The following is a 113,455-nucleotide window of genomic DNA, read 5'->3' as shown; positions in this document are numbered from 1 at the left end:
TTCACCGCGAACAGCACGGCCAGGGCGGCGGGGCCGATCCCGAGCCCCGAGGTGAGCCGGGCCGGGAGCCCGGACTCCAGCTGCGCGTAGCTGACGCAGAACAGCAGGCCGCCCAGCACCAGCAGCAGCAGGAACCTCGGTTGGCGCAGGACCACCGCGTAGGAGGTCCCGTCGGCCCCGGGCCCGGCCGTGGGGCGCCCGCCGGCCGGACCGGCCGCGCGCAGCAGGGCCGGGCGGAGGAAGGCCGCCCCCACGAGCAGACAGCTGAGCGCGTCCGCCAGGTAGAGCCCCCGGAAGGCGAGGTGGCTCGAACCGGCCGCCACGGCGGCGCCCAGCAGACCGCCGACACCGAGGGAGACGTTGGCGCCGGTGAAGCTCAGGCTGAAGATCGCGGGGTGCTGCGCGCTGGGCGCCGACCCGGCGAGCATGGTGTTCCAGGCGGCCGAGCCCCCGAGGCCCAGGCCGACCACCGCCGCGGCGGTGATGAAGTGCCAGCCCTGGCCGGCGGCCGCGTACCCGGCCAGGCCGAGCGCCTGGACCACCATGTACAGCGTGACGACGAACTCGGCGCCGTGGCGGTCGGTCAGCCGCCCGGCCAGCAGGCTGCCGAGCATGACGCCCACCGAGACGGTGGCCATCGCGGCGGTCGCCACGGTGAGCGGCAGCCCGTTCACCTGGTGCACGTAGACCACCAGGAACGGTGTGACGAGGCCGGCGCCGAGGTTGTTGACCATGGTGAGCAGCAGCAGCCGTCTGCTGCGCGCGGGCAGGGCCTGGATGTCCTTGATCAGCAGCATGCGGGCCGCTCTCTCCTGTCGTGGGGCGTCGCTCGGGGGTTGGTCCGGGGCCTGGGGCCCGGACCTTCGGGGGCCGGGCAGCGCGGGCTCAGACCCGCAGCCACACGTTCCGGGTGAGGCAGCGCACCGCGCCGTCGGCGGCGACCAGGATCTTCACCGGCTGCAGGTCGGTCTTGGCCCGCGCACCGTCGCTGCTCCCGGCGAACTCGACCGTCCGGGACTCGCCCGGGGCGAGCTCGACGGCGGTGGTCCGGGCGAGCGTGCAGTGCAGGAGCTGTTCGTTGACGACGGCCGCGCCGAGCGCCACCGCGACCGGGCGGTCCGCCGGGGCGGTGACGGTGACCCGGACGGTGAACGGCTCGCCCCGGCGGACCTCCGGCGGGCTCTGCACCGCCACCTGCGCCGCGAACTCCGCCGCTCCGGCCTCGACCTCGCCGCAGCGCACGCACACCAGGCTGTGCAGCGGCAGACCGACGCCCGCCCCGGTCCTGATGTCGTGCCGGACGAGGGCCTCGGCACCGCACTGCGGGCAGTCGCCGAGACCGGGCCCGGTCCGGGCCCGCCACGGCCTGGGCCAGCCGTCGGTGGCGGAGTAGAAGGAGGTGCTGACCCACCGGGTCTCGTCCGCCAGCAGCCGCTCCTGGAGCCGGGAGAGCCCGTCCAGGGCCTCGGCGAACGCGTCGACCGCCTCCTGGGCGGCCCGCAGCCCGGTCGCCTCGGCGCGGTCGCGCACGGCGGTGACGGCCTGGTGCCGGAGGTTGTCGAGCTGCGCGCGGTTGGGCTTGAGGCCCATGCCGTCCAGGGCGCGGAGCCGGTCCAGCCAGGGCAGGGCGCGCTGCGTCCAGGCGGTGTCGAGCTGGGGCGGGGCGGGGTGCAGGCGGCCGGCGCCGCGCCCGGCCGCCGAGGTGAGCACCCAGCTGGAGGCGCCGTCGGCGCGGGTCACCGCGAGCGGGCCGTCCTCGTCGTCCGCGAGGAGGTCCGGTGCGGCGACCAGCAGGGCGCCCGGGCCCTCGGCGACGTCGACTGCGCCGTCCACCAGGGGGAGCGGCTGCCCGGTGTCCCCGGTGCCCACGGTGTCCCAGGTGTCCCAGGTGTCGCTGGTGTCGCCGGGGGCCCCGGCGGGCCGGCCCGGCGACACCGGGGCGGGGACCAGTCCGGCGTCGCCGAACAGGACGAGCTTGCCGACCCCTTCACGGTCCGCGTCGATCGCGCTGTTGGTCTCGCGCAGCGCCGCACCGAGCGTCAGCCCGCTGCGGACCAGGGCCTGGAAGAGCGGCGCGGCGTACTCGGCCCCGCCACGGGTGCCGGCGGCGACCGCCACCGCGAGGGCGGATCCCTCCAGCATGTTCAGCGGCACCGACACGTCGGTGCGCACCGACCCCCGGCCCGCGACGGCCGTCCGGCAGCTGTCCAGCACCACGAAGGCGGCCCGGACCTGGGACGCCCGCAGGTGCTTCTCCATCGGGACGTCCGCGCGCCAGCAGCCCTCGCCCTGCTGGCAGGCCGTCAGGTGCTCCGACCACTCGGTACCGATCCCCGGGAGGACGGCGAGCAGCGGCTGCTCCTCGGAACGGCCGCAGATGCCACCGCCGTTGAGGTGCATCACGCAGTCGCGGGCGTGCCCCCGGCCGGCCAGCACGGCGACCCCCTCGCCGATGACGCTGCGCAGCCGGCGCGGCGAGGCGTCCGGGCCGAAGAGCCGGCCGGGCGCGGACTCCTCCGGGGAGAGCGCGTCGACGAACACGTCGCCCAGCGCGGCGGCCGCCGGGCCGTTGAGCAGGGTGCGGACGGCGAGGGCGCTCGCGGCGCCCGCGCTGCGGGCCGTGAAGAAGCCGAGCTGCGCGTCGACCGGGACGGCCGCGAGCTCCTCCGGCCCGATGACGGACGGCCCCGCGACGACGGTGACCGGTGTGCTGCGGGCGAGCTCCACCGCCTCGGCGAAGGAGCCGTCGAGCAGCGGCCGGCCGGTGGCGCCGGCGAGCACCCGCCCGACCGCCGCGTACTGCGGGTCGCAGACGAACACCGTGCCCTGCCAGGACGGCCCGGCCGGGCCGGGGGCGTCCTCGCCCGCGGTGGGGAGCGACCCGCACGAGGCGGTGAAGCGCTCCCAGGCGTCGGCGAGGACGGGAAGCGGCGAGGCCGCCCCCTCGACTCCCGAGGCGTACTCGGCGTACTGGGCGGCGTCCGCCACCGCTACGACGGTGCGGCCCGCGAGGGAGAGCCGGCCCGGGGTACTGAGTGCCATGATCGCTTTCTCTTCTGCCGTGAGGTCCCGCGCTGTCCGCGGTCGGGAGGGTGGTGCCGCCCGTGCGGGCGGTCGCAGCGGCCGCTACGGGGCGGTGGCGACGCCGTTCAGCCGGGGGGCGAGCTGCAGGTCGCGGATGTCCTTGTGGCCGAGCACCCACATCAGCCAGCGCTCGACACCGAGGCCGAAACCGGTGGTGTGCATCGGCCGCTCCTGCTTCATCCGCACGTACCACTCGTAGTCGGCCTCCGCGACCTCGTGGTGCGCCAGCGCGGCCCGGGTCTCGTGGCCGTCCAGGTGGCGCTCGCCGCAGCCGACGATCTCGCCGAGCCCGAAGAGCAGGTCCGCGTTGCGGGCGGTGCGCCGGTCCTCGTCGCCGTACGCCTGGTAGAAGGGCACCGACAGGTGGTCGTAGTGCGTGACCCAGAGGACCGGGCTGACCTCTTCGAGCAGCCGCTGCTCGCCGCGCCGGGTGAGCGTGCGCCAGTCGCCGTGGTCGGTGACCGCGTACGGGTCGTCGCCCAGGTGGGCCACCGCCTCGTCGAAGGTCATCCGGGGGAAGGCGTCCAGGGCGAGCATCTGCTCGATGTGCGCGACGCTGCCGGCCACCGCGAGGACCGAGTCGCGGTGCTTGTCGAGGACGCCGGCGGCCAGGTGGCGCATGTAGGCCTCGACGACCTCCATGCACGCGTCGAGGTCTCCCGGGAGCTCCGCCTCGCTGTGGAAGAACTGGTTGAGGTGCGTCTCGTCGCAGTCCTCGCCGCGGAAGCTGGGCATCAGGTACCAGGCGCCCGAGGGGCTGAGCCGGCAGCCGTACTCCAGCATGAACTGCATCGAGTCGGCGAGGTAGGTGGGCTGGCCGAACAGGTCGATCTGCACCGGCAGCGAGTCGCTGCCGCGGCCCATCGGGCTGGAGATGGTGCCGGTGGTGATCGGCAGGTGGAGCGACTTGACGCCGCGTTCGGCCCAGAAGCCGCTGGTGGCCGTCGTGACCAGGTCCTGGAGGTCCACCAGCGTCCGGTACATCGGGTCGTCGAGGATGTCGAGGAACCGGTCCGGGGAGGGGCGCCAGCCGCCGTGCGAGAAATCGGTCTTCATGGTCTTGGTGACTTTCTGGTCGTCCGAGGTCGTCCGAGGATTCGGTAGCTCTGTGCATGGCCCGTGGTCGCGGTCGACGCGAACGGGGGCAACCGCCGGCGCGGTCGAGAGACTTCCGGAAAGGGGGTCGGAGGGGAATTCCGGGCTGCGACGCCCTTTCGTTCGGCGGTCCGACTGCCTGGACAGATATTTGCATGCGACCGGTGGCGTGTCACCGGGTTCCGCTGGCATCAAGTTGCATGGGCAGCTTCACGCCCGGGGGTCGCCGGAAGTGGTCCGGGCTGCCGGTCGGGCTGCTCTGAGCTGGGTGTTTGCACCATCCGGCCCGCTCCGGCCAGGCTCCGCGGCGCCCGGCCCGCCGCGGCCGCGGGAGCGGTGCGCTTTTCCGGCGGTAGGGTCTTGCCTCATCGGGATACCGGCGGGGTAGGCTGCCGACCCGGGCATTCCAAGCCCCGTCCGGGCGCTCATTCAGGCGCCCGTCCCGTACCTTTTCCGGTGCCCTGTGGGGATTCCCGGAAATCGGCCCCGGATGATTCCGGCCGGGTGGTCCCCATTCCTTCTGGCGGATTCCCCGGTATTCCCGCCGATCACCGTTCGGCGCACACCCGGGGGAAGTCCCGGCGTTGCCACCCCCCTTCGACTTCACCGGAAGGAGGCTGCCGCCTTGCTGGCGTCGGCACCCGTACCCCCGCTCGGAGCCTCGGAGCTGCTGGTCCTCCTGCTGCGCGGAGCACCTGGCCGACGCCCGGCGGGTGGAGAGCGGCCCCTACGGGGAGATCCGGGTCCGCAAGGACTACTCGCCGGACGGCCTGGGCCGGGCCCACCCGGTCGGCTGAGGAGGTGCCGTGCACCCGCGGGCGGCGGGGCGGGCCGTCGTCACAGCCAGCCCTTCTCCGCCGCGCGCAGTCCGGCCTCGAAGCGGCTGCTCGCACCGAGCCGGCTCATCAGGTCGGACATCAGGCGGCGGACGCTGCGCAGCGAGAGTCCGAGCCGCTTGCTCGCGGCCTCGTCGGTGATGCCGGTGGCGAGCAGGTTGAGCAGGGCCTGCTCCTGCGGGGTGAGGCTGCGGTCGTCGCGCTCCTCGGGCACCCCGAAGGGGGTCGCCGCCTCCCAGAGGCTCTCGAAGAGGCCGGTCAGACCGGTGAGGATGCTCTTCTCCTGGACCACCAGGGCGCCCGCGGCACTGTTCTCCGGGTCGATCGGGAGGACGCCGAAGGCCTTGTCGATGACGATCATGTGCAGCGGCAGGGTCGGCGCGGTGCGGACCGCGCCGCCGATGCTGGTGAGCCAGGCCGCGTACCGGCGGGTCGTCGGGTCGTTGCGGATGCTGTCCAGGTAGACGGTCTGCATCTTGATGCCGCGTTCCAGCAGGTCGCGGTCCAGGTCGCGGCTGGCCTCCAGGCCGGCCGGGTCGAGCGGCGTGAACGGGATGATGCTGAGCACCTCGCGCTGGATGTTGTGCGACAGCTCCTCGATCCGCTCCCGCACCTCCACCAGGTCGGTGAGGCGTTCGATGCTCACCGAGTTCATCGCGCTGCGGTGCTCGGAGAACTCGTCGATCAGCCGGGCCGCCGCCGAACGACCCTGGGTGACGGCCCGCTGCTGTTCGAGCAGTTGCGACTCCCGCTCGGAGAGCAGGGCCGACAGCCCGACCCGGGGGCTGACCGCGAACACCGATTCGGAGTTCATCCGGGACGGGCGGACCAGGGCCAGGTCGGCCAGCTCGTCCAGGCTCCTGCGCACCCGCTGCTCGTCGTGTTCGAGATGGACGGCCAGCTCCTGGACCCCCCAGCGGGGGTGCAGCAGCATCGTGCGGTAGACCGATTCGGCGTGGGAGCTCAGGCCAAGACATTCCAGCATGATTACTCAGGCATTCCAGGAAATGGCGCGGATAACGGCGAAATGCATTCCGCGGCACGGTTCGACGGGTGAATCATGGTGAGCCGATCATCGGGCGGGTGGGTCCATCGAAAGGGCGCTCAGTCGCATTCGGTCGACGACCTCGCGGCGATTGGGACACCACTCGTCCGACGACCTGCCGAGCCATGCTACCCGAACTGAGTTCACCCCCCCTTATCGTCACGCGCAGTGACATCCAGCCGAGGAAGGTTTCCTTTGTGTACGTGATCATTGTGGGGATCGGTTCTTCCGTCGCCGAGCCGGCGGCGCTGAACGCGGACTCGATCGCAGCCGTACTGATGGCGGGCCGGACCGCGGCGGATCCGCTCCAGCACGTCCGGGCCCGAGCCGCCCCCGCCGGCGTCGACCTCGCCCTGTTCGTCCGGGCCGACTCCCGGGCGCAGGCCGAGTTCCATGCGCTGAGTGAGGTGCGCAGGCTTGCCGCCGCCATCCCGGGCGCCACCGTCCGGCTCCCGTCCGGAGCGTCCGCCGCGCCCGCCTGACCCCCGTCATCCGGCCGGTCGGGCACCAAGGTGCCAGTGCTGCAAACTGCCAGGTCGGACGGCTGACAGAAACTCCGACAGCCTGCATGATTTCTCCAGACGCCCGGCGGATTCAAGCCCGGAGCGCATCACCGAGTGAAATCCGACGCCTCTTCGGCGCGCATATCGCGAACCCTTCCGGACCGTTCCGGAGAATCTTCAGGAGTACTTCCATGTCCAAGCTCGCCCGTATTGTCGCGCTCGCCGTCGCCGCCCTTTCGCTGGCCGGTACGGCCGCCACCGCGAACGCCGCCCCGGCCGAGACCGCGGCGACCGGCACCGCCACCACCGTCGTCCTGGACAGCCTCTACTGGGGCTGAAAACCCGGGCGGCAGTACTCGGATACCCGTTTCCTGAGTGGAGATTAAATTGGCCACGAGGTCAGACTCGAAGCGGGCTGCGGCCACGCTGGTCCAGCTCTTCGAGCGCAGCGCCGAGCAGTTCGCCGACCGCCCCGCGGTCAGCGACGACACCGCGTCGCTCACCTACGCCGGGCTCGCCGGGCGGTCGGACGCGATCGCGGCCGTGCTGCGCGAGCGCGGGGTGGGCACCGACGACCGCGTCGGCCTCCACCTCGCCCGCGGGGTGGACGTCGTCGCCGCGATCCTCGGCATCCTCAAGGCCGGCGCGGCCTACGTCGCCGTCGACACCCGCTACCCGGACGCCCGGCGCGACCTGATGCTCACCGCGTCCGGCGCCAAGGTGGTCCTCAGCCACGGCGAGCTGGCACAGCGGCTCGCGCACCTCGGCGTGGACGTACTCGACGTGGACGTACTCGGCGTGGACGTACCGGGCGCGGACGTACCGGGCGGGAGCGTCCGGCCGGCGGCGGTCGGGGCCTCGGACGCCGCGAGCGTGCTCTTCACCTCCGGGTCGTCCGGCACGCCGAAGGCGATCGTCCTGGAGCACCGCAACATCGTGTCCTTCGCCTGCAACCCGAGCCTGCCCGCGCTGGTGCCCGAGGACCGGGTCGGCCAGATCTCCAGCCTCTCCTTCGACGCCTTCCACTTCGAGATGTGGAGCACGCTCGCGTCCGGTGCCGAGATCGTGGTGCTGCCGCCCGTCCCGGACCTGCTCGCGGCCGACTTCCAGCGGGAGATGAAGCGGCGCCGGATCTCCGCGATGCTGGTGCCGACGATGGTCGTCAACCACGTGGTGCGCGAGGACCGGGACGCGTTCGCCTCGCTGCGCATCCTCCAGGCCGGCGGCGACGTCCTGCTGCCCTCCGCCTGCCGCGACCTGCTCGCCGGGCGGTTCCGGGGCGAGCTCCACAACCTCTACGGGCCGGCCGAGATCACCACCGCGTGCACCGCGCACCGGGTCACCGCGGCGGACGCCGAGGCGGACTCCGTCCCCATCGGCCGCCCGCTCGCCGGGGTCACCGTGCTGGTGCTCGGCGCCGACGGCACACCGGTCGCGGCGGGGGAGACCGGCGAGATGTACGTCGGCGGCCCGGGCCTCGCCCGCGGCTACCTGGAGCGCCCCGACCTCACCGCCGAGCGCTTCGTCACCAACCCCACCCCGGAGGGGCCGGACCGGCTCTACCGCACCGGCGACCTCGCCCGGTCGCGGGCGGACGGCGTGCTGGAGTTCGTGGGCCGCGCCGACAACCAGGTCAAGATCCGCGGCTACCGGGTCGAGCCCGGCGAGGTGGAGCGCGGCCTGCGGCGGCACGCGGCCGTGCACGAGGTCGTGGTGCTGCCCGCCGGGCAGGGCGACGACCGCCGGCTGGTGGCCTTCGTCGTCCTCGACGACCCCCGTGCGCTCAGGTCGCTGCGCGGCTTCGCCGAGGCCGAGCTGCCGGACTTCATGGTCCCCAGCGGCTTCGTCGCGCTGCCCGAGATCCCGGCGAACGAGCACGGCAAGCGGGATCTGGAGGCGCTGCACGAGCTGCTCGACCGGCACCACCGGCGCCAGGAGTCCTACCGGGCGCCCGGCTCCGGGACCGAGCGCTACCTGGCCGAGCTGTGGGGCGAGCTGCTCGCGGTGGAGGACATCGGCCTCGCCGACGACTTCTTCGCGCTGGGCGGCCACTCGATCCTCGCGTTCCGCATGCAGACCCGGATCCGCCGGGACCGCGGCGTCCGGCTGGACTTCTCCACGATCATGCGGAGCCCGGTCCTCGGGGACCTCGCCGCCGCGATCGACTCCGCGATCGACTCCGTGACCGACTCCGCGACCCAGGACGGCGACCAGTGACCGGGACGACGAGCACCGCCGGGCCGACGAGCACCGCCGGGACGACGGACACCGCCGGGACGACCGCCGCCGAGCTGGCGGGCGTCGACCTGACCGACGTCGACCTCTTCCTGCGCGGCGAGCACCACGACGTGTTCGCCCGGCTGCGCCGGGACCGGCCGATCCACTGGAACGAGGGCGCCGACGGCAACCGCTTCTGGGCCCTCACCAGCTATGACGACGTGCTCTGGGCCTACAGCAACCACGCCGTCTTCGGCTCCGCGCGCGGCGCCGTGCTCGGCGGGTCGTTCCGCAGCGAGGAGGACTCGGCCGGCGGCCGGATGCTGGTCGCCGCCGACCTGCCCCGTCACCGGATGCTGAAGCAGCGGATCCACCCGGCGATGTCCAGCGCGGTCGTCGACCGGGTCGCCGCCCAGGTCCGGCTGCTGGTCGACCGGGCGCTGGAGCGCGCCCGCAGCGCCGGCGGCTGCGACTTCGCGGGCGAGGTGGCGACCGAACTGCCCGCCGGCGCGCTCATGGTGGTGATGGGCATCGGCTACCAGGAGGCGCACGACCTGATCGGCCTCACCCGCCGGATGATCGGCTTCCGCGACGAGGTGTTCGTCGACACCGGGGGTGACGAGCGGCTGCGGCTGGCCTGGGTCCAGGCGGAGATCTTCGAGTTCTTCGCGGACCTGGTCGCGCGGCGGCGCCGGTCGCCCGGCGACGACCTGGTCAGCCTGCTGCTGCGGGCCGAGATCAACGGGCGCCCGTTCACGGAGGAGGAGATCTTCTACAACTGCATGAACGTGGCGGTCGGCGGCAACGAGACCTCCTCGTACACCGCCTGCACCGGCCTGATGGCCTTGATGGACCACCCCGAGCAGTACCGGCGGCTGGTCGAGCGACCCGGACTGCTCGGCGGCGCGGTGGAGGAGATCCTGCGCTGGAGCTCGACCAACGCCTACGTCCAGCGGGTCGCCAAGCGCGACGTCGACCGCGGTGGTGTGGAGATCAGGGAGGGCGACTCCGTCACCCTCTGGAACGTCTCGGCCAACCGCGACGAGGCGCAGTTCGAGAACGCCGGGCAGTTCGACATCGAGCGCCGGCCCAACCGGCACCTGACCTACGGCGCGGGCATCCACCGCTGCATCGGCGCGCCGATCGCCCAGTCCGAGCTGTCGCTGCTCTTCGAGCGGATCACCTCCTCCGGGCTGCGGTTCAAGGCCGCCGGCGAGCCCCGGCGGCTGCGGTCCAACTTCATCCTCGGCATCACCCGCCTCCCGCTCGACATCGCCTAGAGCCGGCCCAGCCCGGCACCGCACGGCCCAGCCCGGCACCGCACGGCCCAGCCCGGCACCGCACGGCCCAGCCCGGCACCGCACGGCCTCCCCGGACCGGGAGCAGCACAAGGAGCAACCACCGATGAACCCGACACCTTCCGCGGCCGCCGCCACGCACCGCGAGCCGGACCGGCACGGCGGCCTGATCCACACGCTCTTCACCCGGCGCGCGGAGGAGGCCCCGGACGCCCGCGCCCTGGTCCAGGGCGACACGGTGCTGACCTACGGTCAGCTGGCCGAGGCCTCCGACGCGTTCGCCGCCGACCTGGCCGCGGCCGGCGTCGCCCCGGGCGACCTCGTCCCGGTGCTGATGCCCCGGTCGATCCGGCTGGTGGTGGCCTTCCTCGGGATCCTCAAGTGCGGGGCCGCGTACGCCGCGCTCGACCCCCGCTGGCCGCAGGAGCGGCTGGACCGGCTGGTCCGGCTGATGGGCGCGGGTCTGACGGTCACCGACGGCCCGCCGCCCGCCGGCACCCGGGCCGTCGCACCGGGCCGCCCCATCCCCGGCCGCCCGGTGCCGGTGGTGGAGATCGGCCCGGACAGCCCGGCCGCGGTCTTCTTCACCTCGGGCAGCACCGGCGAGCCCAAGGGGGCGCTCTCCCCGCACGCCGGGACGGTCCGGCTGTTCGACGGCTGCCCCTTCGCGGAGCTGGGCCCGCGGACCGTCATGCCGCTCACCTCGGCCGTCCCCTGGGACGCCCTGACGCTCGAACTCTGGAGCGTGCTGCTGAACGGCGGCTGCTCCGTGGTGGTGGACGAGCCCTACCTGCTCCCGGCCGCGCTGCGGGAGCTGGTCGCCGAGCACGGGGTCAACTGCCTCTCGCTCACCTCGACGCTGTTCAACGTCTTCGTGGACGAGGACCCGGAGGCGTTCGCCGGTGTCGACCAGGTCTTCGTGGGCGGGGAGAAGGTCTCCCCGCGCCATCTGGCGGCCCTGCTGGAGCGCTTCCCCCGGCTGCGCCTGCTGCACTGCTACGGACCGGTGGAGACCACCCTGTTCGCCACCGTGCACCCGGTCCGCCCCGGGGACTGCGCGCTGCCCGAGGGCGTCCCGCTCGGCACGGCGGTGCCGCGGACCGGCCTGTACGTCCACGACGGCGAACGGCTCTGCGGCCCCGGCGAGACCGGCGAGCTGCTGATCTCCGGAGACGGCCTCGCGACCGGCTACCTGGGCGCCCCGGAGCGGACCGCGCAGGCCTTCCCCACGGTGGAGATCGACGGGGTCGCCACCCGGGTCTACCGCACCGGCGACCTGGTGCACCGGACGGCGGACGGCCGGCTGCACTTCGACGGCCGGGCCGACCGGCAGGTCAAGATCCGCGGGCACCGGGTCGAACCGGACGAGGTCGAGCGGGCCGCCGGCGCGCTCGACGGCGTCCACCAGTGCGCGGCCGTACCGCTGCCCGACGGCGCCGGGGGCTGCCGCGGCCTCGCGCTGGCGTTCACCACCGGCCGGCGGCAGCGGCCGACCGGGGACGAACTGACGGCCCACCTGGCCGCCCGGCTGCCCGCCTACCTGGTGCCGCACACGGTGCTCCGGCTGGACGCCCTGCCGCTCAACCCGAACGGGAAGGCCGACGCGGCCGCGCTGCTGCGCCTGGTCGAGGAGCAGCGGACGACCGGCCTCCCCGGAGCCGAGTCGGCCGACGGACCGGCCGACGGAGCGGTCGACGGGCCGGTCGACGGGCCGGCCGGCGAGCTGGAGCGCACGGTGGCGGCGGTCTTCGCCTCGGTGCTGGGCGTCGACCCGGTGCCCGTCGACGCGGGCTTCTTCGACCTCGGCGGTACCTCCCTGGGGTTGGGCGTCGTCTGCACCAGGCTCACCGCCGCGCTCGGCCTCCCGCTGCCGGTCTCGGAGGTGATCAGGCGGCCGAACGTGCGGGAGCTCGCCGCCTGGATCGGCCTGCGCGCCGCCGAGCCCGGCCCGTCCACTGAGCCGTGCGAGCCCACCGGGTCCGCCGAGCCGGGCCCGGCCGTGCCGCTGCGCGACGCCCAGAGCGTCTTCTGGGCCCGCCAGGCGGCCGATCCCGAGGACCTCTCCGGCCTCTGCCCGCTGCTCTGGCACCTCCGGGGCCCGGTGGACGCCGACGCGCTGGAGGCGGCGCTGGGCGATCTGGCCGACCGCCACGAGGCGCTCCGCTCCGTCTACACGCTGGACGAGGACGCCTACGACCCCGTCCCCGTGGCCGTCCCGCGCCCGGCTCCCGCCGGAGCCGGCCCCCTGCTGCGAAGGCTGCCGCCCGCGGACGGCCTGCCGACCGCCGTCGAGGCCGCGCGGCGCGCGCTGGCCCGCCCGCTGGACCCGGAGGCCGGCCGGGTCTGGCGGTCCGTCCTCGTCCCGCTGGAGGGCGGCGCGGACACCCTGTTCGGCCTGGCGTTCCACCACATCGCCTTCGACGGGCACTCCGAGCCGGTGTTCACCTCCGAGCTGTCCCTCGCCTACGCCGCGCGGGCCCGCGGCGAGCGCCCGGTCTTCGCCGGGCCGGCCCCGGGCCTGCGCCAGGTCGAGCGGGAGACGGCCGCGCTCGCCGGGCTGGTCGACCTCAAGGCCCAGCGGTCGTTCTGGCGCGGCGCGCTGCGGGACACCCCGGAGCTGCGCCTGCCGCTGCCCGGGGAAGGCGGCCCGGCGGACCGGTCCGCCGGAGTGCTGGGCTTCGTGCTGGAGGGCCCGGAGGCGGCGACCGTCGAGCGGCTCGCCGCCGAGCACGGGACGACCGCGTTCACGGTGTTGCTCGCCACCGCCTCGGCCGTCCTGGCGGCCGTCACCGGGCAGCGCGACCTCGCGATCGGGGTGCCGGTGTCGCGCCGGGCCTCCCCGCTGCTCGCCGCCGCCGTCGGCTGCCTGGTGGACACCGTCTGCGTCCGGCTGGACGGCGGCCGGGAGGGCTGGGCGGAGCTGGTCGACGGCACCCGGCGGGCGGTGACGGCGGCCCTGTCGAACCAGGACGTGTCCTTCGCCGAGGTGGTCCGCCTGGTGCGGCCGGCCCGGACCGACCGGGACCCGCTCTACCAGTTCCTCTTCGTCTACCAGGACGCCCCGCCCACGCCGCTCGACCTCGGCCCGGCCGTGGCCGTCCCGGTGCGGCTGCCCGCGGCGCAGAGCGTCTGCGAGGTGGTGACGGAGGTCTGGCCGCGCGCCGACGGCACGCTGCTGGTCGACATCACCTACCGGACCGACCGGGTCTCGCCCGGGTTCGCACCGCTGTTCCGCGACCTGATGCTGACGGCCCTGCGCGACGGCCCGCCCGTCCGGCGGCGGTAACCCGGCCGACGCCCCCACCCCTCCGACGAGCAAGTGAGTCCCCCGTGCTGACAACCCCCTCGCCCGACCCGTCCACCGAGCTGTCCACCGACCCGGACCGGTCCCCGATCGCCGACGCGGTGATCGACCACGTCGAGCTCCAGGTGGCCGACCTGGCCGCCACGGTGGCCCGGCTGACCTCCTCCTACGGATTCGAGCCGCTCGCCCCGGTGGCCCGCGACGGCCGGGGCGGCGAGCACCTCTCCGTGCTGCTGGGCCAGGGCCGGATCCGGCTGCTCGTGGTCCAGGCCCTCGACGCGGACCACCCGGCCCGGGCGTTCGTCGAGCGGCACGGGGACGGCGTCGCCGGGATCGCCCTCGGGGTGGCCGACCCGGTCGCGGTGCACGCCCGGCTGGTGGCCCGCGGCGCGGTCACGGTGGAGCCGCCGACGGTGCGGGACGGCCGCCCCCGGGCCACCGTGGCCGCCTTCGGCGACGTCGTCCACCACCTCGTCCAGCGCGGTGCGGACGCGCCCGACGGCGGGCCGGCCGGCTCCGGTGCGGTCGGCTCCGGTGCGGTCGGGACGGGTGCGGTCGGCCTGCGCGCGGTGGACCACTTCGCGGTCTGCCTGCCGACCGGCGGGCTGGAGCCCGCCGTGCGCTTCTACGCCGAGGTGTTCGGGATGCGGGTGATCTTCGAGGAGAACATCGCGGTCGGCCCGCTGGGCATGAACTCCACCGTGGTCCAGAACGACGCGGGCGAGGTCACCCTGACGCTGATCGAGCCGGCCTCCCGGGCCGAGGCGGGCCAGATCGAGTCGTTTCTCGCCGACCACGGCGGGGCCGGGGTCCAGCACGTCGCCTTCTCCTCCGAGGACATCGTCGCCACCGTCGCGACGATGCGCCGGCTCGGCACCCCGTTCCTGCGGGCGCCGTCGGCCTATTACGACCTGCTGGGCGAGCGGCTGACGCCCCGCCGGCACGGCGCGGACCGGCTCCGGGACGGCGACATCCTGGTGGACGAGGACCACCACGGCCAGCTCTTCCAGATCTTCACCCGCTCCGAGCACCCCCGGCGGACGCTGTTCTTCGAGGTGATCGAGCGCATCCGGGCACGCGGCTTCGGCAGCAACAACATCCGGGCGCTGTACGAGGCCGTCGAGCTGCAGCGGTCCGCCACGGGGGTCGGACGGTGAGCGCGCAGCCCGCCGCGCAGCCCGCCGCGCAGGCCACGGAGCCGCCCGCCGTGCACCCCGTCGCGCTGTCCGTCACCGACTACGCGGACCGCGCCCGCTCGGTGCTCGGGGCGCCCGCGTGGGACTGGCTGGAGGGCGGCGCCGGGCAGGAGCGCACGCTGGCGGCCAACCGCGCCGCCCTGGACCGGATCTCGGTGGTGCCCCGGGTGCTGGCCGACGTGGCGTCCTGCGACAGCGGCGCGGTGCTGCTCGGCCGCCCGGCCCGGCTGCCCGTGGCGGTGGCCCCGGTCGCCTACCAGCGGCTCTTCCACCCCGACGGGGAGGCGGCCGCGGCCCGGGCGGCGGCGGCAGCGGGCATCCCGTTCGTCGTCAGCACGCTGACCAGCACGCCGCTGGCGGAGCTCGCGGCGACGGGGGCCGAGCTCTGGTTCCAGCTCTACTGGCCGAAGGACGACGCCCTGCTGCTGCGACTGGTCCGGGGGGCCGAGGAGGCCGGCTGCCGGGCCCTCGTCGTCACCGTCGACGTGCCGTTCATGGGCCGCCGGCTGCGCGACGCGCGGCACGGCTTCGCCCTTCCGCAGGACGTGCGGGCCGTGCTGCTCGACACCCCCGGCGCGAGTGCGGCGCACCGCCGGACGGCGCACGCCTCGGCGGTGGCCGCGCACACGGCCGAGGTGTTCTCCGCCTCGGTCGGCTGGCGGGACCTGGCCCGGCTGCGGCGGGTCACCGACCTGCCCCTGGTGGTCAAGGGGGTGCTGGACCCGGGCGACGCCGTCCGGGCCGCCGAGACGGGGGCGGCCGCGGTCGTGGTCTCCAACCACGGCGGCCGCCAGCTGGACGGGGCCGTGCCGAGCGCCGTCGCGCTCCCCGCGGTGGTGCGCCGGCTGCGCGCGGCGGGGGCGGAGCACTGCCTGGTGCTCTCCGACAGCGGGGTCCGCAGCGGGTCGGACGTCCTGGCCATGCTCGCCCTGGGCGCCTCCGGGGTGCTCCTCGGCCGGCCCCTGGTCTGGGGACTGGCCGCAGGCGGGGAGCACGGCTGCGCCGACGTCCTGCGGCTGCTCGGGGAGGAGTTCCGGCAGGCGATGGCCCTCGCGGGCTGCCCCGACCTGGCGGCCGTCGCCGGACTGCGGACCTCCGCCGACGCCTGCTCCTGCGGGAGCCGGCCGTGGTGAGCGCCCCGCACTCCGGCGGGCCGCACTCCGACGCCCCGCACTCCGACGCCCCGCACGTCGCCGTCCTGCCCCCGGCGGACCTGCAACTGGGGGAGCTGCACGGCTCGCTGGCGGATCCGGCGATGAACGCGATGAACTTCCTGAACGAGATCTCGGCCCGGTACCCGCGGGCGGTCTCGTTCGCGGCCGGCCGCCCGACCGAGGACTTCTTCGACCTGGAGGACGTCCACCGCCACCTGCGCCGGTTCACCGGGTACCTGCGCACCGAGCGCGGGCTGTCCGAGCAGGAGGTCCGGCGGACGCTGATGCAGTACGGCCGGACCAAGGGGATCATCCACGAGCTGATCGCCGCCCACCTCGCCGTGGACGAGGGGATCACGGCGGACCCGGACTCCGTGGCGGTGACCAACGGCTGCCAGGAGGCGATGTACCTGGTCCTGCGCGCGCTCGGGCGGGGCCCGCGGGACGTCGTGCTGGCCGTCTCGCCCACCTACGTGGGGTTCGCCGGCGCCGCCCGGCTCTGCGACCTGCCCGTCCGGCCGGTGCACGGCGGACCGAGGGGCGTGGACCTCGACGACCTGGCCCGGCGGCTGGCCGAGGCGCGGGCCGAGGGCCTGCGCCCGCGGGCGCTGTACGTCATCCCGGACGTGGCGAACCCGACCGGCGTGAGCATGGACCTGGAGACCAGGCGGGCCCTGCTCGCGGTGGCCGCCGAGGAGGACCTGCTGCTGCTGGAGGACAACCCGTACGGGGTGTTCGCGGGGGCCGGGCGGATCCCGTCGCTCAAGGCCCTCGACACCGACCGCAGGGTCGTCTACCTGGGGTCCTTCGCGAAGACGTCCGTCCCCGGCGCCCGGGTCGGGTACCTGGTGGCGGACCAGACGGTGGCCGGGGCCGACGGCGTGGCCGGTCTGCTGGCCGACCGGCTCTCCGTGCTGAAGAGCATGCTCAGCGTGAACACCTCGCCGCTGGCCCAGGCCGTCGTGGGCGGTTGCCTGCTCGCCCACGGGCTGAGCCTGCGGGCGGGCAACCACCGCGAGACCGCGCTGTACGACCGGAACCGGCGGCTGATGCTGCAGGGGCTGTCGGACCGCTTCGCCGACCGGTCCGACGTTTCCTGGAACAGCCCGGCCGGCGGCTTCTTCCTGGCCCTCACGGTGCCGTTCGACGTGGACGACGCCCTGCTGGAGCACTCGGCCCGCGCACACGGACTGCTCTGGACCCCGATGTCCTACTTCTACGGCGGCGCCGGAGGCCGCCACCAGATCAGGCTCTCGTTCAGCGGTCTCCGACCGGAGGAGATCGGCACCGGGCTGGACCGGTTGGCGGCGCTGGTCCGGGAGCGCGGACGACGAGCCGCCGACCGCTGAGCCGCCGACCGCCGCGGCGCGGTGGCGCAGTGCGGTGGCGCGGCGCGGTGACGTGGGGCGATGACGTGAGGCGGGTCACCGCCGGATGTCGCCGCCCACCGGGGCCACCTGATGGGGCCCCAGGAAAAATATGACCGGCTTGTATGCTCCGAGAGGGCCTGCTGCCACCGCAGCGGTCCTGCAGGGGGGCTTGGGAAGGCCGTGGGGGTGTGCTCGTCGGGCATTACGACGTTCGCACGTGCAACCCGGGGGCGGTCCCACCCGTCTCTCTGTGTGCAGTGCGCCCGCTCCTGAGGGCGCCGCGTCAGCCGGTGAAAGGTACACGGATGTCAGGTCAGTGGGGCGAGGGCCCGGGTCGTGGCGAGGACGTGCCCAGTGCGCTCACGACCGAGGGCACCGGCGGAGCCGGCGTGCCGCAGCCACGGGCCGGCGGCCGGGCCGAGGCGCGGCGGGCGGCACAGGGCAGGGGCGGACCGGACAAGGGCGGACCCGGCAACGGGGGACCGGCCGCGGGCACCACGGGCACCGCAGGCCCGGCCGGCGGCCGGGCGGCGGCGCGCAACAGCCGCAAGCCCAAGAAGAACGTGAAGAAGATCGTCGCCTGGTCCGCGGCCGGCGTCCTGGTCCTGATAGCCGGCGCCGGCGGCGCGATCTACCTGAAGCTCAACGGCAACATCAAGTCCTTCGACGCGGACGCGATAGCCGCCGACCGCCCGCCGGAGGCGCAGGCCGACGCGGACGGCAACAAGCCGGTCAACGTGCTGCTGATCGGCTCGGACAGCCGCGGCAAGAACAACTCCGACCTCGGCGGCGGCGAGGACGGCGGCGCCCGCTCGGACACCACGATCCTGCTGCACGTCTACGCCGACCACAAGCACGCCGTCGGCATCTCCATCCCGCGCAACGCCATGGTGGCGATCCCGTCCTGCAAGCTGCCGAACGGCAAGTGGTCCAAGGCGGTCACCAGCGATCTGTTCAACGCGGCGTTCTCGAAGGGCGAGACGGACGACGGCAACCCGGCCTGCACCCAGAATACGGTCGAGAAGCTCACCGGCATCCGGGTCGACCACACCATCGTGGTCGACTTCCAGGGCTTCTCCGCGATGACCAAGGCCGTCAACGGGGTGGACGTCTGCCTGCCGAAGCCGATCTACGAGGGGGACATCAACCCCAACCTGCCCAAGAAGGGCAACGTCGTCCTGCCGCAGGGCAAGCAGAAGGTCGAGGGGCAGCAGGCACTCGACTTCGTCCGCCTGCGCCACGGAATCGGCGACGGCTCCGACATCGGCCGGATGAAGCGCCAGCAGGCGTTCCTCGGCTCGCTCGCGGCGAAGATCAAGAACCAGGGCCTGAACCCGACCACCCTGCTGCCGCTCGCCGACGCCGCCACCAAGTCGATGACCGTCGATCCCGGACTCGGCTCCGTGGAGAAGCTGATGTCGTTCGCGCTGTCGCTGAAGAGCATCGACATGCACGACCTCAAGTTCGTCACCCTGCCCTGGCGCTTCCGCACCCAGGACAAGAACATCGACATCATCCAGCCGGACGCCAACAAGCTCTGGGACACCATCAAGGCCGACCGGACCATCGACGGCCAGAACGCCACCGGTGAGCAGCCGGCCGCGCCCGCCTCGCCGGAGGCCCCGGCCCCCGCCGCGCCCACCACCACCGCTCCGGCCTCCGACGCGGGCAACGCGGCCATCAAGGTCGGCGTCTACAACGGCACCACCAGCGCGGCGATGGACGGCAAGGCGGCGGAGGCCCTGAAGGCGGCGAAGTTCAACGCCACCAAGATGGGCCTCGCGGCCAGCACCAAGTACGCCACCACGATGATCGAGTACGGCTCCGGCCAGAAGGCCAACGCGGAGAAGGTCGCCGCGCTGTTCCCGGGGGCGAGCGTCAAGTCCGGCTCCTCGGCCGGCATCACCGTCATCGTGGGCAAGGACTTCGCGGCCGCCAACGGCGGCGCGGCCGCACCCGCACCCGCGGCCGCCGGAGCCACCCCGGGCGGCGCCGCCGCCGCGCCGACCGAGCCCGCCCCGCTGCCGACCAGCGTCACCGGCGCGACCCGCTCCGCGGACGAGGACGTCTGCGAGGACGTTTCGTAGCGCTGAGGCGCAGGCCGGGGCAGGCCGGAGCGGGTCCGGGAGCGTCGCGCACCGGGCCCGCTGCCACCGCCGCCGCCGGGGCCGGGTTCCCCCTCCGGGGCGCCGTCCGGTGGCGGGATCGCGGCGGCACGGCGATCGTGGGCGGTGTACCCGCCATCCGGCCGTGCGACCGCCACGGCCCGGGCGACCGATCCCGGCGCCCCGACCACCCAGCGCCCGCCGTCCGCGGCGGAGGACCACCGCTTGGAGGCACCGCAATGCCCGTAGTCACCGCCCCGTACAAGCCCGGCACCCCGTGCTGGGTCGACCTGATGGCGAGCGACCAGCAGGCCGCGCTCGACTTCTACCGCGACCTGTTCGGCTGGCAGGGCGAGGTCGGCCCGGCCGAGTTCGGCGGCTACGCCATGTGCTCGCTGAACGGCAAGCCGGTCGCCGGGATCATGGCCCAGATGGCCCCCGAGGGCCAGCCCGTCCCGCCCGTCTCCTGGACCACCTACCTGGCGGCCGACGACGCCGACGCCGCCGCCCGGGCCATCGCCGACAGCGGCGGCACGATCCTCTACCCGGTGATGGACGTCGGGACCGTCGGCCGGATGCTGGTCGCCGCCGACCCGACCGGCGCGGTGTTCGGCGTCTGGCAGAAGGTCGACTTCATCGGCGCGGGCATCGTCAACGAGCCCGGCGCGCTGGTCTGGAACGAACTCAACACCACCGACACCGACGCGGCCGGCCGCTTCTACCACCAGGCCGTGGGCCTGCGCCCGGCCACCATCCAGGGCATGGAGGGCTACTACTCCCTCAACGTCGGCGACCGCACGGTGGGCGGCATGCAGAAGACCGCCGAGTACCTGGCGCCCGGCACGCCCCCGCACTGGATGACGTACTTCTCGGTGGACGACACCGACTCCACGGTGGACGCCCTGGTGCGGGCGGGCGGCTCGGTGATCCAGCCGCCGTTCGACATGCAGTCCGGCCGGATGGCGGTCGTCCAGGACCCGCAGGGCGCCGTCTTCGCGCTGATCGCCTCGCCCGACTCGCCGTAGCCGCCGAGCCCCCGTGCCGCCGAAGGCGAGACCGCCGGATGCCGCCCGTTCCCGCGACGCGCCGCCGGGAATGGGCGGCATCCGGCGCGAGGGCGCGTAAGACTGCACCCATGCTGGGGCTTCCGGACGACATCCGCGCTTTCCTCTTCGACCTCGACGGGGTGCTCACCCAGACCGCCAAGGTGCACGCCGCGGCCTGGAAACGCACCTTCGACGACTTCCTGCGGTCCGAATCCGACCGCACCGGAGGGCAGTTCGTGCCCTTCGACGCCGTCGTCGACTACGACACCCACGTCGACGGCCGCCCGCGCCTGGACGGCACCCGCGCGTTCCTGCGCAGCAGGGGCTTCGACCTGCCCGAGGGCACCGACGCCGACCCGCCGGGCGCCCGCACGGTGCACGGCATCAGCAGCGCCAAGAACGACACGGTGCTGGCCATGATCCGCGAGCAGGGCGTCCTGCCGTACGACGGCTCGGTCGCCTACGTGCGGCGACTGCGCGCGCTGGGGCTGCCCGCCGCGGTGGTCTCCTCCAGCGCCAACTGCCGCGACGTGCTGCGCGCCGCCGGGATCGAGGAGCTGTTCGACGTGGTCGTCGACGGCATCGTGGCCCGGCGCGAGGGCCTGCCGGGCAAGCCGGCCCCCGACACCTACCTGGCCGCCGCCCGGGCGCTGGGCGTGGAGCCCGCGCACGCCGCCGTCTTCGAGGACGCCCTCGCCGGGGTCGCCTCCGGCCGGGCCGGCGGCTTCGGCGCCGTGGTCGGGGTGGACCGCACCGGCCAGGCCGCCGAACTGCGCCGCGACGGCGCCACCGTGGTCGTCACGGACCTGGCCGAGCTGATCCCCGAGGAGGGCGCATGAGCGCCGAGCAGCCCTTCGTCGTCGACCCCTGGCAGATCATCGAACCCGGCCTGGACCTGGCCTCGATGGCCCGCGCCGAGTCGGTCTTCGCGCTCTCCAACGGCCATATCGGCCTGCGCGCCAACCTGGACGAGGGCGAGCCGCACGGCCTGCCCGGCACCTATCTGAACGGCGTCTTCGAGCTGCGGCCGCTGCCGTACGGCGAGGGCGGCTACGGCTACCCGGAGTCCAGCCAGAGCGTCATCAACGTGACCAACGGCAAGATCATCCGGCTGCTGGTGGACGACGAGCCCTTCGATCTCCGCTACGGCGAACTGCGCAGCCACCGACGCTGGTTGGACTTCCGAGAGGGGCTGCTGCACCGCGAGGCGGAGTGGACCTCCCCGGCCGGGCGGACCATCCGGGTCGACTCCACCCGGCTGGTCTCGCTCACCCAGCGGGCGGTCGCCGCCGTGGAGTACACGGTGGAGGCGGTGGACGGGCCGGTGCGGATCGTCCTGCAGTCCGAGCTGGTGGCCAACGAGCAGCTGCCGGGCGGCGCCGAGGGCGACCCGCGCGCGGCCGCCGTGCTGGAGGCGCCGCTGCTCTCCGAGGTGCACCACGCGAGCGCCACCAAGGCCGTCCTGGTGCACCGGACCCGCTACAGCGGGATCCGGGTCGCGGCCGGGATGGACCACGTGATCGAGGGCCCGGAGCGGCTGGACACCGTCGCCGAGAGCGAGGCGGACCACGGCCGGATCAGCGTCACCACCGTGCTGGAGCCCGGACAGCGGCTGCGGCTGGTCAAGTTCATGGCCTACGGCTGGTCCGCGACCCGTTCGCTGCCGGCCGTCCGGGACCAGGTGGAGGCGGCGCTGACCGCCGCCCGGTACACCGGCTGGGCCGGCCTGGTGGCCGAGCAGAAGCAGTACCTCAAGGAGTTCTGGGAGACCAGCGACGTCGAGATCGAGGGCGACGTCGAGCTCCAGCAGGCCGTCCGGTTCGCGGTGTTCCACGTGCTGCAGGCGGGTGCGCGCAGCGAGGAGCGGGCCATCCCCGCCAAGGGCCTGACCGGCCCGGGCTACGACGGGCACAGCTTCTGGGACACCGAGACCTTCGTCCTGCCGGTGCTCACCTACTGCCTGCCGAGCGCCGTCAACCAGGCCCTGCGCTGGCGGCACACCACGCTGCCGCTGGCCCGCGAGCGGGCGGCCCAACTGGGCCTGTCCGGTGCGGTGTTCCCCTGGCGCACGATCCGCGGCGAGGAGTGCTCGGGCTACTGGCCGGCCGGCACGGCGGCGTTCCACATCGGCGCGGACATCGCGGCCGCCGTCGCCCGGTACGTCCGCGCCACCGCGGACACCGCCTTCGAGCGCGAGTACGGGCTCGAACTGCTGGTGGAGACGGCCCGGATGTGGCGCTCGCTCGGCCACCACGACGCCGCCGGCCGGTTCCGGATCGAGGGCGTCACCGGCCCGGACGAGTACAGCGCCGTCGCCGACAACAACGTCTTCACCAACCTGATGGCGCAGAGCAACCTGCGCGCCGCCGCCGAGGCCGCCGGGCGCCACGCCCGGGAGGCCGCCGCGCTGGGCGTCGACACCGAGGAGACCGCCGCCTGGCGGGACGCCGCCGCCGCGATGTTCATCCCGTACGACGAGAACCTCGGCGTGCACCCGCAGGCCGACGGGTTCACCGACCACCAGGTCTGGGACTTCGAGCGCACCCCGCCGGAGAACTACCCGCTGCTGCTGCACTACCCGTACTTCGACCTGTACCGCAAGCAGGTGGTCAAGCAGGCCGACCTGGTGCTCGCCATGCAGGTCCGCGGGGACGCCTTCACCGAGGAGCAGAAGGCCCGCAACTTCGCGTACTACGAGCGGCTGACCGTGCGGGACTCCTCGCTCTCCGCCTGCACCCAGGCGGTGATCGCCGCCGAGGTGGGCCAGCTGGACCTCGCGTACGACTACACCGCCGAGGCCGCCCTGATGGACCTGCACGACCTCGGCGGCAACACCCGGGACGGCCTGCACATGGCCTCGCTGGCCGGGGCCTGCATCGCCCTGGTGGCGGGCTTCGGCGGGCTGCGGGACCACGGCGAGTCGCTCTCCTTCCGGCCCCGGCTGCCGGCCGGGCTGATGCGGCTGAGCTTCTCGCTGGTGGTGCGCGGCCGGCTGCTCGGGGTGCGGATCACCCACGAGGGGACGACGTACACGCTGCGGCGCGGCGAGGTGATCCACCTGCGGCACGACGGCGAGCCGGTGCAGGTGAAGGCCGGCTCCCCGGTCACCCGGCCGACCGTCGTCCCGCCCGCCCAGGAGCGCTGCACCCAGCCGCCCGGCCGGGAGCCGGCCCGCCGCCAGCCGCAGGCCGGCGTGGTCACCGGCATGGTCGGTCCGGGGCCGGACCACCTGGCGGCCGAGTAGCCGCTCGCGCGGGCCGGGCCCGCTCACCCGTTCGGCGCCTCCCCGGCTGCGCGGGGGCGCCGGACGCCGGAGGGTGCTGGTGACCTGTGGCAACCGGCGGCCGGTGAAGGAGAGCCCCCGTGGTGAGTGTGGCCGAGCAGATGGTGGAGGTGCTCCGGCAGGCCGGGGTCGAGCGGGTGTACGGCGTCGTCGGTGACAGCCTCAACCCCGTGGTGGACGCCATCCGCCGCGCCGAGGGCATCCGCTGGGTGCACGTGCGCAACGAGGAGGCCGGGGCCTTCGCGGCCGCCGCCGAGGCCGAGCTGAGTGGCCGGCTCGCGGTCTGCGCCGGCTCCTGCGGGCCCGGCAACACCCACCTGATCCAGGGCCTCTACGACGCCCAGCGCAGCGGCCTGCCGGTGCTGGCGCTCGCCTCGCACATCCCGTCCGGCCAGATCGGTACCGGCTTCTTCCAGGAGACCCACCCCGACCGGGTGTTCACCGACTGCAGCAGCTGGTGCGAGCTGGTCTCGACCCCCGCCCAGCTGCCCCGGCTGCTGCGGATCGCCGTGCAGCACGCGCTCGGCTCCCCCGGCGTCTCGGTGTTGTCCTTCCCCGGCGACGTCGCCGCCGAGCCGGCCGCCGGGCCGACCGGGACGAGCCACTTCCTGACCGAGCAGGCGGTGGCCGCCCCGCCCTGGTCCCAGGTGCAGGCGCTCGCCCGGGCGCTCAACTCCGCCGGCACGGTGGCCCTGTTCTGCGGCGCGGGGGTGCGCGGGGCGCACGCCGAGGTGATGGCGGTCGCGCAGGCCCTGAACGCGCCGGTCGGGCACTCCCTGCGCGGCAAGGAGTGGATCCAGTACGACAATCCGTACGACGTCGGGATGAGCGGTCTGCTCGGCTACGGCGCCTGCCACGAGGCGCTGCACTCCGCCGACCTGGTACTGCTGCTCGGCACCGACTTCCCGTACGACTCCTTCCTCCCGCAGGCCCGTACCGTCCAGGTGGACCACGACGCCACCCGGCTCGGCCGCCGCACGCCGCTGGAACTCGCCGTCCACGGCGATGTCTCGGCCACCCTGCGGGCCGTGCTGCCGCTGCTGGAGGCCAGGGACGACCGCCGCTTCCTCGACGGGCTGCTGGACCGGCACGTGCGCGCGCTGGAGGACGTGGTCGGCGCGTACACCCGGGACATCGAGCGGCACCTGCCGATCCACCCCGAGTACGTGGCGTCGGTGCTGGACGAGGTCGCGGCCGACGACGCGGTGTTCACCGTGGACACCGGGATGAACAACGTCTGGGCCGCCCGCTACCTCCAGCCGAACGGCCGCCGCAGGGTGATCGGCTCCTTCCTGCACGGCTCGATGGCGAACGCCCTGCCGCACGCCATCGGCGCCCAACTGGCCTGCCCCGGGCGGCAGGTGATCTCGATGTCGGGGGACGGCGGCCTCTCCATGCTGCTCGGCGAGCTGCTGACGGTGGCCAGGCACCGGCTGCCGGTGAAGACGGTGGTGTTCAACAACGGCGCGCTCGGCATGATCAAGCTGGAGATGCTGGTCTCCGGCTACCCCGAGTCGGACATCGACAACGGCGACGTGGACTACGCCGGGATCGCCCGGGCGGCGGGCATCCCCGCGAAGCGGGTCACCGACCCGGCGCGGGTGCGGGAGGTACTGGTGGAGGCGTTGGAGCGGCCCGGTCCGGCCCTGGTGGACGTGGTCACCGACCCGAACGCGCTCTCCATCCCGCCGCACATCACCGCCGCCCAGCTGAAGGGCTTCGCACTGGCGGCCGGTCGGACGGTGCTCTCGGGCGGGGTCGGGCGCATGATCGACCTGGCCCGCAGCAATCTGCGGAACATCCCCCGGCCGTGATGCCGCCCCCGGCCGTGACGCGGCGGGGCCGCGGGAGGGCGTTGCGGGGCGGGGCCGGGGGCAGGACAGGAAACGGGACCGCGGCGCTTTTGCCTCTGAGGCAAATTTCTTGCCCGGGCGGCACGTGGGGTGTCCACTGGTCACATGACCAGCAGCCCACCCGGCCCGCCCGCCGGGGACCAGCCCGGTGACCAGCCGGAGGGCCGGCCCGCCGAGGGCCGGCTCGACGACCAGGAAGTGGCCGGCCTCGCCGCCAGACTGCGCGAGCACCGACTCGGCAGCCGCCTCACCCTGGAGGTGGCCGCAGCCCGGGTCGGACTCTCCCCAGCCTATCTCTCCCGGCTGGAGACCGGTCGCCGGCAGCCCTCGCTGCCCGTCCTGCTCGGCCTCGCCCGCGCCTACGGCACGTCGGTCTCCGGCCTCCTCGGCGAGGCCATGGTCGAGCCGGACCCGGTGGTGCGCGGCGGCGTGATCGAGCCGGGCCGGGCCGGCGGCTGGGGCTACCGCCGGGCCGGCGCCCCCGGCCGGGCCATGCAGGCGCTGCGCGTGCACGTCCCCCCGGGCGTGCAGGACACCGTCGTCCGGGTGCATCCCGGCGAGGAGTGGCTCTACGTCCTCCAGGGGCAGCTGCGGCTCACCCTCGGCGACCGTGTCCACCTGCTCGCGGAGGGCGACTCCGCACACTTCGACTCGCTCACCCCGCACTGCATCGCCGCCGAGTCGGCGCACGGGGTGGAGCTGCTCTTCGTCCACACCCTGCTGCAGAGCCCCGGCGGCGAACTCTGCCTCGGCGGCGGCCCTGCCGCGCCCCACTGACCCGTCGTCAGAACTCCCGGAGGAGATCTCCCATGGCTGATCCCACCACCGTTCCCGCCCCCGCCGCCGTCGTCGTCGCGGCCCCCGCCGACGCCCCGAAGACCGTCGACGCCGGCAAGTGGGCCAACCGCCGCGTCGGCATCCGGGTGCTGATCTACATGGTCGCCACCCACGGCTTCGCGGGCTTCCTGATGCTGCTCTTCGAGCTGGGCAACCGGAACAAGTGACCGACCCGCCCGAACCCGCCCGACCCGGCCGACCCGCCCGGGTTCGGCCGGGTCGGGCGCCCGGTCGTGCGCTGTTCCTCAGCAGTCGCGCAGCAGTTCGCAGAGCGCGTCGAGCGCCCCGGGGAAGGCGTGGTCGGTCGGGGTGGCGTAGCCGATCACCAGTCCGGGCGGGGCGACGGGGTCGAGTGCGGCGTCGGAGCGGTTCCAGCCCAGGCTGCTGACGGCCAGGCCGGCGGCTGCGGCGCGCTGCACCAGTTCGGCCTCCGGCGGCGCGGTCGGCGGCAGCCGCAGGACGGCGTGCAGCCCGGCGGCGATGCCCGTCACCCGGACCCGCGGGGCACGCTCGGCGAGCGCCGCGACCAGCGCGTCCCGGCGGCGGCGGTAGTGCAGGCGGCATCGGCGGACGTGGCGGTCGTAGGTGCCCGAGGTGATCAGTTCGGCGAGGGTGAGCTGGTCCAGCACCGGGGACATGGTGTCCGCCACCTGCTTGAGCCGGGCGACCGGTTCGACCAGCGCGTCCGGCAGTGCCAGCCAGGCCAGCCGCAGACCGGGGGCGAGGCTCTTGGCGGCCGTGCCCGCGTACACCACCCGCTCGGGGTCGAGCGCCTGCATGGCGCCGAGCGGCTGCCGGTCGTAGCGGAACTCGCCGTCGTAGTCGTCCTCGATCACGTACCCGTCGTGCTGCCGGGCCCAGCCGACGGCCGCCGCCCGGCGCTCGGCGGTCAGCGGCACCCCGGTCGGGTACTGGTGGGCGGGGGTGAGCAGGACGGCGCCTGGCCGCCCGTCCAGCAGGTCCGTCCGGGCCCCCGAGCCGTCCAGCGGCAGCGGCAGGGTGGTGAGCCCCGCCGCCCGGGCGCCGGCGTGCAGCGGCGGCAGCCCGTACGCCTCGACGGCCAGGGACCGGGCGCCGCGCTCGCGCAGGGCGCCGCAGAGCAGGCCCAGGCCCTGGGTGAAGCCGGCGCAGATCACCAGGTGCTCGGGGTCGGTGCGGACCCCGCGCACCCGGGCGAGGTAGTCGGTGAGCGCCTGCCGCAGCTCGATCCGCCCCCGCGGGCTGCCGTAGCCGAAGGCCTCGTGCGGTGCGACGGCCAGCGCCCGGCGGGCGGCGGCCAGCCAGGGGCCGCGCGGGAACAGCGAGACGTCCGGGCGGCCGGGCATCAGGTCGTACCGGGCGGCCGGGTGCCCGGTCGGCCCGCTCGGGGCGGCCGCGGTGCGGCGCGGCGCCGCCCGCTCGGCGACCGTCGTCCCGGACCCCTGACGGGAGGTGAGCCAGCCCTCGGCGGTGAGCTGGCCGTACGCCTCGACCACGGTGTTCCGGGCGATCCCGAGGTCCTCCCCGAGCGCCCGGGAGGACGGCAGCCGGGTGCCGGGGGCCAGTCGGCCGTCCTGCACGGCCTCGCGCAGCGCGTCCTCCAGCGCCGCCCGCAGGCCGCTCCCGGCCGCCCGCCGGCCGGTGAGGTCGAGGTGCAGATCGCCGCCGAAGGCGGTCCAGGAAGTCGTCATGAGGGCCTTTGCGCTGTGCCGCCGGTCCGGCGATCCGGCTGTGGTCGCACCGGGATTCTCGCACCGGGGCCGTCGCCCGCCGCCCTGCCCGGGCGCTGCGGGAGTCCGGTCCGGGCAGGGCCCGGCGAAGGCCGCCGGGCGGGCGATGCGAATCGGCGGAGCCACGGCCCCGGTCGGAGCGCGAGGCGCCGGGCGCGGGCGCGTCCCGGCGCCCGCGCAACCCCCGCCTCCCCTACGAGAAGCCGCCCGGCCCTGCATCCCCGGCCCGCGCCGGAGGGCACGCGGTTACGCTGATCCGGGGGAAGAGGGGGCGGGTGCGTGGCGCTGCGGGAGACCGATCCGCGGGTGATCGGCGGGTACCGGCTGGAGGACCGGCTCGGCACCGGCGGGATGGGCGTGGTCTACCGCGCCCGGTCGGCGTCCGGGCGGCAGGTCGCCGTGAAGGTCATCCGTCCCGAGCTGGCCGAGCACGCCGCCTTCCGGGCCCGGTTCCGGCTGGAGGTCGAGGCCGCCCGCCGGGTCAGCGGGGCCTTCACCGCCTCCGTGGTCGACGCGGACGCCGACGCCGAGGCGCCCTGGCTGGCGACGGTCTTCATCGCCGCCCCCACCCTCTCCGACCGGGTCGAGGAGCAGGGGCCGCTGTCCGTGGCGCAGCTGCGCTGGCTGGCGGCGGGGCTGGCGGAGGCGCTGCGGGACATCCACCGGGCCGGGCTGGTGCACCGCGACCTCAAGCCGGGCAACGTGCTGCTCGCGGACGACGGCCCGCGCGTCATCGACTTCGGCATCGCCCGCGCGCTGGACGCGGCTCCGCTCACCACCACCGGCGCGATCGTCGGCACGCCGCCGTTCATGGCCCCCGAGCAGTTCCGGCGCGGCGCCGTCGGCCCGGCGACGGACGTCTTCGCCCTGGGGTCGGTGCTGGTGTACGCGGCCACCGGGCGGGGGCCCTTCGACGGGGACGGCGTGCACGCGATGGGCTTCCGGGTGGTCTTCGAGGAGCCCGACCTGGTCGGACTGCCGGTGGAGCTGCGGCCGCTGGTCACCGCCTGCCTCGCCAAGGACGCCGCTCAACGGCCCACGGTGGAGCGGCTGCTGGCCTGGGCGACGGACGGGGTGGAGCCGGTGGTGGAGGTGCCCGCCGCCCCGGATCCGCCGGCTGTCCTGCCGCCGGTCGCGCCTCCGTCGGTCACCCCTTCGTCGGCGGCCCCTCCGCTGGTGCCGCTGCCCTCTTCCTCGCCGCCCTCTTCCTCGCCGCCTTCGCCCGTGCCGCCTTCGCCGTCTTCCCCCGCGCCGCCCGGGCGGCCCGGGCGGCCCGCCCGGCGCCGGGCGGGCCTCGCCCTCGCCCTCGGTGCGTCGGTGATCGCCGTGGTGGCGGTGGCGCTCACCGTGGTACTCAACGGGCCCGAGCGGCCGGGCGGGGGCGCGGGTGCGGCGACCGGTGGCACGGGATCGGCGGGTTCACCCGTCGCATCGGGCCCGGCGGCGCCCTGCGGTCCGGTCGGCCGGGTCCAGATCGGCGGCGACGGCCTCCAGGAGGAGGTCATGGACCGTTGGATCGTCGACTACATGCGGATCTGCCCGGGTGCGGAGCTCGCCCACGACAGCCTCTCCGCGGGCACCGGCTTCCAGCAGTTCCTGTCCGGCTGGCCCGATCTCGCCTTCACCGAGGCCTCGCTGACGTCACGTCAGATCATCGACTCGGGGCGCCGCTGCGTCGGCGGCCGGGCCGTCCAGCTGCCGCTGAGCGTGCTGCCGATCGCCGTCGCGTACCGGGTGGAGGGCGTGGACGCCCTGGTGCTGGACGCGGCCACCATCGCGCAGATCTTCGACGGCCGGATCACCGTCTGGAACGACGCGAAGATCGCCAGGCTCAATCCGCAGGCGGTGCTGCCGGCCGCCCGCATCACCGTGTTCCGCCCCTCCGACGACTCGTCGACCACGCTCACCTTCACCCGGTACCTGGCCACGGCCGCGCCCGCCGACTGGGCGCACCTGCCGGCCAGGTCGTGGCCGATCCGGGGCGGGCAGCCGGCCTCGGCCGGTGACCTCGCCCGCGAGGTGACCGGGACGAACGGCGCGATCTCCTTCGTCCCGGCGGGGGCCGCACGGCAGTTGAGGACGGTCCGGCTGGCCACGGGCGCTCCCGCGCCGGTGGCGGTGGACACCGAGTCGGCGGGCCGGGCGGCGGGGGTGGCCCGGATCGTGGGCAGCGGCGCCGATCTGGCGCTGGACGTGGACTTCACGACGAGCACCGAGGGCGCCTACCCGATCATCCAGATCGGCTACGCGCTGGTGTGCGACCGGGGGAACGTGGCGTCCGCGCTGGGCGCGCTCCGCCCGTTCGTGGTGTACGCGGTGGGCGCGGACGCCCAGCGGTCGGCGGCCGGGCTCGGGTACGGCACCCTGCCGCCCGCCCTGGCCCAGAAGGTCCGGGCGGCCGTCCAGACCCTGGCCTGACGGCCGGCCTACGGCTGAACGACCAGGAGGTGCGGGTGGTGGCGCACCATCGCCGCCAGCACGTCCTCCAGGCCGACCGGCAGGGTGTTCGCGGAGATGTTGGCCGGGCCGTACCCGAGGCCCCGGTTGGCCGAGGCGGTCGCGCGGACCAGCCGGGGCGCCCGGGCCACGTACCCGGCGGGGTCGTGCAGCAGCAGTTCGATCATGCGCTGGTGGGTGTTCCTGACCCGGATCTCGCGGATCCGCACGGCGCCGATCTCGGCCCAGCCGATCCGGCCGAGCTGCACGTGCTCCAGCCCCGCAGAGTCCAGCACCAGCTCCGGTCGGCCCTGCACCAGCCGGGCCAGCAGCAGCACGGCGCAGAGGCCGAAGAACAGCACCGCGGCCGCCCCGACGACCACGTTCTTCACGCCGTCCTGCTGCAGCAGCAGGACCGCTCCGACCGCCACGAAGGCGATCGCGCCGAGCAGCATCAGCAGTGTCCGGCCCTTGGCGGACGGGTACACGGTCGGCGGGAGCGCCGCAGTCTCGTCGTTCACGCGGCACAAGCTATGCCCCGTCCGACAGCAGGTGTGCGCCGGGGGTGCGGATGGCCAGGAGCCGGGTGAACTCGGCCTGGTCGTCCGGTGATCCGGGGGATTCGGGGGATTCGGGCCAGGGCGCCAGCGCCCGCAGGGCGGCGGCCAGACCGGCGGCGAGCCGGTCCTCGGGGGAGTCACCGGGGGAGTCGCCGGAGGAGTCGCCGGAGGAGTCCGCGGGGCCGCCGGGCGGCCGCCGGGAGGCCAGGCGGGCGGCGAGCCACCCGGGGCTCGCCCAGCCGTCCCGGAGGGCCCTGGCGGCCGTCCGGCGCAGCAGGTTGCCCTCGGGTACGGCGCGGGCGGCCTCCTGGAGGCCGGGCGGCAGGTGGTCGGCCATCCGGTCCCACCCGGAGCGGTCGGGCAGCAGCGGTGGAGGCGGGGGCGGGGGCGGAGGCGGCGGTGGGGGCGGTGGTGGGGGCGGTGGCGGTGGTTCGTCGCTCGCGCGCGGAGGGGTCACTGTCACTACAACAGCAACCATCTCCTGTTCCTGGTAAGAGACTTCCTGGTTGTGTCCGCACGTGCGGATCAGTGAGCCTGCACGTGCGGACCTGCCCGACTCCGCACGTGCGGACTCGCTCTCGCCGCGGCGCTGCCTGGGCAGCACCGCACGTGCGGACTTACCGGCGGCGCAGCGGAGTTGCTCCTGTTTGGTCCGCCGGGTGTCGGAGCGCAGCACGGCGAGGGCGGCGTCCCAGTCGGGTTCACCGCCGAGCGGCAGGGTGACGGCGTAGCCGCGCACGCGGGCGCCGGAGGGGCCGAAGAGCAGGGCCATCAACCCGGCGGCCTCGGCGGCCCGGTAGAAGCCGGGGACGGAGTCCTTGGAGACGCGGCAGGCCCGCGCGAACCAGAGGTTCGAGGGCGGGCAGTGCAGGTTGGTGCCGTCGGCGTCGGCCTTCTGCGCGGCGTGCATGAGGAAGAGGACGAAGGACGGCCCGAGCGACCGCCAGGCCCCGCCGGTGGGGAGGGACTGCATCCACTGCCCGAGCCGGAGCCGGAACTCGTTCGCCGGCGGCATCCCGGTCGGCCGGGCGAGGGCGATCATGTCGGCGGTGAGGGGAGCGACGTGCACGTTCAGCCTTTCGGGGCCGATGCACGGGCAATGTGGGCGAAGGCGTCCGCCTGAACCGCCACGCTGCTGGCATACTGGCCCAGTTGTTTGGAACAACGTGCGCGACATCAACCGCCAAGAAGAGGCGTGCGCGTTGAACCGTGATGGCCGCCACCCGAGTTCGGGTGGCGGCCAAAATCTTACGCCAGAAGAGCAGCGGATTTGACGGACAGTCATGAATCCGTCACGGGCGGTGGGGATGATTCGATCAGGGTCCGAACGGCTGCCGCGAGGGCGGATTCCGCGGGCTGATCACCACCCGGCACGTCCGCGCCCCGGGGCGGCGCGGCCCTAGAAGGGCCAGACCGGGCACCACGGCGGGATGTACTGGCCGGGGTAGGGCGGGCCCCACGGCGGGCACTGGTAGGGGTTGGTGGCGGGCGGCGCGGAGGTCCAGAGGATCTTGCCGTTCTGCTCGACCGCGATGGCGCCCTCGTTGTAGATGGTCAGCTCGGCGCCGGGGTGGTTGTCGGTCCCGCTCGACCACAGCGGGGTGTTGTTGGCGGCGTAGACGACGAGGTTGCCGTCGCCCTGCATGACCAGGACGTTGCCGTTGGGCATGGCGCCGCGGGCGACCCAGATCGGGGTGGTGTCGCGGTACAGGACGACGTTGCCGTCGCCCTGCATGGCCAGCATGATGTGGCCGTTGGGCGAGTACCAGCCCTGGTTCTTGGAGAGCACGCTGTTCATCGGGATGCGGGTGGGCGCCGACAGTGCGGCGGTCGCGGCGGCCGGCGCGGCGGCGGGTGCGGGTGCGGCATGGGCGATGCCCGCGCTGAGGGTGCCGAACCCGATCGCGACGACGGCCGCCAGGGCGGCGGCTCGTGTACGGATACTGGTCATGGGTGGACTTCAGATCCTTCCGGACGTAGCAGGCGTACGGGACTGCGTATCTGATGACGCGTCAGCCTGTGCTTGAGCGCCGGACGTCAGGCTAGGACAGCTGAAGTGGAGGTCAGGGGCAGATTCACCGGCAGATTGATCTCGCCCGATGGCGCCGAGAGGGGGCGGGGAGTGGCGGGGAGTGGAAAGTCGGCGGGATCGACTTCCCCCTCCGGGCGCCCGCCGAGAAGTCGCCTCCGGGGTCGGGGCGGTCGGCTCAGATGTCGCCGACCTAGCCGAGATGCGGGCTTGTCCGGCGCTCCAGGAAGTGTTCGAGCCGGAGTCGCTGGGTGTGGTGCATCGGAAGTCGTGCGATGTCGTCCGGGGCCACGAACCGGAGGTCGGTGGACTCGTCGGAGATGCGGAGCTCTCCACCCGTGATGCGCGCGGTGAAGCAGACGTTGAACTGTTGGCGGACCTCGCCGTCTGCGTAGGCGATGACATGCCGGGGGTCGGTGTACGTGCCGACCAGCCCGGTGATCTCGACGTCGAGGCCGGTCTCTTCCCGGACTTCCCGGACGGCTGTCCCGGGGAGCGACTCGCCGAGATCCATCGTCCCGCCGGGCATGGCGTACAGCCCGCTGTCAGTACGCCGTTGGAGCAGGATGTGTCCTGCGTCGTCCGTCACCACGGCCGAGGCCGCCACGACGAGTCGATTCGGCTTGGGAGCCTCGGGATCGTCGTAGTACTCGGTTCGTCCCATGCGATCAGATCTCCTCAACTGACAGGGCGCCGTCCCACACTGCATCAAAGCTCGCGGCATAGGTGTCGAACAGCGTCCCTGCCCCGGTCCGGCGCAGGTGCCAGACCGGGGCTTTGAAGGCGTTGACGCCCCAGACGTGTGCATTTACCAGTACCTGATCATCCGCTCGGTACAGGCTGTTGTAGAGGGTGGTCCCATGCGTACGGATCTCGATTCCCGGGGTGCCGACGAGCGGGCGATAGTGCATGTGGGCGAGCCTGCACCGGGACTCGATGCCGTGACCAAACCTCTCTTCCTCCCCGCGGAGCCTGACGTTCTCGCTGCGAGGGTCGCCGAGGGCGACCCGGACCGTGCAGCCCTCAGCGGCGCGCTCGCGAAGAAGATCGTTGAGCCGTGGGTACGCCTCATGGAGGAAAACAGCGGCATAGACCAGCACGTCAATGCGCTTGGCGGCGTTTCCGAGCAGCTTCACGATGGTGGATACCGGGAGGTCGGCCCGCTGTTCGTAGAGGGCCACCAGTTCGGGGCTTACCGCCCGTGCGGCGCGTGGCTGTCGCAGGCTCGGCCACAGGGCGAACATGTCCTCTCCAAGGACCTCGGCGGCCGCGCGGGCTGTCCTCAGCCGGGGCGTTCGGTTCTGGTTGGCCCACCGCTCAACTGACTTGGTGTCCACTCCGGTCATCTCCGCCAGGGCGGCGCACGTCCAACCGCCGGACGCCATAACGGCCTTCAGTCCTTCGTTCGGCATCCGGCTTGTCTCCCCACAGGCGGCTGGTCCGTTGCTAGGGACGTTCTATCGCGCTAGGGGCGTTCTGAAGTGTCCTTCGGGTGAGGTTTCACCGTCCCGGGCGCCTGCCGGATCTTGGTGATATCTCGGTGGAAGGGACGGCAGTGCCGAGCGCTGCCGCCGGCCCGGGTCCGCGAGGCCAACCACCCGAGGTGCTGAAGCGCCCCAAGACCCCCGCAGCCGGCTGATTGGGAATTCGGCTGGACGCGGGTGCACCACCCGTGCGGGGAGGGCATCCCCGCAGCGCCGAACAGAAAGGCACCGCAGTGAGCGACCTGTATGCGATCGAGATCCCGGAGGGGCTGACGGCCCTCAAGGCGTGCGGCGGGAACCAGCAGTCGGAGCACGAGACCTGCGCCACCCTGCGGGAGGTGCCCGGGGTGGCCGGTGGCCTGTGGGTCATGGGCGACACCAAGCGGCCCGGCGCGGAGTTGAGGTTCACCACGGCCGAACTGGCGGCGGCGGGCATCGACCCGGCCCGATTCGACATGGCGGTCTGACGTACACAGCAGACAGGCGGGCCCTCGCTCTCATCGCAGCTGAGAGCGAGGGCCCGCCCCTGATCAGGGTAGGCGTACATGGATCACTGGGTAAGGCCCGGACTGCACTGGCACAGCTACTCGTGGGTGGGCAGCAAACGCCCCGACGATGCCGAGCGGCGGCCCCCCGAGGTGCAGAACGGCGTACGGCCGGTGTGGTCCAGCCCTGTGCCACCGTTGGAGGTGATGCACTGGCTGGCCAAGTCGGCGACCCTGATCAGGCTCACGACGAACGATCCGGCCGAAGCGATGGAGTGGCTGGGCAAACAGCTCGCCGACTCCCCCGCGCCGGAGACGGACCTCGACCCGGTTGTCCGCCTGGACCATGCCCGGGAGTTCCTGGGCACCTTCCCCCATGACGTGGTCTGGACGTACTGGACGCCCGGCCAGCAGCTCCGATCGGTGGCCACCATCTCCTGCCCCCGGACCTTCAGCGCCACCGGTGAGACGCCCCCGCCCTGCCCCTTGCGGCGGGGCTGACTCTCTGGAAGTCCCATGAAGATCTTGTTGAGGGGGGTCGGCCGGGGTGGTGGCAGATCGGGGTGAATCCTTTCGTGGTGTCCGTGTCTCTTATGCATGTGCCGGTGAACGCCGGGACGGGACTCTGGAGGTTGCCATGATCGTCGGAATCGCTGTGGCCGTTGGTGTTGTGGTGCTGTGCTCGTGCAGTTTCGTCGTGCTGCGCAAGCGAGGCCGGGGCCGTGGCTGACCGGGCTTGGCCGGGTGAGCAGTTGATCATTGCGGCGCAGCGTGGTGACGTCGATTCGATCGCCGCGTTGGTGTCGGGGGCGCATCCGCACGTGCAACGGTTCGCCCGCTCGTTGTGTGCGACGCCCGAGGACGCGGAGGACGCGGCGCAGGAGGCGCTGATCATCCTGTACCGCAAGATCGGGATGTTGCGGGCTTCCAGTGCCTTGGCGTCGTGGATGTTCCGCATCGTGCGCAACGAGTGCCTGCGGCGGGCGCGCACGATGCTGCGCGACCACACGCCCTGGCAGGACAGTTCGATGCTGTCGGCCGAGGACGAGGTGCTGCAGCGTCTGGAGGCCGGCCGGGTGGCGGCGGCGATCGCCGTTCTGCCGGCCGACCAGCGTCACGTGTTGATCATGCGTGACGTGCAGGGCCTCAGCGGGCGGATGGTCGCCGATGCGCTGGGCCTCAGTACTGCCGCGATGAAGTCGCGGCTGCACCGTGCCCGCGCGTCGGTCCAGCAGGCGCTGCGGTCCACGGCCGACTCAGCCTTTGGAGGCGACGATGACCGGACGGATGACTGAGGGAACCGATTTCGCGAGCGCGTCCCTGCCTCGGCACCTGGTGCGTGGCGTGGTGGGGTTCGGTTCGCTGGTCGCCTCGTTCGCGCTCATACCGGTGTTCGGACCGCTCACCCTGCTGCTCCTGCCGGTGGGTGTGCTGGCGCTGCGCGGGTGTCCGATGTGCTGGACGATCGGGCTGGTGCAGACGGTCTCGCGGGGCCGTCTGCAGCGTTCCTGCGTGGACGGCCAGTGCAGGCTGACCGTCGCCGGCCACGACGGGGCGCACAGGGTCAAGGCCGGTCCGTCCTAGCCCCGGGGGTACCACGGGGTGACGAAGCCCTTGTGGGTGCGGTCGCGGGACCACGTCGTCTTGCCGTCGGAGCCCAGGGCGTTGATGGTGAAGTTGAGGTCGTTGAGCTTCTTGCTGAACGTCACCTTGCCGGTGAAGTACCCGCCCAGCGAGATCCACTCGCTGTGGTTGGTGGTGCGGAACCAGACGGCGTGGTCGAGGCCGATCACGAAGTCCACCCAGTCGCCGCTCTGCAGCGGCCAGGGGCTCTCGCCGTCGCCGTAGGCCCCGCCGCAGTAGAAGCTGCCGCCGGTGAAGCCGAGCTTGCTGGTGCAGATCTGGGCGTCCTCGGACTTGCCCGCGGCCTGGGCGGGCGTGGCGGTCAGTCCGGCGGTGGCGAGCAGGGCGAGGGTGGCGACCGCAGTCTTGATCTTGTTCATGAGTACCTCTGGCGGAGCGGGGGCGGGCGGGGGCGGCCGAGCCGTGGCGGAAGGCCGGCAGTTGTCGGTGCCGGACTTCCCCCTCATCCTCCGCAGGTGCTGACGGGTGATCAACAATCCGCCTCGCCAGAGGTTCGAATGCGGATCAACCATGCCCCAAGGGGCACTTCTCCCACGCGGCCGTCGGCCTCAGCCGTCGAGGTCGTCGAGGTCGTCGAGGTTGCTGGGGCTGCCGGGCTCGCCGGGGTTGCTGAGGTCGCCGGGCTCGCCGAGGGCGCTGAGGTCGAGCCGGGCGAGGCGCTCGGGGTCGGTGAGGAAGTCGAGGCCGGTGATCCGGTCGCCCTGGATGGTGAACGACATCACCGAGATCGGGCGGCCCTCCGCCATCGCCACCACGCCCGGCGTGCCGTTGACCAGCACCCGGTAGCCGGACTGGGCGAACCGCGCGAAGGTGATCGCCTGGGAGGCGACCTCGGCCGCGCCGCGGCGGACCAGGCTGGGCAGCAGGGCGCCGCCGTCGGAGCGGGCCACGATGTCGGGGTCGAGCAGGGCGACGAGGGCCTCGAAGTCCCCGCCGCGGGCGGCGGAGAGGAAGGCGTCGACGACGGTGCGCCGACGCGCCGGGCTGGTGTCCGACGCGGGGGCGGCGCCCTGGACGCGGCGGCGGGCGCGGCTGGCGAGCTGCCGGGTGCCGGCCGGCGTGCGGTCGAGGATGGTGGCGATCTCGTCGAAGGGCACGGCGAACATGTCGTGCAGGACGAAGGCGAGCCGTTCGGCCGGGGCGAGCGTGTCCAGGACGACCAGCAGGGCGATGCCGACCGAGTCGGCCAGGAGTATCTCCTGCTCGGGGTCGAGGCCGTCCGGGCCGCTGATGACCGGATCGGGGAGTCGGACCTGGCCGTCCTGGTCGTGCAGCGGGTCCTCGCGGCGCGAGGTGCGCGAGCGCAGCATGTCCAGGCAGACCCGGCCGACCACGGTGGTCAGCCAGCCGCCCAGGTTCCCGATGTCGCCGCTGTCGGCGCGGTTCAGCTTGAACCAGGCCTCCTGCACGGCGTCCTCCGCCTCGGCGAGCGAGCCGAGCATCCGGTAGGCCACCGCCCGCAGGTGGGGCCGGTGTTCCTCGAAGCGCCGTGCCAGGACATCCTGCTCGCTCATCCGCCCCATCCTCGTCTTTCGGCTCGTCAGTTCCCTTTCGGACGATAGCCGCAGGGTTCGCGGCCGTGCCACACTCGGGCAGGTCGGCCCGCGCGGCGCCGGCGCCGCGAAGTGGCGCAAGAAACTGTGGCCCGAATGCACCAGGGAGACGGTCCACTCCGCCCCTAGGCTGGCCTGCATGACGACGAACGAGCATGCGAACGGCCATGTCCCCGCCCCCGCGCAGCGGATCTCCCTCCCGGACCTCGCCCCCGACTTCTACAAGGCCATGATCGCCCTGGACCGCGCCGCCCGGAAGGGCGTGGACCCGGTGCTGGCGGAGCTGGTCAAGGTCCACGCCTCGATGATCAACGGCTGTGCGTTCTGCATCGACATGCACTCCACCGACGCCGTGAAGGAGGGCGAGCAGGAGCACCGGCTGCTCAGCCTCCCGGCCTGGCGGGAGACGCCGTGGTTCACGGCCAAGGAGCGGGCCGCCCTCGCACTGACCGAGTCGGTCACGCTGCTGACCCAGGGCCACGTGCCGGACGCCGTCTACGACCAGGCCGCCGAGCAGTTCGAGCCGGAGGAGCTGGCCCAGCTGATCGCGCTGATCATCGCCATCAACTCCTGGAACCGGATCGGCGTCACCTCCCGGCTCAGCCCGGCCGCGAAGTAGGGGAACGGCGATGACGCTCACCCAGCAGGAGAAGGCCGGGCACCTGCGGTCCCTGCACCGCCCGGGCGAGCCGCTGGTGCTCGCCAACGTCTGGGACGCGGCCGGGGCCCGCCTGGTCGCCGCCGCCGGGGCCACGGCCATCGCGACCGCGAGTGCCAGCATCTCCTGGTCGCTCGGCAGCGCCGACGGGGACGCCGCGGACCGCGAGGAGGTGCTCGCCCGCACGGCGCTGATCGTGCGCTCGGTCGGGCTGCCGGTCACCGCGGACCTGGAGAGCGGGTTCGGCGCGAGCGCCGCCGAGGTCGGCGAGACGATCACGGCGCTGCTCGCCACCGGCGCCGTCGGCGTCAACCTGGAGGACGGCGACCGGCCCGCCGCCGAGGCGGCCGAGCGGATCGCGGCGGCGCGCGCGGCGGCGGACAAGGCCGGCATCGACCTCTTCGTCAACGGCCGGACGGACGTCTTCCTCCGGGGGATCGGCGCCCCCGAGAGCCGCTTCGACGAGGCCGTCAGCCGACTGCGCCGCTACGTCGCGGCGGGTGCGGACGGCGTGTTCGTCCCCGGTGTCGGCGACCCGGAGACGATCGCCGCCCTGGTCGCGGCCGTCCCGGCGCCGCTGAACGTGCTGGCCGGTCCCGGCTCGCCGACCGTCCCGGAGCTGGCCGGGCTCGGCGTGGCCCGGGTCAGCCTGGGCCCGGGCCTGGCCAAGGCGGCGTACGCGGCCGTGCGCCGCGCCGCCGAGGAGGTCTACGGCACCGGCACGTACACCGCGCTGGACGGCGGGCTCACCTACCAGGAGTTGAACGCCCTCGCCGAGGGGTGAGCCGGGAGGTGGCGGGCCGGGTGGTCCGGGTGCCCGGGGGGCGCACCCGGACCGGCCCGCCGCCGGGCCCGCACCCGGGCCCGCGGGCGCTAGCCGATCTGCCCGCTGAGCCCCGGGTGGGTCATCTGGTTGGTGCCGATCGCCTCCACCTCCTGCGCCAGGTGGCCGGTCACCGGGAGCTTGCCCGCCTCGTGGATCACGAGGTCGGCGGGGGAGAGGGTGAGCCCGCTGGAGAGGCCGTCGAGGGCGTCCGGCGAGGTCGCGGTGGAGGAGGCGGCGGAGGCCGCCGGGGTGGCCAGGGCGAGGCCCGCCATGGTGAGGGCGGCCAGGGTCGCGAGTTTCTTCATGAAACGCCAAACGACCCGGCCGCCCTGAGGTCACCTCACCGGGCGCGGCGAGTGTGCCCCGCCGGTCGTCCGGAGCTCAGCGGGTGACCCGCAGCGTCTGCACGCTGTTGCTGATGAACGACCCGATCGGCTCGCTCGCCGCCCCCTCGGCCAGGGCCAGCCCGGGGAAGCGCTCGAACAGGAACCGCAGCGCCGTCTCCGCCTCCAGCCGGGCCAGGCCCGAGCCGAGGCAGAAGTGCGGTCCGTGGCCGAGCGAGAGGTGCCGGTTCGGCCGGCGGGTGATGTCGAAGCGGTCGGCGTCCGGGTGGTGCCCGGAGTCCCGCCCGGCGGCCGCGTAGGAGGCGATCAGCGCCTCGCCGCGCGGGATGACGACGTCCCCGACCGGGATGTCCTCGATCGCGTAGCGCAGCGGGAACTGGCCGACCGGCGAGTCGTACCGCAGCGTCTCCTCGACCACCGCGGACCACGGCTGCCCGCCGTCCAGCACCAGCCGCAGCTGCTCGGGGTGGGCGAGCAGGGCGCGGACGGCGTTGGTGATCAGGTTCAGCGTGGTCTCGTGCCCGGCGACCAGCATCAGCAGCAGCGTGCCGACCAGCTCCTGCTCGCTGAGCCGGTCCTCCGACTCCCGGGCGGCGATCAGGTCGGTGGTGAGGTCGTCACCCGGCTCGGCGCGCTTGCCGGCCACGACCGAGGCGAGCAGCGCGTGCAGGCCCTGCTGGGCGGCGACGGCGGCCTCGGGGGTGGCGGAGCTGGAGACCAGGGTGTTCGACAGCTCGTGCAGCTCGTCCTGCTGCTTCTCCGGCAGGCCGAGCAGCTCGCCGATGACCTGCATCGGCAGCGGGTAGGCGAAGTGCTCGCGCAGGTCGAACTCGCCCTCCAGCTCGGCGACCCGGTCGAGCAGGGCCACCGTCCGGGCCTCGACGGCCGGCTGCAGCTCGGCGATCCGGCGCGGGGTGAACGCCTGGGTGACCAGCCCGCGCAGCCGCCGGTGGTGGTCGCCGTCGGCCGTCACCATGCCCGGCACGGTGACGAAGTTCAGCAGCGGCCAGCCCTGGGGCAGCCGGCCCTCGGTGAAGGTGCTCCACAGCTGCGGGTTCTTGCCGACGCGCGGGTCGGCGAGCAGCTCCTGGAGGGTGTCGTGGTGGGTTATCGCCCAGACCACCACCCCGCCAGGGAGTTCCACCAGGACCGCCGGCCCGGCCGCTCGGAGTCGGGCGTTCTCTCCGTGCTGGTCGCGCCCGAAGGGGTCGAGTCGGATGGGCTGGAGGCCGGACCGGTCGAGGTCGGCTGCGGAGATGTCCATGAAGGCCTCTCGGTGGCGGGCGGGCGGGGCGGGGTGAAGGCGCTGTAGAGCACCGGCAGGCTGACCAGGGCCCGCGACCAGGGCGACGGCCGCCAGGCCAGTTCGCCCGGCGGGACGGCGAGTTGGAGGTCCGGCAGGCGGTGCAGCAGGGTCTCGACGGCGGTCTCGACGATGATCCGGGCCGGGTGCTGGGCCGGGCAGACGTGCCGGCCCGCGCCCCAGGCCAGGTGGGCCCGGTTGCCGCCGAGGGTCCCGTGGCCGGGGAGGGTGCCGTGGCCCGGCAGGGCGCTGCCCTGGGCGGCCGGGTCGGCGTTGGCCGCGGCCAGGCCGAGCACCAGCATGTCGCCCTCGCTGATGTACTGGCCGCCGAGGACGGTGTCGCCGGTGGCCCACCGGCCGGGGAAGTTCTGCGTCGGCGGGTCGCGCCAGAGCACCTCCTCCAGCGCGTCGGCGACGGTGAGCCGGCCGCCGGTGAGGGTGGCCCGGAAGCGGCGGTCGGTGAGCAGCAGCCGCAGGGTGTTCCCGGTCCAGTTGATGGTGGTCTCGTTGCCCGCGACCATCATCACCACCAGGTGGTGCACGGCCTCCTCGTCGGTCAGCGCGGCCGGGTGGGCGAGCAGCCAGGAGGTGAGGTCGGCGCTCGGGGCGCCGCGGCGGCGCCGGACGAGGTCGACCAGGATGGCCTGGAACTCCGCGTTGGCCCGGACCGACTTCTCGCTGCTGTCCACGAAGTGGCTGATCAGCTCGATCAGCCGGGGGCCGGCCTCGGCGGGCAGGCCGAGCAGCTGGGTGAAGACCAGCAGCGGCAGCCGGCGGGCGTACTGGGCGATCAGGTCGGCGGTGCCGTCCGGGCCCCAGCTGTCGATCAGGGCGTCGGCGGCGGCCTCGGTGGTCTCGCGCAGCTGGCGGTGGTCGATCTGGGCGAGGGTGTCGGCGACGGCGGCGCGCAGCCGCTGGTGCTCGGCGCCGTCCAGGTTGAGCAGGGTGGGCCGCCAGGAGGTCATCGGCAGCAGCCGGGAGTCGGCGGCCAGCCGGCCCTCCTTGGGCACCTTCCAGCGCCGCGAGTCCTTGGAGAACAGCGCCTCGTTGCGGGTGAGTTCGAGCAGTTCGGGGTAGCCGACCACCAGCCAGGCCTCGACCCCGGGCTCCAGCTCGATCGGGGCGACGGAGCCGTACTGGGCGCGCAGCCGGGCGTACAGGCCGTGCGGGTCCTCGGCGACGGCCGCGCCGTACAGCGGCGTGTACGGGCCGGGGCCGGGCGGTGCGACGTGCGCCGGGCAGCCCGGCGGCGGCCCGGCGTGGTGGGGGGCCCCGCCGGGCTGGGCGGCGCCGTACGGAAGGGCGGTACCGGGCTCGGGAGTGGTCATCGCTGGAGCTCCAGTACGGCGGTCGAGTGCAGGTGGCCGACGAAGTCGATCAGCAGGTCGTACGCGGCCCGGCGGTCCCGGGCGTCGCAGAACAGGATCGGCACCTCGGGCAGCAGGTCGAGGGCGGAGCGCAGCTCCTCCTCGGGGTAACTCGGCGTGTCCGGGAAGGTGTTGACGGCCACCGCGAAGGGGATCCGCTGCTCCTCCAGCCGGCCGAGCACGTCGAAGCTCTCGTCCGGGCGGCGCAGGTCAACCATGGCGATGGCGCCGAGCGCCCCCTGCGACAGGTCGTCCCAGAGCGGTCGGAACCGCTGCTGGCCGGGGGTGCCGAACAGGTACAGGGCGAGCCGCGGGTTGAGCGTGATCCGGCCGAAGTCCAGGGCGACCGTGGTGGTGGTCTTGGCGCTGCGCCCGGTGAGGTCGTCGACGCCGCTGCTGGCGGCGGTCATGGTCTCCTCGGTGCGCAGCGGGGTGATCTCGCTGAGCGACCCGACCAGGGTGGTCTTGCCGACCCCGAACGGCCCGGTGACCAGGATCTTCACCGCGCCCTGGACGGACGGGGGAAGGTACTGCGGCTCGGCGGGTCGGCCCTCGGCGGGCCGGCCGGCGGACTGCGCTTCGGCGGACTGCGCTTCAGCGGAGTTGGCGGAGGCCAACGAGCACCTCTTCCAGGAGGGTTGCGGGCAGGCGTTCGGCCTGCGGTACGGGCGGGAGCACCTGGACGGCGCCGAGGTCCCAGAGGTCGCCGACCAGCACCTTGACGACGCCGAGCGGCAGTCCGAGGTGGGCGGCGACCTCCGCGATCGACAGCAGGCTGCGGCAGAGGTCGAGGATGCGCTGGTGCTCGCGGTTGAGCAGGGCGTCCTCGGGCAGTTCGGGCCGGTCGGGTAACGCGCTGACGAGGCTCTCGACGGCGAGCGCGGCCCGGGTGGGGCGGCTGCGGCCGCCGGTGATCACATAGGGCCGGACCGGCCCGCTCACCGCTGGCCCCCCGCCGCGTGATCGACCCGCGGCGGGCTGGTGAGGTGGGCGCCGATCCGCTCGACCAGGACCTGCATCTGGTAGGCGACCAGGCCGGCGTCGACGGCCTCGCCGGTCACCACGGCCAGGTGCGCGCCGGCCCCGGCGGCGACGATGAAGAGGTAGCCGCCGCCGTACTCGATGATGATCTGGCGGGTGGCGCTGCTGCGGCCGCCGAAGCCCTGGGCGACGCCGCGGGCCAGCGACTGCAGGCCGGAGCAGGCGGCGGCGAGCCGCTCGGCGTCCTCGCGCGCGATGACCGGGGTGCGGCCGATCTCCAGGCCGTCGTTGGACACCACGACGGCGTGCTGGACCTCGGGGACGGAGACGATGTCGGCGAGCAGCCAGCCGAGGTCAGGGGTGGTGGTCATGGAACTCTCCGGAGCGCTGGGGAAGCTGGGGGGAAGCGGGGAAGGACGGGTCGGCGTGGGCCTGGGCCCGGGCGGCCGATCGGCCGCTGGCGGTGCCGGCCTGGAACATCGCCATGAACGCCTGCGCCTGCGGGGCCGATCGGTACGGCGGGGCGGGCGGGGGCGTGGCGGCGGTTCCCCGGGCGGGGCGGGCGGCGCGGTCGCGCCGATGGCTCCGACGGGGCAGCGGCGGCGGTGCGGTGGGGTCGGCCGCGGGGGAGCCGCCGGTCGGCGGGACCTCCAGGAGCGGGTGCCCGGCGGCCGGGGGGTACTCGGCCTCCGGCGGGTACCCGGTCGCGGGGGCGGCCGGGAACTGCGGCGGTGCGGTCCGGCGGGGGCCGGCCGTGAACGCCCGGTCGTCGTGGCCCAGGCCGAGGCCCGGGACGGTCGGCGGGAGCGGCTCGGTGAGCAGCGCGTTCGGCAGCAGCACCACGACCCGGACCCCGCCGTACGGGGAGGGCGCGGAGCTGAGGGTGACCCGGAACCCGTACTGCTCGGCGAGCCGGCCGACCGCCGCGAGGCCCAACTGCGGTACCTCGCCGAGGCGGGAGACCTCCAGCGCGGTGCCGCCCGCCAGCGCGGAGGCCGCCTTGGCGACGGCCTGCTCGGGCATGCCGACCCCGCCGTCGTCGATCTCGACGACGACGCCGTTGTGGACGGGCATCAGGGTGACGAACACCTGGGTGCTGGGCGGGGAGTAGCGGGTGGCGTTGTCCAGCAGTTCGGCCACGGCGTGGATCAGCGCCTCGGCCGCGGCGCCGACCACGGCGGTCTCGATCCGGCTGCGGACCACCACCCGCTGGAAGGGCAGGATGCGGGACTGGGCACCGCGCACCACGTCCTCCAGCGGGACGGGCTCGGGCCAGTGCCGGCCGGCCCGGGCGCCGCAGAGCACGGCCAGGGTCTGGGCGAGACGGGCCTGTTGCGCGGCGGCGTGGTCGGCCTTGAGTAGGCCCTCCAGCAGCGCCGGGTCGTCGTGGGTGCGCTCCATCTCGTCCAGCAGGGCCTGCTGGTCGTGTGCCATGACGAGGATCCGGCGGGCCACGCTGAGGAAGGCCCGCTGGGTGGAGGCGTTGAGCTCCTGCTCCTGCTGGACGGCGGCCATCTCGGTGCCGCGCCGGTTCACCTCGGTGCTGAGCTGCTCCTGCAGGCGGGCGAGCTCGCGCTGCTGCCGGTCGACCCGGTGGCGCTGGGTGGCGGCGACCGCGCGGTAGCGGGCGGCGGCCACCAGGGCGAGGGCGGCGAGTACGCCGGTTGCCGTTGCGCACCACTGAGTCATCGTCACGCCGCGAATTCTAGGGTGATGATCCTACGAAGGTGTGAACGGATCCCGCCAAGTGACCGGATCTCGTCAATATCCCGTCAATACGGCGTCAACCAGACGTCCTTCAGGTCGATCGGCCCAGGCCGAAAGGCCGGTGCCGGTGGGCCGAATGACCCAAGGGAGTCCTAGTGTTGCTCTGCTGACATCCGGTGCAGCAACAGCAGTGCGACATCGTCCGGGCGCGAGCGGCGCTCGGTCACGTTGAGGGTGAGCAGGTCGGCGAGCCGCTCCAGCGCCGACACCGCGCCGACCCGGACCGGACCGGTCTGGCGGGCCCACAGCTCCAGGCCGCCGAGCATCCGCTGCACCGACTCGTCGTAGTCCTCCTCGCGGTCCTCGACCAGCCCGTCGGTGTAGACGAGCAGCGTCTCGCCCGGCGCCAGGTGCCCGACCGCCAGCTGGTACGGCACCCCCGGGTCCACCCCGAGCGGCGGACCGCCCGGCAGCTCCAGCTCGACCGCCTTGGCGTCGGCGATCCGCACCGGCGCCGGGTGCCCGGCACGGGCGGCCCGCAGGGTCCCGTCGGCGGGGTCGAGGGTCAGGTACAGGCAGGTCGCGAAGAGCTCGGTGTCCAGCTCGGAGAGCAGCCGGCTGGTCCGGGCCAGGGTGGCGGCCGGGTCGTGGCCGTCCGTGGCGTAGGCCCGCAGACCGCTGCGCAGCTGGCCCATCACCGCGGTGGCCTCGGCGTTGTGCCCCTGGACGTCGCCGATCACCAGGCCGACCCGGCCGTCCGGCAGCCGCAGCAGGTCGTACCAGTCGCCGCCGATCTGCATGCCCTCGGTGCTGGGCAGGTAGCGGGCGGCGCTGGCGATCCCGGGCAGCCGGGGCAGGGTGCGCGGCAGCATCGCGCGCTGCAGCTCGGTGGCCCGGTGGTGGTGCGTGTCGTAGAGCCGGGCGCGCTCCAGCGACTGCGCGAGGATGCCGGCGAAGGCCGAGTACAGGGTGCGGTCCTCGCGGCTGAAGGCCCGCTCGGTGGCGAAGGTGATCAGGCAGGACCCGACCTGCCGGCCGGAGGCGACCAGCGGCAGGACGGCCCAGGCGGCCGGGGTGAGCGGCCCGGTCCCGCCGCCGTACCCGGTCCCGCCGTGCCCGGTCCCGCCGCCGCGCCCGGAGCCCGGCCGGGGCTCGCTGAACAGCGGGGTCGAGCGGGTCAGCGCGTGCTGCATGACCCCCTCGGAGAGGTCGGCCAGCCTGGTCAGCTCGGTGCGGCGCGGGCCGCCGTAGACGGTGTGCGAGACGGGCAGCAGCCGGCCCTCGTCCACCAGGTCGAGCACGATGCTGGCGGCGCCGAGCGCGGGCCGGGCGACGTCGGTGACGGCCGTGGTGACGTCCCGGACGGTGACCGCCCGGGACAGCGAGCGGGTCAGGGCCAGCAGCAGCGCCGAGCGGGCCCCGGCGGCGCCGGCGCCGCCCGGTTCGGCGGCGGGCTGGTGCTCCTCGGGGGCGGGGACCCGGTCCAGGTCGGCGAGCAGCCCGGCGATCCGGACCGGCCGGCCGTGCACGTCGAGCATCACCTCGCCGGTCTCCTCGATCCGGATCACCCCACCGCCCCGGCGCGGCACCCGGTAGAGCAGCCGGTAGGGGCCGCCGGTGGCGAGCGCCTCGGCCAGGGCGGCCTGGACGTCGGGCAGGTCCTCGGGGTGGACGAGCCGGTCCAGCTCGGGCGCGGCGCCGGGCCCGCCCTCCGGTGCCGGCCGGCCGACCACCCGGTAGGCCTGGGCGTCCCAGTAGGTCTCGCCGGTGACGAGGTCCCGCTCGAAGGCGCCGTGCCCGGCGGAGCGGACGGCGAGCGAGAGCATCGGGTGGGCGAGCCCGGCGGCCCGGTCGGCGTCCGGCTCGCCGACCCGGACCCCGCGGTTCGTGCCCGGCTCCGCGCCGGCGTGGTCGAGCAGGTGGGCGAGCCGGTGCGCGCAGGCGTCGCCGAGGGTCTCCAGGACGTCCAGGTCGCGGCGCGGCACGGTGCCCCGGTGGGCCAGGGCGAGGGCGAGCACGCCGAGCGGCTGCTCGTCGACGATCATCGGCAGGGTGATGATGGCGACCATGCCGGTGCCCATCCCGGTGTTGCGGTTGGGGTAGTCGACGCTGGTGCGCTCGGGGCTGAGCAGGTAGGGGCGGCGCAGTCGCAGCGCCATCGCGGCGGGGAGGTCGCTCGCCGGGTCGACGACGCCGTAGCGCTCATGGGCCCAGTCGGGCAGGCCGTGGGAGGCGGCGAGCCGGAGCATTCCGGCGGAGTCCAGCAGGTAGAACGCGGAGCCCTCGCCGGTGATCCAGCCCGGACCCTCGGCGAGGACGGTGCCGAGGAGTTCGGCGGCGGTGGTGCACCCGAGCAATAAGCGCACGCAGCGCATCGCCGTGCGCGCGGTGGGGCTGCTCCGCGGGGTCCGGCTCTCGTCCTCGGAGGGGGGGAGCCACGGCGAGGTCAGGTCCATCGGGATACCCGGCCTTTCCGCTCCGAGGGGGTGGGTGTCCTAGCGGGTCCTTAATTCTTAATACCTTATTTCTTATGTCGGTGAATGGTGACTCCGCTCCGGCGCCCGGGGGCCCCGCCGGGCAGAGCCCGGCGCGGTCGGCGCGGCCCCGGGCTCGGTTCGGGCACGTCGACCTCCACCTCGGGCCGGCGGGCCGTCGCGGGTCGTGACCACCTGTCAGCCGGGCCAATCTAACCCGCCCCGCCCGATTGGTACCGATTTCCAGTTCGAAACACACCACAGGTTCCGTCGGAGGCCGGGCGGGTCGGGGCCGGGGCCGGCTGCGGAGGCCGGGCGGGTCAGGGCCGGGGCCAGTTGCGGAGGCCGCTGGTGAGGACGGTGATCAGCCGGTCCTGGGTCGTGGACAGGTCCTCGGAGAGCTGGAAGGCGCCGCCGATGGACAGCGAGGCGAAGCCGTGCGCGAGCGAGCGGACGGTGCGCGCGGCGTGGATCGCCTCGGAGCCGCCCAGGCCGTACTCGCGCAGCACCGCCACGATCACCCCGACCAGCCGCGCGGCCGCCCGGGTCAGCTCGTCGTCCGGCTGCGGGGCCTGCGGCAGCGCGGAGTAGCGGTGCGGATGCTCGGTGGCGTACCCGTGGTAGGCGCGCAGGACGGCGGCGACGGCGTCGTCCCCGCCCCGGCCGAGGGCGGCCTCGGCGAGGCGGTCGGCCAGCTCCTGGGTGACCCGGACGGCGATCAGCCGGCGCAGCTCGGCGAGGCCGCCGCTGACGTGCTTGTACAGCGAGGGGGTGGCCACGCCGGCCCGGCCGGCCACGGCGGCCAGGGTGAGGGCCTCGGGGCCCAGCTCGTCGATCAGGGCGAGGGCGTGGTCGACGACCTGCTCGGGGGTCAGTCCGACTCGGGGCATGCGCGGTCTCCGTACGGGGGGAAGTGGGCTCGGCGGGGGCGTGCGCGGCAGGTGCGCGGGCGCGGGCGGGGGCTGCTCAGACCAGTTCGGCGAGGAAGGGCAGCAGCGCGTCGGCGGTGGCCTGCGGCTGGTCGGCCATCGGGTAGTGCCCGGCACCCTCGATCATCACCTTGCGGGCGTGCAGCGCCGCGGCCTGCCGGTTGGCGACCAGCTCCGGCTTGGGGAAGTCGGGGTCCTTGCTGCCCATCACGACCAGTGCCGGGCAGTGCACGGCCGCGCTCCAGCCGGTCGGCGCGGAGTCCCCGTGCACGTAGCCGCGGGTGGCGGCCTTGCGGCCCGGGGTGCGCAGTGCGGAGACCAGCCCGTCGACGTAGGCGTCGAAGTCGGCCGGCTTGGCGCCCGGGTACGCCATCCTGCGCTGGTAGAGCCCCCAGAAGGCGGGCGAGTGCACCAGCAGTGCGCCCATCACGCCGAAGGCGGCACGCTGCAGGGCGTTCGGCGGCAGGTTCTCGACGAAGGCGTCCAGCAGGACGATCCCGGCGACCCGCCCGGGGGCGTCCCCGGCGACCTTGACCACGGTGGCGCCGGTGTACGAGTTGCCGGCCAGGACGGCGCGCTCGATGCCCAGGTGGTCGAGCAGGGCGAGGACGTCGGTGGCGATCGCGGCGGGCGAGTAGTCGTCCCAGGCGATCGAGGACTCGCCGAAGCCGCGCAGGTCCATGGTGATCACCCGGCGGCCGGCGGCGGCCAGCAGCGGGCGCAGGTGCCGGTACGCGGCCCGGCTGTCGAGCATCCCGGGCAGCAGGACGACGGGGGCGCCGTCGCCCTGCACGGTGTCGTCGTAGGCCAGCCGGCCGCCGGGAACGTCGAGGAACTGCGTGGTGGGGGTGGTGGAGCCGGTCATCGTGGGCCTCCTCGGTCCGCCGTGCGCGTCATCGGCGGGTTCTGCCGATAGCCATAAAGCTAAGGCTAATAGCCTTAGCCGTCAAGCTGTCGACCCGAAGTCCTCTCGGACGTGCCGGACGCCGCGGCGGCTCAGACCCCCTCCACCTTGAACGGGTCGTGCTCGCTGAGCAGCTTCTCCAGCCGGGCCTGGTCCACCCGGGTGACGATCTCGTTGGTCTCCTGCCGGTCCCGGATCACCTTGGCCAGGGTGAACGAGGACGTGACGGTGTAGAGCAGCCCCAGTCCGAGGAAGGCCCGCGTCCAGGCGTCGACCGGGAGGTAGGCGATCCCGATCGCGAGGGCGACGCCGGACAGGGCGAAGGACAGGACGGCCTGGATGTAGTACGCGGACGTGGTGCGCGACTGCACGGGTGCGTTCATGGCGCCAGGATGGCGGCGCCCGGGGCGGCCGCACATGAGTAGAAGTACTCAACCGGGGGTCCGTTCGTTGACGCCCCATCACGTTCGGTAGTGTCAGTTGCGCTCAAGCCTCACAAATCGCCCATCAGGTCACGTACTGCCCGGGCGGTCTCGATTCGTGCCATCCGGATGGCTTGGAATCAGAGGCTCCTAGGATTAACGTTTGATAACGCAGCGCGGTCGGCAACGCCGTACCCAGACGGCACCGTGCGCCGTCGCCTAATCCCGACGACCCGCCTCCGGGCAGGTCAGGGAGCCGGGGAACCATGTTCCTTGGGGTGAATCGGCCAGGCCCAGGCCCGGCCGTAGGAGACCTTCCTGCTCCGAACCCGTCAGCTAACCCGGTAGGCGCGAAGGAAGGAAAGGAGCGCGCCTCCGTGGCGTCGACGCACTCTCCGGCACACCTGCCCGGCTCCGGCTCGGGCACCCAACTGCTCGACCACCCCTGGCCGCCCGCCCACGGCGGCGGCTACGGCGGCCCGGCCGACGAGCATGCCCCGCAGCCCGTCGAGACCAACCGGCACCGGATGCCGCGCCAGACCCGCGGGACCGCGCCGCTGCTCGGCGTCACCGCCGTCGCCGCCACCCTCGGGGCCACCGGCTTCGCCTCCGCCACCCCGGCCGCAGCGCCCGCCATCGAGACCCCGGACGAGGCCCCGGTCGCCCTCTCCGCGGACCCCGGCCTCGCGCTCGCCGCCCGCATCCAGCAGCAGGCCGACAGCCAGCGCACCGCCGCCGACGAGACCGCCCGCCTGCAGGCCGCCAAGGAGGCGGAGGCCAAGCGCGCCGCCCAGCAGGTGGAGGCCAAGCGGGCCGCCGAGGCCGCCGAGAAGGCCAAGCTCGCCGCCATCAACCTGCCGGTGCGCGACTACAACCTCTCCGCCCACTACGGCCAGAGCGCCTCCTACTGGGCCCACCTGCACACCGGCCTGGACTTCGCCGCCGACACCGGCACCCCGGTGTACGCGGTCGGCCAGGGCACCATCACCTCGGCCGGCTGGTCCGGCTCGTACGGCTACCGGATCGTCGAGACGCTGCCCGACGGCACCGAGATCTGGTACTGCCACCTCTCCTCGATCATCAAGGGCTCCGGCAAGGTCGTCCCCAACCAGCAGATCGGCAAGGTCGGCGCCACCGGCAACGTGACCGGTCCGCACCTGCACCTGGAGGTCCGCCCCGGTGGCGGCGCCCCGGTCGACCCGGAGACCTGGTTCGAGCAGCGCGGCATCACTCCCTGACCGCACGCCCCGATGTCAGGCCCTGACAGCAGGCCCTGACACCGGGGCCGACAGCCCGTCGGGTCGAGGCGCCCCGGTCCACCGCGGACCGGGGCGCCTCGCGCTACTCCTGGGGCAGCCGCGCCAGATAGGCGTCGATCTCCTCCTGCCCCGGCTCCGGCGCCAGCTCCGGGAAGTCCGCCACCAGCAGCCGGGCCAGCCCCGGCACCGTCCACTCGCCCAGCAGGTCCAGCGCCACCTCGACCGCGGCCTCCTCGAACGCGCCGAAGTCCCCGGCGAGCTCGTCCGGCATCGGGCGGCCCAGCGCGTTCAGCGCCGCCAGGTTGCGGTAGCTGCGCCGCATCAGGCCCTGCTCCAGCAGCCGCCGGGCGCCGTCGGTGGCCATCCCGACCGTCAGCACCCGGGCCTCGCCCCAGCCCTCGTCGTCCAGCTCGTCCAGCCACCCGGCCTCGGCCAGCGCGGCGTACGCGGCCGACCGCTCCTGCGGCGCCAGCTCCCGGAACGCCTCCAGCCAGGCCCGCACCGCCGCCTCGTCCGCCACGTCCACCCCGGCGGCGTGCAGCAGCAGCGCGTACAGCCGCGGCCAGGTCACCAGGTCGGCCCGGCGCAGCAGACCGGTCGCCACCTCGCCCTGCCACTCGGCCTCGGCGTGCAGCCGCTCCTGCCGCTTGGCGTTCAGCCGCTTCGCCGCCCGCTGGTGGTCGACCAGCAGCCGGACCGCCTGGCCGTACGCCAACGGGTCCTGCTCCGGCTCGGGCTGGACGTACAGGTACAGCCGCTCGACCAGCAGTTGTTCCACCGCGTCCGAGGTCAGCTCCGGCCAGCCGTCGCGCATCCTGCCCTCGCCCAGCTCCAGCAACGCCAGCACCGTCCGCAGCGGCGCCCCGCCCACCGGGTCGCGGCCTTCCGCCCCCGCCCAGGCGAGCAGCTCGGCGGCCTTGGTGCGCGGGGCGAGCCGCAGGTCTTCTTCTTCCATGTCACGTACGGTAACCGGTAAGCGCGGGTAGGGTCGGCAGACATGGTCCCCGTACGACTCACCGGCCCCCGGCTGGCCATCCGCGAGTTCCACCACACCCCGGGCGACACCGACGCCCTGCACGCGGTCTTCGGCGACCCGGAGACCACCCGCTACCTCCCCTTCGAACCCCGGGACCGGGAGAGCTGCGCCGACCAGATCGCGCAGTACCTGGAGGAGGCGCTCAAGGACGAGCGGACGGTCTACCGCCTCGCCGTCACCCCGGCCGCGGCCGAGGGCGGGGACGGCGACGACGAGGCCCTCCCGATCGGCATGGCCGCCCTCACCCTCGGCGACCACCGCTCCGCCTTCCTGGGCTACGCGCTGCGCCGGGACGCCTGGGGCAACGGCTACGCGGGCGAGATCACCGGGCTGCTCTGCGGCTTCGCCTTCGACGCCCTGGCCCTGCACCGGCTGGCCGCCCGGGTCGACGTGGACAACGCCCCCTCCATCCGGGTGCTCAGCCGGGCCGGCTTCCAGCTGGAGGGCCGGATCCGGCACGACCTGTACCTGCGCGGCACCTGGTACGACTCCTTCCAGTACTCCCTGCTGTCCGAGGAGTGGGCCGGGGCGGGGGGTTAACCCCACCCACGGTTCGGCGGGGAGCCGGATGTCCGGCGGGAGCGGCTTTTGACAGGCTTCAGGGGTCAGCAGGAAAGCCGTCACGACAGACCCGAGGACCGAGGCCGGCCATGAGCAGCCACAGCACGCAGCGCAGCGGGTTCGACCGCCACGACACCGACGCCTCCCACGCCGACCCGTACGGCGCGGACCCGTACACCTCTGAGCCGTACGCCGCCGACCCGTACGCCGCCGACCCGTACGCCACGGACCGGGAGCAGGGCCCCGCCCGGGTCCGCCGCACCGAGGAGCCGCCGTACTTCTGGAGGGCCCCGTTCTCCTCCTACACCTACCGGGAGATCGGCTACGCGCTCACCGGGCTGCCGGTCGCGGTCGCCGGCTTCTCCCTCGGCATCACGCTGTTCGCCCTCGGTCTCGGCACCTTCGTCACCGTCCTCGGCCTGCCGGTGCTGGCGGGCCTGACGGCGTCCGCCCGCGGCTTCGGCCGGCTGGAGCGGTCGCGGGCGCGCGGCATGCTGGCCCTGGACGTGCCCGGCCCGCGGCCCGTCCGGGTCGTCCGGCCCGGTGCCTGGGGCGCCGTCACCGCGCGCATCGGGGACGCCGCCGGGTGGAAGGCGGCGCTGTACCAGCTGGTGATGTTCCCCTGGGCGGTCTTCAGCTTCGTGGTGTCCCTGGTGTTCCTGCTGGTCGGCTGGGTGCTGACGCTCTACCCGCTCTACCACTGGGTGTACCCGACCTTCACCGAGTGGCCCGGCCTCCAGCTGTTCGACTTCTACGACAGCGAGGGCGTGCAGCACAGGTACTTCATCGAGTCGCCCGCGCAGATCGCCGGGGTCTCGCTGCTCGGCCTGCTGTTCGTCTTCCTCACCCCCGCCCTGGTGCGCGGTCTGACCAACGTCAACCGCCTCGCCGTCCAGGGCCTGCTCGGCCGCTGAGGTCCACCCGGCCCCGGCCCCGCCCGCTGCGGATGCGGGCGGGGCCGGGGCGTGTTCGGATGACGCAATGGCCGACATCACCGCTCGGGTGCTGGTCACCTCCCGACCGCTGGACGAGTACTGCGGGCTCTTCGGACTCACCCGCGCCCGGCTGGCCGCCCTGCCAGGCCCCCTGCTCGACTGCCCCGGCGGCGCCGCCGGACTCGCCGCCGAGGCACGCGAACTGGGCTGCCGCGTCATCGCCACCGACCCGGCGTACGCCTGGCCCGCCCCTGAGCTCGCCGCCCGCGCGCTGGCCGCCCGGGCCGCGATGGCCGCCGCGATGGACACCCGCCCCGAGCTTTACCCGGCGCCGCGCCACCGCCCGTACGAGCGCTACCTGCGCAGCTGGGACCGGGCCCGCCGGCTGTTCACCGCCGACTGCGCCGCCCACCCCCAGCAGTACGTGGCCGGCGCCCTGCCGCGGCTGCCGTTCGCCGACGGCACCTTCGCGCTCACCCTCAGCGGGTACCTGGTCTTCGCCTACCCCGAACTGTTCGGGCCCGCCCAGCAGGTGGCCGCGCTGGCCGAACTCGTCCGGGTCACCGCCGCGGACGGCGAGGTGCGCGTCCACCCCCTGCACGACGGCGCCAGCCGCCGCTGCCCGCACCTGGACGCCGTCCGCCACGCCCTCGGCGAGCGCCGGATCGCCAGCGAGATCCACACCTTCCCGCGCCCGGAGGACGGCGGGACCCGCCGGGTCCTCGTCCTGCGGACGGCCGACCACCGCCGCCGGGCCGCACTGCGCGGCGGGCCCGGTTTCTAGGAACGCTCCGGCGCCTGCTGCGGCTCCGCCGGGGCGGCGGCCGGGCCGGGCTGCTGCGGGAGGAAGACGGTGGCCTCCAGCCGGGACAGTATCTTCTCCGCCAGCCAGCTGCGGTCCGAGCCGTACGGGATGCCGTCCGGCGCCACCAGCCGGGCGGCCACCGCGTCCCGCAGCCGCTGGGCCTCGGCGGCCGGCAGCCGGGACAGCAGGCCGCGGGCCGCCAGCAGCGCGTGGTACTGCTCGAACCCGGAGCGCGGGTGCTCGATCGCGTCCAGCACGCTCGACAGGTCGGCCAGCGCCGGATCGCCCTGCATCAGGGCCAGCGCCTGGATCCGCCGCCCCTGGGAGCCGTCCTCGAACAGCTCCCGCACCTGGTCCGCCGTCAGCGCCGAGCGCCGGGCCGTCGACCGGACCTCGGCCACCACGCTCGCCGGCCCGGTGGCCGCACTCGGCGGCAGCTGCCGGTCCAGGTCGTCGGCGCGGTCCGCGCTGCCGCCCAGCAGGCCCAGGTGCTGCATCGCCCGCACCCGCAGGTCGTCGGCGCCCACCTTGTCGCCCCGGCGGTCGCGGTCCTGCCCGGCGAGGAAGAGGTCCAGGGCCTGATCGGCGTCCGAGAGCACCCGCGGCAGCGCCAGCCGGGTCACCAGCCAGCCGGCCAGGAAGCCGAGCACCAGGAAGTACAGGACCAGCGCCGCCGCGAACGGCACCGCCCCCTCCCCGCCGCCCAGCGCCGGGGCCAGCGCGGAGCCGAGCTGGTGCAGCCGCTCGCCGAGCGAGCCGAGCTGGGTCAGCCCGACGCCCAGCAGCACCTTGGTCAGCCAGTCCGAGACCTGCTCCAGATTGGTGTTCGGCACGTACGAGCCCTGCGGCGGCTCGCCGCCGGCCGTACCGCGCACCCGCGGTACCCCGAAGAGGAAGCCCAGCGCGCCGCCCAGCACCGCCGAGGCCCCGGCCACCACCAGGCCGCCGCCGAGCGCCTGCCAGGCGTGCGGGCGCCCCAGCGCGAAGAGCAGCAGCCCGAGCACCCCCACTCCGAGCAGCGTGCCCGCCGCGGTGCGCTGCGCCGTGCGCACCGCCGCAGCCCCGCCCCGCCGCGTCCCCGCCATCACATACCCCCTGTGCCGGTCCCGCTCCGCTCCGGAGCCGGAGCGCGAGCCGACTCTAGCGCCGCAGTACGAGGACGGGAACGCGCGCGCGACGGCGGGCGGAGGCGGCGGAGGGCGGATGGAACGCAGACGGCCCGTGTGCTGCTTCCTCGCGCCGGGGCCCTGTGCGGGGCCGGGGCGCCGAGGCACCGGGGATGTTCCGGTGAGCACACGGGCCGGGTGACTGCTGGGATTTCGCCTGCCGGAGGCCTAGGACCTCGCCCTACGCAGGCAGGGGCGGCTCTAGCGAGCAGCCACCTCACACATCCTGATGGAACTCAACTCAGGATCACCTCCTTTCAGTGTGCGGCCACTGTAGGCACCCCACTCGAAGGAGGGCAACGGATTATTCGCGGCTGCCGATCCGGCCGGTCCGGGCGGCTCAGGCGGTCTGGAGCTGCTGCTTGAACTTGGCGAAGTCGATGACGCTGTCGGCGGCCGGGACCTTGATGGTGACCGGCTTGTCGTACTCGGTGAAGTCGATCTGGCCGCCGTCCTTGCCGGTGGTCTTCTCGATCCGCACCGGGTAGAACTTGCCCTCGGTGGCGACGTGGATGGTCGACTGCTCGCCGTCGCTGTTGGTGACCTTGAGGCTGAAGGTCTTGGCGCCGTTGACGGTGCCCGCCGAGCCCTTCTCGGCCTTGCTCTTGGTGCCGTCGTCCTCGGTGATCTTCTTGGAGAGCTCGGCGAGGTTGCAGACCGTGGTCAGGCTCTTCATCTGCGGGTCGCCCTCGAAGCCGGTCAGGTAGCGCCCCTTGAACAGCTCGGCGACCTGCTCGCCCTTCGGACCGCCGAAGCTCTTCCAGAACTCCTTGTCCGGCTTCAGGTAGGAGGCCTTGCCGTCGCTGATGATCTCGAACGAGCCCATGCCGGGCATGCCCATCGAGCCGGTGCACTGGCCCTTGGTGTCGAGCGACAGGTCGATGGAGGTCTTGCCGTCCTCGTCGGCGATGCTGCCGGCGATCTTGACGGAGCTCGCGCCGGCCAGCGCGTCCTTGGCCTGCTTCTCGATCTCCTGGGCGCTCAGCTTGTCGGTGTCGAGCTTCGGCCCGGCGGCGGCCGTGTCCTTGTCGCCTCCGCAGGCGGCCGTGCCCGCTGCCAGCAGCAGACAGATCGCGGCGGTACTGGCAAGGCGCTTCGAGAGCATGGGAGCTTCCTAACTCGGTGCGGCTGAACACACCCGTGTGGGTGACTTTCTCCCGAGTATGGTTTATGCGCGATTTACCTGATCTTGAATCTCGCCCCTGTTACAGCTTCGTGCCACGACCGTGCCCTGACCGCGTTCGGGCACGCAGAAGGCCCGGAGGACGAATCCTCCGGGCCTTCTGTGCTACTGAGTAGCGGGGACAGGATTTGAACCTGCGACCTCTGGGTTATGAGCCCAGCGAGCTACCGAGCTGCTCCACCCCGCGTCGGTAAACACAACAATACGGGGAAGTCGCCAGGATGGGAAATCGGTTCTGCACCGCCCCCGCTCCGGACTCCCCGCCGGATGCGGTTCGGGATCGAACGGTCCGGTCTCAGGGCCTCGAACGGGGTGTCACGCGCCGTGCGGTCCGGGTCCTGGCCCAGGCGGCGAAGCAGACCAGGGCGGCGAAGCAGGGCACCATCAGCACCCCGTACACCAGCAGGAAGCCGTGGGTGCCGAGGTCCGCGGCGGCGTTCCAGGTGCCGTGCAGGGCCATCGCCAGCAGCAGCCCGCCCGGCGCGGCCAGCCGGGCCAGCCAGCGGCGGCCGGTGGTGAGGGTGAGGGCCAGGCCCAGCCCGGTCAGCGCGGTGAACAGCGGGTGGGCGAAGGGCGAGAGCAGCCCGCGCAGGACGAAGGTCTGCACGGTGCCGTCGAAGTCCCGCAGGCTGGGCGACTCGCCGAGGCCGATGCTGTCCAGCCGCTGCTGCTGGTCGTCGGTGAAGGCCCGGCCCAGGTAGAGGGCGTTCTCGGTGAAGGCGAAGCCGCAGGCGGTGATCCCACCGAGGACGACCCCGGCGGCCAGGGTGCGCGGCCGGGAGCGGGCGCGCGGGTGGGCGTGGGTCGGCGGGTAGGGGCGCAGGTACGGCAGCGGGCGCAGGTACGGGCGCGGCCCCGGCCCGCGGCGGGCGGGCAGGGTGGCGAGCCGGCGGGCGTACGCGCGCGGGTGCGGGCGGCGGGGGCCGGGCAGCCGGCGCAGGACGGCCGCACAGGGGCGGTCGGTGCGGTGGCCGTGACACCGCAGCCGCTGGCCGAGCGGCAGCAGCAGGACCAGCAGGGCGGCGCCCTTGGCGCTCTCCTCGATCACCGGGGTGACGATGTCGGCGCCCAGCATCTCGCCGAGGCTGCCCTGGTGGGCGGTCAGGTAGGTGCTGGTCCAGCCGTTGGCCAGGATCGCCGCGGTGGTCGCGGCGAAGGCGCCCCAGCCGAGGCAGAACACGGTGTGCCGCAGCGGCACCCGGGCGGTCTGGTTGAGCCAGGCCAGACCGCCGAGCACGAAGGGCAGCGGGATCATCGCCAGGCCGAGGCCGACCAGCAGCCCGGTGGTGCCGGTCTGGCGGCGCACCAGGTGGAGGATCAGCACCCCGCAGCCCGCCAGGGCCAGCACGGCGGTGGCGGTGACCGAGGAGAGCGCCACCGAGCGCGGTGGGCGCGCCGGCCGCAGCGGCCACGGCAGCCGCAGCCACGGGAGTGCGGGGGCTCCGGCCGGCCCGGTCGGCCCGAGCGCGACGGTCGCCGGCACGGCGGGCAGGCCCGGCGTGGAGGCGAGGCCCGGTGCGGAGGGCAGCCCCGGCGCCGCGACGGCGGGCCAGGGCACGAGCCGGTGCGCCCGGCGCCTCCGGGGCCCCGGAATCGGCCGGGTGCCGGCGGTGCGCGTGGGCATCTCCTGGTCGTCGGCGGCCACGGCGGCGCGGTACCCGCCGCCGGACGGGCTGCTCACCCGGCACAGGGTAGGCCACGACACGGGCCCGTCGGGAGGTATCGGGACGATCCGTCCCACCCGCCCCGGGCCCGCCGCTCACCGCGCGGCCGCCGGATCGAACACCCGGAGCGGGCTCAGCGGCGACGGAACAGCAGGTCGTGGACCACGTGCCCCTTGGCGATGCCGGCCCGCTCGAACTTGGTGACCGGGCGCCACCCGGGCCGGGGCGCGTACCCGGGGATGCTGCCGTCCGGGTGGTCCGCCGGCTCCAGCCAACCGGTGCCGTCACCCTCCGGGTGCAGGTTCTCCAGTTCGGGACAGGCGGAGAGCACCTCCAGCATCTGCTCGGCGTACGGCTCCCAGTCGGTGGCGCAGTGCACCAGGGCGCCGGGCGCCAGCCGGGGCAGCACCAGCTCCAGGAAGGAGGGCTGGACCAGCCGGCGCTTGTGGTGCTTGGGCTTGGGCCACGGGTCCGCGAAGTAGACCCGCAGACCGGCCAGCGAGGCGTCGGAGAGCATGTCGCGCAGCAGGATCACGGCGTCGCCGGCGGCCGGCCGGACGTTGCGGGAGCCGTCGCGCTCCAGCATGCCGAGCAGGTTGCCGTGGCCGGGGGTGTGGACGTCGGCGGCCAGGATGCCCATGGCCGGGTCGGCGGCGGCCATCGCGGCGGTGGTCTCGCCCATCCCGAAGCCGATCTCCAGGGTCACCGGGAGGCCCTCGAAGAGCGCGCCCAGGTCGAGCGGGCTGCCGTCGATCGCTATGCCGTACCGCTCCCAGCCGCGGTCCAGCGCGCCCGCCTGGGCGTTGGTCATCCGGCCCCGGCGCGGTTGGAAGCTGCGGATGCGCCGCTCGCTGTGCTGGGCCTCGGTGGCCCGGTGCGGGTACATCGGCGCGGGGTACCCGGCCGGCGCGGCGGAGAGCCGGGCGGAGGGCGAGGGCTGGGGGATCGGGGCAGTGGCAGTCACAATCAACCGAGTCTACGGGGCCGCGTTCCCGCACCCCGTCCCTCAGCCGCCGGCCTCCAGCGCGGCCAGTGCGCGCCGGGCCACCTCCCGCCCGATCGGCAGCGAGGCGGTCGCCGCCGGGGAGGGCGCGTTCAGCACGTGGACCAGCCGGCGGGTGGAGCGCGGCGCGTCCGGGTCGAAGCCGGCGAAGGCGAAGTCGTCCAGCAGCGTGCCGTCCCGGGCGACCGCCTGGGCCCGCACCCCGGCGGTGGCCGGGACGAGGTCCGCGGCGGTGACCACCGGCAGCAGCCGCTGCACGGCGGTGGTGAAGGCCCGCTTGGACAGCGAGCGGTGCAGCTCGCCGAGCTCGTACCGCCAGTGCCGGCGGGCGATCCGCCAGGTCCCGGGGAAGGCGATCGTCCCGGCCAGCTCGCGCGGGCGGACGGTCCGCCAGTCGTAGCCCTCGCGGGCCAGCGCCGGCACCGCGTTGGGGCCGACGTGCACATCGCCGTGGATGCCCCGGGTGAGGTGGACGCCGAGGAAGGGGAAGGCCGGGTCGGGCACCGGGTAGACCAGGCCGCGCACCAGCTCCCGGCGCTCCTTGGCGAGTTCGTAGTACTCGCCGCGGAACGGCACGATCCGCACCCCGGGGTCGTCGCCGGCCAGCCGGGCGATCCGGTCGCTGTGCAGACCCGCGCAGTTCACCAGCACCTGGCAGCGCAGCTCGCCGGCCGAGGTCTGCACCGTCACCCCGTCCGCCCGGCGGTCGACCGCCCGCAGCTCGGTACCGGGCCGCAGCTCCGCGCCGGCCTCCCGGGCGAGCCGGGCGTAGGCGGCGGCGACGGCGGGGAAGTCGCAGATGCCGGTGGAGCCGATGTGCAGGCCGGCGATGCCGGTGACCTGCGGCTCGTGGTCGGCGATGCCCTTCGGGTCCAGCTCGGCGACCGGGATGCCGTTCTCCCGGCCGCGCTCGGCGAGCGCCCGCAGCCGGGGCAGCTCGGCGCGGTCGGTGGCCACGATCAGCTTGCCGGTCACCTCGTACGGGAGGTCGTGGGCGCGGCAGAAGCCGACCATCTCGGCGGCGCCCGCGACGGCGTACGCGGCCTTGAGCGAGCCCGGCCGGTAGTAGACGCCGCTGTGGATGACCCCGCTGTTGCGGCCGGTCTGGTGGGCGGCGAAGCCGGCCTCCTTCTCCAGCACCGCCAGCCGCAGCCCCGGCCGGGCCCTGGTCAGCGCGTACGCCGTGGAGAGCCCGACGATCCCGCCACCCACCACCAGCACGTCGAAGTCGTACGCCACCGCTCGCTCCCCTGGTCCGCCCGGCACCGCCACGCCGCCGATGCTGCCACGGCGGACGGTGCCGGTCGAGGGGGCCTCCCGGGGGCCGGGAGGCCCGGGGCCCGGAAGCCGCGCGCCGGTCCGTCAGGACCGGCCGGACGGCGCCGGGGCGCCGCCCTGCTGCTCCCAGATCCAGTGCGCGTCCCGGCCGCTCTCCAGCAGGGGGATCAGCCGGAACGCGGCGTCGCTCAGACCGCCGAAGGTGTGTCGGCCGGCCGAGCCGCTCGGGGCGTGGCCGGGCGCGTAGCCGGCCAGGTTCCAGGTGTAGACGGGGACGGCGGCGGGCACGGCGGCGAGCGGGCCGCCGCCCCGGCCGGCCGGGCCGGTCTGCTCGTCGGTGACGATGACCACCCGGTCGTGGCCCCGGTAGTGGGCCTGCACGGCCTTGCCGGTGGCGGTGCCGCCGAGGTCGCCGAAGCGGTCCAGCACCCGTAGCACGGCCTCGCCGCGGCCCACCTCGACGACCCGGCTGGTGCTGCCGAACTCGACCAGGTCCGCCTCGGCGGCCCGGACCTTCAGCGCGGTGCCGAAGATCGCCGCCGAGTCGGCCCGGTTGAGCTTGGTCCGCTCGCTCGGGTGGTCGAACATCGATCCCGAGCGGTCCACCAGGATCAGCGTCCGGCCGGGCAGCGCGGGCACGTTGGCGAGCGAGTGGCCGAGCGCCGTCTCCAGCGCCTGCGCCCAGCGCAGCGACGGCACGTGCCGGTACGCGGCGAGGTAGCGGAAGGGGAACTGGCGGGAGCGGTGCACCTCGCCCCGGTCGGAGATCCGCCGGGCGACATCGGCCGCGACCTCGTCCGAGACCCCGGCCTGGTCGAAGTTGCGCAGGTTGCGCAGCAGCGCCATCGAGCCCATCGACGGGATGACCGCCTCCCAGACGGCCGCGTCCAGCGGGCCCTGCAGCCAGCCGGCCAGCGCCTCCCAGGTCAGGCCGGCGGCGGCCAGCCGCTCGGCGCCGCCCTCGGCCGTCACCGCCGCGCGGCGCTCGGCCACCGGCAGCGCGAGCAGCTCGCGGTTGGCGGTCAGCAGCCGGTCGGCGGCGGGCGGGACGGCCTCGTCCGGCCGGTGCCGGCGGTCCAGGGCGTAGCCGAACAGCGCGCCCTGCCACGGCTTGGCCGGATCGGGCGCGGGGTGGGTCAACTCCAGGACGTCGCCGAAGCGGTAGTCCCGGCCGGTGGTGTCGTACTTGAGCAGGGACCGGCCGTTGTAGAGCCGGCGCACGGCGTCCGCGACGCCGCGCTTGAGCGGCTTCGGCAGCGCGCGGCCGTAGCGCGACGTCCAGTAGGCGAGCAGTTCGCCGGGCTCGTCGGCGCGCTGCAGCACGGCGTCGACGACCTGCCGGGAGTAGCCGGGCGCCCCCGCGTCCAGCCGGGCCCGGGTGAACTCGGCGGCGCCGACCAGCGGGGCCGTCCGCAACTGCGCGCCGTGGCGCAGCCAGCGCAGCAGTCCGAGGGTCCACACGGGGTCGGCGACGGCGAGTTCGCGCACCAGCGCGGTGTAGCGGTCGTCGCGGGCGCCGCCCGCCTCGTAGAAGGTCTCCTGCCCCACGAGGTTGGCGACGGCCAGCAGGAAGAGCTCGGACTTCGCGTCCCGGAGGTGACCGGTGCCGCCGTTGTGGTTGACCGTGCGCTTGCCGGTGGTGGTCACGGGCGAGCTCGGACCAGGCTTGGCCGTACGGATGTTGAAACGCGACATGGTGGAGCCCCCCTGCTGGCTGGTGGAACGGAGGGAGGCATGGCGAGAAAAGGGTGCCCGAGATCGGGCCGGCCCGGCGGCCGGCATCGGCGGAGGTGTGTATGCCTTGTGCTCTGTCCGAATTGAGCTAGCGGCCGCGCACGGCACGCCCGGGATTCGAACCCGGAACCGCAAGATCCGAAGTAACCCCCGCCTTCGCACCGGGCACTCCGGCGCTCTGCCTCCCGAGATCGACGCGGCGGCGGTGTTGTGTTCGCTTCCACGCGCCCCACCGGGGCGCTCCACGGAGTAACCGCTGCCTTCGCACCGGAAGGTGCGGAATTCTATTCAGGTATGGGTGTCCAGAGATCGAGGACGGCTGAGGTGACGTGTGCTGCTCTACCGACTGAGCTACACCGGCCCGAAGCCGGCGACGGGACTCGAACCCGCGACCTGCTCATTAACAGTGGAAGTAACCCCGGCCTGCGCACCTGGACGAGAACGAGCTTATCGAGGCCGTTCCCGTGCCCGCATTCGAATTACCGCCGGGCGGCACCACCGCCGGGCGGCCCGGCTCACGCCGGGGCGACCAGCACGGTGCGCGCCCGTTCCGCCAGCTCGCGCACCCGGCGCTCGCCGTGGAAGGGTTCGAGGCGGCGGAGCATCTCCACCACGTACTCGCGGCTGCGCTGCGAGGAGATCCGCCCGGCCACCTCGACGGCGCGCTCGCCGGCCGCGACCGCCGCGTCCAGATTGCCCGCCTCGGCCTCGGCCATCGCGGAGACCACCAGCCGCAGACCGTGCGAGCGGACGAACCCCTCGGTCGGGCGGGCCAGCGCCTCGCGGGTGAACTGGCGGACCTTGGAGGGCACTCCGAGGTCCCGGAAGCACTCGGCGGCGTCGGCGGCGAGGCGGTCGTAGGCGTAGAAGTCGATCCACGCCGGGTCGGGATCCCCGGCGCGGGCCCGTTCGAGCGCGCTCTCCGCCGCGCCGAGCGCCGTCGCGCACGCCGCCGCGTTGCGGGCCTTGGCCTGGGCCCGGGCCTCCACCAGGTGGAAGAAGCTCATGGTGCGGGCGGTGGCCAGCCCCCGGTTGCGCTCCAGGGCGGCCTGCGCGAGGTCCACCGCCTCCTCGGCGAAGCCCCGGTAGCCGGCCTGCAGGCTCATCGAGGCCAGCACGTAGCCGCCGAGCGGCACGTCGGCGGCGGCCCGGGCGAGCCGCAGGGCCTGGATGTAGTAGCGCTGGGCGGCCTCGTGCTGGCCGGTGTCGAAGGCCATCCACCCGGCCAGCCTGGTCAGTTCGGCCGTCGCGCCGAACAGCGCCCGGCCGACCGCGTCGCTGTACGAGGCCAGCAGCAGCGGCGCCGCCTCCACCCGCAGACACTCCGGCACCATCGAGGAACGCCAGTCCCCGCCACCGTACTTGGAGTCCCAGCGGCGGGCCTCCTGGGCGGCCTCGCGGAGCTTGGCGGCGTCCGAGTGGCCGACCCGGTAGGGGCCGGACTCGGCGGGAGCGCGCGGGGCCTCGCGGGCCACCGAGCCGTCCGCCGGGGTGATCAGCCAGCGGGACACGGGAGTTGCGTAGGCCGCGACCGAGAAGGTCCCGGCCAGGCTGTCGCTCCAGCGGCCGCCGCCGGGCCCGCGCCGCAGGTCGAGGTCGACCCGCCAGAGGTCGGTCGCCGAGCGGACCGCCTCGGAGACCTCCCGGGGGAAGGCCAGGCCGAGTTCGGGCGCCGGGTCGGTGTCGCCGAGGCCGATCTCCTCCAGCGGGACGGGCCGGCCGAGCTTGCCGCCGATCGCGGTGGCGATCAGGTGCGGCACCGGGCCCTGCGGGACCATGCCCTTGCTGACCCAGCGGGCCACCGAGGTCTTGTCGTAGCGGAGCGTCAACCCGCGCTGGGAGCCGAGGTCGTTGACCCGGCGGGCCAGACCGGCGTTGCTGATCTGGGCCAGGGTCAGGAGCGTGCCGAGCCGTTCGTTCGGTCCTCGTGGGCTGACGGTCATGGTGGCGGCGGCACCTCCTGCGGCCTTGTGCGCGGGGCCCGGGCGGCACCGGGCCGTAGCTGCTGTACCTAGAGTAGTCGGACGCGTTCCGACGGTTAAGAGGCCGCATTCCGGATGGCGGGATACCGCACCCGCCGACGTCCGGGGGAGGGGGTGGCGGGCTTGGTCCGGACCGCCCCGGGAACGGCCGGGAACGACCGCTGCGGCCGCGCGCCGGAGCGCTGTGCTCCGGTCCCGTGTCGATGTGCGCCCGGCCGTGCCCCCTGGCCCGACCGGCCGGTCGGCGATTCGCTGGTGGTCGTGGGTCGGCCCGCCGTCGAGGACCCGGCGGGCCGGGGGATGCCGCCGCCTCAATCCCCGCGGGCGGTGGCGAAGTCCGGGAGGGCATGCGGATGCCCTCCCGGGCTGGGCGACGCCTTTCGGCCATCTCGCGATGGCCATGACAGCGCCGCCGCGCAGGCGGTCCGGGCCGGGGAGGGGGAGGCCCGGCCCGCCCGGCCGGGAGCCGCCGCCGGGTCACGCGTGACCAGTGGGACGCTCCGGGAGTGCCAGGTCGCGGCGGAATCGGAAACGACAACTCCGGTCACCGGAGCGGCAACCGGTGGCACGATGTCTCCTGACGGCGCGCCGGATCGCGGTGGGCGGCCGCCGGGGCGCGCCACGGGCAGGGGACGAGGAGTGACCGGCGGCGGACGCGCCGCGCGGTGCAGGTCCTCGTCCGGTGGAGGCGCGATGCGGTGGCTGACGGGCTGGAGCACGGGCGCGCCCCGGGCGGGCGCTCCGGCGCACGAGGCGCTGGGTGCGGTGGTACCGATCGCCGCGCGCCCCCTGTGGACCGGATCCAGCCCGCTCTGGGCCGTCGGCGACTGGCGGCCCGAGGAGATCCGCCTGGTCACCCTCCGCCCCGGCGCCCCCGCCGCCGTCACCGCCGGCCCGACCGCCCCCGACGCCGCCGAGGACACCCCCGCCACCACCCGGCTCGCCGTCCTCGGCCACTGCGGCGCCACCGACAGCGAACTCGCCGCCGGCCTCGCCGCGGCCCGCGGCGGCGCCGTCCGCCACCTCACCGCCTGGCCCGGCAGCTACACGGTCGTGCTGCGCACCGGCACCCGCTCCACCGTGCTGCTCACCGACCTGGCCGGCGCCCAGCCGGTCTTCCACACCCCCTGGTGCGGCGGCACCGCGTACGCCACCGCGGCCCTCCCGCTCGCCGACCTGATCGGCGCGCCCCTCGACACCGGCCACCTCGCCGCCCGCCTCGCCTGCCCCGAGTCACCGGAGGCGCTCGGCACCGGCACCCCGTACCTCGGCGTGCGCCGGGTGCCGCCCGGGCACGCGCTGGCCGTCCGCGGTGGGCGCCCGTACCTGGCGTCCTACGACGAGCCCGGCGGCGGTCCGCCGCCGCGCGGCGAGGCCCCCGCCGTCCGCGAGCTCACCCGCGCCCTGCTGGAGTCCGTCCGCTCCCGGGTGCGCACCACCGCGCCCGGCCGCCCCGGATCCGACCGGGCCCGACTGGGCGTGGACCTCTCCTACGGCACGGCCTCCGCCACCGTCGCCCTGCTCGCCGCCGCCGTCCCGCTCGCACCGCACGGGCCGGGCGCGGGCGATCGGCTGCCGGTGCCGGCCGGGCCCCCACCCGGCGCCCGCAGCGGCGCGGTCAAGGGTTCCTGGGCCCGCCCGGCCGCCGCGGAGCAGCCCGGACCGGAACAGCTGGCCGCCGTCACCCTCGGCGAGACCGAAGGACCGGCCACCCTCGCGCTCGCCCCCGACACGCCCCGGCTGCGGCACACCGTGCTGGCCCCCGGCCCCGGCACCCTCCCGTACGCGGGCCTGCGCGCCGACCCGCAGGCCGGCCGGCTCACCGACGAACCCGGACCGGAGCTGGTCACCACCGCCCGCGCCGAGGCCCGCTTCGACGCTGGCGGCACCGACCACCTCACCGGCTACGGCGCCCGCCAGGTCCTCGACGGGCACCCGGCCCGGCTCGCCGACCTGATCCGGGCCGGCCGCCCGCGCGAGCTGCTCCCCCCGGTCGCCGCCCTGGCCGGCGCCGACCGGGCGGCGGCCGGCGTGCTGGCGGGGGCGCTGCGCACCCCGCTCACCGTGCTGCGGGCCGCCCACCGGCTCTCCCGGGTCCGGTACGCCGACGCGCTCGACGACGCCGCCGTGCGCCTCACGGTCCGGCAGGTCCCGGGCGGCGGCGGCACGGCAGGTGCCCGGTCGGCCGGTGACCTGGCCTGGTGCGTGCCCGGTCCGGCCGCCCGCTGGCTCTCCGACGAGGCGCTGTCGGCGGTGGCCCTGCGGCTGCGGCTGGCGGCGCGCGAGCCGGCGCCCACCGAGAACCCCGGCGCGCAGCGGGCCCGCCACGCCCTCCACCGCCACGCACGCGGGTTCCGCACCCTGGTGCACGCCGCCGAGCAGCCCGGCCAGCGGCTGCACGCGCCGTTCCTGGACAACCAGGTGGTGCGCGCGGCCCGGCTGCTGCCCGACGAGGTCCGGTTGCAGCCGGGTGCCCGCCACGCGCTGCTGCACGCCGTCCTCACCGGGGCCGGCCGCACCGATCTGCCGCCCGACTGGGGCCGCACCCCGCGCCCCGACCGGACCGTCTCCGAGCGGACCGGCCTGCGGCTGGCCGCCGACGGGATCGCCGAGCTGTTCGACGCCCCGCTGCTGGCCGAGGCGGGCCTGATCGACCTCCCCGCCGTCCGCGCCACGCTGGCCCGGGCGGCCGAGCTGCCCCCGGACGCGCTGGCCGGCCTCGCCGAGCTGGTCTCCACCGAGCTGTGGCTCCGCCGGGTCCGCGCCCGCCGCCACGGCGCCTGCTGGACCGGCCTGCCCACCGCAGAGCGCCCCGCCCTGGGGCGGGTCTGACCGACCGCGGCGCGCGGCCGGTCGGCCGCGCCGGCGCTTGCGGCGCGGCTCGCCGACGCTCGCCCGCGCGGCGGCGATCATGGCGGGGCGCCCTGTCCCCTTCCCCCGTGGAGGCCCCGGTGAGCAGCGCCAACCCGGACCCGTCCGTCCCCGTCGTCCTGTCGGTGCGCGGCCGCCCGCCGAGCGGTCGGCCGCCCGGGGTGCTGGCCGCCTGCGACGGTTCGGACGGCGCGCTCTGGGCACTGGACCGGGCGATGACGGAGGCCGAGGTGTTCGGGCTGCCGCTGTACGTCCTGGCGGTGGTCAACCCGGCCCCGGCCGGCTACCCGCCGGGGATGGCCGAGCTGGTGCACGAGAGCGTCGAGACGCTGGTCGAGAGCATGGCGGACGGCCTGCGCCGCTCGGTGGCCGCCGTGCAGCAGGCCCGCAGCCGCCCGTACGCGGGGGAGCTGTCGCTGTACGTGGTGCTGGGCAACGTGATCGAGGTGCTGCTCGCCGCCTCGACCCGGCAGCACACCCTGGTGCTCGGGACGCGGGGCAACGGCGGCTTCAGCCGGCTGCTGCTGGGCTCGGTCAGCGCGGCGGCCGTGCACCACGCGGCCTGTCCGGTGCTGGTCGTCCCCGCGCCGCCCGACCGCTGACCGCGCCGCCCGACGGCCGACCGCGCCGCCCGACCGCACCGGGGTGCCGGGAATGTCCGGAGATGGTTCACCGTTCACCTATCTCGAACGCCATCCTCCCCACCCCTGGAGAAGCCCGTCATGAAGGTCGAGATCTACTCCGACATCGCCTGCCCCTGGTCGAAGGCTGCAACAACTCTCTGACCAACCCAGGCGCGGAAGTCCTTGCGCTCTAGGTCAGAGACCTACAGCCAAGGACAGACCCGATGCAGCGTGCCGACTACAAGACTCTTCGCAAGCTGGGCTTCACGGACGACGAGCTTAAGGCCCTGAATCTCTGGGACATAGCAACCGGGGATCCGGAAGAACTCGCAATTGCATATATTCGTCGCTCGCAAGCGGCGGATAATCTGACCACTCTTCGCAGGCACCTTAAAGACATTGTCTGGGCTGCCGAACGCGAAAAGGTCAAGATTCTTCACGTTTACTTTGAGCAGCGCAGCGCTTCCAAGGCGCATGTGACTCGCGAGGAATTCGATAACGCCATAGGCGATATTCTCAAGGGCCGCGCGAAGACGCTTTTCGTCTGGAAGAGCGACCGTCTCTCCCGGCGGGGCATGGGGCAAGTCGGTGTGCTGCTTGACGAATTCGACCGGCGGCAAGCGCGGGCAGTCAGCGTCACTGAGGGGCTTGACTCGTCCAAGGGGAGCCGCATTGTCTGGGCATTCCTGAGCGAGCGGGCGCGCGACGAAGCCAAGGACATTGCACTTCGGACGAAGACCGGAATGGACGCGCACCGATCCGAAGGGAAATGGATGGGCGGGGTGACGCCCTTCGGGCTCATGTATGACAAGGAATCCGGCACGCTCGTCCGGCACCCCACGGAGTTCATACCCGCCCGCCGTATTGCCGTCGCGCTGCTCAAGAACCACACGCCCCAAACCGTGGCACACCGGATGAACAAGCGCGGCTACCTGTCCCGCACGGGAAAGCCCTTCAATGCGACCGGCATTCTGGCGCTCGCACACTCCCTTTCCTGGGCAGGAATCATTCCAGTGCGGGAACGCATGACCGACCAATTCGGGGCGCCGCTCGATAAGTGGCACCGAATCGGAAAGCCACTCCTTGACAGCGATGGATTCCCGGTCTCATGCGGTGAGGGCGTCATCACATACGCCGAACACCTGAAGATCGAAAAGAACCTTGCTAGCCGGGCACGACCGGGAACGTCTATCGGGGACCGCACACGCGGAAAGCGAAAGGCGAAGTGTGTTGCCATAGCCGCGCTTAGGTGCCCGTACTGCAAGGGCCGGATGGTCAACTCTGGAGTCTCCTTCTACTGCGAAAAGCGGCGGAATGAAGGCACGACATCGTGCGAGGGTTCATCAATCGGTCGGATCGAGACTGAAGCCGCCGTGGCCACCATGTGGCAAAACCAAATCCTGAGCCTTTCGCCGGATTCGGACGTCATAGCGAATATCGCGCGTGAATGGCTCAAGTACGATGACCCGGAGAAGGAGGAAAGGCGAGTCAAGCTGACGTCCGCCCTTCAGGACGCCGAATCCCGGAAAACGAATCTGGAGAACGCGCACTACGTTGCGGGAACTCTCAACGCTGCCCGGTTTGCAGAACTGTCCGCAGCGCTGAACGCCCAAATGGACCACATGCGCGAAGAGCTGACCGTTCTAGCGCGAGACGCAGACCTCAGCCCGCTCATGGACGCCGAATCCCTTGCCCAGCTCTGGGGATCACAGGATGCCGACGGGCAGCGGGCGCTGCTGCGGGCGGCTGTTGAAACGATCGACTTCGTCCACGTCAAGGGGCGTGGCAGGAGGGGCGCTCCGGTAGCTGAGCGGCTGACGGCCACGTGGAAGGCCGAGAGCCGGGAAGGGGCCGACAAGGTCATTGAGGCTGCCTTCGACCATGTGGAGCTGACACGCACTCGGCGAGCAGCTGCACTGGCTGCCTGACGGCCCCTGAGAGCCCCGGTACGGCCCTGAGCCTGCCGGGGCTCTTCCATGCCCTCAGAAGGCCGTCCTGGGCCGTATCCTGGCCCTGTCACCCAGTGGTGAGGGAAACCCATACGGGCACTGCCCCGAACGGCTACCCCAACAAACGCCGGAGACCGCCCCGTCCGGGTTCGCCTGGGCGGGGCTCTTTCACGTCTGCGGTCGGCTTCCCGAACACCTACGGCGGACCGCCCGCCGGCAAGTCGCGCAAGCGGAGTGTGACCTTCCGGTCGCGCTCCGCGTTTCTTTTTGCCCAGAGCTATGACATGTACGCGCCACGTGGCAGTTCTGCGCATAAGCCTCGGCAGCGCGTGCGGTGGCGTGACGATTGAAAGGCTGTTTCAGGTATGCCTAAAGAAACTCCTAAGCATTACGAGAACCCCCCTTCAACCGTCACGGCGTCACGCGCGATCGGCGGGAAGTCGGTGCGCTCTAGAGGGGGCAGAGAGCAACGGCCCCCGAGAGAACGGGGGGTCACCTACTACCGGTAGTAGGTGGTCGGGGGAATCCGGGAAGTCACTGCGCTCTAGGCAAGGTAGAAGGCGGGGAGTGCCGCACACCCCTTCATGGCAGGTGGTCAGAGTGCCCCGCCTTCTACTCGTCGTGCACCACGAACCCTCGCACTTCAGGGGTTGCCGCCGGAGTCGTGAACGAGTAGCCCACCTGACCCAATCGGTAGAGGTGCGCGGTACCGGCCCCATGCGGGGATATCGGCCGCAGAGATCCGGGTTCGACTCCCGGGGTGGGCGCGTCAAAAGGTAGGCACCTACTGCCGGTAGTAGGTGGTCGGCTTGAGGGGAGGGGGGGTCATGCGCACGCGGTGCCTTGACTGTAGGGGGTGGGCTACTCACTCCGGTCGGTGCGAGCAGCACCACAAGGCGTACGAAGCGGGTCGCACGGTGCAGTCACACCGCAAGCGTCGGGCAGCCATAGCGGCCGGTACTGATGCGGCGGCGCGTCTGCGGAAGGCCGTGCGGAAGGCTGGGCATGGCGACTGTGCTGCGTGCGGTGGGAGATTCCTTCCCAGTGGCGTGGACATCGACCACCGGCAGCCGCTCGCCAAGGGTGGTGAGGACGTGGACGGGAACGTTCAGGTGCTCTGCAAGAGCTGCCACCGGGCCAAGACCCGACGTGACTTCGACCACCAGCGAGCGCCCTTCTGACCGCTGGCCCGATGGGCTGGGCAGGGCGCTCCGAAAGTTCGCCGGCTAGCCGCTCAGCGATCCCGGCCCCAGCTCGAAACATGCGCCCTGGGTGTGGCGCCGAACCCATGCGCCCCCAGTGGTCAACTGGCCTGGGGGGCCGAACAGTCGACGTCTGAGGCGCACGAGAAAGGCACCTCTTAAAGGGAGTTAAGCCCCCGTTAGGAGGTGCCTAGGTGACGCGAGCGAAGAGCCCTGAGCAGCGAACCGGACACCCGTCGGCAGCGCAGAGCGAAGCGGCCCCCGTGGTCTACGAAGGTCGTGCGCCGCGCGTGCCTGCCCACCTGGGCAAGACGGGCAAGGAAGCTTGGCGGACCGTGTGGAGTGCTGGGCAAGGGGCGTACTCGCCGGAGACGGACCGGTACGTCATTCTCCGGTACTGCGAGTTGCATGACCGGCGGGCGGAGCTACTGGCCGTGGTCGCTGCCGACGGTCTCATGTCTGAGGGGTACAACGGTCAGCCCGTTGCACATCCGATGCTCCGCTATGTGGAGTCCACGGAGAAAGAGCTTCGGGCGATTGAGACCGTGATCGGCTTCACGCCGGAAGCGCGTATGCGCCTGGGGATCGTGGCCGCTGAGGCGCGCCGAGTAGCCGCCGGGCCTGAGGACTTCTAGACGTGCAAAAGCCCCGACCGATTGGCCGGGGCTCCGCTGTTCTCAGATGGCTTGCTTGTCGCGTTCTTCGTCTTCGTCGGTTGCGCTCTCCCACTGGGCCATGTGGCCCCGGATGACCTTCGCGGCGTCGCTCTCGCTGAGGTCGTGAGACTGCTGCAAGTAGAGAGTCGCGATGTCTACAAGGGCGTTGATCTCGCCTGCGCGTTCCGCCCGCTTGATCCGCTCCGGGGCCCGCGTTCCGGTGATCGCTGCCTTCCTTCGCGTTGCTCGCGTGGCCCTGCCGATCATTGAGATGTAGAGATCCGAGTAACCCTCTACCCGTAGTGCGTCCCGAAGCCACTGGCGGTACATCGCTACCCCTCTCGCCGTTCGATCTGCGACCGAAGTTAGCCAAAGGCTGAGGGGGTGTCAAGCGTGACAGAGCTTGATCCCGTCATTGCTCGGCACGTTCCGTCGGATGCCCGATTCCCATCCGAGGGGTACCGGGTGGCGAACTGGATTGAACAGTTCTGCTACCTGACTGGCAGCTTCGCCGGCCAGCCGTTCCGTCTGCTTCCGTGGCAGCGAGACCTGTTGATCGATGCCTATGAGCTTCGACAGGATGCCTTCGGGCAGTGGGTCCGCAAACACCGAATGGCCGTGGTGTGCATCGCGCGGAAGAATGGCAAGAGCACCCTTGCCGCCGCAATCATGCTGTACCACCTGATAGCCGATCGGGCGGACTCTCAGCGTCAGATCATTGCCGCCGCGAACGACCGGAATCAGGCGCGCATGGTGTTCGACGCTGCCAAGCAAATGGTGAACGCGTCACCCAAGCTGTCCGCCGTTTGTACGGTGCAGCGCGACGTGATCCGCTTCAAGGACAGCACCTATCGCGTGGTGTCTGCGGATGCCGGACGGCAGCAAGGACTGAACCCATCGGCGGTCTCGCTGGACGAGTACGCGTTCAGCAAGTCGGCCGATCTGTTCGACGCGCTGACGCTGGGGAGTGCTGCCCGAAATCAGCCCATGACATGGGTGGTGTCGACAGCCGGCCCCGACCCTGACGGCCCGTTCGCGAAGCTCTGCGAACAGGGGCAGCGAGTCAACTCCGGCGAAGCCGAAGACCCAACGCTGTTCTTCCGGTCCTGGGGTCCGCGCCTGGGGGATACGGTCGACCACCTTGACCCTGAGGTTTGGAAGGCGTGCAATCCCAGCTTCGAGATTCTGAACGCTGCCGACTTCGAGGCCGCTGCACAGCGGAGCACGGAAGCAAGCTTCCGGATCTACCGCTTGTCTCAGTTCGTCCGGGGCGCGTCCACGTGGCTGCCTCACGGCCTCTGGGACTCTCTTGCGGTGGACGACACCCTGAAGCCCGGGGAGGCCGTTGTGTGCGGCTTCGACGGTTCATGGAAGGGCGACAGTACGGCGCTCACCGCGTGCCGGCTGGCCGATCTTCGGGTGTTCGTTCTGGGCCATTGGGAGGCCCCGCCGGATGACGCGCACTGGCGCGTTCCCATGGGGGATGTGCGGGATGCTCTGCGTTCCACGCTGGACACCTACGACGTTCGGCTACTGGTCGCGGACCCGTACCGCTGGGAAGAGACGCTAGACAATCTGGAGACGGAGGGGTACCCGGTTGAAGCCTTTCCGACCAACAGTCTCAAGCGGATGGTTCCGGCGACTCAGGCTGTTTACGATGCTTGCCGTGACGGCCGTCTTTCTCATGACGGCAACCCTGCTCTTGCGCGTCATATCGGGAACGCGGTCTTGCGCGAGGATCGACACGGGGCCCGAATAACCAAAGAGCACGCTGGGTCACGTCGCAAGATCGACCTTGCCATTGCCATGATCTTGGCCGTCCACGGGGCGGTCATGTACCGGGACGAACACCCCGGATTCACAGACTCGCCGATCCTCGCCACCTGGGAGACGGACGGCCAAGTCTTCAGCTTCGGCGGGTCCGCCGAATTCTTCGATGATCTATGACCACCTACTTCCGGTAGTAGGTGGGTCCACGGGGGGTGTGCCATGGGGTTTTGGCGAACCCTGCTACGGGGCAAGACCCCGGAAATCAACCAGCGCGCATCATGGCATGACGCATCGGACAGCCTTGTTCTACGGGGCCCCGTGTCGTCTTCCGGTCAGCGTGTTGACGCCAGCGCGGCACTGCGAGTGTCCGCCGTCTTCGGGTGCGTGCGTCTCCTGTCGGAGACCATCGCGACCCTTCCTGTTTCAACCTACTCGCGACGGGGCGGTACTCGAAAGTCCGTCAGTTCCCCGCTGTGGCTGGACTATCCGACGGCCGAACCCGGTGGGCTGGGGCGGATCGACCTGTTGTCTCAGGTGGTGCTGAGTCTCCTTCTTGAGGGGAACGCGTACCTGGCCATTCACTGGGACGGTCCGAACATCCTTGGGCTTGAGGTGCTGGACCCGACCCGGATCGACACTCACACGGTCGTGGTGGACGGGAAGCGGCGGAAGGTCTTCTTCGCTTCGGACGTGGATGCCGACGGCAATGAGGTGGCCCTAGGCTGGTTCACTACCCGCGAGATCCTGCACATCCCCGGCATGATGCTGCCTGGGGATTTCATCGGGGTGTCGCCCATCTCCTTTGCTCGTGAGTCCATCGGTCTCGCGCTGGCGTCGCAGACCTACGGGGCAAAGTTCTTTGCCAACGGCGCGATGCCCGGGGCGGTGGTCGAAGTCCCTGGGGCAATGTCCGAAGAGGGGCTTGCCCGTGCACGGGAGGCATGGCGGATAGCCAACTCCGGTGTCGAGAACGCGCACCGGGTTGCGCTGCTGACCGAAGGCGCGAAGTTCTCGAAGATCGCCATGTCCCCGGACGAAGCCCAGTTCCTCCAGACCCGACAGTTTCAGGTTCCGGAGATTGCCAGGATCTTCGGGGTTCCGCCCCACCTGATATCCGACGCGACGAACTCAACGTCGTGGGGTAGCGGTCTCGCTGAGCAGAACCAAGCCTTCGCAATGTTCAGCCTTCGTCCGTGGCTCGAACGGATCGAAGCGGGCTTCACGCGTCTCCTCTTCGCTGAGTCGGCGAACCGTCAGCTCTTCGTGAAGTTCAGCCTTGACGGCATCCAGCGCGGTGCCCCCAAGGAACGCATGGAGATGTACAGCACCGGCCTACAGCAAGGCATTTACAGCATTGACGAAGTGCGCGCCTGGGAAGACCTTGAGCCGCTTCCTGACGGGCAGGGGCAGGCGCACCGTGTGCCGCTGAACCTGGCCCCGGTGGACGAGCCGGACGAGCCCGAAGAGCCGTCGAACCCTGAGCCCGTCGTGGTTCAGCCGGCGGACGAGCAAGACAAGGAAACGGGGGAAGAGGATGACAGCACCGGAGCGCCGGAGTCTGAGCCGACCGGCTGAGGTCCGTACCGAAGGTGAAGCGGTTGTCATGCGGGGGTACGCCTACCGCTTCAACGAGCTGAGCGCAGATCTGGGCGGCTTTCGAGAACGGGTCATTCCCGGTGCGGGGGCGGCCTCACTGAACGTCAACGACGTCCTTGCCACCTTCAACCACGATGCCAACCATCCGCTAGGACGGTCCAGTTCGGGCACGCTCCGGACGGGCGAGGATGCCGAAGGTGGCTGGTACGAAATCGATCTGCCGAACACGACCACCGGCAGGGACCTTGCCGAACTTCTTCGGCGCGGCGACGTGCGCGGGAGTTCGTTCACCTTCCGCGTGAACCGGGACGGTCAGCGCCGTGCCGACACGGACGACGAAGAGACCGGTCTTCCGATTCGCGAGATCACGTCAATGGACGTGTCAGAGGTGGGACCGGTCCTGAATCCGGCCTACCCCACAACTCAGGCGTCTCTGCGGTCGCTTGACGAGTGGCTTACCACGGGGGGCCCGACCGACGGGCCGAACTTTGATCACACGCTCAACCTGCCGCCGCTTGTGCGCGCAGTGATACGGGGGAACTGATATGGACGCTACTACTCTGACCGCCAACTTTGAGGCGCGCGAGAAGGCGACTGACGAACTGCGGTCGCTGGCCGAGGAGTTCGCCGGTAAGGACATGCCGGCCGAAGCGCGCGAGAAGGAGACGAAGCTTCTCGATGCGATTGCCGACTACGACGGTCGCGTGAAGCGGGGCATTGAGGCCGTCAAGCTGAGTGAGACCGCACAGTCCCTCATGGCTGGTCTTCGCGGCACCGGCAGCAAGAGCGGCACTCAGGACAAGCTGAAGGCTGCGGCGGATCAGCTTCGGGCACTGGAGATCGGCGAGACCGCCACCTTCCCCACTGAGTCCCGCGCTGTGATCGACACCACCACTGGCAAGAACGTCATCCCTCGAACCCTCTTCGGCCGTCTGCTCGCTGAGGCCGTGACCCGTTCCACCGTGATGAGTGGTGGTGCAACCCTGGTGTCGACGTCCAGCGGCGAGCCGCTTGACTTCACGGTGGTTACCGGTCGTGCCGCTGCAACCATCGTGGCGGAGAACGGCGCCATTCCAGACAGCACTCCGACCACTGTTCAGCGGTCTGTGGGCGCTTACAAGTACGCCTACGCGTCGACCCTGAGCACTGAGTTCGTCGCGGATGAGGCGCTCGACCTGGTCTCGTTCCTGGTGTCCGACGCCGGGCCGGCCATCGGTCACGGCATGGGCGTTCACTTCCTTGTGGGCACCGGTACCAACCAGCCGAAGGGCATCCTTGCGGCGGCTCCGGCTTCCACGGCTGCGTTCGCCAAGACGGCCAAGGACAACGTCGTCTCCGACGGTCTCATTGACCTCTTCTACGAACTGCCCCAGTCCTACCGGGGCAACGCGGTTTACGTCGTCTCCGATCTGACGGCGGCGAAGATGCGAAAGATCAAGGACAGCACCGGCCAGTACCTGTGGCAGAACGCTCTCACGGCGGGTCTTCCGGCAACCTTCAACAGCTGCCCCGTCTACACGGACGTTGCCATGCCGGACGACAAGGTGCTGATTGCTGACCTCAGCAAGTACACCGTGCGTCTCGCTGGTCCGCTCCGCATTGAGCGATCCATCGACGCGAAGTTCATGAACGACCAGATCGTCTACCGCTTCGTTCAGCGTGCTGACGGCCTTCTCGTCGACGAGCGAGCGGCGAAGGTTCTGACCATGACCGGTCCGTGACGGATCGCCAACTAGGGGCCACCTACTGCCGGTAGTAGGTGGCCCCCCTCGGGGGGGTGTTATGTCCTACGCAACTCTTGCGGATATCAGGGCACTTGACGGCATGGAAGACGTAACGCTCTTCCCGGACGAGACCGTGTCTGACGCCCTGGCCTTCGCTGTCGAAACGGTTGAGACCTACACCGGTCGCAAGTGGGAAGGTGTCGACGCGCCGCCGGAGACCATCCGATGGTGCGTGCGGACGCTCGCCCGTCAATACTGCCTTGACCTTGTGTCGCGCATCCCGGACCGTGCGCTTCAACTGCAATCGGAGTTCGGCTCAATCCAGTTGGCCCAGGCGGGCGGCAACTGGCGGCCTACTTCGCTGCCTGAGGTAAACGCCCAACTCAACCGGTACCGGGTTCGGTTGCCGTTCTACTTCCTGTAGGGGGCCGCGTGTCACTCATCTTCGAAACGAAGGTTGCCCTCTTCGAAGCGTTCAAGACGCGCGTCCCTTCGGGGGTTCAGGTCAGCTTCGCCGACACCGGAAAGGCGGACAGGCGTTCTCAGGTGTGGCTCGGCGAGACCACCGAGGATGACCTAGAGCCCGTTGCCATGCGGGCCGGTGCACGCAAGCCAACGGCCGTTAGCGGCTACGTAGAAGCGCATGGACTGGTCATCTCGCCTGCCGGTCCCATCGTGGCGGAGCGGGCCGTCTACGGCCTTCGTGAGTGCATCGCTGAGGCTTGCCGATCGATCGATCCGGCGACGATTCCGGGCTTGATTGACGTACGGCCGGAGTCCGTTCAAGTGGACACGGCAGAGACAACTGACGGCGCGTACAGCGCCCTCACAGTCCGCGTGAGGATTCGCGGACGCCAGACATAACGGGGGTTCAACATGGCGCTAGACGCATCCATTGGCATCGGTGCTGAGGCTGACTACGGCGTGCCGGCTACCGCGCTCGTCGGCTACGAAGGCAAGTCGGATTCGTGGAAGGTGTCGCGGGAGTTCATTGAGAGCGTCGGCTTTCGGTCCGGTCTTCAGACTGCCCGCGCCGACCGGCGAACCATCGTGAACATGGGCGGGGAAGGAGAGTTGGAGCTAGACGTTCTCGATGTCGGCATGGCGGACGTGCTCCGGTCGGTCTTCGACAAGCACACGTCCACTGAGGCGAACGGCAAGGTGACGCACGTCTTCGAGACGTCCACCCATTCGGGTGCACCCAGCTTCACGGCTCAGATGGTTCGGCCGACCGTCGAAGGCACGCGGGTGGCTTACAAGCATGTCGGCTGTGTGGCAAAGGAGTTCACGCTTACGGCAGACCTGAAGGGGCCCGTTGGCATCAAGGTGGGCTTCGACTTTCAGGATGTCTCGCACTCCAAGGTTCCTGCCCAGATTCTTGCTCCGGTCTACCCGGCGGAGTCTCGTGCCTACGACTGGACCCGTACAGCGGTGTCGCTTCGGCGGAGTGGGGCGGCGGTCCCGCTGGACGCGAACAAGCTGGAGATCAAGGCGGACCTTGGCCTGAAGACCGACCGTCGGTTCCTGCGAGGGAACGCGCTCAAGCGCAAGCCCGTTCGGGCCGCTGTGCCCAGCTTCGAAGGTTCGGCCGAAGGAGAGTTCTCCGACCAGACCCTTCCCCTGTACGAGTCGTTCCTAGCGGGGGAGATCCTGGGCCTGGCTGTCGATCTGGTCGGCATCACTGCGGGCACCTCAATGAAGTGGGAGTTCCCCGCCGTCCAGTTCACCGGGGAGTCTCCGGAAGCTTCCGTGGACGACGTCACTGCAATGAAGCTGCCCTTCCGAATTCTCGATCCGGGCACCGGGGATGCGGTCATCCGGGTTACTTACGTGGAGCCCTCGACGGCCCCGACGGTTCCGCCGGCCGGTGGCTGATTCCGCCTTCACGGTTCGGGTCGAAGGTCTGGAAGAGCTGAAGCGTGCAATGCGTCAGCTCAAGGATTCCGACCTGAACAAGGCCGTCCGTGAAGTCAACAAGACTGCTGCCGAAATCGTGAAGCCGGAGGCTCGGAAGACTGCCCCGTCCGGGCACCGATCCCGAAAGGACAACAAGCGGTACAAGCCCGGGAAGCTGGAGAAGTCCATCACGGTACTCGCGTCCGCGAACTCCGCCGTGGTCAAGGCTGGCTCTGCTTCCAGGGTGCCCTACGCGGGCGCGATCCACTTCGGTTTTCCGCGACGCCATATCCGTCCGAACCGATTCCTTTTCAGGGCAATGGCCCGAACCTCGGATCAGGTATCCGAGACATACGAGCGCGAGATATCTGAAGTGCTCCGCGACAAGCTTGAGAACTAGGAGAAGCCAAAATGACTGAGACCACCGACATGGGTGAGCTGCTTTCCGTCGACATCGATTCCCTTTCCATTGATGAGATCGACATCATTGAGGAGGTCATTGACGCGCCGCTTGATTCCCTTGCGAAGTCCGGGGCTCGTCGCGGTCCGATGCTTCGGGCAATGGCGGTTGTGATCAAGCGCCGGACCGATCCCGACTTCTCGATTGAGGATGCCGGGCGCATTCAGATCTCGATCAAGTCGGCGAAGAAGGTGGACCCTACCGCGCTCAGCGAGTAGTCACGTGCGCACGTCTGCTTGGGCACTTCCGGGGACTCACCTGGGCAGACGTGCGCTCCATGCCGCTGAGAGATTTCAACGCGCTTGTCGAGCAGATGGCTGACGACGTTGAACGGGAACGTTCCTCGCGTGGGCACCGGAGTGGGGCGGGCGGGGACCGCCGTACTCCAGTCATGACCTAACCAAATCCAATACGGCTCAGCCGGCGGTCTACCTGAGTCGTATTGGCGCTCTCTGCTCTGTCCGTCGGCTGACCTCTCATACCGGCGGGGGGTCGGGGGAGTGTCAGCAAAACCAATCAAGATCACCCTACTGGGGGACGTCACAGACCTAGCGGAATCCCTGGGTGAAGCTTCCGACGAGATCAGTTCGTTCGGAAAGAAGGCGGGCGCTTTGGCGCTCGTCGGCGGTGGGGCCATTGCTGCTGGGCTCACGGCCGGTCTCTCTGAGGCCATGGAGCGTGGCAAGGGCAACGACCTGTTGGCCGCTCAGATCGGGGCGACGCCGGAACAGGCCAAGACCCTGGGTGAGGCTGCTGGCCAGATCTTCGGTGATGGTCTGGGCGAGAGCGTTGAGCAGATCAACGACGGTCTCAAGTCCCTTTGGCAGGGCGGTCTAGTACCCGCCGGAGCGACCGCAGATGAGATCGAGGGCATCGGCGCGAAGCTGCTGAACGTCTCGACCATCATGGGCGAGGATCTGGGACCGACCGCGAATGCGGCCGGACACATGGTCAAGACCGGCCTTGCCAAGAATTTTGATGAGGCAATGGATGTGCTGGCACGCGGTACCCAGCTCGGTATCAATTCCTCGGAGGACTTGCTAGACACCTTCGTTGAGTACAGCACCCAGTTCCGCAAGATCGGGATGGACGCCCCGACCGCAATGGGTCTGATGAATCAGGCCCTCAAGGGTGGAGCCCGCGACGCGGATACCGCCGCTGATGCGATCAAGGAATTCACCCTTCTCTCTATCGACGGGTCTGCGGGATCGGCTGCCGCTTACAAGTCACTTGGCCTCAACGCCAAGGAGATGATCACCACTCTGACGGCGGGTGGTCCGAAGGCATCCGAGGCAACGTCCCTGATCTTCGATCGCATGCGGGCGCTGAAAGACCCGGTAGAGAAGAACACTGTTGCTCTGGGACTTTTCGGTACGAAGAGCGAAGACCTTGGTGCCGCGCTCAATGCCATGGATCCGCGTACGGCGGTGGCCTCACTGGGTGAAGTCGCGGGGGCTGCCGACAAGGCCGGGAATACCCTCAACGACAACGCTTCAACACGGATGGCTGCGTTCGGCCGGCAAGCGCAACAGGTGTTCGTGGACGTGGTCGACAAGTACGTGTTGCCCGTAGTCGAGAAGACCGCTTCGAAGTTCCAGAGCCTCGGGTCTGTGGTCAGCGCGAGCATCGACTTTGTAGAGCGGTACCGAACCCCGATCACCCTTCTCGCCGGAGCCATCGGCGTCATCCTGCTGCCGTCCCTGGTGGCATGGGGAGTCACGTCCACCCAGGCGGGCATAGCCAACGTCATTGCCTGGGCAACAAGTTCCAGTGCGTCAGCCGGCGGCGCCGCAAGCCAAGTACTTGCCCACTGGGCAGTGATCGGAGGGTGGCTGAAGTCGGCCGCCCAAGCGGTCATCTCCGGGGCCCTGGTGGTCGCTCAGTGGGTCATGATGGGCGCCGAGTCCTTGGTACAGGCAGCCCGAATGGCAGCCGCGTGGCTCATAGCCATGGGGCCGGTCGGCATCATCATCGGCATCATCGTTGGCCTTGCCGCTCTCATCTGGGCCAACTGGGACAGTGTCAAGCGCTGGACGGCCGAAGCCTTCGACTGGGTCATGGTGAAGATCAAGCAAGCGATTGATTTCGTGGTGTGGCTCTTCATGAACTTCACGGGTGTCGGCTTGCTGATTCAACACTGGGACACCATCAAACAGAAGACAGCCGAAGCTTTCCTATGGATGGCAGAGAAGGCGCGTGCCGGACTTGATGCGATTGTCAATTTCTTCACGAGCCTCCCAGGGCGAATCATCGCAGTAGGCGGAATGATCCGCGATGCCGCCGGACGGATCGGGCAGACCGTCATTGACGGCATTACATCGGGGCTCTCGAAGTTGGGTGGGTTCGCCTCGGATCTCACCAGCACGATTGCCGGGGCAGCCAAGGGCGCTATCAACAGCGTTATCGATCTGCTCAACTGGGCCATTCCGGACCGTCTTGGTTGGGGTGCTCTGTCGATCGATCTCCCCGACAATCCGATTCCCAAGATCCGCGCCATGGGTGGACCGGCAGGCGGACGGGTCCGGGTGGGCGAGCGCGGGCCGGAGGAGGTTTGGCTTCCGGGTGGTTCGTCCGTGATCCCGAATCACGCCATGGGAAGCGGCGGGGTGACCGTCAATGTCACCAGTCAGGCAGACCCGTTCGAGATCGGCCGCCATGTCGCGTGGGCGCTGCGGGTCGCGCCCCGATAGTTCAGCGGGGGCACCTACTACCGGTAGTAGGTGCCCTCTCTCAAGAGGGGGGATCCATGGGAGAGTTGGAAGACTGGACGTGTGAATACGGTGGGCTTGTCATGGGGCTGCCGGACTCCGCGCTGTCCATCGTTCAGGTGGACGGCTTGCTGTCGCTGCCGGATGTGCGAAGCTCTGATCTGACGCTCGTTCAGCGTGACGGACTCTGGGCGGGAGACGACTACTTGGGGGGTCGGTCCGTCACTCTAACGGTCGAGATCTACGGCAAGGATCTCGAAGAATTCTCGAAGGTCTCCAATGCCCTACAGGCAGCCTTCAGGACCGGCCGGGGGGAGATGCCCCTACGGTTCCGGTTCCCGGGCGTTGCTGGGGGTCGCACGGCCTTCGTGGGGGTCCGTCCGCGCAAGCGTGGGGCGCCCCTGAATCTTCAGTTCGCCTATGGCGTCTGCAATGTGGTGGTCGAACTGTTCGCCACGGACCCGGTTTTGCATGCGGACTCCGTGCGGTCGGTGCGTGTCACGAGTGCCCCGACGGCGCCGGACCCGGTGGCCTACTTCACTCAGTGGGGGTCGGTGCCGGCTAAGCCCGTGGTGACTGTCACGGATGCCAAGAACCCGGTATTGCTGGACACCGTGACCGGCCTCAAGTTCGGTGTCACGTACACGGGTTCGTTCACCGTGGACAGCGTGGCTCAGAAGGTCACGACGTCCGGCGGGGGCGACATCACAGGGCTTGTGACGGACGGGTCCGTGTGGCCGGAGTTCGAAGCTGGGGACCATCGGCTGACGCTGGTCAGCGAGAACAAGGACGTGGAAGCGGCGGCGGTACTCACGTGGCGCGAAGGCTGGGTGTAACGGGGCGGGAAGTCGTTGCGCTCTAGGGCCCGTAAGAACGGGGGTGCCTATGAGTGCAGCACGATACGAACTCCTTCAGACCGACCTACGAACAGGCGAAGTCGTTGCCCGCCTGCCGGCTACCGGGATTTCCTACACGGAGGTTCTGAATCAGGCCGGGGCGGGCACCTTCGGCATACCGCTGAGCGCACCACAGGCAGACCCCTCGAAGCTCGTAGCGGGTGGCTCCGGGCTCGTAGTCGTCCGGGACAGTGAACCCGTATGGGGCGGCATCCTGTGGTCTCTCGCGGCAGACCTAGCCGCTGGAACCCTGAGCCTGGGGGCAAGTGGCTATCACAGCCATTACAAGGGTCGACACTTTGTGGACGGCTTCGACGGCGAAGAGTGGGACATTGCCGATCTGCTGAGGGCTTGGCTCAACCGGCTCAACGCGGTGAACACTGACCTTTCCGCGCTGACTCCGACGGGGCGCACGCGAACACGTCGGTGGTCGAAGGACGAACTCAAGAATGTCGCCGACGCCATCACGGAGATGTCCGACAACATCGGCGGCTTCAACTTCCGCTATGAAAGCTTTTGGGTCGACCGGGGCAAGGTCGTCGGAAACAGGTTCAAGATATCTGACCGGTCCGGCAGCGCAACAATGCACTACCTGACACACCGGGTCGACTGTGATATCCGGTCCGTAACCTATGACTCTACGCCCTTGGCAACAGCGGCTTACGCGGTGGGAGCCGACAACGGGGCAGGCGAAAAGCTCGTCGGCATTGCGACCAACTCAGAGCTAGTCCAACGCATTCCGACGAAGCAAATGGTTGCCACCTATTCGGATGTGAAGGAAACAGAAAACCTCCTCCTCAAGGCGCAGGCAACCGTGAATGCTGGCCGGGCGCCCGTGGCGATTCCGACGCTGAATCTCTACCCCGGTGCTCGTCCTCAGGACTACCTGCCCGGTGACGTGTGCACCGTGACCGCTGACAGCGGCTACGTCTCGTTGAGCAGTGAGTTCATTCTCACTGAGCGCAAGACCGACGTTGACACCACTGGCCGCGAAACCATCGGACTCGCCCTAGCAAACAGGGAGTTGTTCAGCAATGCCATCCCCAGTTAACTCCTTGCCGCCCTCACTGCTGAACGAGCTTGCGGAGATGAACCGCCGGCTGGCGGCAATCGAGCGCGCGCCTGCTCCGATCAACACCTTTGACCGGTACCCAACCGCCGAATGGGACCCGACAGCCCGGGGAATCGTTGGTGACAACACTTGGCACGCCGTGTCTATCGCCAACGTTACGGGCATGGTTTTCGACCGCCTTGAAACGAAGTTCGTCAGCTACAACGTACTCAAGGGACGTCGCGAAATCGAGATCCGCCTAGCTGCCTACCGGCACGGGCGTGAGGGCGGCAAGGACATTGTTTCCGCTTCGAGTGCATGGCGTCTTATCGGCAACGAAAGCGCGTTCCTCTCCTCGGGAATGATCCGGTGGATTCATGGAATTCCGCACGGCTGGAGCTATGCGCGGGACACAGACGTCTACACGGTAGAGCTACAGCTTCGCTACGCGGTCGGCCCTGAACCCGTTCCCATGGCCCGGATCTACGTACTGGGGGCGCTCAACACCGCTTCGACCGACGGCCTTGAGTACCGGGGCGTCTTCGAGCAAGACGGCGTATGGCGCAACGCACCCATGGCCCGGGAAGGGTCTGAGTTCAGCGCTGGCCTGCTGGACGTTGCCGCACCCGGTGTTGACCACGGGAAGGCCCAGCTTTCCGGAATGCAGTACTGCGTAGGACTGCCCGCCTCTCGCGTGCCGGACGCTACGGCGGAAGGTGTGCTGACCTACGGGCTGGAATGGCAGATTGCGCGCGGGCCCGCACTGAATGAGCCCGTAACGAACCTGTAGGGGGTGACCGTGAACTTCGCTGACGCACTGAACGGAACGGAGATCCTGGCACCCGTTCTCGTTTTTCTCGCCTTCTCGCTACAGCGCTGGAAGACCGGCATGCGCGAAGCATGGCGCGAGGAGGCGGAGGCATACAAGGCGCGTGCGGAACGCCTTGACGGCGAAGTGGCGAAGCTGCTTGCCGAAGTTCGGGCGCTCCGAAAGGAGAATGCCGAACTCCGCGAAGAGATCACAGAGCTACTGAGCCGCTAGGTCGGACCACCTACTACCGGTAGTAGGTGGTCCAAGGGGGGATGCATGACCACACCACCGCCGGGGCTTCCGGCAAACATTCCAACCGTCCACGTACACGGCCGGTACCTGGGGCCGGACGGTCGACCCCTTACGGGGAGTGTGACCTTCAGTGCGCCTTCGCTGCTGACCTTTCCGGAGAGTGACGTCTTCGTTGCCGGTCCGGTGTCTGCCCAGCTGGACGAGTCGGGGCGAGTCTCCGTCAGGATTCCGGCAACGGACGCCCCGGGTATGAACCCCTTCGGGTGGGCGTATCTGGTGAAGGAGAACCTTGCTGGCGTAGTCGGCACGCGGACCTACGTCATGCTTGCACCGAAGGCCGTGCCGGACGTCGACCTTGCCGACGTTGCGCCTGCCGACCCTGGCGCCCCCAACTATGTGGGTGTGATCGGACCTGCCGGACCGAAGGGTGATACGGGTCCCCCTGGTCCGCCCGGGGCGAAGGGCGACAGGGGCGCGGACTCTGTGGTTCCGGGGCCTCAGGGTGTCAAGGGTGACCCGGGTCCGATGGGTCCGGCCGGAGCGACCGGCGGCAAGTACTTCTACGGAACCGACGTGCCGGCCAACACCCTGGGGGCCGACGGAGATTTCTATGTCCGCAGTGAGAGCCAGACGCTTGCCAGTCTGGTATCCGTCACTTACATGTCTGTGTGGCTGAAGGTGGCGGGCGTCTGGGTGCAGCAGGGTGCCCAGATTCGCGGCAATGTCTGGTACGTCGGTGCCACCAATCCGGCAGCCGCGAAGACCGGTGATCTCAATTTGAACCCCACCACGGGTGACGTGACTCAGCGGGGCTCCATTTCATGGGCAACGGTGGGGAACCTCAAGGGTCCGGCGGGTCCGAAGGGGGACACGGGTCCCGGGGCGTTCGGCACGAAGGCTGATTACGACGCGCTAGCCGGGCGCATGAGCAGCGTTGAGGGAATCGTCACCACGCTGAACGGCTTCGTCACCGACGCACTGAACCGAATTCAGAGTCTAGAGACGCGTGTCACGGCCCTGGAACACCGCTAGCCAACCATCGATCAAGCGGCCCCGCTGGGACTTCCTGCGGGGCTTCTTCATGCTCACAAGGGGGAACTATGGCGTGGTACCCGAACGCTCGAAAGCTTGAGGTTCAGCCGGAGTCCGACGCTCAGCCGGCTATCCGACCGACTCAGCTCATTCTTCACAGCCTGGCTGCACCGTGGACCGGTCAGCGCACCTATGAGTATTGGCGAGACTCCACCAATCTGGAGAGTCATTTCTTCGTGGGCTTCGATGGTGACGTTGCCCAGTACATCGGAACCCAGACCCGTGCCGACGCGAACATGCATGCCAACCGGCGAAGCGACGGAAGTGGGGCTGTCAGTGTCGAGTCCGCTAGCAACCTGAACCACAGCGACCCGTGGACGGACGCACAGATCAACGCACTCATCGGAATCGGCGTGTGGATGTGGCGTACGCACGGTGTGCCCCTTCGTATCTGCCGAAGCTGGGATGACCCCGGCTTCGGTCTCCACAAGATGTTTCCTCAGTGGTCCGACGGTGGCACTGCCTGCCCGGGTACCGCACGTACCGCCCAGTTCTATGACCGGATCTTCCCTGGCATTGTGGCTGCTGCCAACGGCAACTCCGGCGGGTCGTCCGGTGGTTCGGGCGGGGGCACTCTCGCCCCGTTCCCCGGTGCCGACTTCTTCAAGAGCAACCCGCGAAGCCCCGTCATCACTGCCATGGGCAAGCGGCTCGTCGCTGAGGGATGTTCCGCCTACTCGTCCGGTCCGGGTCCTCAGTGGACGGACGCTGATCGACAGTCGTACGCCAAGTGGCAGCGCAAGCTTGGCTACTCCGGCAGCGATGCGGACGGTTGGCCCGGCGCAACTTCCTGGGCGAAGCTCCGTGTTCCCAACGACTGACCAACCCGAACAGCCCACCGGCCAACCGTGGCCGTTCCAGTACGGCCTACGGCCTCCCGTGGCAGTAGCCAACTACCCATCCCAGAAGGGGAATCACATGCTTTTCGTCCGTACCCATGCCGCGCGTCTCTACGCGCTCGCCGTTGCCGTTCTCGCCCTGGTGGCGCACTTCGTTCCGGAGCTGCCGTCTGCGCTCGTCCTGGGCGTGGTCGCTGCTGCTCTGGGTCTGGGTGAGGCGGTGCACCGGGTGGCCGGTCCGACCCCGGTTGCTGAGCCGGCCAAGACCGTTGGCCCCTTCGAGGTTGCCGAGTGACCTTCCCCAACATCGCTCTCATCGGCAAGGCCAGGGCAGGCAAGGACACGATCGCTGGTCACCTGATCTCGCGACACGCGTACGCCCGCGTTGCCTTCGCCGACCCCCTCAAGGCGGTGGCTCTTGCTGCTGATCCCATCGTGGGAGTTGAGGCCGGTCATTTCGGCTACCTGTCGACACGCCTGTCTGAGGTCGTGAAGCGGCATGGATGGGAGAAGGCCAAGACTACTGTCCCCGAGGTGCGCCGGGTGCTTCAGCGAACGGGGCAGGCGGTTCGCAACGTCGATCCGGACTTCTGGGCGAACCTTGCCATGGACCGGATCGACACAGCGGAAGCGTGGAGCCTGCCCGTGGTAGTCACGGACTGCCGTTACGCCAATGAAGCCGAAGCCCTCAGGGCCCGAGGCTTCAAGCTTGTCCGGGTAGTCCGCCCCAATAGCCGGCCTTCCGCCGAGACCAGCATCCGTGATCACGTCAGCGAGACGGAACTAGACCGATTTGGGGTGGACGCCACCGTGCTCAATTCGGGCAATCTGGTCTCACTGGAGACTCAGGCGCTAGACCTGCTTCGAACACTCGCATGATTCAACCCACCTTCCCGACAAGGGAGTTGGGCAGGCCCCCCGCTTCGGCGGGGGGCTTTCGTGCGTCTGGGGCACCTACTACCGATAGTAGGTGCCTCCCCCGGGTGAATCCTGCCGTTTCGCTTGCGACGGTCCGTCAGCTTCGCTACTGTCATCCCTGCAAGCACCGCACAGGGCGGGGCCCGAGAAGGGACGCATCGTGACCACTGACACCGAGACTTCGGAGACCGAGACCCCGGAGACCCCGGCGAACCCGGTGAAGCTCACTGCCCGCGAGAAGAAGGAAGCGGAAATCCGCGACCTGATTGAGCGCGTTCCCTCGGTCGTTGCTGAGGACGACGCCGAGAAGCTTGAGAACCTTCGGGGGGAGGCCAAGACCCTGATTGGTGAGATCCGGGGCTCCGGTGCTGCTGGCGTAAAGGCGAAGCTTCGCAACGACTTCGACCGCGCCATTGAGAAGGCCGAGAAGGACCGGAAGGCTGTCGCCCGTCAAGCCGCCGCTTCGGTCGTGTCTCAGGAGACCGTGGACTACACCACGATCGAAGGCATGACGGAGATGGTCGAGGACGAAGCCCAGCGGATCCGGGCGGGTGTTGAGCACGAACTCAAGTTCTCCGACATCGCCAAGGACATTGCACGGGCGTCCATCCGCGCCGCCGTTCGCGTCAAGGACAAGAACGGCAACCCGGACTTCCACAAGAAGACCAACGCCAACAAGCAGCGCACCCAGGATGTTGCCGCCAAGGCCGGGGAAGCCTTCCAGGGCGACGACAACGAGGAGAGCCGTAAGGCGCTGGGCCGTCTGCTCAAGTCAGTCCAGAACCAGAACAAGACTGCGCTTGTCGAGTACGTTCGCGACCTCGACAACGATCCCGAGGAGGCGAAGCTTTGGGAGCGCGCCATTGAGGCGAACCCGGAGGCTTCCCCCTCTGAGGCAGTGTTCTCCTTCTACGGCATCGAAAACGTGACGAGCAACGAACAGAAGGCACTGGACCGCGCTGCCAAAAAGGCGCTCGCGGAGCTTGCCGCCGAATCCGAGGGTGACGACGAAGAAGACGAAGACGGCGAGACTGAGGAAGAGACCGAGGGAGAGACCGCCGAGTCTGCCGCACTTCACAAGGTGCTGAACTACATCTCGAAGGCTGGCGGCTTCCTCGCCAACGTCGAAAAGAAGAAGGACAAGCTGACCGCCGAGGAGAAGGCGGCAGCGAAGGCAGAGCTTGACAAGCTCGTCAGCAAGAGCGCGACGCTCGCGGCAATGCTCAACCAGTAGGCATACTCAAGCATGAGCCCCGTCCTTCCTGAACCCAGGAGGGGCGGGGCTTTCGCCTAGGTCACCTACTACCGGTAGTAGGTGGGTGAAGGAGGAGGCGTGTTCAAGGCGAACGCGCGCAGGATCGGCAGGGACTTCGTTGGTGGAGTCGCTTGCGAGACTGCTGAGTCGGCGGCAGCTCATCTGCTCATGCTCATGAAGGCCGACGGCTACGGCGGCGACGAAGCCGAAACGCTGGAACAGCTTGTCAGGGGTGAGGCTGTGCAGCACAAGAGGTTCGAGTATCAGGTGACCGAAGGGGGCGGGGCGTGAGTGGGGAAGCGCGCAATGAGGGAGACCCGATCCGAGAGGCTGTCGAAGGTCTGCGCTATGGCGGATTGGATCTCCACCAGAACATGGCGTGGTACTCGGTTTGGATGACCCTTCGCAAGTTCGAAACTTTCGATGAGGTACGGGACTGGGTGGTGGAAAAGTCCGGCGGTCTGCGTCTGACATGGCAGACGACCATCGGAGACTCGCTGAAGGCTGATGCCGCCGAGGTGCCGGACAGTCCCGAAGGCATCGAGGGAGACGGCGGGGAGAAGGTTATTGCCTGCGGCACCGTAAACGGCGACAGCTACACGCACGCGCTGAAAGGCGACATGCGCACCGTGTGCCCGCGCGGGCTTGCGGTGGACATCGCAGACGGTCCGGTGACGTGCCCGGACTGCCTGTTCCTCCTGAGCGACGAAGAAGGTCCCTGAGCACCCCTCTGGCTTCCCCTCAGCCCCCGTCTGGCCCCAGTGGTCGGGCGGGGGTTCTTCGCGTCTTCAAGGGCCCTTGCGGCCCCTCAGCGGGCTCGGCGTAACCCGCGTGACGAAGAGGTGGTTCGATGCCCTCTTCCGACTCCCCTAAGAAATCTCTAAGGCTTCCCAGAAAGACCCCTCAACCGCCACATCACCGCGCCGGGCGCTGGGAGCCTCTGCGCTCTCCCATCGTGTGACAGCGACACACGAGCCCGGAGGGGGCGCACATGGGCGCAGTACGGACCATCCAGCGCGGCGGTAGCCGCTTCTACCTCGATCCGGACCGGCCGGAGATCAAGCTTCCCGGAGTCACCTCGATCATCAGCATGCTTCCGAAGCCCTTCCTGATGTATTGGGCTGCGAAGCTGACCGCTGAGCTTGCGGTGGACTCCCTGCCCTTTGTGGCGCAGATGGCAGAGCGCGACCGACAGGGGGCGGTGGACTACCTGAAGGGGGCTAGCCGGCGGTATACCAAGATTCGCGCCGACATCGGCAGCAAGGCACATGACCTCTTCGAGCGCATGATTCGAGGGGAATTCGTCGGCAGGGTGCACCCTGACCTTGAGCCCTATCGCGTGCTCTTCGCTGACTTCCTCGCGAAGGTGAACCCGGAGCTTGTCAGGGCCGAAGACTGTGCATGGTCGGACCGTTACGGGTACGCCGGAAGCTTCGATGCGATCCTTCGTATCTGGCTGGACGACGAGCGCCGGCCGACCCCGGACCGAAGCGGAACGCCCGTCCTTCTGATGGTCGACTGGAAGACGTCGGCTGCCACCTATCCGGAAGTGGCGTTGCAGATGGCTGCCTACGCGAACGCGGACCTGATCATCTCGCCGGACGGGTCGCGCGAGAGCATGCCGGACTTCGACGGTGCCGCTGTTCTCCACATCACGCCGGAGGGATGGGCGCTCAAGCCGGTACGGATCGATGCCGACGTTTTCGATCTGTTCCTTGTGCTGCGGAAGGTTTTCGTGTGGGACCGCGAGACCTCGAAGACCGTGATCGGCAAGGCTCTTGCCGCAAGCACTGCGGCTCTGGTCACGGGTACTCAGCGGCGTGCCGGCTAGCCCGGAAGTCTCTGCGCTCTAGGTGGGTCAGAAGGGGCGAGCAAGCGAAGAAGTCACCTACTACCGGTAGTAGGTGCGGGGGTCCTTGCTCGCCTCTTCCTTCAAGCAGTAGTCACACAGGGGGAGTTCGCGCATGGCGCTTCGCATTTTCGAGACCGACCCGGATGCTCTTCCGAAGGTCTCCCAGTTCGCCGACGACACCGTTGGGCGCTTCCACAGTGGGCGCCAGGAAGACGGCATTCCCGTTGCGCTGGCACACTGGCGGATCACCACGGGTGACCCGACGGTGGCCCAGGCGGTTGCCCAGCTTTTCGGCGGTTCTCCGGTTACGGACGACGAGAGCACCGCTGAGAACAACATCGAGGTTCAGACCGATAAGGCGAAGATCCTGGTTGTTCTGGACGGCCCGGAGTCCATCACTTCTGACATGAAGCTGTGGAACAGCGGCAACCTTGTTCATCACTGCGACGGGGTTGAGTACCTGTCTCCGGATGACCTCAAGGGCCGTCCGTGCCTCTGCCCGAAGCTCATGGAAGAGCGTAAGGCGGCAGCCAAGCGGAAGATGGGGCCGTCCCCTTCGATCTCCGTGGAGTTTCGGGTGGCCGATGATCTCGACCTTGGCAAGTTCCGCTTCCAGAGCGGGAGTTGGAAGATGGCTGAGGTGCTTCACGAGTACGACAACGCGCTTGCCCGTGTTGGCGGTCCGGCGCTCGCCGAACTGACGCTTGAGCTTGTGGAGTACACCACCAAGAAGGGGCGAGACGTCAGCTATTACAAGCCGGTCGTTAAGGTTCTCAAGAGCTGGAACGATGCGGTTTCCGATCCGAAGTACTAAGCGGTACGGGGCTCTGGGCTAACCCCCGGGGCCCCTTGTCGCGTCTCTCTGGGGGGTGAGACGCATTCCGATTCTAGAGCTGTGCGCCGGCTATGGGGGGCTTGGCCGTGCGGTGGAAGCGCTGACCGGTGACCGGGTGCGGTACGTGGCGGAGAGTGATCCGCATGCCGCTCTCATCTTGGCAATCCGGTATCCACGTGCGCCCAACCTGGGTGACATCACACGGATTGATTGGTCCGCAATTGCGGGACAGGTGGACATCATCACGGCAGGTTTTCCCTGCCAGGACATTTCGAATGCGGGGAAGCGGGCGGGGTTGCATGGTGAAAGGTCGGGCATCTGGGCGAACGTCCTTGAAGCCGTTCGCGTTCTTCGACCGAATCTCGTCTTCTTGGAGAACGTTGCCGCTATCCGACGACGGGGGCTCCCGGATGTACTCGGGGGATTGGCCTCGATCGGGTATGACGCAAGGTGGTGTTGCTTCCGCGCGTCCGGCGCTGGAGCCGCCCATGTCCGGGACCGGTGGTTCTGCATCGCTTCCCCTGCTACCGACCCCGACAGCATCGGACGGTACACGGGGGCCGGACTTCGCGAAGGCTGACAGGCCGGGAGCCGGCGGGGACGACCTGACAACCACGGTGGCCCGGCTGTTCGACAAGGACCGTGCCCACAAGCTCTTCAAGACTCCGACCGCCAACTTGTCCAGCAATGGCGCACCGCAGCACCCGGACAAGCGGAAGGCCGGGGGGCATGGGCCGAACCTTGACGACGAAGTCTCCTTCCTGCTGCCCGTCGACCCGGACGAAGCCGAAGAGGTCTTGCCCGGTGTTTTCCATTCGCCGCGCGACTGGTGGGCGGACTACGGTCCGGCGGTCCATCGCTGGGAAATCCTTCTTGGGAGCCCCGCCCCGATCCCAGTGGAGTTCGGCCCGCGCGGGGGGCGCCGGCTAGCGGCAGTCTTTGCGGAATGGCTCATGGGCTTGCCCCGAGGATGGGTGACCTTTATTCCCGGACTCAACCGGGCGCGGCAGCTTCGAGCCATCGGCAATGGCGCCATGTCCCAACAGGCATTCACTGCCTATCTGCATTTGCTCAACCACAAGGAAACAGGGGACGAAGATGGGGAAGCGGGGGACCGTAACCGACTACGCGGGTGAGGAACTGTACCCGGGTGATCTGGTCGCGTACGCGGCCCGACAGGGGAACCGGGTCCGTATGGCGGATGCCATCGTGCGGAAGGTTACGGCGCGCATGGTCGACGGCCGACTTCGGCCAATGCTGAAGGTTCAGCCGACCGGCATCGAAAGCGGTTTCGTGAAGCGCCGGAGCCTGCGGAAGACGTGGATTGCCGCCGAACACGTGCGGCTCGTTCTGTCCGGCGTCGCACGGCAGGACTGACAGAGGACGGGGCCGGATCACTCCAACTGTGGGGCGGTCCGGCCCTTTGTCGTACCACCTACTTCCGGAAGTAGGTGCCAAGGGGGGCAGATGAGAACGGCAGTCGGAAAGAACCGTGCGGTGCCGCTGGGAAACCTGCGCGCCATGGGAGTTGGGGACGTAGTGGTGATCCTCCGGGGAGCGGACGAGCGGCAGGACTGGGCGCGGTATGTCGAAGCGATCGGGACGGCCGTAGGTCGAGGGGCTGACGCCCGGTGGGACCGTGGCTAACCCCAACAAGCAAAAGGGAACAGCCTGGGAGTCCCGCGTCAGGGACTATTTGAATTGGTCCCTGGGTCTAACCGGGGACGGCGGAAAGTTCGTCGACCCCTTCAACGGGTTGAACGTGCGCCGCGCAGCGCAAGAGGGCTCACACGACGTCGGAGATGTTCACGCGGTTCCATTCGTGTTGGAGTGCAAGGACGTTGCGAAGCCAAGCGTTCCAACCTTCCTTCGGCAAGCCGAAGTTGAAGCCGTACATGCCGGATTCCCTTATGGCGTCGCCGTGGTGAAGCTCCGTCGGGCGAACGTTCGTGTTGGCAAGGTCCACTTCACCATCCGGACGTGGACGCGCGTGCGTCTCGCCCTGGGGCTCAACTCCCGTTCCTTCGCCCATCTTTACGGCTTCACGTTCTCGCTGCGGGGGATCGACACCGGGCGGTGGTACGCGACCACGGACCTTGAGCGCTTCGCGATCCTGCTTGCCAATGTACGGGCTGCCAGGCACTCACGGTAATAGCCGGCGGCGGAGCTCCCGGCCTCAAAGGAGGACAGAAACGGACATAGGGGGCCCCGCGGGAAGGCCCTGCTGTCACGCTCGGTGAGAAGTCCTTGCGCTCAAGGGCATGTGAGAAGGGGGAACCTCACATGCAACTGACTGCACTACTTGCCCGATTCGAAGATGTGACAGAGGTGCCCGACGGGTACCTTGCTCGGTGCCCGGGGCACACCGATTCCCGCCCGTCACTTCGGGTCTGGGTGGGGGAGGATCGTAAGGTCCGGCTAGCCTGCCGCGCCGGATGCCCTGCCGACACGGTACGGATAGCCGCGCGGCTGGAATGGTCAGACCTCTTCGACGTCCAGGGCGACGCCGTCACGGTGCCGGCTGAACGCCCGTCGCTCGTCGGCCCTGGCCCAACTGCCTCCCTTGCTAGCTACGTTGACCACACAATCACCATCATCGGCAAGCAGGATGACGAGTGGGCTGTGAAGGCAGCACAGTATGCCTGGGACCGCTTTGGGCTTGACCTCGATGCCTGTCGAGACCTTGACATCGGCGTGGACGACGGAGAGATGATCCCCGGTCTTCCGTGGCGGTCTCGCGCCTTCCTCGCCTACCCGCGTCTTACTGTTCCACTCCGGAACTTCCGGGGAGTGGCGCACGGTCTACAGGGGCGAGACCTCAGCGGGCAGTGCCCCGGCCGGTGGCTCTCGTTGCAGAACCCAAAGGGCTCCCGGTGGGGGCTCTACGGGGTCTTCAAGGGACAGGGGGGCTACGGGACCACCATCATCACGGAAGGCCCTGGGGATGCCCTCACAGCCGTTTCTGTGGGCTATGACGCCGTAGCCGTACGGGGCGCCTCACTCGCCGGAAGTCCGGAGCTGTGGGAAGAGTTGGCCGAAGGTCTCAAGGGCAGTCACGTCCTGGTGGCCGGAGACAACGACAAGGCCGGGAAGGGATTCTCACAGCGTCTCGCCGAAGGGCTTGCCGCCCATGGTATCGAGGTGTACGCCCTTGATCTGCCCAACACCGTTGAGGATCTTACGGATTGGCGCGAGAGCGGCCCCGCTGGCTTTCCTCTCGCGCTCCACCGTGCGGTCAAGGAGGCACGGCCCGTTCGCGGCAGTGCCGAAGTTCAGGCTCACGCCGTCGCGGTGGAACTGACCGACCGAACCGGGGCCGACGTCGTTACCGGAGACCAGGGCTCCGAAGCGGCCCGCATCCTGGCGGGGCTCATCAACCGCTATGGCGAGAGCGACGCCATGAACGCGCACGCATTGACGGCGTGGACCAACGGCCGAATCCGGTTCGCCCCGGGCCTGGGCTACTACGTGTGGTCGGGCAAGGTTTGGGAGCGCTCAACCGTCAAGGTGCGTCAGGAGATTCACCGCATGGGCGCCGCGCTCGTCCTGGCCGGCGAAGTTCAGAAGGCGCGCGGCTTCACCATGACGACCCGCATTGACGCGCTGCTGACGGAGCTTCGAAGCGTGCCGACAGTTCACGTGGACGCTGCCGCCTTCGACGCACGCCCGGAACTCCTCAGCTTCAAGAACGGGACAGTGCACCTGCCGACCGGCGAACTCCGCCCGCACAGTCCCGGGGACATGCTGACGTACTGTCTCGACCTCGACTACCGGCCGGATGCGGAGTGCCCCCGGTGGGAGGCATTCCTTCGAGAGATCTTCCCGGGTAACCCGGACCTTCCCGCGTACGTTCAGCGCCTTGTCGGCTATGGCATTTCAGGGTCGGTCGACGAACAGTGCTTCGTGGTGGCATGGGGTAAGGGGGCGAATGGAAAGAGCGTTCTCACAGACACGCTGACTCGGGTATTCCATCAGATCAGCAAGACCACGCCCTTCTCAACATTTGAGGAGAAGTCATCCGGGGGAATCCCGAATGACGTTGCCGCACTGAGAGGTGCGCGTCTCGTCATGGCAAGCGAGGGGGAGAACGGGCGGCCTATGAGTGAGGCCGTTCTCAAGCGGACCACCGGCAAGGATGAGATCAGCGCGCGATTCCTCAGGCAGGAATTCTTTACCTTTCGCCCGTCCTTCCTGCTGATCCTCGCGACCAATCACAAGCCCCGGTTCCGTGGCCAGGATGAGGGCCTGTGGCGAAGGGTCAAACTCATTCCCTTCCGGCGCTGGTTCGCCCCCGAGGAACGGGATTACAACCTTGATCGCAAGCTCATTGCGGAGTCGGAAGGGATCGCCGCATGGGCGGTGCGCGGTGCTGTCGAGTGGTACCGGGATGGACTGGGTGATCCCGGCGTTGTCCTGAAGGCCAGTAATGAATATCGGCAGACGTCAGACGCGCTGGCCGGCTTCTATCCGGGTGTTCTTGAACCCGGATCGGATGACGACGTCATGAATGGGAACGAAGCCTTCAATGCCTACTTGGATTGGGCGGAACAGGAAAACCTTCCCCCGCGCGAACGGTGGACGCGACGCACCTTTTATGACGCCATGGAAGAGCGGGGAGTGACGCGGCGGAAGACCCGACAGGGAATCGCGCTGTCAGGTCTGCGACTGCCAGAAGGCGACAAGGGGGCGCCTGGAATCTTCAACAGCTAGGCAATACCGAGGGGCACCTACTGCCGGTAGTAGGTGCCCCCTTGGGGCGGTATGCAGACCTACCGCCATGAAGTGACGGGTGAGACCGTCACGGTTCACGTACCAGAGAATGCAGACGACCTAGGGGAGTTCACGGAGTGGGTCCGATCGGCCTCCCGTCGCGGGCCGGTTGCGCTGGATACGGAAACCAGCGGACTGGACGTTTTTGCCGATCGCTACCGTCTTCGCACCGTACAGTTCGGCGACAGCGCCGACGCGTGGGTGATCCACTGGGAGCGCGGGGGCCTCTTCCGGTCCGTTGCCCGGTTGGCGCTGGAGAACGTCCGGCGCTTCCTGATACACAATGCGCCGTTCGATTGGCTCGTTCTTGATCGGCACGCTGGGGTGTCGGTCGAATCGCTCGCACCGCGTACCACGGATACGCGCATCAAGGCGGTGCTTCTCGATCCGAGGCAGCCCCAGGAAGGTGGCCTAGGAAGTGCCCTCAAGCCCCTAGCCGGCTACTACGTCGACCCGTCCGCGCCGGACACTCAAGGAGACCTCACAAGTGTCTTCCGGTCGCTGGGACTCACGAAATCGAACGGGTTCGCTGAGATCGACCTGAGGCACCCGATCTACAACCTTTACGCCGGTCTTGACGTCATCTACACCGCGCGCCTTGATCCGATTCTGACGAATCAGTTGGCGCATTTCGGGGTGCGGGACGCGCTCACTCGGTACGAGCATGAGCTAGCGCGACTGTGCACGATCATGCAACGTCGTGGGCTCGTCCTGGATGAACTGTTCACACGGGAACTGGATGACGTCCTTGCTCGCGAAGCGGCCGAGCATGCCGAACGGGCCGCGCGGTACGGGGTTGAGTCCGTCAACTCCAATCGGCAGATTGCCGAAGCCCTTGAGGGGATGGGGGAGTCCCTGACGGAGCGGACAGCATCCGGCGCCGTCAAGGTGGACAAGAACGTTCTTCTCGCTCTCGCCGATCGAGACCTTCAGTGGGAGCGCCTGGGCGCTCGTTCGCCGAATCCGCTTGCCGAAGCGGTGCTTCACGCGAAGCGTTCGGGGAAGTGGCGCAGCACCTACGCACAGACCTTCTTGGAGACCGTTGACTCTGACGGCAGGTGCCACCCCTGGATATCCACACTGGCCGCGCGCACAGGAAGGATGAGTGTCTCCCGGCCTGCCCTACAGACGCTTCCCGCAAGTGACCAGATGATCCGCCGCTGCCTTCTTGCCGATGAGGGGCACGTCATTCTCTCCACCGACTTTGAAGCGGTGGAAATGCGTGTGCTCGCCGCGCTGGCGAACGTCCGGCAAATGCGGGAGGGGTTCACGTCGGGTGGCGATGAGTTCGACATTCATGCCTTCACTGCTCAACTGATCAAGGGCGAAAATGCGACCAAGCGGGACCGCAAACTTTTCAAGGGCGCCGGTTTCGGAAAGATTTACGGCGGTGGAGTTTCCACCATTGCCAGGCAGACCGGAGCGGACGAAGAGGATATTCGGCGCGCGGTCGCTGCCTATGACCGCTTGTACCCGGAGATCAAAAGGGCGAGTGCTCGTTGGCAGCGAGAGGCGCGCGGAAATGGCTTCGTTCTCATTTCAGCCGTTGGCCGGCGGCTTCCACTCGATCGCGATCGGATGTACAGCGTCGTCAACTACGCCTGTCAGAGCGCGGCAAGGGATCTCCTTGGGCAGGCAATGCTGAACATGGAAGAGGCCGGGCTTCTGGATACGGCGCGCTTGCCTATTCATGACGAGCTTCTTGCCTCGGTTCCGGCCAAGGAAGCCGAGGAGTACGCCCGGGAATACGAGCGGTGCATGACCATGGATCTCTACGGAGTCCCCATTGTGGCGAAGGCGGAAATAGGGGGTCGGTCCTGGGGCTCCCTGTACGGGGCTGATTACTGATCACAGGATGGTAACGGCGGGTGAGGTCTCTCCTCCTCAGGCATGAGACCTCACCCCCTGCCGGATATCGGGTCGGTATAGGTGAGATGAAAAGCCCCAGCCCAGGGGATCGGGCGTATCCGAACCACTGAATCGGGCTGGTCTGCCGCTCATAGGTTCGTATCAGCAACGGCAACCGGCGGCGCCCCGGGAAGTCCTTGCGCTCAAGGGATGGCAACAAAGCGAACACACCACCTGGGGGATACCGTGATCGACCTTACTGAGCAGCAGATTGCCGACGCGAAGGCCAACGACCTGGGCGCCGTCACAGCGGTGATTCAGGCCACCGAAGAGCGGGTCACCCAGCTTGCCCGACGGTACGCGTCGACCGGCGGGCGGACCGATCCTGAGCTTGTCGAAGACCTTGCCCAGGTGGGACGCATTGCCGTTTGGGAAGCGGTCTCGCGGTTCCGGGGGACCACGGTGGCAGAGTTCTTCACGTTCATCGATCGGACGCTCAAGGGTGCGATGAGCGACGAGCGCAAGGAGGAGACCCGCCAGGGTGTCAGCCGGCAGGCGGCAGCCGACTATGAGCGGGCGCTCTCGATCGCCGGAGGGGACCCGTACGAAGCGGAGTTCCTGGCTACCACCGCTGAGGCCATGGGCGCCCGCAAGATGAGCCCTGAAGGGGCCTACGCGGCCCGCCTGGCCTATCAAGGGGTCGAGTACCTTGACGCCCCCCTCAAGGCCGGTAGCGACAGCGCTGAAGACTTCGCCACGCTCGCCGACACCATCGTGAGCGAGACCGGAATTCCTGAAGACCTTCTTGAGGCTGCCGACTTCGTTTCCGTGGCGCGTAACCGGACCGGCAAGAAGGTTCACCGCACCCTGCGCAAGATGAGCACCGATCAAAAGGTAGTCCTCATGGCGCTCACCGGAATCGACCCGATCGGGTACTTCGGCACCGAGAACGACGACGAGCTTGCCGCCTTCATGGGGCTTAGTCGGCCGCGCGTCTCTGTTGTCCGCAGCAAGGCCAAGGATCGGTTCGCGTCCCTCTGGATTGACCTTGAGTGGGCAGCGTGACCTTTACGACCGCCAACGGGGGAACGGTCGAAGTAACCCGCTATGGAAGCCGCGTGGAGATGCACCTACGCGCACCGGACGGCCGGACCGTGGCAAGCGTGGACATGAGCGAGCGCGACGCCGAAGCCCTTATGGATGAGCTGTGGAGTAACTAGCAATGGGAGTAACTATGTTCAGCGTGACCCGCGAGACGAAGGCAACCCTCACCACTCAGGCGGGCGGCAAGGTGGTCGGCTGGTACAACGACCGCGAAGCGCGCAGTGTTAGCGTCGCCATTCCGGGTGATCGGGCCAAGCTCACTCCGGTTGAGGCGCGGAATCTGGCGGCCTGGCTCATTGAGGCCGCGAAGGAAGTTGAGAAGCCTGACGTCATGTCAGGTCTACTCGCCTCAGGCATCGGGACCGCTGAACGCGTCTCGCGCTGGTGACCACCTACTACCGGTAGTAGGTGCAATGGCCCCCGCTTTGGCGGGGGTCTTTTTGCGTTCCCAGGGCAGGGCGTTGACACCTGACAGTCAATCAATAATTAGTCTTTGATCGGGTGCAACCTTTTGATGGGTGGCACGTCTTAAAGAGCATGGGCGCGCACCTGATAGGCCGTCGGATAGGCGACTGTCAAGGGCTCTGACCTGCTGGTTTGAAATTGAAATAACTTGTGGTCGATTGTCAGTGACGCGTAGTAGGTTCGCGAAGTCGTCCGGACACGACGGGGTGTCCGTCAGTCCTCAGGAGGTGTGCGGGCATAACTATGTCCAGGGGGAAAGGGGGTCCAACTGTGGAGCTTCAAACGGAGATCTTTGCGCTGGTGGCTCGGGATCGGCGCGCATGGGTGCCGGCTGGTCGGAGCTACCCGACTGAGCCCGAATACGTCTACACGGAGAGTGAGTTGACGCGAGCGTTGTACGTCTATGCCGCCACCACGGCGCGGTTCCTGCCGGTCGAGAAGGGGCGCTTCCGACTGGTGGCGCACTCTCTTACGGTGGGTGGGCTCGTAGGGATGCACGAGTGGTGTGTGTCGGAGGAATCTGGGCGCTGGGTGCCAACGGGCGCGCCCTGGGTGTCCTGGGATGAGTGGGTGCAGCTTGCTGCCTAGAAAGCGATGAATGCTTATGTGTAGAACCGCATATATGCAGTCACCCAAGGTATGCCCCAGTGGGGGCAAATAGTGACTGACAGTAATAAGCGGGAGAGCCCCGGAGAACAGTTCTCCGGGGCTCTTGCATGTCCTGGGGCGGCTCAGACGGCGCCGAAGTCCCCAGCGGCGACACCAGCAACGAAGGCCGACCAGGCGGCGGGGGAGAAGCCCAGCTCCGGCCCCTGCCGGTCCTTGCTGTCCCGCACGGGAACGACCTGTTCGACCTGGGCGACGTTGGTAGCTACCTCGATGCAATTCCCGCCGTCACCCTGGGAGTAGGAAGACGTCTGCCATGCGGCATGGCGATTGGGGTAGAGCTGCGGCGCCCGGCTGGTGGTCACGTTGTTGAGCCCTCTCATAACAGATCGGATCAGGCGAGCGGAGTCCGGAGCGGACAGTGCCACCGCCCGGAGCTGATCATAGGCCCGGAATGCCTGTGCCACCGTCGTTGGGTTGTTCTGCATATACCCTCGACTCATGCTCTCCGAGTAGGCCCAACGTGCCCCGTCGGGAAGCTCTATGAGGGTGAACGCACCTGTGGCTCCGGTGCGCTCCCCTAGGGCGAACGGGGCCACCTGAATGATGATGTTCGGGTGTCGCTCGCCCAGGTCGAGCAGTCGTTGCAGCTGCTCATGCATGACCACCGGGCCGCCGACAACTTGCCGGATTACGGCTTCGTCCATGATGGCCACCAGGGGTGGCCCATCCGGGGCCAGGAAGCGCTGTTGTCGTGCAAGACGAGCCGTGACGGCTTCCTCGACCGCCTTCTCGTCTGCCCCACGCTTGACGTGTCGAGTCAGCGCCCGTGCGTACGCCTCGGTTTGAAGAAGACCCCAAACGCGTTGGACGTCATAGCCGCAAATCCTCAGGGACTCCGCTTCGAGGTCTGCGTAGAACTGGAACCAGTTGGGGTGTCTGATCTCCGCCGTCCAATCGACGCGATCCCAGGCGTCGGCAAGTTGCCCGTCGGTGCCGATGGCGACATCGCAGGCCACTGCGAAGTCACGCGACGGGGGCCGGTCAAGGCTCTCAACCTTCGTAACGTAGCTGGGGTGGCAGAACGTTCGTCGCGCAAGCTCAGCACACGAGGTGATCCCTGCGCGTTCCCGGCGGTCCCGCAGCAGCCACGCCCAGACGGCAGGCGTCAGGGTCACCGTTCTTGGTTGTGTCTTCCTGCCGGCCAACGCTAACCCCCATTCGAGACAGCGCGTCTGTCTTGCTGTCAGGTATACCGCTTCCCTACCCGGTGTCGTTGGCTGGTTACCGCACAGCGACGACGAAGGGCGGCGGCGGTGGGCACCATCTACACCCCGAAGCAGCACGAAGAGGTACGCGACCAACGAGCCGACCGCATCGGCGAGTACATGGGCACGTACGGCGGACTGGTCCATCTGCGACCGCCCGGCGGTGGGTGCGAGTGGACCACCGCCCCGGACCGGATCGAGCCCCTGAAGCCGGGCGTCGACCTTCAGCCGGCGGACCCGACCGGGGCGCCCCCGCGACCGGCGCTGTGATGCACGGCCAGCACTCATGGAAGGCGCACCGGCTACCCCCAGGCGAAAGGCGCGGAAGTGAGCAACCTCCCCAAGTGTGTGTGCGGTAGACCGGTCACCCTGACTGGAACCGTCACGGACAACGACGTACCCGATTGGGTCTGCGAGTGCCGACGGTTCGGCATCGTGCTCCCGTCCGGCTACCAGGAACGGCACCCCGACGAACCGCCGGTCATGGTCTGTGGCCGGAAGAGGCAGGCACACCTGCGGGTGGCCGCGTGAACGCCCGAAGCCGACGAGTCGCGCACCGCATCAGACATCCGGTCCTTGCCGCCCAGATGGCTTGGGGACTCCACGTCCAGTTCGCTTGGCCCGTAACGATGTTCAGTTCCCGGCGACGTCAGATCATCCGCGACGAACGCGCCCAGGTGACCCCCCGACATCTGGAACTTCGAGCGGAGCTTGACCAGCGTCGTCTTGGGCTCCCGAGGGAGTAATCGCATGTCCTGGATCAGCGGCGAGTCATTCGGCGACGGAGAGCTTGAACACTGGCTCGAAGACCCCGAAGGGGCCCCGAGCGAGCCTCCTGAGCCCCTGCCCGAACAGGACCAATGAACTCCCGCCCTGTGCCCGGTTCTTCTCTCCCGGGCATGGGGCGGGCACCAACGTCCGGCACGTCGCGTGACAGCTGACCGCCGGATGACCCCCTGCCGGTCCGGGGCTGAAACGGCGGGCAGGGGAAGGGCTCCGTCCGTCATGACACCCCCGGCGGGACGGACGGAGCCACCAACCACACCACCAGGAGGGGCGCCACCCGATGGCACTGGGAAAGACGAAGCAGACCACGAAGCCCAAGGTCGACAAGAAGGCGACCGAGCACACGGGCAAGGAAGCGCGAGAGAAGCGGGAGCTGTTGGAGCGCTTCAAGGACAAGACCGAGAAGAAGAAGGACTAGCCCAGTGCCCCGGAAGAAACGGGCCGTTGAGACCGTCGGTGCCGGGTACGTACCGACGCTGGACAACTGGGGCGCCTTCGAATCGGGCGCCGACGCGCCTGCGCTCACTGAGGCCGTCAGCTGCCAATGCCCGCGTCGGCGCGACGGGGGGTGCGTCGAAAATCTTGGACTCCCCAGCCTGATGGGGCGGTTCATTGACGGGTACGGGCGCGTGTGGACCCTGCTGAGTCGCACCCGGCACGGGGACCCCATGGGAACCCGTATCCGGCGTACGACGGTCCTGCTTCGCCGCATGGAGAACGGCCGGGACGTCTACAAGACGTTCCACTGTGCCGACGCGCCCACGACCGAAAACCGGTACGAACAAAACCGTCCTGACCGTCCGCCGGCCAGCGCGAGACTCCCGTTCCAAGCGAAGAAGCCGCCTGGGACGGGCCCCTGAAAGTGCACCACGGCCCCGGGGACAGTCCCCAGGGCTGCACCATGTCAGGAGGTACGACCATGCCCGAAATGCTCTGCACCGGATGCAACGGGGCCGGTCAGAAACAGGAGTACAAAGTCTCCGTGGTCATCAACCCGGACGGGTCGCAGTCGTCCGTGAGTGAGCCCACGATGGTTCAGTGCTCCACGTGCGGTGGCACCGGCAAGCAGCACTACTGAACCGCATACTGGGCTCATGAGCTCAAGCGACGAAGAAGCCCCCGCCACAAGGCCGTTCGAAAAGTTCAGGCACACCTGCCCCAACTGTGTGGGGGGAGTGCGTCACCGGGCCCGCATGGGCGCCACGGGCACGCACACCGGAACCGCGCACATCCCTGAGAAGTGCCCCGACTGTGACGGCACAGGGTCCATCCCCCTCCGGAACGGGGAGTGGAAGCGGGGCCAGAAGCCGGGCCACTGAAGAACAGCGCTACAGGCCCCGTCCGGGTTCGCCTGGGCGGGGCTCTGCCTTGTCCGGAAGGGGGTCGCTGACGAAGGTACCTCGATGCGGGACCGTGAAGATCAAGCCGTCCGCGCGAAGGGATTCGTACGCCCGGCGGAGCGTCATCCGAGCAACGCCGAAACGCGCGCACATGATCTTTTCCGAGTCGATCGGCCTGCCGGGAGTCCACCGACCCGCCCTGATCTCAGCGGCCAACAGGTCGGCAATCTGGCGGTACGGCCATTCAACGGCCTGTGGGTCGATCTCATCCGGCATGCGAGAAGGGTAGCCACGGAGCGCCACGGGCGCAGGAAGGTAGACAGGGGCGTGCCGGGGTGGACTGCCATAGACATAGGGCGGTACGGTCGTGCCACAACAACAGAAAGCCCCGGCGACGGTTGCACCCGTCCCGGGGGATGGACGAAGCCTCGGAGGGCTCCGACATGACTCACTTTATCCCTTGGGTGTTCTTCGCGTGGGCGGGGATCCTCGCCGCCGGCTTGCTGGCCATGTTCGTGCCCGTGAAGGCGGAACCCGCGTTCCAGCCCAAGCCCGCTGCCCCGCCTGCCGCCCCGACTCCCGCGCCGTTGCCGGGCGAGTCACGGTTCTGGACACTCCCCAAGCACGTCATTGACTGGCGTCTGCCCCTCGAAGGGGAGGCGAACCGGCTCGTCCGCCCGTACTGCGGGGAAGAAGAGGTTCTTGTCTTCGCGGCCAGTCTGGGGCTGCCGGATCCTGTCCGCTGGATGGACGACGCCACCGACGCTCACCGGGTGCTCGCCAAGGCGGGTGCGTGATGGCTGAGACTGACCAGACGGAGAAGCGCGAGAAGACCGGTGTATGCCCCCGATGCGGCAAGACCGGTCCTGTGTCCGACGTCGGCTACGTGGAGCAGACCACGGGGCCAGGATGGACCGTGTGGGGCTGTGCCGACTGTGAGCCCTTCCTGCGCGTGCTGATCGGCTAGACCCATTGCCCCGTCCGGGTTCGCCTGGGCGGGGCTCTCTCAGGCCCCACATAGAACTTGCAGTCATGTACCAGGGGTGCCCCTGGTGCTACATCGGCAAGCGCCGCTTCGATGAGGCGCTGGACGGTTTCGCGGGCAGGGAGGACGTCGAGGTGGTCTACCGGCCGTACCAGCTGGTGCCGGACGCCCCGGCGACGGCCAGCCCGCACCGCGCGTGGCTGGCCGAGCGCTACGGCCCGCAGTCGGTCGCGATGGACGCCCGGGTGGCCGAGCTCGGCCGCGCCGAGGGCATCACGTACGACTTCGACGCCGCGCTGCACGCCAACACCTTCCTCGGCCACCGGCTGCTGCACCTGGCCGAGAGCGAGTACGGCGCGGCCGTCCAGGGGGTGCTGAAGGAAGCGCTGCTCAAGGCGCACTTCACCGACGGCGTGGACGTCGGGGACCGCGCCGCGCTGACCGAGGTGGCCGCGGCCGCCGGGCTGGACCGCGACCGGGTGAGCGCCTACCTGGCGGGCGACGAGGGCGTCGCCGAGGTCCGCGCCCAGCTGGCCGAGGCCGGCGAACTGGGCATCAGCGCCGTGCCGACCTTCGTCTTCGAGGGCAAGTGGGCCGTGCAGGGCGGCCAGGAGGCCGAGACCTTCCGCAAGGTGCTGGAGCAGGTCGCCGCCGAGACGGCCGCGAGCCGGCCGGTGCCGGTGCCCGTCGCCCCGGCCGGCGAGGCCTGCGCGGACGGCTCCTGCGCGATCTGAGCCGCCGCGCCCGACCCGGCAGGACCCCGAGGCCCGTTTCAGGCACACCTGAAGCGGGCCTCGGCCCAGTCCGCCACGTTCAGCGTCGACCAGATCCCGTGCACCGGGCTGACCGTCAGCCGGATCGACCGCTGACCGGCCAGCGGCACGTGCACGGGCACCGCCGGGTCGCCCGCACCGAGGGCCGGTGAGGTCCACAGCGTGCGGCCGTCACCGCCCTGGACGGAGAAGCGCACATCGCCGGGGAAGGCCGTCAGATCGTCGACCCCGGCCACCGCGTCGAAGGACGTGCAGTCGCGGTTGAGGTCGATCAGCGTGGTGGCGGGCGCGTGCACGGTGATGCCGTGCAGGTGCCGGCGGCCGTCGATGGAGACGCCGTCGCGCTGCCAGAACCAGTCGCTGCCCTTCTGCCGGATGCTCGGCCCCGGCGGCGGCACCCGGTTGTTGCCGGGCTTCACCACGGGCAGGTCGTCGGCCCAGAAGTCGGTCGGCGCGGGCGGGGTGGGCGGCGCGACGGTCGGTGCGGGTGGCGAGGGCAGCGCGGTCGGCGTCGGCACCGTCGGCACCTCGGGCGTGGGCACCACCGGAACCTCCGGGGTCGGCACCACCGGCACCACGGGGACGGCCGGCACCTCCGGTACCGGCGGCTTGGACGGCTTCGGCGGCGCCGGCGCGGGCGAGGTCCGCACCGGGGCGGGTGCGGACGGCGGCGGGCTGCCGGGCGCGGGGGCGGCCTTGGGCGCCGGGCTCGGCACCACCGAGGGGGACGGTGAGGCGGCCGGGGGCACGGCGGGCGCGGCCGACGGTGCCGGATCGGGGCTGCTCGGCGCCGGAGCGGGCGCGGGCGGCACCGGAGCCGGGGCCGACGGTGGCGGGGGAGCGGCGGGGGAGGAGGCCGGGGGAGCGGCCAGCGGGGGCTTCGGCTCGGGGGCGCCGGCCAGCGCGTACGCGGCGACGGCGGCCGCGGCCACCGCGATGGCGGCGGCGATCCCGGCCTTGGCCGCCGTGCCGAGGCCCTCGCCGACCGCCGCGCCGGCCCCGGCACCACTGCCGCCCGAGGCCCCGGCGGCACCTGCGGAGGCACTGGCCGCACCGGCGGACGCACCCGCCGTGCCGCCCGAGGTGGCGGCCGCGGTACCCGCCGCGGCGCCACCGACCGCCGCCGCACCGCCCACGGCGGCCGCGGCGGCGCCGAAGCCGCCCGCGCCGACCCAGACCAGCACGCCGCCGGGCAGCAGCGCCCGCAGCCCGTGGTTGATCTCGGTCAGCTCCAGGTAGGCGGCCGTGCAGCGGTCGCACTCCTTCAGGTGCCGGCCGACCTCCGTCGAGGCCCGCTTGCGCAGCGAGCCGCGCGCGTACGCGCCGAGCCGGTTGGCGTACGCCTCGCAGCCCTGGCTCTGGCTGCCCGAGACGTGCGCCTGAAGGAAGGCGGCGGCCAGCCGGTCGCGGGCCCGGTGGGCCTGGACGGCGGTGGCGTTGGCGGTCTTGCCCAGCATCACCGCGACGGTCTTCGGGGACTCCCGCTCGACCTCGGTGTGCCAGAGCACCACCCGGTCGTCCTCGGGCAGTTCGGCGTAGGCCTGCATCACCATGCGCTGGTCGGCCAGCGCCATCGCCCAGGCGTCCGCGCCTGGGTCGGCCAGGTCGAGGTCGACGGTGGCGGCCGAACCCTGCGCGAAGGTGCTGAAGTCGTCGACCAGTTGCTCGCGCCGCTCGCTGCGGGTCCAGGCCGCGGCGACGTTGCGCACGGCGGTCAGCAGGTACGCGCGGACGGCGAACTCGGGACCCTTGCCGGCCCGCAGCGCCTGCAGCGTGCGGGCGAACACCTCGCCGGCCAGGTCCTCGGCGGTGAAGCTGTCCCGGCAGCAGGTCCGCGCGTAGCGGCGCACCGAGTCGGCGTGCCGGCGGTAGATCTCCTCGTACGCGGTGTCGTCGCCGGCCCGCACCAGGGCGGTCAACTCGGCGTCGGAGGGCGGGCGCTCGCCGTCCACCGGATCGGCGGGGGCGGGCACGGTCGGCCGGGCCGGGAGGCCGCTGCCGACGAAGGCCTCCGGGGTCACGCCGCCCCGGCCGGCCGGGGCCTGGCCGGGCACCCGGCCCGACGGCAGCGCGGCGGCGGAGGCGGAGAGCGACTCGCGGCTGGGCATCCCCGCCTGGTCCGGAACCTGGCCGGATCCGGGGGGCGGCGGCTGCCCCGGACCGGCGCCGGGCACCTGGCCGGAGCGCCGGCCCGGCCCGCCGGAACCGGTGGCCGAATCGCCGCTCCCGTCCTCGGACCCGCCCGTGCCCCCGCCTTCGGACCCGCCCGAGCCGGACCGGCCGAAGTCAAGGCCGTAGCCGTAGTCGTTCTGTTCCTCGGCGCTCACAACGGACCCCAGATTCCACGACAGCCCCCGCAGTGTGGCAGGGCGCGCAGGAGTGCGTGGGCGCACCGGTCCCCGCTGCACGGCGCCGAGGGCGCGCGAACGGCGCGCATCGGGACATTGGCTCCAACCACGGGCAAAGGATGGCATAGCGCAGAGTTGGGCGGTAGCCGGACCGGCCGCGACCCACTCTTCCGAGGGGCCGTCGCGGATGTGTTCGGCCCGCCCCGCCCGCCCGTCACGCCACCCGCCGAGCCGCGCCCGCGGCCGGCCGCCCGAACCCGGGCCGAGCCCAACTCCCCGGCCGGCAGCGGACGGTGACCGCTGCCGGTGGGCGGGCTCAGCGCGCCCGCAGACCGTCCAGCAGGATCTGCAGCAGCCGGTCGGCCGGGCTCGCGGACGGTTGACCGTCCGTCTGCTGACCACCTGTCGCCGCCCCCGGGCCCGCGGCCGGCGCGGATCCGGGCACCGGCGCCGGGTGCGCCGCGTGCACCGGCACCGAGGCGGTGAGCACCAGCACCACGTCGGCCACCGTCACCCCGGGCCGCAGCTCGCCGGCCGCGCCCGCACGCGCCACCAGCGCGGCGAGCAGCTGCAGCAGCAGCCGCGGATCCGCGTCCCCGGCGGCCGCCGGATCGACGGCCGGGTACGGCTCCGGACCCCGCAGCTCGTAGCGCACGCCGCCGAGCAGGGCGCCCGTCCCGGCCAGATCGGGCGCCCGCTGCTCGGGCACCCGGCCCAGCTCCTCCGCGTACCGGAACGCCTCCGGCGGCAGCAGCCGCCCGGCGCCCGTGCCCACCGCCCGCGCCAGGTACCCGGCCAGCGCGTCCCAGGCACCGCCGCCGCCGTACAGCGACTCCCGGGCCTGAGCTGTCAGCCAGGCGACCTCCTCGGCCGCGATCCGTTGGACCAGCACCTCCTTGCTCGGGAAGCGCCGGTACACCGTGCCCACGCCCACCCCGGCCCGGCGCGCGACCTCCTCCATCGGCGCGCCGTAGCCGAACTCGCCGAACACCTCGCGTGCCGCGCGCAGCACGCTCTCCAGGTTCCGCCGGGCGTCCACCCGCAGGCGGGATCCCGGCGCCGGCGCACCGGCACCCGGCGACAAGCCCTCGCGGTACGGGACCGCGGCGTACGCGGCAGCGTGCTGCGCCGGCAGGTCCGCCGGGCCGCGCTGCTCCGGCACCACTCCGTGGCCGGCGTGCGGCGCGGCCGCCCGCCCCAACAGTCGATCCTGCTCCATCATCCCAACTCTCCCCCGCAGGCATCCGATCCCGGACCCTGTCGTCGCCCGCCCCTGCACCCCCCGGTGCAGCTCCACCTGTCGGAAGTGACCCGATGACCCATCGCTCGTGCTGCTCGCATCGCCCACATCGGGCCTGACACACGGCCCACGGCTCCGCGACCACGACCTGCCGGCGCCACCGGGCCCGGTCCTACGACCGGCTCGGAGCGTCGGCACGGTCGGGGGCCTCGTCCGGGAACTACCTTCCCCGGATCACGGTCCCGCAGTCGGGTTCTCGCGCCAACGCTAGAACAGGCCGTAGTGGCCGCTCCACGGTGCGTCGCCGCCGATTGTCATGGCGACGGCTGCCCCGGCACACAATCCGACCATAGTTCACGGAAGTTCGGGGCCGAAAGTGCGTCAGAAAGTCACCCCGGCAGCACATCTGGCCACACGGGTCAACTTCCACCCCATCGGACCCGGTACGGACTGTGGACAAGAGGCCCCCTGCCGGTCCTTCATTGAGGGCATGGCGGGGCTCCACCCTGCCCAAGGTCCGGGGAAGGCCACATCGGCAGGGGGTGCGCCATCAGAATCCTGATCATCGGCGGCGGCTGCGCCGGGATGTCCACCGCGCTGCGCCTCCAACGCGGGCTGCGCGAGCGGCTCCGGCGCGGCGAGGCGGAGATCACCGTGGTCGAACCGCAGTCCTACCTGACCTACCACCCGCTGCTCGCCGAGGTCGCGGCCGGCTCGATCGACCCCCGGCACGTGGTGGTCCCGCTGCGCCGCGCCCTGCCGGACTGCCGGGTGCTCACCGCCCGGATCACCCGCATCGAGCACGCCACCCGCCGGGCCTGGGCCGACGCCGCACCCCACGGTGAGCCGTCCGCGCCGGTCGAACTCGACTACGACGTCCTGGTGGTGGCACCCGGCTCGGTGTCCCGGACACTGCCCGTCCCCGGCCTGGCCGAACACGGCCTCGGCTTCTCCACCGTCGGCGAGGCCGTGGGCCTGCGCAACCACGTCCTGGAGCAGCTCGACCTCGCCTCCGCCACCCGCGACCCCGCGCTCCGGCAGGCCGCGCTCACCTTCGTCTTCGTCGGCGCGGGCTACGCGGGCGTCGGCGCGCTGGCCGAGCTGGAGGACATGGTCCGGCACGCCGTCCGCGGCTACCACAACATCAGCCCCGAGGACCTGCGCTGGGTGCTGGTCGAGGCCACCGACCGGATCCTGGCCGAGGAGTCGCCCGAGCTGGCCGCGCACACCCTGGCCCAGCTGCGCGAACGCAGCGTCGACATCCGGCTGCGCACCACCCTGGAGTCCGCCGTCGGCCGGGTCGTGGCGCTCTCGGACGGCGGCCGATTCGCCGCCCGCACCCTGGTCTGGACGGCCGGCGTGCGCCCCTCCCCGCTGCTGCGCGACACCGACCTCCCGCTGGACACCTCGGGCCGGGTCCGCTGTCTGCCCACCCTCCAGGCCGTCGGGCCGGACGGCCGGGCGCTGCCCGGGGTGTGGGCGGCCGGGGACTGCGCCGCCGTACCCGACCCGCACGCGGGCGACGCGCCCTGCGCCCCCAACGCCCAGCACGCCTTCGCCCAGGCCGAACAGCTCGCCGACAACGTCCTGGCCTCGCTGGACGGCGGCCCGCACGCGGAGGCGATCGCCGCGTACCGGCCCGACCAGGCCGCCTGCTCGACCTCCCTCGGCCTCGGCCGGGCGGTCGCGCACACCCGGCGCGGGGGCCGGATCACCGGCCGGCGGGCCTGGTGGCTGCACCGGGCCCGGCACCTGCGCCGGCTGCCGAGCGCGGACCGGCGGGTGCGGGTGCTGATGGACTGGGTCCTGGGCGGACTGTTCTCCCGGGAGGTGGTCTCGCTCGGCACCCTGGAGCACCCGCGCTCCGAGTTCGAGGCGGGGTTCGCGGACGACCGGCCGACCTGAGGGCGGCCCCGGACGCCCCGCGGCGACTGACATGACGGCCGCGCCCCGCGCGCGCGACTTCCGGAATCGGGCCTCCGCCTGACAGGATCTGCCCAACCGAGTCATTACCCCGTGTGGCAGTGTGCACACAAAAAGTGATGATATGCCTGGAACCCGAGGAAGCGGCCGTCGTTTGAACCTCATGCGCTGGAGCGCCCGGCTCACCGGAGTCCCCTGGCGTGCCGCCCCGCAGACCGGGCCCGGCACCGACCAGGGCACGGCATCCGGCGACGGCGTCGTGGTCCCCAACCCCCGCGACCCCACCAGCCCGCCCAGCGAGGCCGTCGTGATGCCGGGCCCCCGCGACCTGCGCGAGGTCCTCAACCGCATCCCGGCGCCGGTCGCCGTCACCTACGGACCGCTCCACCAGCTCGGCTACGCCAACCGCGCCTACCGCGAACTCTTCGGCGACCGCCCGGCGGGCCTGCCCGCCTGCGACGCCCTCCCCGAACTCGACACCATGGGCGTCCTGCCCCTGATGGACCAGGTCATCCGCGGCGGCCGCCCGCGCAGCGTCAAGGCCCGCTGCATTCTCGGCCTCACCGGCAACCGCTACTACAACGTCTCCTGCGTCCCGCTCACCCGCGACGAGACCTGCCCCGACCAGGGGGAGTCCCGCGGCGGTGGCGAGGGACGCGGCGGCGAGACACCGGGCGGACCTCCCGCCGGCGTCCTCATCTTCGCCGCCGAGGTCACCGACCAGGTGCTCGCCGCCACCCGGCTGCGCGAGGCCGAACGCCGCCAGCGCGAGGCCGCCGTCACCCTGCAGCGCAGCCTCCTGCCGCAGAAGCTCGACCAGCCCGCCGACCTCCGGGTCGCCGCCACCTACCAGCCCGGCGGCGCCGAGGCGGCCGTGGGCGGCGACTGGTACGACGTCATCGCCATCGACGGCGGCCGAACCGCGCTCGTCATCGGCGACGTCATGGGCCGGGGCCTGCGCGCCGCCGCCGTCATGGGCCAGCTGCGGACCGCCGTCCGCGCCTACGCCCGCCTCGACCTGCCGCCGCACGAGGTGATGCGCCTGCTCGACGGCCTCGCCATGGAGATCGACGCCAACCAGATCGCCACCTGCACCTATGCCGTCTGGGACCCGCGGCGCCGCACCCTCACCTATGCCTCCGCCGGCCACCTCCCGATGCTGCTGCGCTGCCCCGACGGCACCGTCCTGCGCAGCGAGGAGCAGAACGGCCCCCCGCTGGGCACCGGCGGCGGCGTGCACGTCTCGCACACCCTGCGCCTGCTGCCCGGTACCGCCGGCGTCCTCTACACCGACGGCCTGGTGGAGCGGCGGGACGAGGACATCGACCAAGGGCTCGACCTGCTAGCCCGGACCCTCGCGGGCCCGGTCGGCGAACCCGAGGTGGTCTGCGCCCGCCTGCTCCGCGCCATGGGCGTCAGCTCGGACCACGACGACGACGTCGCCGTTCTCGCCTTCCAGCTGCCGGCCGCGGATCCGGAGGCGGACACCGAGGCGGACCCCGAGCGGGGCATCGATGTCGTCGGGGTCGCCTGCGGATCCGTCGAGGTCCCGGGGCCTGCGCTTGACTCGGCCTCGCGAGAGGTCTAGTGTTCTTCGAGCTGCCTGGCTGGGAGCACCGGACACGCATCGGCGCGGACGGTCCCGGGGTAGCCAATCCACTAGAAACACCACTTCCTGGTTCAGGCCGGGTGCGCGTTGCTTTTTGCTACCGCGGCTCGGGGTGAATTTGGCGTGCCCGTTTATATGGATTGCGGCCGGATTCGCTTTTCGAAGCGGGACTCGGCTAAAGTGGGAAACGTCGGACAGGCCGTCAGGTCGGTTCCGGTGAAAGCCTCCTGAGACCGGGAAGCGCGGAAAGACACTGCAGAGCGATCTGGTAGAGTCGGAAGCGCCGAAAGGCCGAAGGACAGCGAGTCAGGGAAGCGAAACTCCGGTAAACGGAGCGGAAAACATCTGGTAAGCTGGAAACACGAAAGAACGAAGCGCCCGGAGGGCCTGCCGGAAGGCAGACCGAAGGAAGTGTCCGTTCCTTGAGAACTCAACAGCGTGCCAAAAGTCAACGCCAGATATGTTGACATCCCCGGCCTCAGATCAT

106 protein-coding genes, 2 tRNA genes and 1 riboswitch (1 of these 109 cut by a window edge) are annotated in these 113,455 nt (G+C 70.9%); of the genes, 69 read left to right on the top strand and 39 right to left on the bottom strand.

What is annotated here, in order from left to right; translation table 11 throughout:
- From ACFVVX_RS03385 to ACFVVX_RS03375, 3 genes are all read right to left on the bottom strand, one after another.
- Positions 1-797 carry the 5' portion of an MFS transporter gene (locus tag ACFVVX_RS03385; protein WP_387940875.1) on the bottom strand. The gene continues 472 nt to the left of window position 1, outside the view, so the window shows 797 of its 1,269 coding nt (coding positions 1-797); the start codon lies at positions 795-797; its stop codon lies beyond the left edge, outside the window.
- Positions 798-885: 88 nt separating this feature from the next.
- Positions 886-3,042 (bottom strand): hypothetical protein, encoded by a 2,157-nt coding sequence (locus ACFVVX_RS03380; protein WP_387940873.1) that lies wholly within the window; start codon positions 3,040-3,042, stop codon positions 886-888.
- An 84-nt stretch (positions 3,043-3,126) separates the two neighbouring features.
- Entirely contained in the window at positions 3,127-4,140 is a 1,014-nt protein-coding gene (locus ACFVVX_RS03375; protein ID WP_387940871.1) for an amino acid--tRNA ligase-related protein, read from the bottom strand.
- Between the two features lie 623 nt (positions 4,141-4,763).
- Here ACFVVX_RS03375 and ACFVVX_RS03370 point away from each other — a divergent pair.
- Positions 4,764-4,976, top strand: coding sequence for a hypothetical protein (locus tag ACFVVX_RS03370; protein ID WP_387940869.1), 213 nt, complete (start codon positions 4,764-4,766; stop codon positions 4,974-4,976).
- A 40-nt stretch (positions 4,977-5,016) separates the two neighbouring features.
- Here the strand turns inward: ACFVVX_RS03370 and ACFVVX_RS03365 are convergent, their stop codons facing one another.
- Positions 5,017-6,000, bottom strand: coding sequence for a LuxR C-terminal-related transcriptional regulator (locus ACFVVX_RS03365; RefSeq protein ID WP_387940867.1), 984 nt, complete (start codon positions 5,998-6,000; stop codon positions 5,017-5,019).
- A 257-nt stretch (positions 6,001-6,257) separates the two neighbouring features.
- Between ACFVVX_RS03365 and ACFVVX_RS03360 the strand changes: the two genes are divergently transcribed.
- The 15 genes from ACFVVX_RS03360 (at position 6,258) to ACFVVX_RS03290 (ending at position 26,393) form a co-directional block, all read left to right on the top strand.
- Positions 6,258-6,542: a hypothetical protein gene (locus ACFVVX_RS03360; RefSeq protein ID WP_387940865.1), complete on the top strand. Its 285-nt coding sequence runs from the start codon at positions 6,258-6,260 to the stop codon at positions 6,540-6,542.
- 212 nt (positions 6,543-6,754) lie between these two features.
- A complete protein-coding gene (locus ACFVVX_RS03355; RefSeq protein WP_387940863.1) occupies positions 6,755-6,901 on the top strand; it encodes a hypothetical protein in 147 nt (48 codons plus the stop codon).
- A gap of 49 nt (positions 6,902-6,950) precedes the next feature.
- The gene (locus tag ACFVVX_RS03350) at positions 6,951-8,780 is read left to right on the top strand and encodes a non-ribosomal peptide synthetase (protein WP_387940861.1); all 1,830 of its coding nucleotides are present in this window, start codon (positions 6,951-6,953) and stop codon (positions 8,778-8,780) included.
- Positions 8,777-10,060 carry a cytochrome P450 gene (locus ACFVVX_RS03345; protein WP_387940859.1) on the top strand — a complete coding sequence of 428 codons (1,284 nt, stop codon included), beginning with the start codon at positions 8,777-8,779 and terminating at the stop codon, positions 10,058-10,060. Before ACFVVX_RS03350 ends, ACFVVX_RS03345 begins: the two co-directional genes overlap by 4 nt.
- 124 nt (positions 10,061-10,184) lie before the next feature.
- The gene (locus ACFVVX_RS03340) at positions 10,185-13,364 is read left to right on the top strand and encodes an amino acid adenylation domain-containing protein (protein WP_387940857.1); all 3,180 of its coding nucleotides are present in this window, start codon (positions 10,185-10,187) and stop codon (positions 13,362-13,364) included.
- A gap of 44 nt (positions 13,365-13,408) precedes the next feature.
- Entirely contained in the window at positions 13,409-14,539 is a 1,131-nt protein-coding gene (gene hppD / locus ACFVVX_RS03335) for a 4-hydroxyphenylpyruvate dioxygenase (RefSeq protein WP_387940855.1), read from the top strand.
- Positions 14,536-15,711: an alpha-hydroxy acid oxidase gene (locus ACFVVX_RS03330; RefSeq protein ID WP_387940853.1), complete on the top strand. Its 1,176-nt coding sequence runs from the start codon at positions 14,536-14,538 to the stop codon at positions 15,709-15,711. Before hppD ends, ACFVVX_RS03330 begins: the two co-directional genes overlap by 4 nt.
- Before the next feature lie 122 nt (positions 15,712-15,833).
- Positions 15,834-17,081, top strand: a complete 1,248-nt coding sequence (locus ACFVVX_RS03325) for a PLP-dependent aminotransferase family protein (protein ID WP_387941301.1) — start codon at positions 15,834-15,836, stop codon at positions 17,079-17,081.
- A gap of 326 nt (positions 17,082-17,407) precedes the next feature.
- A complete protein-coding gene (locus tag ACFVVX_RS03320) occupies positions 17,408-19,189 on the top strand; it encodes an LCP family protein (protein WP_387940851.1) in 1,782 nt (593 codons plus the stop codon).
- Between the two features lie 257 nt (positions 19,190-19,446).
- A complete protein-coding gene (locus ACFVVX_RS03315; protein WP_387940849.1) occupies positions 19,447-20,232 on the top strand; it encodes a VOC family protein in 786 nt (261 codons plus the stop codon).
- A 110-nt stretch (positions 20,233-20,342) separates the two neighbouring features.
- On the top strand, positions 20,343-21,092 hold the full coding sequence (locus ACFVVX_RS03310; protein ID WP_387940847.1) for an HAD family hydrolase: 750 nt from the start codon (positions 20,343-20,345) through the stop codon (positions 21,090-21,092).
- Complete coding sequence (locus ACFVVX_RS03305; protein WP_387940845.1) at positions 21,089-23,497, top strand: glycoside hydrolase family 65 protein; 2,409 nt, start codon at positions 21,089-21,091, stop codon at positions 23,495-23,497. Before ACFVVX_RS03310 ends, ACFVVX_RS03305 begins: the two co-directional genes overlap by 4 nt.
- A gap of 140 nt (positions 23,498-23,637) precedes the next feature.
- Positions 23,638-25,350, top strand: a complete 1,713-nt coding sequence (locus ACFVVX_RS03300) for a pyruvate dehydrogenase (RefSeq protein WP_387941299.1) — start codon at positions 23,638-23,640, stop codon at positions 25,348-25,350.
- Between the two features lie 144 nt (positions 25,351-25,494).
- Positions 25,495-26,166: a helix-turn-helix domain-containing protein gene (locus ACFVVX_RS03295; RefSeq protein ID WP_387940843.1), complete on the top strand. Its 672-nt coding sequence runs from the start codon at positions 25,495-25,497 to the stop codon at positions 26,164-26,166.
- Positions 26,167-26,198: 32 nt separating this feature from the next.
- On the top strand, positions 26,199-26,393 hold the full coding sequence (locus ACFVVX_RS03290) for a DUF6126 family protein (RefSeq protein ID WP_387940841.1): 195 nt from the start codon (positions 26,199-26,201) through the stop codon (positions 26,391-26,393).
- 78 nt (positions 26,394-26,471) lie between these two features.
- Here the strand turns inward: ACFVVX_RS03290 and ACFVVX_RS03285 are convergent, their stop codons facing one another.
- Positions 26,472-27,896: a PLP-dependent aminotransferase family protein gene (locus tag ACFVVX_RS03285; RefSeq protein ID WP_387940839.1), complete on the bottom strand. Its 1,425-nt coding sequence runs from the start codon at positions 27,894-27,896 to the stop codon at positions 26,472-26,474.
- Positions 27,897-28,214: 318 nt separating this feature from the next.
- Between ACFVVX_RS03285 and ACFVVX_RS03280 the strand changes: the two genes are divergently transcribed.
- Positions 28,215-30,353, top strand: a complete 2,139-nt coding sequence (locus tag ACFVVX_RS03280) for a serine/threonine-protein kinase (RefSeq protein WP_387940837.1) — start codon at positions 28,215-28,217, stop codon at positions 30,351-30,353.
- Positions 30,354-30,361: 8 nt separating this feature from the next.
- Here the strand turns inward: ACFVVX_RS03280 and ACFVVX_RS03275 are convergent, their stop codons facing one another.
- The 5 genes from ACFVVX_RS03275 to ACFVVX_RS03255 form a co-directional block, all read right to left on the bottom strand.
- Positions 30,362-30,892: an STM3941 family protein gene (locus ACFVVX_RS03275; protein ID WP_387940835.1), complete on the bottom strand. Its 531-nt coding sequence runs from the start codon at positions 30,890-30,892 to the stop codon at positions 30,362-30,364.
- Between the two features lie 10 nt (positions 30,893-30,902).
- Positions 30,903-32,000, bottom strand: a complete 1,098-nt coding sequence (locus ACFVVX_RS03270; RefSeq protein WP_387940833.1) for a hypothetical protein — start codon at positions 31,998-32,000, stop codon at positions 30,903-30,905.
- A 330-nt stretch (positions 32,001-32,330) separates the two neighbouring features.
- Positions 32,331-32,882, bottom strand: a complete 552-nt coding sequence (locus ACFVVX_RS03265; RefSeq protein ID WP_387940831.1) for a hypothetical protein — start codon at positions 32,880-32,882, stop codon at positions 32,331-32,333.
- Positions 32,883-33,153: 271 nt separating this feature from the next.
- A complete protein-coding gene (locus ACFVVX_RS03260; protein ID WP_387940829.1) occupies positions 33,154-33,624 on the bottom strand; it encodes an NUDIX domain-containing protein in 471 nt (156 codons plus the stop codon).
- A 4-nt stretch (positions 33,625-33,628) separates the two neighbouring features.
- Positions 33,629-34,372 (bottom strand): XRE family transcriptional regulator, encoded by a 744-nt coding sequence (locus ACFVVX_RS03255; protein WP_387940827.1) that lies wholly within the window; start codon positions 34,370-34,372, stop codon positions 33,629-33,631.
- 305 nt (positions 34,373-34,677) lie between these two features.
- Between ACFVVX_RS03255 and ACFVVX_RS03250 the strand changes: the two genes are divergently transcribed.
- From ACFVVX_RS03250 to ACFVVX_RS03235, 4 genes are all read left to right on the top strand, one after another.
- Positions 34,678-34,911, top strand: a complete 234-nt coding sequence (locus tag ACFVVX_RS03250) for a DUF397 domain-containing protein (RefSeq protein WP_387940825.1) — start codon at positions 34,678-34,680, stop codon at positions 34,909-34,911.
- Between the two features lie 78 nt (positions 34,912-34,989).
- Entirely contained in the window at positions 34,990-35,430 is a 441-nt protein-coding gene (locus tag ACFVVX_RS03245) for a hypothetical protein (RefSeq protein ID WP_387940823.1), read from the top strand.
- 221 nt (positions 35,431-35,651) lie between these two features.
- Entirely contained in the window at positions 35,652-36,224 is a 573-nt protein-coding gene (locus ACFVVX_RS03240) for an RNA polymerase sigma factor (RefSeq protein ID WP_387940821.1), read from the top strand.
- Positions 36,217-36,513 (top strand): hypothetical protein, encoded by a 297-nt coding sequence (locus tag ACFVVX_RS03235; protein WP_387940819.1) that lies wholly within the window; start codon positions 36,217-36,219, stop codon positions 36,511-36,513. Before ACFVVX_RS03240 ends, ACFVVX_RS03235 begins: the two co-directional genes overlap by 8 nt.
- Here the strand turns inward: ACFVVX_RS03235 and ACFVVX_RS03230 are convergent.
- Positions 36,510-36,932, bottom strand: coding sequence for a hypothetical protein (locus tag ACFVVX_RS03230; protein WP_387940817.1), 423 nt, complete (start codon positions 36,930-36,932; stop codon positions 36,510-36,512). The genes ACFVVX_RS03235 and ACFVVX_RS03230 overlap by 4 nt on opposite strands.
- A gap of 189 nt (positions 36,933-37,121) precedes the next feature.
- Positions 37,122-38,087, bottom strand: a complete 966-nt coding sequence (locus ACFVVX_RS03225; protein ID WP_387940816.1) for a sigma-70 family RNA polymerase sigma factor — start codon at positions 38,085-38,087, stop codon at positions 37,122-37,124.
- A 178-nt stretch (positions 38,088-38,265) separates the two neighbouring features.
- On the opposite strand from ACFVVX_RS03225, the gene ACFVVX_RS03220 reads away from it, so the two are divergent.
- Both ACFVVX_RS03220 and ACFVVX_RS03215 read left to right on the top strand, forming a co-directional pair.
- Positions 38,266-38,745 (top strand): carboxymuconolactone decarboxylase family protein, encoded by a 480-nt coding sequence (locus ACFVVX_RS03220; RefSeq protein WP_387940814.1) that lies wholly within the window; start codon positions 38,266-38,268, stop codon positions 38,743-38,745.
- Positions 38,746-38,755: 10 nt separating this feature from the next.
- Positions 38,756-39,568, top strand: coding sequence for an isocitrate lyase/phosphoenolpyruvate mutase family protein (locus ACFVVX_RS03215; protein WP_387940812.1), 813 nt, complete (start codon positions 38,756-38,758; stop codon positions 39,566-39,568).
- 89 nt (positions 39,569-39,657) lie between these two features.
- Here ACFVVX_RS03215 and ACFVVX_RS03210 read toward each other — a convergent pair whose 3' ends face one another.
- From ACFVVX_RS03210 to ACFVVX_RS03160, 11 genes are all read right to left on the bottom strand, one after another.
- Positions 39,658-39,915: a hypothetical protein gene (locus ACFVVX_RS03210; protein WP_387940810.1), complete on the bottom strand. Its 258-nt coding sequence runs from the start codon at positions 39,913-39,915 to the stop codon at positions 39,658-39,660.
- A gap of 76 nt (positions 39,916-39,991) precedes the next feature.
- Positions 39,992-41,098, bottom strand: a complete 1,107-nt coding sequence (locus ACFVVX_RS03205) for a cytochrome P450 (RefSeq protein ID WP_387940808.1) — start codon at positions 41,096-41,098, stop codon at positions 39,992-39,994.
- Positions 41,062-42,585, bottom strand: a complete 1,524-nt coding sequence (locus tag ACFVVX_RS03200) for a cytochrome P450 (protein ID WP_387940806.1) — start codon at positions 42,583-42,585, stop codon at positions 41,062-41,064. Before ACFVVX_RS03200 ends, ACFVVX_RS03205 begins: the two co-directional genes overlap by 37 nt.
- Positions 42,582-43,127: an ATP/GTP-binding protein gene (locus tag ACFVVX_RS03195; protein ID WP_387941297.1), complete on the bottom strand. Its 546-nt coding sequence runs from the start codon at positions 43,125-43,127 to the stop codon at positions 42,582-42,584. Before ACFVVX_RS03195 ends, ACFVVX_RS03200 begins: the two co-directional genes overlap by 4 nt.
- 91 nt (positions 43,128-43,218) lie before the next feature.
- On the bottom strand, positions 43,219-43,566 hold the full coding sequence (locus ACFVVX_RS03190; RefSeq protein ID WP_387940804.1) for a DUF742 domain-containing protein: 348 nt from the start codon (positions 43,564-43,566) through the stop codon (positions 43,219-43,221).
- Entirely contained in the window at positions 43,563-43,976 is a 414-nt protein-coding gene (locus tag ACFVVX_RS03185; RefSeq protein ID WP_387940802.1) for a roadblock/LC7 domain-containing protein, read from the bottom strand. The genes ACFVVX_RS03190 and ACFVVX_RS03185 overlap by 4 nt, the downstream gene beginning before the upstream one ends.
- Positions 43,960-45,294, bottom strand: a complete 1,335-nt coding sequence (locus ACFVVX_RS03180) for a sensor histidine kinase (RefSeq protein WP_387941295.1) — start codon at positions 45,292-45,294, stop codon at positions 43,960-43,962. Before ACFVVX_RS03180 ends, ACFVVX_RS03185 begins: the two co-directional genes overlap by 17 nt.
- Before the next feature lie 170 nt (positions 45,295-45,464).
- Complete coding sequence (locus ACFVVX_RS03175) at positions 45,465-47,768, bottom strand: SpoIIE family protein phosphatase (RefSeq protein ID WP_387940800.1); 2,304 nt, start codon at positions 47,766-47,768, stop codon at positions 45,465-45,467.
- A gap of 338 nt (positions 47,769-48,106) precedes the next feature.
- Positions 48,107-48,676 (bottom strand): TetR/AcrR family transcriptional regulator, encoded by a 570-nt coding sequence (locus tag ACFVVX_RS03170; protein ID WP_387940798.1) that lies wholly within the window; start codon positions 48,674-48,676, stop codon positions 48,107-48,109.
- Between the two features lie 76 nt (positions 48,677-48,752).
- On the bottom strand, positions 48,753-49,580 hold the full coding sequence (locus ACFVVX_RS03165; RefSeq protein ID WP_387940796.1) for an alpha/beta fold hydrolase: 828 nt from the start codon (positions 49,578-49,580) through the stop codon (positions 48,753-48,755).
- A gap of 131 nt (positions 49,581-49,711) precedes the next feature.
- Positions 49,712-50,002, bottom strand: a complete 291-nt coding sequence (locus ACFVVX_RS03160) for a YiaA/YiaB family inner membrane protein (RefSeq protein ID WP_387940794.1) — start codon at positions 50,000-50,002, stop codon at positions 49,712-49,714.
- 245 nt (positions 50,003-50,247) lie between these two features.
- Positions 50,248-50,406: riboswitch (cyclic di-AMP (ydaO/yuaA leader) on the top strand.
- Between the two features lie 12 nt (positions 50,407-50,418).
- Between ACFVVX_RS03160 and ACFVVX_RS03155 the strand changes: the two genes are divergently transcribed.
- Positions 50,419-51,279, top strand: coding sequence for a M23 family metallopeptidase (locus ACFVVX_RS03155; RefSeq protein WP_387940792.1), 861 nt, complete (start codon positions 50,419-50,421; stop codon positions 51,277-51,279).
- A gap of 103 nt (positions 51,280-51,382) precedes the next feature.
- Here the strand turns inward: ACFVVX_RS03155 and ACFVVX_RS03150 are convergent, their stop codons facing one another.
- A complete protein-coding gene (locus ACFVVX_RS03150) occupies positions 51,383-52,255 on the bottom strand; it encodes a hypothetical protein (RefSeq protein WP_387940790.1) in 873 nt (290 codons plus the stop codon).
- A gap of 42 nt (positions 52,256-52,297) precedes the next feature.
- Here ACFVVX_RS03150 and ACFVVX_RS03145 point away from each other — a divergent pair, with 42 nt between their 5' ends.
- From ACFVVX_RS03145 to ACFVVX_RS03135, 3 genes are all read left to right on the top strand, one after another.
- Positions 52,298-52,876: a GNAT family N-acetyltransferase gene (locus ACFVVX_RS03145; RefSeq protein WP_387940788.1), complete on the top strand. Its 579-nt coding sequence runs from the start codon at positions 52,298-52,300 to the stop codon at positions 52,874-52,876.
- A gap of 110 nt (positions 52,877-52,986) precedes the next feature.
- The gene (locus ACFVVX_RS03140; RefSeq protein WP_387940786.1) at positions 52,987-53,811 is read left to right on the top strand and encodes a sensor domain-containing protein; all 825 of its coding nucleotides are present in this window, start codon (positions 52,987-52,989) and stop codon (positions 53,809-53,811) included.
- A 67-nt stretch (positions 53,812-53,878) separates the two neighbouring features.
- Positions 53,879-54,616 (top strand): hypothetical protein, encoded by a 738-nt coding sequence (locus ACFVVX_RS03135; protein ID WP_387940784.1) that lies wholly within the window; start codon positions 53,879-53,881, stop codon positions 54,614-54,616.
- On the opposite strand, the gene ACFVVX_RS03130 is transcribed toward ACFVVX_RS03135, so the two are convergent.
- From ACFVVX_RS03130 to ACFVVX_RS03095, 8 genes are all read right to left on the bottom strand, one after another.
- A complete protein-coding gene (locus ACFVVX_RS03130) occupies positions 54,613-55,722 on the bottom strand; it encodes a hypothetical protein (RefSeq protein WP_387940782.1) in 1,110 nt (369 codons plus the stop codon). The two genes, ACFVVX_RS03135 and ACFVVX_RS03130, sit on opposite strands and share 4 nt — an antisense overlap.
- Before the next feature lie 421 nt (positions 55,723-56,143).
- Positions 56,144-56,908, bottom strand: a complete 765-nt coding sequence (locus tag ACFVVX_RS03125) for a hypothetical protein (RefSeq protein WP_387940780.1) — start codon at positions 56,906-56,908, stop codon at positions 56,144-56,146.
- 191 nt (positions 56,909-57,099) lie between these two features.
- Positions 57,100-57,173: transfer RNA gene (locus ACFVVX_RS03120), tRNA-Met, on the bottom strand.
- A gap of 108 nt (positions 57,174-57,281) precedes the next feature.
- Positions 57,282-58,667 carry a PrsW family glutamic-type intramembrane protease gene (locus ACFVVX_RS03115; RefSeq protein WP_387940778.1) on the bottom strand — a complete coding sequence of 462 codons (1,386 nt, stop codon included), beginning with the start codon at positions 58,665-58,667 and terminating at the stop codon, positions 57,282-57,284.
- 116 nt (positions 58,668-58,783) lie between these two features.
- Positions 58,784-59,614 carry a tRNA (guanosine(46)-N7)-methyltransferase TrmB gene (gene trmB, locus ACFVVX_RS03110; RefSeq protein WP_387940776.1) on the bottom strand — a complete coding sequence of 277 codons (831 nt, stop codon included), beginning with the start codon at positions 59,612-59,614 and terminating at the stop codon, positions 58,784-58,786.
- Positions 59,615-59,656: 42 nt separating this feature from the next.
- Entirely contained in the window at positions 59,657-60,892 is a 1,236-nt protein-coding gene (gene lhgO, locus ACFVVX_RS03105; RefSeq protein WP_387940774.1) for an L-2-hydroxyglutarate oxidase, read from the bottom strand.
- A 123-nt stretch (positions 60,893-61,015) separates the two neighbouring features.
- The gene (locus ACFVVX_RS03100) at positions 61,016-62,626 is read right to left on the bottom strand and encodes a TROVE domain-containing protein (protein ID WP_387940772.1); all 1,611 of its coding nucleotides are present in this window, start codon (positions 62,624-62,626) and stop codon (positions 61,016-61,018) included.
- A gap of 554 nt (positions 62,627-63,180) precedes the next feature.
- The gene (locus tag ACFVVX_RS03095; protein ID WP_387940770.1) at positions 63,181-64,608 is read right to left on the bottom strand and encodes an MFS transporter; all 1,428 of its coding nucleotides are present in this window, start codon (positions 64,606-64,608) and stop codon (positions 63,181-63,183) included.
- A 732-nt stretch (positions 64,609-65,340) separates the two neighbouring features.
- Here ACFVVX_RS03095 and ACFVVX_RS03090 point away from each other — a divergent pair.
- From ACFVVX_RS03090 to ACFVVX_RS03065, 6 genes are all read left to right on the top strand, one after another.
- Positions 65,341-67,479 (top strand): asparagine synthase-related protein, encoded by a 2,139-nt coding sequence (locus ACFVVX_RS03090; protein ID WP_387940768.1) that lies wholly within the window; start codon positions 65,341-65,343, stop codon positions 67,477-67,479.
- A gap of 119 nt (positions 67,480-67,598) precedes the next feature.
- Positions 67,599-68,120, top strand: coding sequence for a universal stress protein (locus ACFVVX_RS03085; RefSeq protein ID WP_387940766.1), 522 nt, complete (start codon positions 67,599-67,601; stop codon positions 68,118-68,120).
- A gap of 245 nt (positions 68,121-68,365) precedes the next feature.
- Positions 68,366-70,069 (top strand): recombinase family protein, encoded by a 1,704-nt coding sequence (locus tag ACFVVX_RS03080; protein WP_387940764.1) that lies wholly within the window; start codon positions 68,366-68,368, stop codon positions 70,067-70,069.
- Between the two features lie 696 nt (positions 70,070-70,765).
- Positions 70,766-70,857, top strand: a tRNA-OTHER gene (locus ACFVVX_RS03075).
- 60 nt (positions 70,858-70,917) lie between these two features.
- A complete protein-coding gene (locus ACFVVX_RS03070) occupies positions 70,918-71,271 on the top strand; it encodes an HNH endonuclease (RefSeq protein ID WP_387940762.1) in 354 nt (117 codons plus the stop codon).
- A gap of 215 nt (positions 71,272-71,486) precedes the next feature.
- Positions 71,487-71,927, top strand: coding sequence for a phage terminase small subunit P27 family (locus tag ACFVVX_RS03065; RefSeq protein ID WP_387940760.1), 441 nt, complete (start codon positions 71,487-71,489; stop codon positions 71,925-71,927).
- Positions 71,928-71,969: 42 nt separating this feature from the next.
- On the opposite strand, the gene ACFVVX_RS03060 is transcribed toward ACFVVX_RS03065, so the two are convergent.
- Entirely contained in the window at positions 71,970-72,278 is a 309-nt protein-coding gene (locus tag ACFVVX_RS03060) for a hypothetical protein (RefSeq protein WP_387940758.1), read from the bottom strand.
- A gap of 63 nt (positions 72,279-72,341) precedes the next feature.
- Between ACFVVX_RS03060 and ACFVVX_RS03055 the strand changes: the two genes are divergently transcribed.
- The 26 genes from ACFVVX_RS03055 to ACFVVX_RS02930 all read left to right on the top strand — a co-directional run bounded on the left by ACFVVX_RS03055 (position 72,342) and on the right by ACFVVX_RS02930 (position 93,280).
- Positions 72,342-73,895, top strand: coding sequence for a terminase large subunit domain-containing protein (locus ACFVVX_RS03055; RefSeq protein WP_387940756.1), 1,554 nt, complete (start codon positions 72,342-72,344; stop codon positions 73,893-73,895).
- Between the two features lie 42 nt (positions 73,896-73,937).
- Positions 73,938-75,293: a phage portal protein gene (locus tag ACFVVX_RS03050; protein WP_387940754.1), complete on the top strand. Its 1,356-nt coding sequence runs from the start codon at positions 73,938-73,940 to the stop codon at positions 75,291-75,293.
- Complete coding sequence (locus ACFVVX_RS03045) at positions 75,253-75,858, top strand: HK97 family phage prohead protease (protein WP_387940752.1); 606 nt, start codon at positions 75,253-75,255, stop codon at positions 75,856-75,858. The genes ACFVVX_RS03050 and ACFVVX_RS03045 overlap by 41 nt, the downstream gene beginning before the upstream one ends.
- A 1-nt stretch (position 75,859) precedes the next feature.
- On the top strand, positions 75,860-77,035 hold the full coding sequence (locus ACFVVX_RS03040; protein WP_387940750.1) for a phage major capsid protein: 1,176 nt from the start codon (positions 75,860-75,862) through the stop codon (positions 77,033-77,035).
- 61 nt (positions 77,036-77,096) lie between these two features.
- A complete protein-coding gene (locus tag ACFVVX_RS03035) occupies positions 77,097-77,462 on the top strand; it encodes a hypothetical protein (protein ID WP_387940748.1) in 366 nt (121 codons plus the stop codon).
- An 8-nt stretch (positions 77,463-77,470) separates the two neighbouring features.
- A complete protein-coding gene (locus tag ACFVVX_RS03030; RefSeq protein WP_387940746.1) occupies positions 77,471-77,902 on the top strand; it encodes a hypothetical protein in 432 nt (143 codons plus the stop codon).
- A gap of 12 nt (positions 77,903-77,914) precedes the next feature.
- Positions 77,915-78,913: a phage tail tube protein gene (locus tag ACFVVX_RS03025; protein ID WP_387940744.1), complete on the top strand. Its 999-nt coding sequence runs from the start codon at positions 77,915-77,917 to the stop codon at positions 78,911-78,913.
- Positions 78,906-79,334, top strand: a complete 429-nt coding sequence (locus ACFVVX_RS03020; RefSeq protein ID WP_387940742.1) for an HK97-gp10 family putative phage morphogenesis protein — start codon at positions 78,906-78,908, stop codon at positions 79,332-79,334. The genes ACFVVX_RS03025 and ACFVVX_RS03020 overlap by 8 nt, the downstream gene beginning before the upstream one ends.
- 11 nt (positions 79,335-79,345) lie before the next feature.
- The gene (locus ACFVVX_RS03015) at positions 79,346-79,612 is read left to right on the top strand and encodes a hypothetical protein (RefSeq protein ID WP_387940740.1); all 267 of its coding nucleotides are present in this window, start codon (positions 79,346-79,348) and stop codon (positions 79,610-79,612) included.
- Between the two features lie 282 nt (positions 79,613-79,894).
- Positions 79,895-82,084: a phage tail tape measure protein gene (locus ACFVVX_RS03010; RefSeq protein ID WP_387940738.1), complete on the top strand. Its 2,190-nt coding sequence runs from the start codon at positions 79,895-79,897 to the stop codon at positions 82,082-82,084.
- Between the two features lie 56 nt (positions 82,085-82,140).
- Positions 82,141-82,938 carry a hypothetical protein gene (locus tag ACFVVX_RS03005; protein WP_387940736.1) on the top strand — a complete coding sequence of 266 codons (798 nt, stop codon included), beginning with the start codon at positions 82,141-82,143 and terminating at the stop codon, positions 82,936-82,938.
- Between the two features lie 49 nt (positions 82,939-82,987).
- Positions 82,988-84,049: a hypothetical protein gene (locus ACFVVX_RS03000; RefSeq protein WP_387940734.1), complete on the top strand. Its 1,062-nt coding sequence runs from the start codon at positions 82,988-82,990 to the stop codon at positions 84,047-84,049.
- A 37-nt stretch (positions 84,050-84,086) separates the two neighbouring features.
- Positions 84,087-84,839, top strand: a complete 753-nt coding sequence (locus tag ACFVVX_RS02995) for a hypothetical protein (protein WP_387940732.1) — start codon at positions 84,087-84,089, stop codon at positions 84,837-84,839.
- Between the two features lie 3 nt (positions 84,840-84,842).
- Positions 84,843-85,091, top strand: coding sequence for a hypothetical protein (locus ACFVVX_RS02990; RefSeq protein WP_387940730.1), 249 nt, complete (start codon positions 84,843-84,845; stop codon positions 85,089-85,091).
- Positions 85,092-85,136: 45 nt separating this feature from the next.
- Entirely contained in the window at positions 85,137-86,144 is a 1,008-nt protein-coding gene (locus tag ACFVVX_RS02985) for a hypothetical protein (RefSeq protein WP_387940728.1), read from the top strand.
- 68 nt (positions 86,145-86,212) lie between these two features.
- Positions 86,213-87,025 (top strand): peptidoglycan-binding protein, encoded by an 813-nt coding sequence (locus ACFVVX_RS02980; RefSeq protein WP_387940726.1) that lies wholly within the window; start codon positions 86,213-86,215, stop codon positions 87,023-87,025.
- Between the two features lie 97 nt (positions 87,026-87,122).
- Positions 87,123-87,338 (top strand): hypothetical protein, encoded by a 216-nt coding sequence (locus ACFVVX_RS02975; RefSeq protein ID WP_387940725.1) that lies wholly within the window; start codon positions 87,123-87,125, stop codon positions 87,336-87,338.
- Positions 87,335-87,922 carry a hypothetical protein gene (locus ACFVVX_RS02970; RefSeq protein WP_387940723.1) on the top strand — a complete coding sequence of 196 codons (588 nt, stop codon included), beginning with the start codon at positions 87,335-87,337 and terminating at the stop codon, positions 87,920-87,922. The genes ACFVVX_RS02975 and ACFVVX_RS02970 overlap by 4 nt, the downstream gene beginning before the upstream one ends.
- Before the next feature lie 199 nt (positions 87,923-88,121).
- A complete protein-coding gene (locus ACFVVX_RS02965) occupies positions 88,122-89,195 on the top strand; it encodes a hypothetical protein (protein ID WP_387940721.1) in 1,074 nt (357 codons plus the stop codon).
- Positions 89,196-89,294: 99 nt separating this feature from the next.
- Entirely contained in the window at positions 89,295-89,507 is a 213-nt protein-coding gene (locus ACFVVX_RS02960) for a hypothetical protein (RefSeq protein WP_387940719.1), read from the top strand.
- Entirely contained in the window at positions 89,504-89,938 is a 435-nt protein-coding gene (locus ACFVVX_RS02955) for a hypothetical protein (protein ID WP_387940717.1), read from the top strand. The genes ACFVVX_RS02960 and ACFVVX_RS02955 overlap by 4 nt, the downstream gene beginning before the upstream one ends.
- A gap of 269 nt (positions 89,939-90,207) precedes the next feature.
- Positions 90,208-91,047 (top strand): hypothetical protein, encoded by an 840-nt coding sequence (locus ACFVVX_RS02950; protein WP_387940715.1) that lies wholly within the window; start codon positions 90,208-90,210, stop codon positions 91,045-91,047.
- A 133-nt stretch (positions 91,048-91,180) separates the two neighbouring features.
- Positions 91,181-91,882, top strand: coding sequence for a hypothetical protein (locus ACFVVX_RS02945; RefSeq protein WP_387940713.1), 702 nt, complete (start codon positions 91,181-91,183; stop codon positions 91,880-91,882).
- A gap of 55 nt (positions 91,883-91,937) precedes the next feature.
- Positions 91,938-92,483 carry a DNA cytosine methyltransferase gene (locus tag ACFVVX_RS02940; protein WP_387940711.1) on the top strand — a complete coding sequence of 182 codons (546 nt, stop codon included), beginning with the start codon at positions 91,938-91,940 and terminating at the stop codon, positions 92,481-92,483.
- Entirely contained in the window at positions 92,392-93,039 is a 648-nt protein-coding gene (locus ACFVVX_RS02935; RefSeq protein ID WP_387941323.1) for a DNA (cytosine-5-)-methyltransferase, read from the top strand. The genes ACFVVX_RS02940 and ACFVVX_RS02935 overlap by 92 nt, the downstream gene beginning before the upstream one ends.
- A gap of 58 nt (positions 93,040-93,097) precedes the next feature.
- Positions 93,098-93,280: a hypothetical protein gene (locus tag ACFVVX_RS02930; protein ID WP_387940709.1), complete on the top strand. Its 183-nt coding sequence runs from the start codon at positions 93,098-93,100 to the stop codon at positions 93,278-93,280.
- A gap of 409 nt (positions 93,281-93,689) precedes the next feature.
- Here the strand turns inward: ACFVVX_RS02930 and ACFVVX_RS02925 are convergent, their stop codons facing one another.
- Positions 93,690-94,046: a hypothetical protein gene (locus ACFVVX_RS02925; RefSeq protein ID WP_387940707.1), complete on the bottom strand. Its 357-nt coding sequence runs from the start codon at positions 94,044-94,046 to the stop codon at positions 93,690-93,692.
- A gap of 335 nt (positions 94,047-94,381) precedes the next feature.
- Positions 94,382-94,702: a hypothetical protein gene (locus ACFVVX_RS02920; protein WP_387941321.1), complete on the bottom strand. Its 321-nt coding sequence runs from the start codon at positions 94,700-94,702 to the stop codon at positions 94,382-94,384.
- Between ACFVVX_RS02920 and ACFVVX_RS02915 the strand changes: the two genes are divergently transcribed.
- The 4 genes from ACFVVX_RS02915 to ACFVVX_RS02900 all read left to right on the top strand — a co-directional run bounded on the left by ACFVVX_RS02915 (position 94,613) and on the right by ACFVVX_RS02900 (position 100,013).
- Entirely contained in the window at positions 94,613-96,613 is a 2,001-nt protein-coding gene (locus ACFVVX_RS02915) for a phage/plasmid primase, P4 family (protein WP_387941293.1), read from the top strand. The two genes, ACFVVX_RS02920 and ACFVVX_RS02915, sit on opposite strands and share 90 nt — an antisense overlap.
- Positions 96,614-96,664: 51 nt before the next feature.
- Positions 96,665-98,521 (top strand): DNA polymerase, encoded by a 1,857-nt coding sequence (locus ACFVVX_RS02910; protein ID WP_387940705.1) that lies wholly within the window; start codon positions 96,665-96,667, stop codon positions 98,519-98,521.
- A 246-nt stretch (positions 98,522-98,767) separates the two neighbouring features.
- Complete coding sequence (locus ACFVVX_RS02905; protein ID WP_387940703.1) at positions 98,768-99,586, top strand: sigma-70 family RNA polymerase sigma factor; 819 nt, start codon at positions 98,768-98,770, stop codon at positions 99,584-99,586.
- A 169-nt stretch (positions 99,587-99,755) separates the two neighbouring features.
- Entirely contained in the window at positions 99,756-100,013 is a 258-nt protein-coding gene (locus ACFVVX_RS02900) for a hypothetical protein (RefSeq protein WP_387940701.1), read from the top strand.
- Between the two features lie 808 nt (positions 100,014-100,821).
- On the opposite strand, the gene ACFVVX_RS02895 is transcribed toward ACFVVX_RS02900, so the two are convergent.
- Positions 100,822-101,874, bottom strand: coding sequence for a Scr1 family TA system antitoxin-like transcriptional regulator (locus tag ACFVVX_RS02895; RefSeq protein ID WP_387940699.1), 1,053 nt, complete (start codon positions 101,872-101,874; stop codon positions 100,822-100,824).
- A gap of 138 nt (positions 101,875-102,012) precedes the next feature.
- On the opposite strand from ACFVVX_RS02895, the gene ACFVVX_RS02890 reads away from it, so the two are divergent.
- Positions 102,013-102,234: a hypothetical protein gene (locus ACFVVX_RS02890; protein WP_387940697.1), complete on the top strand. Its 222-nt coding sequence runs from the start codon at positions 102,013-102,015 to the stop codon at positions 102,232-102,234.
- A gap of 796 nt (positions 102,235-103,030) precedes the next feature.
- Entirely contained in the window at positions 103,031-103,168 is a 138-nt protein-coding gene (locus ACFVVX_RS02885; protein ID WP_387940695.1) for a hypothetical protein, read from the top strand.
- Between the two features lie 910 nt (positions 103,169-104,078).
- Here the strand turns inward: ACFVVX_RS02885 and ACFVVX_RS02880 are convergent.
- Positions 104,079-104,366: a winged helix-turn-helix domain-containing protein gene (locus tag ACFVVX_RS02880; RefSeq protein WP_387940693.1), complete on the bottom strand. Its 288-nt coding sequence runs from the start codon at positions 104,364-104,366 to the stop codon at positions 104,079-104,081.
- Between the two features lie 140 nt (positions 104,367-104,506).
- Between ACFVVX_RS02880 and ACFVVX_RS02875 the strand changes: the two genes are divergently transcribed.
- Together ACFVVX_RS02875 and ACFVVX_RS02870 are read left to right on the top strand one after the other, a co-directional pair.
- The gene (locus tag ACFVVX_RS02875; RefSeq protein ID WP_387940691.1) at positions 104,507-104,887 is read left to right on the top strand and encodes a hypothetical protein; all 381 of its coding nucleotides are present in this window, start codon (positions 104,507-104,509) and stop codon (positions 104,885-104,887) included.
- Positions 104,888-105,122: 235 nt separating this feature from the next.
- Positions 105,123-105,809 (top strand): DsbA family oxidoreductase, encoded by a 687-nt coding sequence (locus ACFVVX_RS02870; protein WP_387940689.1) that lies wholly within the window; start codon positions 105,123-105,125, stop codon positions 105,807-105,809.
- Positions 105,810-105,847: 38 nt separating this feature from the next.
- Here ACFVVX_RS02870 and ACFVVX_RS02865 read toward each other — a convergent pair whose 3' ends face one another.
- Entirely contained in the window at positions 105,848-107,956 is a 2,109-nt protein-coding gene (locus tag ACFVVX_RS02865) for a sigma-70 family RNA polymerase sigma factor (RefSeq protein ID WP_387940687.1), read from the bottom strand.
- Positions 107,957-108,512: 556 nt separating this feature from the next.
- The gene (locus ACFVVX_RS02860; protein ID WP_387940685.1) at positions 108,513-109,418 is read right to left on the bottom strand and encodes a TetR/AcrR family transcriptional regulator; all 906 of its coding nucleotides are present in this window, start codon (positions 109,416-109,418) and stop codon (positions 108,513-108,515) included.
- Positions 109,419-110,021: 603 nt separating this feature from the next.
- On the opposite strand from ACFVVX_RS02860, the gene ACFVVX_RS02855 reads away from it, so the two are divergent.
- Together ACFVVX_RS02855 and ACFVVX_RS02850 are read left to right on the top strand one after the other, a co-directional pair.
- Positions 110,022-111,341 carry an NAD(P)/FAD-dependent oxidoreductase gene (locus ACFVVX_RS02855; protein WP_387940683.1) on the top strand — a complete coding sequence of 440 codons (1,320 nt, stop codon included), beginning with the start codon at positions 110,022-110,024 and terminating at the stop codon, positions 111,339-111,341.
- 172 nt (positions 111,342-111,513) lie between these two features.
- Positions 111,514-112,947: a SpoIIE family protein phosphatase gene (locus ACFVVX_RS02850; RefSeq protein ID WP_387940681.1), complete on the top strand. Its 1,434-nt coding sequence runs from the start codon at positions 111,514-111,516 to the stop codon at positions 112,945-112,947.
- The last annotated feature ends 508 nt before the right edge of the window (positions 112,948-113,455 follow it).

Origin of the sequence: Kitasatospora sp. NPDC058170 (genome assembly GCF_042883905.1) — a bacterium.
Lineage (GTDB): Bacteria > Actinomycetota > Actinomycetes > Streptomycetales > Streptomycetaceae > Kitasatospora.
The sequence above is the reverse complement of the archived record's forward strand: the minus strand, read 5'-3'. Positions and strand labels throughout refer to the sequence as shown.

Excerpts from the sequence above, each read along its gene's own strand:
- ACFVVX_RS03380 (WP_387940873.1), bottom strand. The coding sequence starts at position 3,042 with ATGGCACTCAGTACCCCGGGCCGGCTCTCCCTCGCGGGCCGCACCGTC.
- ACFVVX_RS03375 (WP_387940871.1), bottom strand. The coding sequence starts at position 4,140 with ATGAAGACCGATTTCTCGCACGGCGGCTGGCGCCCCTCCCCGGACCGG.
- ACFVVX_RS03365 (WP_387940867.1), bottom strand. The coding sequence starts at position 6,000 with ATGCTGGAATGTCTTGGCCTGAGCTCCCACGCCGAATCGGTCTACCGC.
- ACFVVX_RS03355 (WP_387940863.1), top strand. The coding sequence starts at position 6,755 with ATGTCCAAGCTCGCCCGTATTGTCGCGCTCGCCGTCGCCGCCCTTTCG.
- ACFVVX_RS03340 (WP_387940857.1), top strand. The coding sequence starts at position 10,185 with ATGAACCCGACACCTTCCGCGGCCGCCGCCACGCACCGCGAGCCGGAC.
- ACFVVX_RS03325 (WP_387941301.1), top strand. The coding sequence starts at position 15,834 with ATGAACGCGATGAACTTCCTGAACGAGATCTCGGCCCGGTACCCGCGG.
- ACFVVX_RS03320 (WP_387940851.1), top strand. The coding sequence starts at position 17,408 with ATGTCAGGTCAGTGGGGCGAGGGCCCGGGTCGTGGCGAGGACGTGCCC.
- ACFVVX_RS03315 (WP_387940849.1), top strand. The coding sequence starts at position 19,447 with ATGCCCGTAGTCACCGCCCCGTACAAGCCCGGCACCCCGTGCTGGGTC.
- ACFVVX_RS03310 (WP_387940847.1), top strand. The coding sequence starts at position 20,343 with ATGCTGGGGCTTCCGGACGACATCCGCGCTTTCCTCTTCGACCTCGAC.
- ACFVVX_RS03305 (WP_387940845.1), top strand. The coding sequence starts at position 21,089 with ATGAGCGCCGAGCAGCCCTTCGTCGTCGACCCCTGGCAGATCATCGAA.
- ACFVVX_RS03300 (WP_387941299.1), top strand. The coding sequence starts at position 23,638 with ATGGTGGAGGTGCTCCGGCAGGCCGGGGTCGAGCGGGTGTACGGCGTC.
- ACFVVX_RS03295 (WP_387940843.1), top strand. The coding sequence starts at position 25,495 with ATGACCAGCAGCCCACCCGGCCCGCCCGCCGGGGACCAGCCCGGTGAC.
- ACFVVX_RS03290 (WP_387940841.1), top strand. The coding sequence starts at position 26,199 with ATGGCTGATCCCACCACCGTTCCCGCCCCCGCCGCCGTCGTCGTCGCG.
- ACFVVX_RS03285 (WP_387940839.1), bottom strand. The coding sequence starts at position 27,896 with ATGACGACTTCCTGGACCGCCTTCGGCGGCGATCTGCACCTCGACCTC.
- ACFVVX_RS03265 (WP_387940831.1), bottom strand. The coding sequence starts at position 32,882 with ATGACCAGTATCCGTACACGAGCCGCCGCCCTGGCGGCCGTCGTCGCG.
- ACFVVX_RS03260 (WP_387940829.1), bottom strand. The coding sequence starts at position 33,624 with ATGGGACGAACCGAGTACTACGACGATCCCGAGGCTCCCAAGCCGAAT.
- ACFVVX_RS03255 (WP_387940827.1), bottom strand. The coding sequence starts at position 34,372 with ATGCCGAACGAAGGACTGAAGGCCGTTATGGCGTCCGGCGGTTGGACG.
- ACFVVX_RS03245 (WP_387940823.1), top strand. The coding sequence starts at position 34,990 with ATGGATCACTGGGTAAGGCCCGGACTGCACTGGCACAGCTACTCGTGG.
- ACFVVX_RS03235 (WP_387940819.1), top strand. The coding sequence starts at position 36,217 with ATGACTGAGGGAACCGATTTCGCGAGCGCGTCCCTGCCTCGGCACCTG.
- ACFVVX_RS03230 (WP_387940817.1), bottom strand. The coding sequence starts at position 36,932 with ATGAACAAGATCAAGACTGCGGTCGCCACCCTCGCCCTGCTCGCCACC.
- ACFVVX_RS03225 (WP_387940816.1), bottom strand. The coding sequence starts at position 38,087 with ATGAGCGAGCAGGATGTCCTGGCACGGCGCTTCGAGGAACACCGGCCC.
- ACFVVX_RS03220 (WP_387940814.1), top strand. The coding sequence starts at position 38,266 with ATGACGACGAACGAGCATGCGAACGGCCATGTCCCCGCCCCCGCGCAG.
- ACFVVX_RS03215 (WP_387940812.1), top strand. The coding sequence starts at position 38,756 with ATGACGCTCACCCAGCAGGAGAAGGCCGGGCACCTGCGGTCCCTGCAC.
- ACFVVX_RS03210 (WP_387940810.1), bottom strand. The coding sequence starts at position 39,915 with ATGAAGAAACTCGCGACCCTGGCCGCCCTCACCATGGCGGGCCTCGCC.
- ACFVVX_RS03200 (WP_387940806.1), bottom strand. The coding sequence starts at position 42,585 with ATGACCACTCCCGAGCCCGGTACCGCCCTTCCGTACGGCGCCGCCCAG.
- ACFVVX_RS03185 (WP_387940802.1), bottom strand. The coding sequence starts at position 43,976 with ATGACCACCACCCCTGACCTCGGCTGGCTGCTCGCCGACATCGTCTCC.
- ACFVVX_RS03180 (WP_387941295.1), bottom strand. The coding sequence starts at position 45,294 with ATGACTCAGTGGTGCGCAACGGCAACCGGCGTACTCGCCGCCCTCGCC.
- ACFVVX_RS03175 (WP_387940800.1), bottom strand. The coding sequence starts at position 47,768 with ATGGACCTGACCTCGCCGTGGCTCCCCCCCTCCGAGGACGAGAGCCGG.
- ACFVVX_RS03170 (WP_387940798.1), bottom strand. The coding sequence starts at position 48,676 with ATGCCCCGAGTCGGACTGACCCCCGAGCAGGTCGTCGACCACGCCCTC.
- ACFVVX_RS03165 (WP_387940796.1), bottom strand. The coding sequence starts at position 49,580 with ATGACCGGCTCCACCACCCCCACCACGCAGTTCCTCGACGTTCCCGGC.
- ACFVVX_RS03160 (WP_387940794.1), bottom strand. The coding sequence starts at position 50,002 with ATGAACGCACCCGTGCAGTCGCGCACCACGTCCGCGTACTACATCCAG.
- ACFVVX_RS03150 (WP_387940790.1), bottom strand. The coding sequence starts at position 52,255 with ATGGAAGAAGAAGACCTGCGGCTCGCCCCGCGCACCAAGGCCGCCGAG.
- ACFVVX_RS03145 (WP_387940788.1), top strand. The coding sequence starts at position 52,298 with ATGGTCCCCGTACGACTCACCGGCCCCCGGCTGGCCATCCGCGAGTTC.
- ACFVVX_RS03140 (WP_387940786.1), top strand. The coding sequence starts at position 52,987 with ATGAGCAGCCACAGCACGCAGCGCAGCGGGTTCGACCGCCACGACACC.
- ACFVVX_RS03135 (WP_387940784.1), top strand. The coding sequence starts at position 53,879 with ATGGCCGACATCACCGCTCGGGTGCTGGTCACCTCCCGACCGCTGGAC.
- ACFVVX_RS03130 (WP_387940782.1), bottom strand. The coding sequence starts at position 55,722 with ATGGCGGGGACGCGGCGGGGCGGGGCTGCGGCGGTGCGCACGGCGCAG.
- ACFVVX_RS03125 (WP_387940780.1), bottom strand. The coding sequence starts at position 56,908 with ATGCTCTCGAAGCGCCTTGCCAGTACCGCCGCGATCTGTCTGCTGCTG.
- ACFVVX_RS03100 (WP_387940772.1), bottom strand. The coding sequence starts at position 62,626 with ATGTCGCGTTTCAACATCCGTACGGCCAAGCCTGGTCCGAGCTCGCCC.
- ACFVVX_RS03095 (WP_387940770.1), bottom strand. The coding sequence starts at position 64,608 with ATGACCGTCAGCCCACGAGGACCGAACGAACGGCTCGGCACGCTCCTG.
- ACFVVX_RS03090 (WP_387940768.1), top strand. The coding sequence starts at position 65,341 with ATGCGGTGGCTGACGGGCTGGAGCACGGGCGCGCCCCGGGCGGGCGCT.
- ACFVVX_RS03080 (WP_387940764.1), top strand. The coding sequence starts at position 68,366 with ATGCAGCGTGCCGACTACAAGACTCTTCGCAAGCTGGGCTTCACGGAC.
- ACFVVX_RS03070 (WP_387940762.1), top strand. The coding sequence starts at position 70,918 with ATGCGCACGCGGTGCCTTGACTGTAGGGGGTGGGCTACTCACTCCGGT.
- ACFVVX_RS03060 (WP_387940758.1), bottom strand. The coding sequence starts at position 72,278 with ATGTACCGCCAGTGGCTTCGGGACGCACTACGGGTAGAGGGTTACTCG.
- ACFVVX_RS03050 (WP_387940754.1), top strand. The coding sequence starts at position 73,938 with ATGGGGTTTTGGCGAACCCTGCTACGGGGCAAGACCCCGGAAATCAAC.
- ACFVVX_RS03045 (WP_387940752.1), top strand. The coding sequence starts at position 75,253 with ATGACAGCACCGGAGCGCCGGAGTCTGAGCCGACCGGCTGAGGTCCGT.
- ACFVVX_RS03040 (WP_387940750.1), top strand. The coding sequence starts at position 75,860 with ATGGACGCTACTACTCTGACCGCCAACTTTGAGGCGCGCGAGAAGGCG.
- ACFVVX_RS03035 (WP_387940748.1), top strand. The coding sequence starts at position 77,097 with ATGTCCTACGCAACTCTTGCGGATATCAGGGCACTTGACGGCATGGAA.
- ACFVVX_RS03025 (WP_387940744.1), top strand. The coding sequence starts at position 77,915 with ATGGCGCTAGACGCATCCATTGGCATCGGTGCTGAGGCTGACTACGGC.
- ACFVVX_RS03015 (WP_387940740.1), top strand. The coding sequence starts at position 79,346 with ATGACTGAGACCACCGACATGGGTGAGCTGCTTTCCGTCGACATCGAT.
- ACFVVX_RS03005 (WP_387940736.1), top strand. The coding sequence starts at position 82,141 with ATGGGAGAGTTGGAAGACTGGACGTGTGAATACGGTGGGCTTGTCATG.
- ACFVVX_RS03000 (WP_387940734.1), top strand. The coding sequence starts at position 82,988 with ATGAGTGCAGCACGATACGAACTCCTTCAGACCGACCTACGAACAGGC.
- ACFVVX_RS02995 (WP_387940732.1), top strand. The coding sequence starts at position 84,087 with ATGAACCGCCGGCTGGCGGCAATCGAGCGCGCGCCTGCTCCGATCAAC.
- ACFVVX_RS02985 (WP_387940728.1), top strand. The coding sequence starts at position 85,137 with ATGACCACACCACCGCCGGGGCTTCCGGCAAACATTCCAACCGTCCAC.
- ACFVVX_RS02980 (WP_387940726.1), top strand. The coding sequence starts at position 86,213 with ATGGCGTGGTACCCGAACGCTCGAAAGCTTGAGGTTCAGCCGGAGTCC.
- ACFVVX_RS02975 (WP_387940725.1), top strand. The coding sequence starts at position 87,123 with ATGCTTTTCGTCCGTACCCATGCCGCGCGTCTCTACGCGCTCGCCGTT.
- ACFVVX_RS02950 (WP_387940715.1), top strand. The coding sequence starts at position 90,208 with ATGGGCGCAGTACGGACCATCCAGCGCGGCGGTAGCCGCTTCTACCTC.
- ACFVVX_RS02945 (WP_387940713.1), top strand. The coding sequence starts at position 91,181 with ATGGCGCTTCGCATTTTCGAGACCGACCCGGATGCTCTTCCGAAGGTC.
- ACFVVX_RS02935 (WP_387941323.1), top strand. The coding sequence starts at position 92,392 with ATGTCCGGGACCGGTGGTTCTGCATCGCTTCCCCTGCTACCGACCCCG.
- ACFVVX_RS02930 (WP_387940709.1), top strand. The coding sequence starts at position 93,098 with ATGGCGGATGCCATCGTGCGGAAGGTTACGGCGCGCATGGTCGACGGC.
- ACFVVX_RS02915 (WP_387941293.1), top strand. The coding sequence starts at position 94,613 with ATGATCCCCGGTCTTCCGTGGCGGTCTCGCGCCTTCCTCGCCTACCCG.
- ACFVVX_RS02910 (WP_387940705.1), top strand. The coding sequence starts at position 96,665 with ATGCAGACCTACCGCCATGAAGTGACGGGTGAGACCGTCACGGTTCAC.
- ACFVVX_RS02900 (WP_387940701.1), top strand. The coding sequence starts at position 99,756 with ATGTTCAGCGTGACCCGCGAGACGAAGGCAACCCTCACCACTCAGGCG.
- ACFVVX_RS02885 (WP_387940695.1), top strand. The coding sequence starts at position 103,031 with ATGGCACTGGGAAAGACGAAGCAGACCACGAAGCCCAAGGTCGACAAG.
- ACFVVX_RS02880 (WP_387940693.1), bottom strand. The coding sequence starts at position 104,366 with ATGCCGGATGAGATCGACCCACAGGCCGTTGAATGGCCGTACCGCCAG.
- ACFVVX_RS02875 (WP_387940691.1), top strand. The coding sequence starts at position 104,507 with ATGGACGAAGCCTCGGAGGGCTCCGACATGACTCACTTTATCCCTTGG.
- ACFVVX_RS02870 (WP_387940689.1), top strand. The coding sequence starts at position 105,123 with ATGTACCAGGGGTGCCCCTGGTGCTACATCGGCAAGCGCCGCTTCGAT.
- ACFVVX_RS02865 (WP_387940687.1), bottom strand. The coding sequence starts at position 107,956 with ATGCCCAGCCGCGAGTCGCTCTCCGCCTCCGCCGCCGCGCTGCCGTCG.
- ACFVVX_RS02860 (WP_387940685.1), bottom strand. The coding sequence starts at position 109,418 with ATGATGGAGCAGGATCGACTGTTGGGGCGGGCGGCCGCGCCGCACGCC.
- ACFVVX_RS02855 (WP_387940683.1), top strand. The coding sequence starts at position 110,022 with ATGTCCACCGCGCTGCGCCTCCAACGCGGGCTGCGCGAGCGGCTCCGG.